This window comes from Stenotrophomonas sp., assembly GCF_050737075.1.
Lineage (GTDB): Bacteria > Pseudomonadota > Gammaproteobacteria > Xanthomonadales > Xanthomonadaceae > Stenotrophomonas.
In genome coordinates this window covers 1-83,064 of sequence record NZ_JBOHXV010000006.1, presented here as the reverse complement: position 1 = coordinate 83,064, position 83,064 = coordinate 1, and the positions used below count along the sequence as shown (strand labels likewise).

General features: G+C 67.1%; 75 protein-coding genes and 1 tRNA gene. 54 read left to right on the top strand and 22 right to left on the bottom strand.

Annotated elements, in window-relative coordinates; translation table 11 throughout:
- Positions 1 to 241: 241 nt before the first annotated feature.
- The 3 genes from ACREPD_RS02620 to ykgO form a co-directional block, all read right to left on the bottom strand.
- Positions 242 to 1,279: an agmatine deiminase family protein gene (locus ACREPD_RS02620; RefSeq protein ID WP_431597843.1), complete on the bottom strand. Its 1,038-nt coding sequence runs from the start codon at positions 1,277 to 1,279 to the stop codon at positions 242 to 244.
- 43 nt (positions 1,280 to 1,322) lie between these two features.
- Positions 1,323 to 1,649: a hypothetical protein gene (locus ACREPD_RS02615; protein WP_431597842.1), complete on the bottom strand. Its 327-nt coding sequence runs from the start codon at positions 1,647 to 1,649 to the stop codon at positions 1,323 to 1,325.
- Positions 1,650 to 1,829: 180 nt separating this feature from the next.
- On the bottom strand, positions 1,830 to 1,955 hold the full coding sequence (ykgO, locus tag ACREPD_RS02610; protein WP_017355593.1) for a type B 50S ribosomal protein L36: 126 nt from the start codon (positions 1,953 to 1,955) through the stop codon (positions 1,830 to 1,832).
- A gap of 193 nt (positions 1,956 to 2,148) precedes the next feature.
- On the opposite strand from ykgO, the gene cmk reads away from it, so the two are divergent.
- From cmk to galU, 8 genes are all read left to right on the top strand, one after another.
- On the top strand, positions 2,149 to 2,829 hold the full coding sequence (gene cmk, locus ACREPD_RS02605; protein WP_431597841.1) for a (d)CMP kinase: 681 nt from the start codon (positions 2,149 to 2,151) through the stop codon (positions 2,827 to 2,829).
- 194 nt (positions 2,830 to 3,023) lie between these two features.
- Positions 3,024 to 4,709 (top strand): 30S ribosomal protein S1, encoded by a 1,686-nt coding sequence (rpsA, locus tag ACREPD_RS02600; protein WP_421569619.1) that lies wholly within the window; start codon positions 3,024 to 3,026, stop codon positions 4,707 to 4,709.
- Between the two features lie 89 nt (positions 4,710 to 4,798).
- Entirely contained in the window at positions 4,799 to 5,104 is a 306-nt protein-coding gene (locus tag ACREPD_RS02595) for an integration host factor subunit beta (protein ID WP_017355596.1), read from the top strand.
- Positions 5,105 to 5,178: 74 nt separating this feature from the next.
- Positions 5,179 to 5,463 carry a LapA family protein gene (locus tag ACREPD_RS02590; protein WP_431597840.1) on the top strand — a complete coding sequence of 95 codons (285 nt, stop codon included), beginning with the start codon at positions 5,179 to 5,181 and terminating at the stop codon, positions 5,461 to 5,463.
- 6 nt (positions 5,464 to 5,469) lie between these two features.
- Positions 5,470 to 6,648: a lipopolysaccharide assembly protein LapB gene (lapB, locus tag ACREPD_RS02585; protein ID WP_431597839.1), complete on the top strand. Its 1,179-nt coding sequence runs from the start codon at positions 5,470 to 5,472 to the stop codon at positions 6,646 to 6,648.
- Between the two features lie 3 nt (positions 6,649 to 6,651).
- Complete coding sequence (locus ACREPD_RS02580; protein WP_431597838.1) at positions 6,652 to 7,626, top strand: MraY family glycosyltransferase; 975 nt, start codon at positions 6,652 to 6,654, stop codon at positions 7,624 to 7,626.
- A gap of 16 nt (positions 7,627 to 7,642) precedes the next feature.
- Positions 7,643 to 9,550 carry a polysaccharide biosynthesis protein gene (locus ACREPD_RS02575; RefSeq protein WP_431597837.1) on the top strand — a complete coding sequence of 636 codons (1,908 nt, stop codon included), beginning with the start codon at positions 7,643 to 7,645 and terminating at the stop codon, positions 9,548 to 9,550.
- Entirely contained in the window at positions 9,547 to 10,431 is an 885-nt protein-coding gene (galU, locus tag ACREPD_RS02570) for a UTP--glucose-1-phosphate uridylyltransferase GalU (RefSeq protein ID WP_421569615.1), read from the top strand. The genes ACREPD_RS02575 and galU overlap by 4 nt, the downstream gene beginning before the upstream one ends.
- A 127-nt stretch (positions 10,432 to 10,558) precedes the next feature.
- Here the strand turns inward: galU and ACREPD_RS02565 are convergent, their stop codons facing one another.
- The 3 genes from ACREPD_RS02565 to ACREPD_RS02555 all read right to left on the bottom strand — a co-directional run bounded on the left by ACREPD_RS02565 (position 10,559) and on the right by ACREPD_RS02555 (position 14,892).
- Positions 10,559 to 11,767: an acetyl-CoA C-acyltransferase gene (locus ACREPD_RS02565; protein WP_431597836.1), complete on the bottom strand. Its 1,209-nt coding sequence runs from the start codon at positions 11,765 to 11,767 to the stop codon at positions 10,559 to 10,561.
- A 19-nt stretch (positions 11,768 to 11,786) separates the two neighbouring features.
- A complete protein-coding gene (locus ACREPD_RS02560) occupies positions 11,787 to 14,159 on the bottom strand; it encodes a 3-hydroxyacyl-CoA dehydrogenase/enoyl-CoA hydratase family protein (RefSeq protein ID WP_431597835.1) in 2,373 nt (790 codons plus the stop codon).
- A 67-nt stretch (positions 14,160 to 14,226) separates the two neighbouring features.
- Positions 14,227 to 14,892: a TetR/AcrR family transcriptional regulator gene (locus tag ACREPD_RS02555; RefSeq protein ID WP_431597834.1), complete on the bottom strand. Its 666-nt coding sequence runs from the start codon at positions 14,890 to 14,892 to the stop codon at positions 14,227 to 14,229.
- A 380-nt stretch (positions 14,893 to 15,272) separates the two neighbouring features.
- On the opposite strand from ACREPD_RS02555, the gene ndk reads away from it, so the two are divergent.
- From ndk to guaA, 12 genes are all read left to right on the top strand, one after another.
- Positions 15,273 to 15,698 carry a nucleoside-diphosphate kinase gene (ndk, locus tag ACREPD_RS02550; protein ID WP_431597833.1) on the top strand — a complete coding sequence of 142 codons (426 nt, stop codon included), beginning with the start codon at positions 15,273 to 15,275 and terminating at the stop codon, positions 15,696 to 15,698.
- A gap of 10 nt (positions 15,699 to 15,708) precedes the next feature.
- Positions 15,709 to 16,914: a 23S rRNA (adenine(2503)-C(2))-methyltransferase RlmN gene (gene rlmN / locus ACREPD_RS02545; RefSeq protein ID WP_421569611.1), complete on the top strand. Its 1,206-nt coding sequence runs from the start codon at positions 15,709 to 15,711 to the stop codon at positions 16,912 to 16,914.
- Positions 16,901 to 17,698 carry a type IV pilus biogenesis/stability protein PilW gene (gene pilW / locus ACREPD_RS02540; RefSeq protein ID WP_431597832.1) on the top strand — a complete coding sequence of 266 codons (798 nt, stop codon included), beginning with the start codon at positions 16,901 to 16,903 and terminating at the stop codon, positions 17,696 to 17,698. The genes rlmN and pilW overlap by 14 nt, the downstream gene beginning before the upstream one ends.
- A gap of 6 nt (positions 17,699 to 17,704) precedes the next feature.
- Positions 17,705 to 18,571, top strand: a complete 867-nt coding sequence (locus tag ACREPD_RS02535) for a helix-turn-helix domain-containing protein (protein WP_431597831.1) — start codon at positions 17,705 to 17,707, stop codon at positions 18,569 to 18,571.
- Between the two features lie 59 nt (positions 18,572 to 18,630).
- Entirely contained in the window at positions 18,631 to 19,269 is a 639-nt protein-coding gene (locus ACREPD_RS02530; protein WP_431597830.1) for a YfgM family protein, read from the top strand.
- Positions 19,269 to 20,477, top strand: coding sequence for an outer membrane protein assembly factor BamB (gene bamB / locus ACREPD_RS02525; RefSeq protein WP_431597829.1), 1,209 nt, complete (start codon positions 19,269 to 19,271; stop codon positions 20,475 to 20,477). The genes ACREPD_RS02530 and bamB overlap by 1 nt, the downstream gene beginning before the upstream one ends.
- Positions 20,478 to 20,489: 12 nt before the next feature.
- Positions 20,490 to 21,887 (top strand): ribosome biogenesis GTPase Der, encoded by a 1,398-nt coding sequence (gene der / locus ACREPD_RS02520; RefSeq protein ID WP_431597828.1) that lies wholly within the window; start codon positions 20,490 to 20,492, stop codon positions 21,885 to 21,887.
- 44 nt (positions 21,888 to 21,931) lie between these two features.
- A complete protein-coding gene (moeB, locus tag ACREPD_RS02515) occupies positions 21,932 to 23,104 on the top strand; it encodes a molybdopterin-synthase adenylyltransferase MoeB (protein ID WP_431597827.1) in 1,173 nt (390 codons plus the stop codon).
- 165 nt (positions 23,105 to 23,269) lie between these two features.
- The gene (locus ACREPD_RS02510) at positions 23,270 to 25,096 is read left to right on the top strand and encodes a monovalent cation:proton antiporter-2 (CPA2) family protein (protein WP_431597826.1); all 1,827 of its coding nucleotides are present in this window, start codon (positions 23,270 to 23,272) and stop codon (positions 25,094 to 25,096) included.
- Positions 25,097 to 25,207: 111 nt separating this feature from the next.
- Entirely contained in the window at positions 25,208 to 26,083 is an 876-nt protein-coding gene (gene folD, locus ACREPD_RS02505) for a bifunctional methylenetetrahydrofolate dehydrogenase/methenyltetrahydrofolate cyclohydrolase FolD (RefSeq protein ID WP_431597825.1), read from the top strand.
- A gap of 193 nt (positions 26,084 to 26,276) precedes the next feature.
- Positions 26,277 to 27,734 (top strand): IMP dehydrogenase, encoded by a 1,458-nt coding sequence (guaB, locus tag ACREPD_RS02500; protein WP_421569633.1) that lies wholly within the window; start codon positions 26,277 to 26,279, stop codon positions 27,732 to 27,734.
- Between the two features lie 105 nt (positions 27,735 to 27,839).
- Positions 27,840 to 29,405, top strand: coding sequence for a glutamine-hydrolyzing GMP synthase (gene guaA / locus ACREPD_RS02495; protein ID WP_431597824.1), 1,566 nt, complete (start codon positions 27,840 to 27,842; stop codon positions 29,403 to 29,405).
- 86 nt (positions 29,406 to 29,491) lie between these two features.
- On the opposite strand, the gene ACREPD_RS02490 is transcribed toward guaA, so the two are convergent.
- Positions 29,492 to 30,325, bottom strand: a complete 834-nt coding sequence (locus ACREPD_RS02490; protein WP_431597823.1) for an oxidoreductase — start codon at positions 30,323 to 30,325, stop codon at positions 29,492 to 29,494.
- A gap of 104 nt (positions 30,326 to 30,429) precedes the next feature.
- On the opposite strand from ACREPD_RS02490, the gene ACREPD_RS02485 reads away from it, so the two are divergent.
- The 3 genes from ACREPD_RS02485 (at position 30,430) to ACREPD_RS02475 (ending at position 32,645) form a co-directional block, all read left to right on the top strand.
- A complete protein-coding gene (locus ACREPD_RS02485) occupies positions 30,430 to 31,383 on the top strand; it encodes an AraC family transcriptional regulator (protein ID WP_431597822.1) in 954 nt (317 codons plus the stop codon).
- An 88-nt stretch (positions 31,384 to 31,471) separates the two neighbouring features.
- Positions 31,472 to 32,059: a TetR/AcrR family transcriptional regulator gene (locus tag ACREPD_RS02480; protein WP_431597821.1), complete on the top strand. Its 588-nt coding sequence runs from the start codon at positions 31,472 to 31,474 to the stop codon at positions 32,057 to 32,059.
- A gap of 85 nt (positions 32,060 to 32,144) precedes the next feature.
- Complete coding sequence (locus ACREPD_RS02475; protein ID WP_431597820.1) at positions 32,145 to 32,645, top strand: hypothetical protein; 501 nt, start codon at positions 32,145 to 32,147, stop codon at positions 32,643 to 32,645.
- A 5-nt stretch (positions 32,646 to 32,650) separates the two neighbouring features.
- On the opposite strand, the gene ACREPD_RS02470 is transcribed toward ACREPD_RS02475, so the two are convergent.
- The gene (locus ACREPD_RS02470) at positions 32,651 to 33,478 is read right to left on the bottom strand and encodes a helix-turn-helix domain-containing protein (protein WP_431597819.1); all 828 of its coding nucleotides are present in this window, start codon (positions 33,476 to 33,478) and stop codon (positions 32,651 to 32,653) included.
- A gap of 334 nt (positions 33,479 to 33,812) precedes the next feature.
- Between ACREPD_RS02470 and ACREPD_RS02465 the strand changes: the two genes are divergently transcribed.
- From ACREPD_RS02465 to ACREPD_RS02425, 9 genes are all read left to right on the top strand, one after another.
- Positions 33,813 to 36,368 (top strand): TonB-dependent receptor plug domain-containing protein, encoded by a 2,556-nt coding sequence (locus ACREPD_RS02465; protein WP_431597818.1) that lies wholly within the window; start codon positions 33,813 to 33,815, stop codon positions 36,366 to 36,368.
- An 11-nt stretch (positions 36,369 to 36,379) separates the two neighbouring features.
- Positions 36,380 to 36,952 carry an FMN reductase gene (gene msuE / locus ACREPD_RS02460; RefSeq protein WP_431597817.1) on the top strand — a complete coding sequence of 191 codons (573 nt, stop codon included), beginning with the start codon at positions 36,380 to 36,382 and terminating at the stop codon, positions 36,950 to 36,952.
- Between the two features lie 160 nt (positions 36,953 to 37,112).
- Positions 37,113 to 37,475, top strand: coding sequence for a DUF3088 family protein (locus ACREPD_RS02455; protein ID WP_421569578.1), 363 nt, complete (start codon positions 37,113 to 37,115; stop codon positions 37,473 to 37,475).
- Between the two features lie 12 nt (positions 37,476 to 37,487).
- A complete protein-coding gene (locus ACREPD_RS02450) occupies positions 37,488 to 38,483 on the top strand; it encodes an MsnO8 family LLM class oxidoreductase (protein ID WP_431597816.1) in 996 nt (331 codons plus the stop codon).
- Between the two features lie 18 nt (positions 38,484 to 38,501).
- Entirely contained in the window at positions 38,502 to 39,845 is a 1,344-nt protein-coding gene (locus ACREPD_RS02445) for an LLM class flavin-dependent oxidoreductase (protein ID WP_431597815.1), read from the top strand.
- Between the two features lie 10 nt (positions 39,846 to 39,855).
- Positions 39,856 to 41,067 (top strand): M20 aminoacylase family protein, encoded by a 1,212-nt coding sequence (locus ACREPD_RS02440; protein WP_431597814.1) that lies wholly within the window; start codon positions 39,856 to 39,858, stop codon positions 41,065 to 41,067.
- Entirely contained in the window at positions 41,064 to 41,609 is a 546-nt protein-coding gene (locus ACREPD_RS02435) for a GNAT family N-acetyltransferase (protein WP_431597813.1), read from the top strand. The genes ACREPD_RS02440 and ACREPD_RS02435 overlap by 4 nt, the downstream gene beginning before the upstream one ends.
- Positions 41,606 to 43,345 carry an amino acid ABC transporter permease/ATP-binding protein gene (locus ACREPD_RS02430; protein ID WP_431597812.1) on the top strand — a complete coding sequence of 580 codons (1,740 nt, stop codon included), beginning with the start codon at positions 41,606 to 41,608 and terminating at the stop codon, positions 43,343 to 43,345. The genes ACREPD_RS02435 and ACREPD_RS02430 overlap by 4 nt, the downstream gene beginning before the upstream one ends.
- A gap of 22 nt (positions 43,346 to 43,367) precedes the next feature.
- Positions 43,368 to 44,336 carry an ABC transporter substrate-binding protein gene (locus ACREPD_RS02425; protein ID WP_431597811.1) on the top strand — a complete coding sequence of 323 codons (969 nt, stop codon included), beginning with the start codon at positions 43,368 to 43,370 and terminating at the stop codon, positions 44,334 to 44,336.
- A 33-nt stretch (positions 44,337 to 44,369) separates the two neighbouring features.
- Here the strand turns inward: ACREPD_RS02425 and ACREPD_RS02420 are convergent, their stop codons facing one another.
- Entirely contained in the window at positions 44,370 to 47,486 is a 3,117-nt protein-coding gene (locus ACREPD_RS02420; protein ID WP_431597810.1) for a discoidin domain-containing protein, read from the bottom strand.
- A gap of 519 nt (positions 47,487 to 48,005) precedes the next feature.
- Between ACREPD_RS02420 and ACREPD_RS02415 the strand changes: the two genes are divergently transcribed.
- From ACREPD_RS02415 to ACREPD_RS02395, 5 genes are all read left to right on the top strand, one after another.
- Entirely contained in the window at positions 48,006 to 48,497 is a 492-nt protein-coding gene (locus ACREPD_RS02415) for a helix-turn-helix transcriptional regulator (protein WP_431597809.1), read from the top strand.
- Between the two features lie 153 nt (positions 48,498 to 48,650).
- Complete coding sequence (locus tag ACREPD_RS02410; protein ID WP_431597808.1) at positions 48,651 to 49,175, top strand: hypothetical protein; 525 nt, start codon at positions 48,651 to 48,653, stop codon at positions 49,173 to 49,175.
- Positions 49,176 to 49,307: 132 nt separating this feature from the next.
- On the top strand, positions 49,308 to 50,480 hold the full coding sequence (locus tag ACREPD_RS02405; RefSeq protein WP_431597807.1) for a helix-turn-helix domain-containing protein: 1,173 nt from the start codon (positions 49,308 to 49,310) through the stop codon (positions 50,478 to 50,480).
- Entirely contained in the window at positions 50,477 to 52,678 is a 2,202-nt protein-coding gene (locus ACREPD_RS02400; RefSeq protein WP_431597806.1) for a hypothetical protein, read from the top strand. The genes ACREPD_RS02405 and ACREPD_RS02400 overlap by 4 nt, the downstream gene beginning before the upstream one ends.
- 112 nt (positions 52,679 to 52,790) lie before the next feature.
- On the top strand, positions 52,791 to 53,816 hold the full coding sequence (locus tag ACREPD_RS02395) for a phosphotransferase (RefSeq protein ID WP_431597805.1): 1,026 nt from the start codon (positions 52,791 to 52,793) through the stop codon (positions 53,814 to 53,816).
- A 7-nt stretch (positions 53,817 to 53,823) separates the two neighbouring features.
- On the opposite strand, the gene ACREPD_RS02390 is transcribed toward ACREPD_RS02395, so the two are convergent.
- From ACREPD_RS02390 to amaB, 10 genes are all read right to left on the bottom strand, one after another.
- A complete protein-coding gene (locus ACREPD_RS02390) occupies positions 53,824 to 55,131 on the bottom strand; it encodes a type II toxin-antitoxin system HipA family toxin (protein WP_431597804.1) in 1,308 nt (435 codons plus the stop codon).
- On the bottom strand, positions 55,128 to 55,475 hold the full coding sequence (locus ACREPD_RS02385; RefSeq protein ID WP_431597803.1) for a helix-turn-helix domain-containing protein: 348 nt from the start codon (positions 55,473 to 55,475) through the stop codon (positions 55,128 to 55,130). Before ACREPD_RS02385 ends, ACREPD_RS02390 begins: the two co-directional genes overlap by 4 nt.
- Positions 55,476 to 55,620: 145 nt before the next feature.
- Positions 55,621 to 56,508, bottom strand: coding sequence for a DMT family transporter (locus tag ACREPD_RS02380; RefSeq protein WP_431597845.1), 888 nt, complete (start codon positions 56,506 to 56,508; stop codon positions 55,621 to 55,623).
- Between the two features lie 32 nt (positions 56,509 to 56,540).
- Positions 56,541 to 57,590 (bottom strand): UDP-N-acetylmuramate dehydrogenase, encoded by a 1,050-nt coding sequence (gene murB / locus ACREPD_RS02375; protein ID WP_431597802.1) that lies wholly within the window; start codon positions 57,588 to 57,590, stop codon positions 56,541 to 56,543.
- Positions 57,587 to 58,642, bottom strand: a complete 1,056-nt coding sequence (locus tag ACREPD_RS02370; protein ID WP_431597801.1) for a quinone-dependent dihydroorotate dehydrogenase — start codon at positions 58,640 to 58,642, stop codon at positions 57,587 to 57,589. The genes murB and ACREPD_RS02370 overlap by 4 nt, the downstream gene beginning before the upstream one ends.
- A gap of 9 nt (positions 58,643 to 58,651) precedes the next feature.
- Complete coding sequence (locus ACREPD_RS02365) at positions 58,652 to 59,422, bottom strand: class I SAM-dependent methyltransferase (protein WP_431597800.1); 771 nt, start codon at positions 59,420 to 59,422, stop codon at positions 58,652 to 58,654.
- Between the two features lie 7 nt (positions 59,423 to 59,429).
- On the bottom strand, positions 59,430 to 59,714 hold the full coding sequence (locus ACREPD_RS02360) for a DUF4190 domain-containing protein (RefSeq protein ID WP_431597799.1): 285 nt from the start codon (positions 59,712 to 59,714) through the stop codon (positions 59,430 to 59,432).
- 89 nt (positions 59,715 to 59,803) lie between these two features.
- Positions 59,804 to 60,121 (bottom strand): DUF4190 domain-containing protein, encoded by a 318-nt coding sequence (locus tag ACREPD_RS02355; protein ID WP_431597798.1) that lies wholly within the window; start codon positions 60,119 to 60,121, stop codon positions 59,804 to 59,806.
- On the bottom strand, positions 60,118 to 60,942 hold the full coding sequence (locus ACREPD_RS02350; RefSeq protein ID WP_431597844.1) for an SDR family NAD(P)-dependent oxidoreductase: 825 nt from the start codon (positions 60,940 to 60,942) through the stop codon (positions 60,118 to 60,120). The genes ACREPD_RS02355 and ACREPD_RS02350 overlap by 4 nt, the downstream gene beginning before the upstream one ends.
- A complete protein-coding gene (gene amaB / locus ACREPD_RS02345) occupies positions 60,942 to 62,474 on the bottom strand; it encodes an L-piperidine-6-carboxylate dehydrogenase (RefSeq protein WP_431597797.1) in 1,533 nt (510 codons plus the stop codon). The genes ACREPD_RS02350 and amaB overlap by 1 nt, the downstream gene beginning before the upstream one ends.
- Before the next feature lie 120 nt (positions 62,475 to 62,594).
- Between amaB and kdsA the strand changes: the two genes are divergently transcribed.
- The 11 genes from kdsA (at position 62,595) to ACREPD_RS02290 (ending at position 72,208) form a co-directional block, all read left to right on the top strand.
- Positions 62,595 to 63,440 carry a 3-deoxy-8-phosphooctulonate synthase gene (gene kdsA / locus ACREPD_RS02340; RefSeq protein ID WP_431597796.1) on the top strand — a complete coding sequence of 282 codons (846 nt, stop codon included), beginning with the start codon at positions 62,595 to 62,597 and terminating at the stop codon, positions 63,438 to 63,440.
- Positions 63,441 to 63,564: 124 nt separating this feature from the next.
- A tRNA-Arg gene (locus ACREPD_RS02335) sits at positions 63,565 to 63,641 on the top strand.
- A gap of 153 nt (positions 63,642 to 63,794) precedes the next feature.
- Positions 63,795 to 64,241: a hypothetical protein gene (locus ACREPD_RS02330; RefSeq protein ID WP_431597795.1), complete on the top strand. Its 447-nt coding sequence runs from the start codon at positions 63,795 to 63,797 to the stop codon at positions 64,239 to 64,241.
- A 99-nt stretch (positions 64,242 to 64,340) separates the two neighbouring features.
- The gene (locus ACREPD_RS02325; protein WP_431597794.1) at positions 64,341 to 64,613 is read left to right on the top strand and encodes a DUF2845 domain-containing protein; all 273 of its coding nucleotides are present in this window, start codon (positions 64,341 to 64,343) and stop codon (positions 64,611 to 64,613) included.
- Positions 64,614 to 64,762: 149 nt separating this feature from the next.
- Positions 64,763 to 65,305: a fimbrial protein gene (locus ACREPD_RS02320; RefSeq protein ID WP_431597793.1), complete on the top strand. Its 543-nt coding sequence runs from the start codon at positions 64,763 to 64,765 to the stop codon at positions 65,303 to 65,305.
- A gap of 64 nt (positions 65,306 to 65,369) precedes the next feature.
- Positions 65,370 to 66,122 carry a fimbrial biogenesis chaperone gene (locus tag ACREPD_RS02315; protein ID WP_431597792.1) on the top strand — a complete coding sequence of 251 codons (753 nt, stop codon included), beginning with the start codon at positions 65,370 to 65,372 and terminating at the stop codon, positions 66,120 to 66,122.
- A gap of 46 nt (positions 66,123 to 66,168) precedes the next feature.
- The gene (locus tag ACREPD_RS02310) at positions 66,169 to 68,721 is read left to right on the top strand and encodes a fimbria/pilus outer membrane usher protein (protein ID WP_431597791.1); all 2,553 of its coding nucleotides are present in this window, start codon (positions 66,169 to 66,171) and stop codon (positions 68,719 to 68,721) included.
- The gene (locus ACREPD_RS02305) at positions 68,718 to 70,061 is read left to right on the top strand and encodes a fimbrial protein (RefSeq protein ID WP_431597790.1); all 1,344 of its coding nucleotides are present in this window, start codon (positions 68,718 to 68,720) and stop codon (positions 70,059 to 70,061) included. The genes ACREPD_RS02310 and ACREPD_RS02305 overlap by 4 nt, the downstream gene beginning before the upstream one ends.
- A gap of 5 nt (positions 70,062 to 70,066) precedes the next feature.
- Positions 70,067 to 70,786, top strand: coding sequence for a fimbrial biogenesis chaperone (locus ACREPD_RS02300; RefSeq protein WP_431597789.1), 720 nt, complete (start codon positions 70,067 to 70,069; stop codon positions 70,784 to 70,786).
- A 528-nt stretch (positions 70,787 to 71,314) separates the two neighbouring features.
- The gene (locus ACREPD_RS02295; RefSeq protein ID WP_421569522.1) at positions 71,315 to 71,764 is read left to right on the top strand and encodes a PA2169 family four-helix-bundle protein; all 450 of its coding nucleotides are present in this window, start codon (positions 71,315 to 71,317) and stop codon (positions 71,762 to 71,764) included.
- Positions 71,765 to 71,920: 156 nt separating this feature from the next.
- Complete coding sequence (locus ACREPD_RS02290; RefSeq protein ID WP_431597788.1) at positions 71,921 to 72,208, top strand: hypothetical protein; 288 nt, start codon at positions 71,921 to 71,923, stop codon at positions 72,206 to 72,208.
- 15 nt (positions 72,209 to 72,223) lie between these two features.
- Here ACREPD_RS02290 and ACREPD_RS02285 read toward each other — a convergent pair whose 3' ends face one another.
- Complete coding sequence (locus ACREPD_RS02285) at positions 72,224 to 72,700, bottom strand: GNAT family N-acetyltransferase (RefSeq protein WP_431597787.1); 477 nt, start codon at positions 72,698 to 72,700, stop codon at positions 72,224 to 72,226.
- A gap of 50 nt (positions 72,701 to 72,750) precedes the next feature.
- Complete coding sequence (locus ACREPD_RS02280; protein WP_431597786.1) at positions 72,751 to 73,575, bottom strand: DUF6491 family protein; 825 nt, start codon at positions 73,573 to 73,575, stop codon at positions 72,751 to 72,753.
- Positions 73,576 to 73,636: 61 nt separating this feature from the next.
- On the opposite strand from ACREPD_RS02280, the gene ACREPD_RS02275 reads away from it, so the two are divergent.
- The 5 genes from ACREPD_RS02275 to thrC all read left to right on the top strand — a co-directional run bounded on the left by ACREPD_RS02275 (position 73,637) and on the right by thrC (position 80,511).
- Positions 73,637 to 74,365: an AraC family transcriptional regulator gene (locus ACREPD_RS02275; RefSeq protein WP_431597785.1), complete on the top strand. Its 729-nt coding sequence runs from the start codon at positions 73,637 to 73,639 to the stop codon at positions 74,363 to 74,365.
- A 70-nt stretch (positions 74,366 to 74,435) separates the two neighbouring features.
- Positions 74,436 to 75,383 (top strand): DMT family transporter, encoded by a 948-nt coding sequence (locus ACREPD_RS02270; RefSeq protein ID WP_431597784.1) that lies wholly within the window; start codon positions 74,436 to 74,438, stop codon positions 75,381 to 75,383.
- Between the two features lie 351 nt (positions 75,384 to 75,734).
- A complete protein-coding gene (gene thrA, locus ACREPD_RS02265; RefSeq protein ID WP_431597783.1) occupies positions 75,735 to 78,257 on the top strand; it encodes a bifunctional aspartate kinase/homoserine dehydrogenase I in 2,523 nt (840 codons plus the stop codon).
- Positions 78,254 to 79,189 carry a homoserine kinase gene (locus ACREPD_RS02260; protein ID WP_431597782.1) on the top strand — a complete coding sequence of 312 codons (936 nt, stop codon included), beginning with the start codon at positions 78,254 to 78,256 and terminating at the stop codon, positions 79,187 to 79,189. Before thrA ends, ACREPD_RS02260 begins: the two co-directional genes overlap by 4 nt.
- A gap of 32 nt (positions 79,190 to 79,221) precedes the next feature.
- Positions 79,222 to 80,511 carry a threonine synthase gene (thrC, locus tag ACREPD_RS02255; RefSeq protein ID WP_431597781.1) on the top strand — a complete coding sequence of 430 codons (1,290 nt, stop codon included), beginning with the start codon at positions 79,222 to 79,224 and terminating at the stop codon, positions 80,509 to 80,511.
- Positions 80,512 to 80,547: 36 nt separating this feature from the next.
- On the opposite strand, the gene ACREPD_RS02250 is transcribed toward thrC, so the two are convergent.
- On the bottom strand, positions 80,548 to 81,291 hold the full coding sequence (locus tag ACREPD_RS02250) for a Crp/Fnr family transcriptional regulator (protein ID WP_431597780.1): 744 nt from the start codon (positions 81,289 to 81,291) through the stop codon (positions 80,548 to 80,550).
- A gap of 140 nt (positions 81,292 to 81,431) precedes the next feature.
- Here ACREPD_RS02250 and hisS point away from each other — a divergent pair, with 140 nt between their 5' ends.
- Positions 81,432 to 82,829, top strand: a complete 1,398-nt coding sequence (gene hisS, locus ACREPD_RS02245; protein WP_431597779.1) for a histidine--tRNA ligase — start codon at positions 81,432 to 81,434, stop codon at positions 82,827 to 82,829.
- Positions 82,830 to 83,064 lie beyond the last annotated feature (235 nt).

The window sequence follows — 83,064 nt, the reverse complement described above, 5'->3', positions numbered from 1 at the left end:
TCCGGCGTTTGATCTACCGTGGCCACCGACATACCGGCGAGGGTTGGCGGGGGCGGGTTTGCGGGACTGTAGAAAACATGGATGTTTTCTACAAGCCTCCAAGGACGGATTCACGGCGTGTCCCGCAAACCCGCACCCGTCGGCCCAGCTCAGACCGTGCGACGGCCACCGGCTGTTCGCCCAAAACCAAAAGCGCCGGGCAGAGCCCGGCGCCAAGGAACCTATCTACTACCGACGTGCTTTATGCAGCCAACAAGCCCGCCGGCAACTGCATGGTGATGCAGTGCAGGCTGCCGTTCTGCCAGATCAGCGAGCGGCAGGGGACCTGCACGATCTCGTGGTTCGGGTAGGCCTGGGCCAGTACGTCGCGGGCCGCGTCGTCGGCCACGTCGCCGTAAGCCGGCATCAGCACCGCGCCGTTGAGGATCAGGTAATTGGCGTAGGACGCGGCCAGGCGGCGGCCTTCGTCGAGCACCGGGCGGGCCCACGGCAGCGGGAACAGGCGGTATGGCTGGCCGTCGGCGGTGCGCAGCGCCGCCAGCTCGTTGCCCATCGCCTGCAGCTCGGCGTAGTGCGAATCGGTGGCGTCATCGCAGGCCTGGTAGACGATGCTGTCCACCGAGGCGAAACGTGCCAGCGTGTCGATGTGCGCGTCCGTGTCGTCGCCTTCCAGGTAGCCGTGGTCCAGCCACAGCACGCGGTCCTGCGCCAGCCAGTTGGCCATGTCCGCGCTGAGCGAGGCGCGGTCGCGGTCCGGGTGACGTTCGTGCAGGCACTTCCAAGTGGTCAGCAGGGTGCCGGCGCCGTCGGTTTCGATCGCGCCGCCTTCCAGTGCGAACGGAATGCTCTGCAGCTCGGCATTGGCGAACAGCCCGGCCGCATGCAGCACGCCGACCAGCTGGTCGTCCAGGCTTGCCTCGAACTTGCCGCCCCAGCCGGTGAAGCGGAAATCGAGCAGGCGGAAGCCGCCGTCCGCGCGCTTGAGCGTGATCGGGCCGGAGTCGCGCAGCCAGGTGTCGTCGTACTGCGCCGTGACAAAACGCACGCGGTCGGTATCGATCCGATTGGAGCGCAGGCGCGCGTCGGCGTAGGCCTCCAGATCGTCATCGGCCACGATGATCACCACCGGCTGGAAGCGGGTGATGGCCGCGACCAGCGCGATGTAGGTGTCCTCGACGTCACCCAGGCGGTCGGCCCAGTCGGTGTCGGCGTTGGGCCAGGCAATCAGGATGGCGGACTGGGATTCCCATTCGGCCGGAAAACGGAGCGTGTCGTTCATGGTCTCGGTGCGATGGCCCGCCGTGCGGCGGGCGTAGTAGGGGTCAGCGGATCGGCGGGCGCGGGCCGACTTCGTTCGGGTCGGCCTTGTTGGCCACCACGTCGATCACCTTCTGCTTCTCGAAGTAGACGGTGAACATCGGGTAGACCCAACGGTTGATCGTCGGCCACTGGCGCTTCTGGCCGCCACGCGGTTCCAGCTTTTCGGTCGGCTCGCCGAAGCGGCCCAGCACCTGGCTGGCGGTCTCGCCGCGGACCGGCACCACCGGGGCCACCTGTTCCTTGGTGCGATCAATCAACAGCGTGTCGGCATGGGCGCCGGCGCAGGCCAGCAGGGCAAGCAACGGCAGGGTGGTCAGGTGACGCTTCATCTCGATCTACTCCCCAGTCATCAAGAAAGGAGTCACGACCGACGGTCGTGACCAACGACGGCGCCACGACACGATGGTCGCGACGTACCCGGCGATTACAACAAAATTGGCAATAAAAAACCGCCCGGAGGCGGCTTTTTATTCAGGCAGGTCGCGACCAGAGGTCGTGATGCCCTGGGCTCAGCGCTGGCGAGCCTTGAAACGCGGGTTCGACTTGCAGATCACGAAGATCTTGCCGCGACGACGGACGACCTTGCAGTCGCGGTGACGGGACTTGGCCGACTTCAGGGAAGACAGGACTTTCATTGCATACCTCGGCGTAAACGTGGATTCAGTTGGAGCGCGGCCGCGATATGCAGATGACAATCGGCAGGTGACGCCCGTTCAAGCCCGCCATTCTACCGGGGTTTTTTCCATCCTTTCAAGTGGTTGCACCAAAAAGGTCTTCGGAGGGGTCGGGCAGGGGCTAGAATAGGGGGTCAAATCCACAGGGAACCCCATGAACCAGCCATCTCCCGTGCTCACCATCGACGGCCCGTCCGGGGCCGGCAAGGGGACCGTCAGCCGCATTGTCGCACGCCGGCTGGGCTGGCATTACCTGGATTCGGGCGCCCTGTACCGCGCCGTGGGCGTGGCCGCCAGCTGGGCCGATATCGACACCTCCGACGCCTCGGCGCTGGTCCGCTGCACCTTCGACACCCATGTCCGGTTCGTTGAAGCGACCGACGGCAGCCTGCGTGTCATCGTCAATGAGACCGACGCCACCGATGAGCTGCGGCTGGAGACGACCGGCGCCCTGGCCTCGGCCATTGCCGCCATTCCGGAGGTCCGCGCCGCGCTGAAAGAGCGTCAACGCGCATTCAGGGTTCTGCCCGGCCTGGTGGCCGACGGCCGCGACATGGGGACCGTCATCTTCCCCGACGCCCCATTCAAGGTCTTCCTGACGGCCAGTGCCGAGGAGCGCGCCGAGCGCCGGCATAACCAGTTGAAAGACAAGGGGGTTTCTGTTAACTTTGATGACCTCCTGCGCGAGATCATGGCCCGCGACGCCCGTGATGCACAGCGCACAGTGGCGCCCCTGAGGCCGGCAGACGATGCCGTCGTCATCGACACCAGTGGTATCGGCATCGACCAAGTCGTTGCCAAGGTACTGGATCTGCTTCCGGTTTCGGGTGCCTGATCCGTTGCAAGGAGGCCGTCAATCCATCGGCGGCAGTCGCACCAGCGTAATGCAGTAAAAGCTCCGTCCCGCAATGATGCGTGGCGGTTTTCCTACTTCACACACGACCTGCATTTCCGGGGTCGACCAACAGGCGGGCAGTAAACGGAACCCTCGCGGGAACCAATGCCCATGTGTCCAACAGAGTAAATCTAATGACCGAATCATTTGCCGAACTGTTTGAAGCCAGCCAGGCCAATCTGGCCAAGCTGAAGCCGGGCGCCATCGTCAGCGGTGTTGTCGTTGAAGTCCGCGGCGACGTCGTGGTGATCAACGCCGGCCTGAAGTCCGAAGGCATCGTGCCGATCGAACAGTTCCGTAACGACGCCGGCGAAATCGACGTTGCCGAAGGCGACGTCGTCAAGGTCGCCCTCGACTCGCTCGAGAACGGCTTCGGTGAAACCGTCCTGTCGCGCGAGAAAGCCAAGCGCGCCATGGTGTGGGACGAGCTGGAAGAAGCCCTGGAAAAGAACGAAACCATCACCGGCCGCATCAGCGGCAAGGTCAAGGGTGGTTTCACCGTGGACATCAAGGATGTCCGCGCGTTCCTGCCCGGTTCGCTGGTGGATGTGCGCCCGGTGCGCGACCCGGCTTACCTGGAAGGCAAGGAGCTGGAATTCAAGCTCATCAAGCTGGACCGCAAGCGTAACAACGTCGTGGTCTCGCGCCGCGCTGTCGTCGAAAGCGAGCACTCGGAAGAGCGCGAGCAGCTGATGGACAAGCTGCAGGAAGGCGCGATCCTGAAGGGTGTCGTCAAGAACCTGACCGATTACGGCGCATTCGTGGACCTGGGCGGTATCGACGGCCTGCTGCACATCACCGACATGGCCTGGAAGCGCGTGCGCCATCCGTCCGAAGTCGTGAACGTCGGCGACGAGTTGGACGTCCGCGTGCTGAAGTTCGACCGCGAGCGCAACCGCGTTTCGCTGGGCCTGAAGCAGCTGGGCGAGGATCCGTGGGACAACATCGCCCGTCGTTACCCGGCCAACAGCCGCGTGTTCGGCAAGGTCTCCAACGTCACCGATTACGGCGCATTCGTCGAGATCGAGCCGGGCGTCGAAGGTCTGGTGCACGTTTCCGAGATGGATTGGACCAACAAGAACGTCAACCCGTCCAAGGTTGTGCAGGTCGGTGACGAAGTTGAAGTCATGGTCCTGGATGTCGACGAGGAGCGTCGCCGCATCTCGCTGGGCATGAAGCAGGTTGCCGCCAATCCGTGGGAAACCTTCGCTGCCATCCACAAGAAGGGCGACAAGGTGTCGGGCCAGATCAAGTCGATCACCGACTTCGGCATCTTCATCGGCCTGGACGGCGGTATCGACGGCCTGGTGCACCTGTCCGACATCAGCTGGAACACCACCGGCGAAGACGTGGTCCGCAACTACAAGAAGGGCGACAACCTGGACGCCGTCGTCCTGGCCGTCGATCCGGAGCGCGAGCGCATCAGCCTGGGCGTCAAGCAGCTGGAGCAGGATCCGTTCGGTCAGTACATGGCTGCCAACCCGAAGGGTTCGAAGGTCGAAGGCGTGGTCAAGGAAGTGGACGCCAAGGGCGCTACCATCGAACTGGCTGACGGCATCGAAGGTTACGTTGCTGCTCGTGACGTTGCCAACGAGCGCGTCGACGACGCGACCCAGTTCCTGAAGGTCGGCGACAAGGTTGAAGCGAAGTTCGTGGGCATGGATCGCAAGGGTCGTACCCTGCAGCTGTCGATCAAGGCCAAGGACGACGCGGAAATGCGCGAAGTGCTGGAGGAATACCAGTCCTCTTCGGCTTCGAGCGGCACCACCCAGCTCGGCGCGCTGCTGCGCGCACAGCTGAACGGCAACAAGTCCGAGTAATCGGCCTTACCCGTAGCCGTAGTTTCCTGGACGGCCCGGACAATTGTCCGGGCCGTTTCAGGGTTTGAGACCCTCGACGCGAGTCCGCAATGACCAAATCCGAGTTGATCGAAATCCTGGCGCGCCGGCAGGCGCATCTGAAGTCGGACGATGTCGATCTGGCGGTAAAGTCGTTGCTGGAAATGATGGGCGGGGCGCTGGCCGGCGGGGATCGCATCGAGATCCGCGGGTTCGGCAGTTTTTCGTTGCACTACCGGCCGCCCAGGCTGGGGCGCAACCCCAAGACCGGGGAATCGGTCGCATTGCCGGGCAAGCATGTCCCGCATTTCAAACCGGGCAAGGAGCTGCGCGAGCGCGTCAGCGCCGTCGTGCCGCTGGAAAGCGATCCAGCCTGACTCTCTTTGACGGACTGGTAGAGCGGACGGTTACTCCGCTACTCTCTAACCCATCCGGGACCAGGAGCTACCACATGAAACTCGCACGTCTGTTGATCCTGCTTGCCGTCCTGGTGGCCGGGCTCATCGTTGGTGCCCTCAATTCGCAGGACATGACCCTCAACCTGGGGTTTACTGCCATCCATTCCAGTACCGGCCTGGCGATTACCGTCGCCCTGTTGACCGGTGCGATCATCGGTGCGGGCCTGGTCATGGTCGGGCTGGTGATTCCGTTGTATTCCAAACTGCGCAGAGCGCAGAAGGCGGCTCCGGCCGTCGCCCCCGTGGCATCCTCTTCTTCTACTTTCGACGGACGCTGAGCGCCGATGGAATTTGTCTCCGAGTGGTTCTGGTTTTTCCTGTTCCTGCCGCTGGCTGCGGTCTCCGGCTGGGTGATCGGCCGGCGTGGCGGTCAGCGCCATGGCGACAACCAGGTCAGCCGTCTCTCCAGCACCTACTTTCGTGGCCTGAACTACCTGCTCAATGAGCAGCCGGACAAGGCGATCGAGCTGTTCCTGCATATCGCCGAGCTGGACAAGGAAACCTTCGAGACCCAGGTCGCGCTGGGCCACCTGTTCCGCCGCCGTGGCGAGGTCGACCGCGCCATCCGGCTGCACCAGGGCCTGGTCAACCGCACCGACCTGAGCGACGCACAGCGCGTGCAGGCGCTGCTGGCACTGGGCGAGGACTACATGAAGTCCGGCCTGCTGGACCGTGCCGAGACCGTGTTCACCGAGCTCGCCCAGATCGACCAGCGCGCCCCGCAGGCGCTCAAGCACCTGATCGGCATCTACCAGGCCGAGCGCGAGTGGGAGAAGGCGATCGACAACGCCACCCGTTTCGAAGAGGTCACCGGCGAGCCGATGGGCAAGCTGGTGGGTCAGTTCGAATGCGAACTGGCCGAGCGTTACCGTGGCGCCGGCAAGATCGATGAGGCAAGGGCGGCCATCGCCCGTGCCTACCAGGCCGATGCCATGTCGGTGCGTGCCGGCATCATCGAGGGCCGCCTTGAAACCGACGCCGGCAATGCCGAGGCGGCGGTGCGCGCCTTCGAGCGCGCGGCCCGCAACGACCCCGAGTACCTGCCCGAAGTGCTGCAGCCGCTGATGCAGAACTACCGCAAGGTCGGGGACCTGGGCGGCGCGCGCGCATTCCTGTCGGAAATGACCGAGCACTATCGGGGTATCGCCCCGGTGCTGGCCTTGACCCAGTTGATGGAAGAGCAGGAGGGCGTCGCGCCTGCCCGCGCCTATCTGGGGCGGCAGCTCAAGGATCGTCCGTCGGTGCGCGGCGAATCGGCCCTGATCGACCTGACCCTGGCGGAGGGGGCAGACTCCACCGCCACCCTGCATGACCTCAAGCACATCACCGACCAACTGCTGGTTCGCAATCCCGCCTACCGCTGCACGCGGTGTGGCTTCGGCGCCCGTACCCATCATTGGCAGTGCCCAAGCTGCAAGGAATGGGGCACGGTCAAGCCGCTGCTGAACTACGCGGTGCTCTAAGCCATGCCGTCGGTCTGGATGATCGGGCTGCCGGCGGTGCTGGCAGTCGCGGCGGCGCTCACCTGGTGCGCGCGCCACTACGCGCTGCGGCGCAACCTGCTCGATCAACCGGGCGAGCGACGCAGCCACGGCGTCGCCACGCCACGCGGCGGCGGTATCGCCATTGTGCTGACCCTGCTGCTGGCGATCGCCGTGGCGGCCGTGGCCGCGCCCGCCGCCAGGGTCCCGCTGCTGGTGTTCGGGCTGGGGCTGGTGCTGGTCGCCGGGATCGGCTGGTGGGATGACCACCGGCCGCTGCCGGCGGTGCGCCGGCTGCTGGTGCACCTGGTGGCCGCAGCGCTGCTGGCCGGCCTGGTCTGGCAGGCGACCGGCAATCCCTGGCAGACCCTGCTGGCCCTGCTGTTTACGACTTCGTTGATCAACATCTGGAATTTCATGGATGGCATCAACGGGATTGCCACCAGCCAGGCCATCCTCGCCGGTGTCGCGTTCGCCTTGGTGCTGCCCGGTCCCCTGGCCCTTGCCGGTATCGTCCTGGCGCTGGCCTGCCTGGGCTTCCTGCCGTTCAATTTTCCGCGCGCGCGGATCTTCATGGGCGACGTCGGCAGTGGCGCGCTGGGCTATGCCGTGGCGGGGCTGGTCTGCCTGGCCAGCGTGGCCACCACGGTGTCCTGGCTGCTGCTGCTGGTGCCGCTGACGGCCTTCCTCGTGGACGCGGGCTTCACACTGCTTTCGCGCATCCTGTCCGGACAACGATGGATGGAGGCCCACACCCAACATCTGTATCAGCGTGCCGTCAAAGGTGGTGCAGGGCACACTTCGATTACCGGAATGTATTTTGTTTTTGGTTTGTTCAGTATTACAGTGTTTAATGCTTGCAAGAATTTGCAGCCGAGGTGGGAGGCTGCCGTGGCCCTAGCGTGGATACTCCTCGCGACCGGTCTTTGGCTACTCCTGCGCAAGGGAATGCGCAACTAAAAGGATCGCTTGTTTTATGACGCCTTGGCAGGACCGCTTCACGAGTCTGCTTCCCCGTGCCGCCATTGTGGTCCACGACCTGTTCATGGTCTGGGCCTGCTGGCAGTTGCTGCATGCCGGCCGCTATTCGATGCTGGCCGATGCCCCCTCGCTGCCACTCTGGAACATCGACACCTCGCTGGTGCTGGTGATCCAGGCGGTCGTGTTCTGGCGGGTGGGTCTGTACCGCGGCCTCTGGCGGTTCGCCAGCGTCGCCGACCTGCTGCATATCTTCAAATCCAGCTTCATCGGGCTGCTCGCCATCGTGGTGGTGCTGGCCTACAAGCGCTTCAACGGCGTGCCGATGTCGGTGCTGGTCATTTACCCGTTCGCGCTGTCGGCGCTGCTGGGCGCACCGCGCCTGCTGTACCGGGCATGGAAGGACTACCAGGCGCTGCAGTCCGACGCGACCGCGCGCCGGGTGCTGATCCTGGGTGCCGGTCAGGCCGCCGAAGCGCTGGTCCGCGACCTGCGCCGCTCCGGCGATTTCGAGCCGGTGGGCCTGCTGGACGATGCGCCGCACCTGCAGGGCGCCAAGCTGCAGGGTCTGCCGATCCTGGGCACGCTGGACGATGCCGCCTCCGTGGTCCGCGAAACCGCCGCCAAGCTGCTGGTCATCGCCATCCCCTCGCTGGACGCGGCGGGCATGCAGCGCGTGGTGGCCATCTGCGAAAGCACGGGGGTGCCGTTCCGGATGGTGCCCAAGCTCAATGATGTGCTGCTGGGGCATTCGTTGCCCGGCGAGCTGAAGGAAGTGGCGATCGAGGACCTGCTCGGGCGCAAGCCGATCCTGCCGGACTGGTCGCTGATCCGCGGCTGGTTGGGCGGCCGCACCGTGCTGGTCACCGGCGCCGGTGGCTCCATCGGGTCGGAACTGTGCCGCCAGTGCGCACGCCACGGGGCAGGGCGGATCGTCCTGCTGGAAATGAGCGAGCTGTTGCTGCTCACCATCGAGGCCGAGCTCAAGCGCAGCTTCCCCGACCTGATCGTGGAGGCGGTGCTGGGCGACTGCGGCGACCCGGCGGTGATCCGCCATGCGCTGTCGCTGTCCCAGGTGGACGCCGTGTTCCATGCGGCCGCCTACAAGCAGGTGCCGGTGCTGGAACGGCAACTGCGCGAAGCGGTGCGCAACAACATCCTGTCCACCGAGACGGTGGCGAGGGCCTGCGTCGAAGCCCGGATCGAGCATTTCGTGTTCATTTCGACCGACAAGGCGGTGGACCCGGTCAATGCGCTCGGCGCCAGCAAGCGCTACGCTGAGATGATCTGCCAGAGCCTGGACCAGAAGACCAGCCACACCCGCTTCGTCACGGTGCGCTTCGGCAACGTGCTGGCCTCGGCGGGCAGCGTGGTGCCGGTGTTCCGCGAGCAGATCCTCAAGGGCGGCCCGGTCACGGTTACCGACCCGGAAGTGACCCGCTACTTCATGACCATTCCCGAGGCGTGCCAGCTGATCCTGCAGGCGGCCGCGTCGGCGTCGCATGGCGCGATCTACACCCTGGACATGGGCGAGCCGGTGCCGATCCGGGTGCTGGCCGAACAGATGATCCGTCTGGCCGGCAAGCAGCCGTACAAGGACATCGCGATCATCTACACCGGGCTGCGTCCGGGCGAGAAGCTGCACGAGACGCTGTTCTATTCCGACGAAGACTACCGCCCCACCTCGCATCCGAAAATCCTGGAGGCGGGCGTGCGCACCTTCGCCCGCGAGCAGGTGCTGGGCAATGTGCCGCGCCTGCGCGAGGCGATTGCCAACTACGACACCGACGCGATCAACAGCATCCTGTTCGCGACCATGCCGGAATTTGCGCCGCTGCAACAGGACGATCACGTCGAGTCGGCTAAAGTGCTTCCCTTTCCGGCACGAGAGGCCAACAGGCTGTGACGAGCAAGCGCATTCGCAAGGCGGTATTTCCGGTGGCGGGGCTGGGAACCCGGTTCCTTCCCGCAACCAAGACGGTGCCCAAGGAGATGCTGCCGATCATCGATCGGCCGCTCATCCAGTACGCCGTCGATGAGGCGATCGAGGCGGGGTGCGACACCCTGATCTTCGTCACCAATCGCTACAAGCACGCCGTTGCCGACTATTTCGACAAGGCCTACGAGCTGGAGCAGAAGCTCGAGCGCGCCGGCAAGACCGAGCTGCTGGAACTGGTGCGCAACGTACTGCCGGAAGGCGTCCGTGCGGTCTTCGTGACCCAGACCGAAGCGCTGGGCCTGGGCCATGCGGTGTTGTGCGCCAAGTCGGTGGTCGGTGACGAACCGTTCGCGGTGCTGCTGCCGGACGACCTGATCTGGAACCGTGGCGACGGTGCCCTGAAGCAGATGGCGGACCTCAACGCGTCCACCGGTGCCAGCGTGATCGCCGTTGAAGACGTGCCGCACGAGAACACCGCCAGCTACGGCATCGTGGCGACCGAGGCGTTCGACGGCCGCAAGGGGCGTATCGCGCAGATCGTGGAGAAGCCCAAGCCCGAAGACGCGCCGAGCGATCTGGCGGTGGTGGGGCGCTACGTGCTCAGCCCGAAGATCTTCGAGCTGCTCGAAGCCACGGGCAAAGGTGCCGGTGGCGAGATCCAGCTGACCGACGCCATTGCCGCGCTGTTGAAGACCGACGAGGTCGATGCCTATCGCTTCGAAGGCACCCGCTTCGACTGCGGCACCCATCTGGGGCTGGTCGAGGCGACCATCCGCTTCGCGCTCGAGAATCACAAGCTGGCCAAGCCGGCGCGCGAGAAGCTGACGCAGATGCTGGCTGAAGACTGATCGCGACGCGATCAATCAAACAAAACGGGCGGCCCAAGGGCCGCCCGTTTTGTTTTGGGGAATCGGTCGAGGCCGATTCCCCCATCGCCGGTAGGTACCGACCGTTGGTCGGTACCCACGTGACCCCTTACAGCGATTCGAAAATACCCGCCGCGCCCATGCCGGTGCCGATGCACATGGTGACCATGCCGTACTTCTGCTGGCGACGGCGCAGGCCGTGCAGCAGGGTAGCGGTACGGATGGCACCGGTGGCGCCGAGCGGGTGGCCCAGGGCGATGGCGCCGCCCAGCGGGTTGACCTTGGACGGGTCCAGGCCGCAATCGCGGATGACCGCCAGCGACTGCGCGGCGAAGGCTTCGTTGAGCTCGATCCAGTCCAGCTGGTCCTGGGTCAGGCCGGCCTGCTTGAGCGCCTTCGGAATCGCGGCAATCGGGCCGATGCCCATCACTTCCGGACGCACGCCGGCGACCGAGAAGCTGACGAAGCGGGCCAGCGGCTTCAGGCCGTAGTCCTTGACCGCCTGCTCCGAGGCCAGCAGCACCGCACCGGCGCCGTCGCTCATCTGCGAGGAGTTGCCGGCGGTGACGGTGCCACCAAACTGGCCGTTGCGGAACACCGGGCGCAGCTTGGCCAGGCCTTCGGCGGACGAATCCAGGCGCGGGCCTTCGTCGGTGTCGATGATCCGGTCACGGGTGATGATGCGACGGCCGTCGGCCAGGTCGGGCTGACGGGTACGCACGTCGTACGGGCTGATTTCGTCCTTGAAGTCACCGTTCTGGATCGCGGCGATGGCCTTCTGGTGCGAGGCGAGGGCGAAGGCGTCCTGCTCTTCGCGCGAGACCTTCCATTCTTCGGCGACCTTCTCGGCGGTGATGCCCATGCCGTAGGCGATGGCGACGTGGTCGTTGTCGAACACGCTCGGTGCCATCGCGATCTTGTTGCCCATCATCGGCACCATCGACATCGACTCGGTGCCGCCGGCCAGCATCAGGTCGGCGTTGCCCAGGCGGATCTGGTCGGCCGCCATGGCCACGGCCTGCAGGCCGGAGGAGCAGAAGCGGTTCACCGTCTGCGCGGCGATGGTGTCCGGCAGGCCGGCCAGCAGCACGCCGATGCGCGCCACGTTCATGCCCTGCTCGGCTTCCGGCATGGCGCAGCCGATGATGGCGTCGTCGATGCGGTTGACGTCGATGCCCGGCGCCTGTGCGACCACGCTGCGAAGCACGTGGGCGAGCATGTCATCGGGGCGGGTGTTGCGGAACACGCCCTTGGGCGCCTTGCCGACCGGGGTACGGGTGGCGGCGACGATGTAGGCGTCCTGGATTTGCTTGGTCATGGTGGTGATCTCTTATAGGTCAGTTGCGCAGCGGCTTGCCGGTCTTGAGCATGTGCGCGATGCGCGCCTGGGTCTTTTCCTGCTGGGCCAGTTCAACGAAGTGCTTGCGCTCCAGCGTGAGCAGCCACTCTTCGTCCACCAGCGTGCCGCGGTCCACTTCGCCGCCGCACAGCACGGTGGCGATGCGCACGGCGATCTCGTAGTCGTACGGGCTGATGAAACGGCCTTCCAGCATGTTGACCAGCATCATCTTGAAGGTGGCGATGCCGACGTCGCCGGCGACCTGGATGCGGCGGGCCGGCATCGGCGGACGGTAGCCGCCTTCGGCCAGTGCCTGCACTTCGGCCTTGGCGATGTACAGCGCCTCGAAGCTGTTGAACACGACCTTGTCGGTCGCGCGCATCAGGCCCAGCTCCTGCGCGTTGACCGCGGAGTTGGAGACCTTGGCCATCGCAACGGTCTCGAAGGTCTTCTTCAGTTCGGCGAACACGTCGCCTCCCGGACCGGCCGCCTGCGACGCGCGCACCGCCAGTTCCTTCAGGCCGCCACCGGCCGGCAGCAGGCCCACGCCGGCTTCCACCAGGCCGATGTAGCTTTCCAGTGCGGCAACGCTCTTGGCGCTGTGCATCTGGAACTCGCAGCCGCCGCCCAGGGCCAGACCGCGCACGGCGGTGACCACCGGAACCAGCGCGTACTTGATCGCCTGGCTGGTGCGCTGGAAGTTGTGCACCATCTCTTCGAACTGGTCGACCTTGCCGGCCTGCAGCAGGCCGAGCGCGCCGGCCAGGTCGGCACCGGCGGAGAAGGGTTCCTTCTGCTGCCAGATCACCAGGCCCTTGAAGCCCTGCTCGGCGCGCTTGATCGCTTCCTGCAGGCCGTTGAGCACGTGGTCGGACACGGTGTTCATCTTGGTCTTGAAGCTGACCACGGCGATGCCGTCGCCGTCGTGCCACATGCGCACGCCGTCGTTCTCGAACACGGTTTCGCCCGTGCTGAAGGTTTCACCCAGCAGCGGATCCGGGAAGCGCTGGCGCTGGTACACCGGCAGCGACGAGCGCGGCAGCTTGGCGTTGCGCGACGGGCTGTAGCTGCCCTCGGCGGCGTGCACGCCGTCGCGGCCATCGAACACCCAGTCCGGCAACGGCGCGTTGCTCATGCTCTTGCCGGCGACGATGTCATCGGCGATCCACTGCGCGACCTGCTTCCAGCCGGCGGCCTGCCAGGTTTCGAACGGGCCAAGCGACCAGCCGTAGCCCCAGCGGATGGCCAGGTCGACGTCGCGTGCGGTTTCGGCGATGTCGGCCAGGTGGTAGGCGCTGTAGTGGAACAGGTCGCGGAAGGTCGCCCACAGGAACTGCGCCTGCGGGTGCTGGCTGTCGCGCAGCTTGGCGAACTTCTCGGCCGGGTTTTTGATCTTGAGGATTTCAACCACTTCCGGCGCGGCGGTACGGTCGGCCGGACGATAGTCCTGCTTCTCCAGGTCCAGCACCACGATGTCCTTGCCGACCTTGCGGAAGATGCCCGCGCCGGTCTTCTGGCCCAGCGCACCCTTGGAGATCAGCGCGTCCAGCCACTTCGGGGAAGCGAAGTACTGATGCCACGGATCGTTGGGCAGGGTGTCGCCCATGGTCTTGATGACGTGCGCCATCGTGTCCAGGCCGACCACGTCGGAGGTGCGGTAGGTCGCCGACTTCGGGCGGCCGACCAGCGGGCCGGTCAGGCCATCGACTTCATCGAAGCCCAGGCCGAACTGCTGGGTGTGGAAGATCGTGGACAGGATCGAGAACACGCCGATGCGGTTGCCGATGAAGTTCGGGGTGTCCTTCGCGTACACCACGCCCTTGCCCAGGGTCGTGACCAGGAAGGCTTCCAGGCCCTCCAGCACGGCGGCATCGGTGGTGGTGGCCGGGATCAGCTCGGCGAGGTGCATGTAGCGCGGCGGGTTGAAGAAATGCACGCCGCAGAAGCGGTGGCGCAGCTGCTCGGGCAGCACGTCGGCGAGCTTGTTGATGCCCAGGCCCGAGGTGTTGGAGGCCAGCACGGCGTGGTCGGCCACGAACGGTGCGATCTTCTTGTACAGGTCCTGCTTCCAGTCCATCCGCTCGGCGATGGCTTCGATGATCAGGTCGCAATCCTTGAGGTGTTCCAGGCCCGTCTCGTAGTTCGCCGGGGTGATCGCTTCGGCGTAGGACTTGCTGGCGAGCGGGGCAGGGCTGAGCTTGCCCAGGTTGGCGATGGCCTTGAGCACGATGCCGTCGGCCGGACCTTCCTTGGCGGGCAGGTCGAACAGCACGGTGTCGACGCCGGCGTTGGTCAGGTGGGCCGCGATCTGGGCACCCATGACGCCTGCACCCAGTACGGCGGCGCGGCGGACTAGCAGGGAATTGGACATGTCGATAAGCCTTTGTTGGTCTGGCAGCCGGGCAGAGCCCGGCTCTACGGGTGGAGAAATGCCGGCGTTACGGGGTGGAAAGGGAAACCGTCGCCGTGGGCGTGGGGGCCGCGCTGGCGCGGAACCCGGCTTCGACGAAATGGATCAGTTCGTGGGCAGCATGGGCACGATGCGCCGCTTCGGTGACATCGGCGGGTCGCTTGATCAGGCCGAAGTCGGCCATCGCATAGGTCAGCGAGCCGGCCAGGAAGTCCAGGCGCCAATACAGCTCTTCCTTGCTCAACCCGGGCACGCAGGCGGCGATGGCCTTGCCGAACTCGCGCAGCACATGGCCGTAGTGGTCGGAGAGGAATTTGCGCAGGTTGTCGTTCTTTTCCGCGTAGGCCCGGGCGATCACCCGCACGAACGCGCCACCGCTCTGGCGGTCCTGGGCCATCGCCAGGGCCGGTTCGACGAACGCGGCCAGCACCGGGCGCAGCTGGCCGGGGTGCTCGCGGCGGGCGGCCTCCAGCTGGGCGAGGCGGGCGGCGGTCATCTCGTCCATGCGCCGGCGGAACACCTCGTTGACCAGGTTTTCCTTGGAGCCGAAGTGGTAGTTCACCGCCGCAATGTTCACATCGGCCTGGCTGGTCACCTGGCGCAACGAGGTGCCGGCGAACCCGTGCTGGGCAAACAGCTCCTCGGCGGCGCCGAGAATGCGGTCCTTGGTGGAGAAGTGAGCGGGCTTGGCCATGGGCAGGGCAGGGTTCAATCAAACGATTGTTTGATATTAGACCTGGCCGGGTGGGTTGGCATGTTGCGGTGCAGCAGGTCATTCATTTGCGGTAGAGCCACGCTATGCGTGGCTGCGGTGCTTGCAGTCCATCGGAACCTGAACGGAGAGCCTTCCTCCGTCATTGCTGGGCCTGCCACGCATGGCGTGGCACTACCGTAGATGGCGTTGCCACGCGTGACGTGGCACTACCCTGGATTACGGGCTTCGGCGGGCGTGGCACGACGCCACCAGAGGTTGTAGAATTACGCCACGTATATAGGCTAAGCCCGCGTTTTGACGCGGGTTTTTTTCATGTTACTCTCGGGTCGATCAGTGGCCCGCCCAACGGAGAATTTCCCATGGCGCTGGAGCGCACCCTTTCCATCATCAAGCCGGACGCCGTCGCCAAGAACGTCATCGGTGAAATCTACGCCCGCTTCGAGAAGGCTGGCCTGAAGGTCGTGGCTGCGAAGTACAAGCAGCTGTCGCGCCGCGAAGCCGAAGGCTTCTACGCCGTTCACAAGGAGCGTCCGTTCTTCAACGCGCTGGTCGACTTCATGATCTCCGGCCCGGTGATGATCCAGGCGCTGGAAGGCGACAACGCCGTGCTGGCCCACCGCGACCTGCTGGGCGCCACCAATCCGAAGGACGCTGCGCCGGGCACGATCCGCGCCGACTTCGCCGATTCCATCGATGCCAATGCCGCCCACGGCTCGGACTCGGTCGAGAATGCCGCGATTGAAATCGCGTACTTCTTCGCCGCGACCGACGTGGTCTCGCGCTGAGAGTAATGCCGTGAACGAGGTCGTACAGACAACCGCCATCCCCGTCGTGCTCGATCAGGGCGCACCGGTGGCCAAGCAGAACCTGCTCGACCTCGATCGCGAGGGTTTGGAGCGCTTCTTCGCCGAGAAACTCGGCGAAGCGCGCTACCGTGCCCACCAGGTGATGAAGTGGATCCACCACCACTACGTCACCGATTTCGACCAGATGACCGACCTGGGCAAGGCGCTGCGCGCCAAGCTGCAGCAGCATGCCGAGGTCCGCGTTCCCAACATCGTGTTCGACAAGCCTTCCGCCGACGGCACCCACAAGTGGCTGCTGGCCATGGGCACCGATGGCAAGAACGCGATCGAAGCGGTTTACATCCCGGACAAGAACCGCGGCACGCTGTGCGTGTCTTCGCAGGTCGGCTGCGCGCTGAACTGCACGTTCTGTTCGACCGCTACCCAGGGCTTCAACCGCAACCTTTCCACCGCCGAGATCATCGGCCAGGTGTGGGTTGCCGCGCGCCACCTGGGCAACATCCCGCACAAGCAGCGTCGCCTCACCAACGTGGTGATGATGGGCATGGGCGAGCCGTTGATGAATTTCGAAAACGTCGTGCGCGCCATGAGCGTGATGCGCGACGACCTGGGCTACGGCCTGGCGAACAAGCGCGTGACCCTGTCCACCTCCGGCCTGGTGCCGCAGATCGACCGGTTGTCCGCCGAGAGCGACGTGTCGCTGGCGGTGTCGCTGCACGCGCCGAACGACGCGCTGCGCGAGACCCTGGTGCCGCTCAACAAGAAGTACCCGATCGTGGAGCTGATGGCCTCGTGCGCACGCTACCTGCGCGCCAACAAGCGCCGCGAATCGGTCACCTTTGAATACACCCTGATGAAGGGCATCAACGACCAGCCCGAGCATGCCCGTCAGTTGGCGCGGCTGATGCGCCAGTTCGACAACGCCGTGCAGACCTCGCACGCGGGCAAGGTCAACCTGATTCCCTTCAATCCGTTCCCGGGCACCCGCTACGAACGCTCGGGGGACACCGAGATCCGGGCGTTCCAGAAGATCCTGCTGGATGCGCAGGTGCTGACCATGGTGCGCCGTACCCGTGGCGACGACATTGATGCCGCCTGTGGCCAGCTCAAGGGCCAGGTCATGGATCGCACGCGTCGCCAGGCCGAGTTCAACAAAACACTCCAGGATGGGAAAAGCCGGGATGCCGCTGCCTGACCTCCGATTGCCAGCCGTTGTTCTCGTCGCGCTGGCATTGGCCGGCTGTGGCAACAAAGGCGTCAAACCCATCAGTGCACCCTTGGGCGTCGCGCCCGAGTATGTGGCCCGCGACAACGCCGATACCCGGCGCCGGGTGAGCTACCAGGACCAGGTGACCCTGTCCGCCGAGGCCTATCGCGCGGGCGCGCTGGATGTCGCCGAAAAGCGGGCGCGCTCGGCGCTCAAGCTGGACGCCAGCCGTCCCGATGCCTACATGCTGCTGGCCACGTTGGCCAGCCAGCGGGGCGCCGATGCCGAGGCGGGCACCCTGTACCTGAAGGCGGCCGAGCTGGCCCCCGAAAGCGGCGAAGTCCTTAACAACTACGGTGCCTGGCTGTGCACGCATGGCCGCGCCGCCGAGGCATTGACCTGGTTCGACCGGGCGCTGGCCACGCCGGGTTACCGCACCCCGGCCGCAGCGCTGGCCAATGCAGGCGGCTGTGCGCTCGAGGCCAACCAGCCCGAGCGGGCGGCGCGGGACCTGCGCAAGGCCCTGGCCCTGGACCCGACCAACGCCTACGCGCTCGAGTCTCTGGCCCGCAACGAGTTCGCCCAGGGCCGGTTTTTCGAGGCCAGGGCCTTCGTGCAGCGGCGTCTTGCGGCTGCACCGGCAACACGTTCCGTGTTACAACTTGCCTCTCAAATCGAGGCGCAGTTAGGTGACACAGTGGCATCCGGTCGCTATCTGCAGCGAATTCGCGACGAATTTCCGCAGGATGCGGCTCCTAATTCCCGGGGTTGAAGCATTGTGATTGATGACCAGACTGTGAATGCTTTTGATACTGCCGCGGGGTGCGGGGCGCGCCTCCGTGAGGCGCGCGAAGCGGCAGGACTGACGCTTGAGGCGGTAGGGCAGCAGTTGCGCATGCCGGTGCAGGTGGTGAAGTCGCTGGAAGCCGAGCAATGGGAGCGCCTGGGGGCGCCCGTGTTCGTCCGCGGCCAGCTGCGCAGCTATGGGCGTCTGCTGAAGGTCGACCTGGGCGATGTGCTGGAGCAGTCCCGGATCGGGCCGGTGGTGCCGCCGCAGCTGGTCAGCCATACCCATACCCCGCGCGCGCGCCGCATTGCCGAAAGCCTGGGGCGCCGCGTGCTGTACGTCGGCATCACCGCCGTTCTTGCGGTGCCGGTCTGGTTCGCGACCCGCGGCCATTTCGACAGCGCGTCCAGCGGTCCCAGTACCGCCTCGCTGGATGTGATTCCGGCAGCGGTCCCGGTGGTCGGCTCTGCCGAATCGGCCGCGCCGAACACCCCGGTCGCCGCACCCGCGGCGGCGCCTGCCGCGCCTTCGGCGCCCTACCTGGCCTCGCTGACGCCGGTGCCGCGCACCGTCTCCGCCGCAGCGGTGCCGGCCGGTGCGCTGAACCTGCAGTTCAAGGGCGACAGCTGGGTGGACATCGCCGCCCCCGATGGCAGCACCGTCGAGAAGGCGCTGATCAAATCGGGCGAGACCCGCAGCTTCACCCCGGGCCAGGTGGGCCGGATGACGCTGGGCAATGCCTCTGCGGTCGAGGTTCAGCAGGCCGGCACTATCGTCGACCTTTCGCCTTACCAGCGAGCCAACGTGGCACGCTTTACGGTATCCTCTGACGGCTCCGTGGCTCCGGTTTCACACTGAGTCGCGTTTCCCAATTCAATTCAAACAGTCCCTCCTGACAAGCAGGGGCGAGAGTACGCATGGCGATCGACGACCTGCTCGACGAGCACGAACAAAGTGAACGCGTCCGCAGCTGGCTGCGGAACAATGGTGTGAGCATCATCGCCGGCGTGGCGATTGCCATCGGCGGCATTGCCGGCTGGCAGTGGTGGCAGAAGGAGCAGGGCAACGACCTGACCGGCGCCAACGTCCAATACCAGACCGTACTCAAGCACCTCCAGGACAAGAAACTGGACGAGGCGGCCAAGGGCGTGAAGGCCCTCGAAGGCGGCAAGGCGAGCATCTACGCCGATCTGGCCTCGCTGCAGCTGGCCAAGGCCCAGGTGGACGCCGGCAAGAACGAAGACGCGCTGGCGACCCTGCGCGCGATCCAGGCCGATCCCGAATTCAAGCCGTTGATCGACCAGCGCATCGCACGCCTGCTGATCGCCACCGGCAAGACCGATGAGGCGATCAAGCAGCTCGGCAGCGCCAGCGACAGTGCCAGCCTGGAAATCCATGGCGATGCGTTGATGGCGGCGGGCAAGCGTGATGAGGCCCGCGGGCAGTATGAGAAGGCGCTCAAGACGCTGGACGTGGCAGCGCCGCAGCGGCGCCTGCTGGAAACCAAAGTGATGGATGCCGGTGGCACCGTCACCGATCCTGCGGAGTCGGTGTAATGAAGCAGATGGTCATGATCAAGCGCGTAGCCACCCTCGTCCTGATGGGCGTGGCGTTGTCCGGCTGCACCACCGTGAAGGGCTGGTTCGCCGGCAAGGACGCGGAAGCCAAGAAGGCGCAGGAGCCGGCCGAGCTGGTGAAGTTCGAGCCGACCGCCAAGGTCGACCGGATCTGGAGCGCCAACGTCGGCAAGGGCGAAGGCCGCATCGGCGTGCGCCAGGGCCCGGTGGTTGCCGATGGCCGCGTCTACGCGGCGGCGATCTACGGCGGCGTGCATGCGCTGGACCTGCAGACCGGCAAGACGATCTGGACCTACCAGCCGGCCAAGGTCAAGAAGCAGGACAAGCTGCGCCTGTCCGGCGGCCCGGGTGTTGGCGAAGGCCTGGTGGTGATCGGCACGCTCGACGGCCAGGTCATCGCCCTGGACGCCAACGACGGTTCCGAGAAGTGGCGGGCCAAGGTGCCTGGCGAAGTGATCAGTGCACCGGCCGTGGGCCAGGGCATCGTGTTCGTCCGCAGCAACGACGGCCGCGTGACCGCTTTCGATGCGAGCAACGGCACCCAGAAGTGGTTCAACCCGCGTGAGCTGCCCGCGCTGACCGTGCGCGGCAACGCGCCGGTGGTGGTGGGCCCGGGCGTGCTGTTCATCGGCAACGATGACGGCAGCGTGGCCGCGCTGGCCATGCAGGACGGCCGCACCATCTGGGACCAGATGGTCGCCAGCGGCGAAGGCCGCACCGAGCTGGAGCGCATGTCCGATGTGGACGGTGCACCGGTGCTGGAAGGCAACACCCTGTTCGTGAGCAGCTTCAAAAGCCAGACCATGGCGATCGAGGGCCCGACCGGCCGTCCGCTGTGGGCGCGCGATCATGGCGGCGCCGGTGGCGTGGCCCTGACCTCGGGCAACGTGTTCGTGACCGATAACAAGGGCGGCGTGTTCGGCCTGGACAAGGCCAGCGGCACCGCGATGTGGTCGCAGACCGGCCTGGCCCGGCGCTCGCTGACCGGTCCGGCCATCCAGGGGGATTACGTTGTAGTCGGTGACTACAAGGGATATCTGCACTGGCTGCGGACTGATAATGGTGAACTGGCCGCGCGCGCCAAGAGTGGCGGCGATGCCCTGCTGGCGCAGCCGGTGGTCGCCGATGGGATTCTGCTGGTGCAGAACGTTGATGGAAAGCTGACCGCATTCCGGTTGGCACAATAAGGAGTTACCGCGATGCTGCCCTTGGTCGCCCTGGTTGGACGGCCGAATGTCGGCAAGTCCACCATTTTCAATGCGCTGACCCGTACCCGTGACGCCCTGGTCCATGACCAGCCCGGCGTCACCCGGGACCGCAACTATGGTGTTTGCCGTCTTGACGAGGACAACCATTTCCTCGTCGTCGACACGGGCGGTATCTCGGAGGATGAGGAAGGTCTGGCCGGCGCTACCGCCGACCAGGCCCGTGCTGCCGCTGGTGAAGCCGACCTGATCGTGTTCGTCGTCGATGCCCGTGATGGCACGTCCGCGCTGGATGACGAGATCCTGGCCTGGCTGCGCAAGCTGTCGCGGCCGACGCTGCTGCTGATCAACAAGATCGACGGCACGCACGAAGACACCGTGCTTGCGGAGTTCGCCCGCTACGGCTTCAGCGAAATGCTCACCATGTCCGCCGCGCATCGTCAGGGTCTGGATGACCTGCTCGAGGAAGTGGTGCAGCGCCTGCCCGAAGAGGGCAGCGCCGAGGAGATGGACAACGATCCGAACCGGATGCGCATTGCCTTCGTCGGCCGCCCCAATGTGGGCAAGTCGACGCTGGTCAACCGCATCCTCGGCGAGGAGCGGATGATCGCTTCCGAAGTGCCCGGCACCACCCGCGACTCCATCGCGGTGGACCTGGAGCGCGACGGGCGCGAATACCGCCTGATCGACACCGCCGGTCTGCGCCGCAAGGGCAGGGTTGAAGAGGTGGTCGAGAAGTTCAGCGTCATCAAGACCCTGCAGGCCATCGAGCAGTGCCAGGTGGCCGTGCTGATGCTGGACGCCGGCGAAGGCGTGACCGACCAGGACGCCAGCGTGTTGGGCGCGGTGCTCGATGCCGGTCGCGCACTGGTCGTGGCGATCAACAAGTGGGACGGGTTGACCGACTACCAGCGCGAGCAGGCCGAGGCGCTGGTGGCGCGCAAGCTGGGCTTCGTGCCGTGGGCGGAAGTGGTGCGCATTTCGGCCAAGCATGGCTCGGGTCTGCGCGAGCTGTTCCGTGCGGTTCACGCGGCACATGCCTCGGCGACGCACGAATTCAGCACCAGCGAGGTCAACAAGGCGCTGGAAGTGGCCTATGAGACCAACCCACCGCCGGCGATCCGCGGGCATGTCTCCAAGCTGCGTTACGTGCATCCGGGCGGCTCCAATCCGCCGACCTTCATCGTGCACGGCACGCGCCTGAAGGAACTTCCGGAGTCGTACAAGCGCTACCTGGAGAACTTCTTCCGCAAGCGCTTCAAGCTGGTGGGCACGCCCGTGCAGTTCATCTTCCGCGAGGGTGCCAACCCGTACGAAGGCAAGAAGAACGCGCTGACCGACCGCCAGATCGCCAAGAAGAAGCGCCTGATCAAGCACGTAAAGGGCCGCTGAAAAACGGCGCCGCGCCCGCGGCGCCGACCCCGTAGAGCCACCCCATGGGTGGCTGCCGGCTGCGCGATAATGCGGTCATGACCGCCATCCCCGAAATCACCCCGGAACAGGCCCGCCAGCGCCTCACCCACGGCGCGTTGCTCATTGATGTGCGCGAAGCGCACGAGCGCGCCGCCGGCATGGCCGAAGGTGCCCTCGGCATCGCGAAAGGCGACCTCCAGGCAAACCCGGCCGCGCACGTGCCGACGCCGGACCGCGAGCTCATCCTGATCTGCCAAAGCGGCATGCGCTCCATGCAGGCAGCGCTGGCGCTCCTCGACCTCGGCTACACCAATGTCGCCTCCGTCCACGGCGGCACCACCGCCTGGCGCAGCGCCGGGCTCCCGCTGGTCCAGCCGATCCAGAGCGACGACGAGCGCGATTTCAACGAACGTTATTCCCGCCATCTACTTCTGCCACAGGTAGGCGTGGCCGGGCAGCAGTCGTTGCTGCAGTCGCGCGTGCTGCTCATCGGCGCCGGCGGCCTGGGCTCACCGGCCGCGTTCTACCTGGCCGCGGCGGGGGTAGGGCACCTGCGCATCGTCGATGACGATGTGGTGGACCGCAGCAACCTGCACCGGCAGATCCTGCACAGCGACGCCAGCGTCGGCATGCCCAAGGTGCACTCCGCCCGCGAACGGCTGCTGGCGCTCAATCCGCGCCTCGACGTGGAGGCGGTGCAGGAACGGGTGAGCTCGTCCAACATCGACGCGCTGCTGGACGGCGTGGACGTGGTGCTGGACGGTTCGGACAACTTCCCCCTGCGCTACCTGCTCAACGATGCCTGCATCCAGCACGGCATCCCGCTGGTGTACGGCGCGGTGGAGCGCTTCACCGGCCAGGTGAGCGTGTTCGACGCCGGCCGCCAGCGCGGGCAGGCGCCCTGTTACCGCTGCCTGTTCCCCGAGCCGCCGCCGCCGGAGTTCGCCCCCAACTGCGCGGAAGCGGGCGTGCTGGGCGTACTTCCCGGCATGGTCGGCCTGCTGCAGGCCACCGAAGCGCTCAAGCTGCTGCTGGGCATCGGCGAGCCGTTGGTGGGGCGGTTGCTGACCTTCGACGCGCTGGGTATGCGCTTCCGCGAGGTCCGGCTGCGGCCCGATCCGGCCTGCCCGCTGTGCGTGCCGGATCGTGCCTTCCCCGGGTATATCGATTACGCGGCGTTCTGCAATCAGGGGTGATCGGGTAGCCGGGCAGAGCCCGGCTCTACGCGCTCTTGGAATGATGTGGCGGCTTAATCGCCGGTCGTTCCATTGGCGGCACGAACATCCGCACCCTCCGTGCTATTTCCCTGCATCAACTTGCCCTATCGTGAGGACTGATTCGAGTTGCAAGGAACAGACCGCATGGCGGTGGAAGCAGGTGCCAGTGAACTGGTGAAAGTGGTCGCCCTGCTGGGCGCGGCCGTGGTGATGGTGCCGCTGTTCCGCCGGCTCGGGCTGGGCTCGGTGCTGGGCTACTTCGCCGCCGGCCTGGCCATTGGCCCGTTCGGCTTCGGCTGGTTTTCAGACCCGCAGGCCATCCTGCACACGGCCGAGCTGGGCGTGGTCATGTTCCTGTTCGTCATCGGTCTGGAAATGCGGCCCTCGCACCTGTGGAGCCTGCGCAACGAGATATTCGGCCTGGGCACGCTGCAGATCGTGGTCTGCGGCACGGTGCTGACCGGCGTCTGCATGCTGTTTGGTTTCCCGCTGCCGGTGGCCTTCATCGGCGCGGCCGGTTTCGTGTTGACCTCCACCGCCGTGGTGATGCAGCTGCTGGCCGAGCGGGGCGACATCGCGTTGCCGTCGGGGCAGAAGATCGTCTCCATCCTGCTGTTCGAAGACCTGCTGATCGTGCCGTTGCTGGCCGTGGTGGCCTTCATGGCACCGGTGCAGGCGGATGCGGGCGCCAGTTCGCGCTGGGTCAGTGTCGGCATTGCCGCCGGTGCGATCGTCGGCCTGGTGCTGGTCGGGCGGTTCCTGCTCAACCCGCTGTTCCGCATCCTGGCGGCCGCGAAGGCGCGCGAAGTAATGACCGCCGCCGCACTGCTGGTGGTGCTCGGCGCGGCGTTGCTGATGCAGCTGGGCGGCCTGTCGATGGCGATGGGCGCATTCCTGGCTGGCGTGCTGCTCAGCGAGTCTACGTTCCGTCACCAGATCGAGGCGGACATCGAACCGTTCCGCGGCATCCTGCTGGGGCTGTTCTTCCTCAGCGTGGGCATGGCGCTCGACCTGACCGTGGTCGCCAACAACTGGCCGCTGATCGTCTCCGGCGTGTTTGCATTGATGCTGGCGAAGGCGGTGTGCATCTACACCGTCGCACGCATCCTGGGCAGTGACCATCGCCAGGCGCTGGATCGTGGCGTGGTGATGGCGCAGGGCGGCGAGTTCGCCTTCGTGCTGTTCTCGGCTGCGGCCACCGCCGGTGTGATCGGCGTGGAGGTCAATGCCAACCTGACCGCCATCGTGGTGCTGTCGATGGCGCTCACGCCGCTGTTCGTGCTGCTGCATGACAAGCTGATGCCGGCACGCGAAGTCTCGCTGGAAGGCGTGGACACCGCCGAGGGCATGTCCGGCAGCGTGCTGCTGATCGGCTTCGGCCGGTTCGGCCAGGTCGCCAGCCAGTCGCTGCTGGCCCGCGACGTGGACGTGACCATCATCGACAACGACGTGGACATGATCCACAACGCCGAACGCTTCGGGTTCAAAATCTACTATGGCGACGGCACCCGGCTGGATGTGCTGCATGCCTCCGGCGCGGCCACCGCGCGGGCGATCGCGGTCTGCGTGAACAACGCGCAGGATGCCGACCGCATCGTCGAACTGGTCGCACACGAATTCCCGCAGGCCAAGTTGCTGGTGCGCTCGTTCGATCGCGAGCATTCGCTGCGGCTGATCCACGCGGGCGTGGATTACCAGATTCGCGAGACGTTCGAGTCGGCGCTGCTGTTCGGCCAGGCCGCGTTGGTCGAGCTGGGCGCCGATGAAGACGACGCGCGCGATATCGCCGAACAGATCCGCGAGCGCGATGCCGAGCGCTTCGAGCTGGAAATGGCCGGTGGTGACCTGCGTGCTGGCGCGCACATGGTGTTCGGCACCGCGCTGCCCGGTGTGCCCACGCCGACCCCGTTCACCGCCCCCAAGCGCAAGGCGCGCACCCTCAACGCCGACGAAGTGCCAGAAGAGGAATAACGCGCGAAAGCGCGACCTTAGCGTAGCGCCGGGCTCTGCCCGGCGACGACGGTGGGCGTGGGGCCGTTAATCGGGGACAATACGCTCCCCGACGCCCCACGCCCCCATTCGATGAACGATTCGACCGCCCCCCACTCCGCCCGCATCCTGGACGGACGCCGCATCGCCGAAGACCTGCTGGACAGCCTCAAGGTCCGCGTCGATGCCCGCCTGGCCGCCGGTGGCAGCCGACCGGGGTTGGCCGTGGTGCTGGTGGGGGGCGACCCGGCCTCGACCGTCTACGTGCGCAACAAGCGCCGCGCGGCGGAGAAGGTGGGCATCGAAGCGTTCGACTACGACCTGCCGGCCGGGACCAACGAGGCCCAGCTGCTGGACCTGATCGACCAGCTCAACGCCGATCCGAAGATCCACGGCATTCTGGTGCAGCTGCCGCTGCCCGGCATCCCCGACGCCAGCCGGCTCATTCATCGCATCGACCCGCGCAAGGACGTGGACGGCTTCCACCCGGAGAATGTGGGGCATCTGGCCCTGCGTGAATTCGGCCTGCGCCCGTGCACCCCGCGCGGCATCACCACGCTGCTGGGGCATACCGACCAGCCGGTGCGCGGCCGCAACGCCACCATCGTGGGGGTCAGCAATCACGTGGGCCGGCCGATGGGCCTGGAACTGCTGATTGCCGGCTGCACCGTCACCAGCTGCCACAAGTTCACCCCCAAGGACGTGCTGGAGCAGTCGGTGCGCAACGCCGACATCCTGGTGGTCGCCGTGGGGCGCCCCGGCATCGTGCCGGGCGAGTGGGTCAAGCCCGGCGCCGTGGTCATCGACGTGGGCATCAACCGCCTGGACGACGGCCGCCTGGTCGGCGACGTCGGCTTCGAGGCCGCCGCCGAACGCGCCAGCTGGATCACGCCGGTACCGGGCGGGGTGGGGCCGATGACGGTCGCCACGCTGATGCAGAACACGATTGAGGCGGCCGAAGCGTTCTGACGCCCGCAACGGCGTGACGACCAACGGTCGTCACCTACCAGGCGGTAGCGCACGACCGTTGGTCGTGCGGCCCGGCTGCCGAACCGGCGCATGAACGCGCCGCGCCGGCGTGACACAGCGTCGCATCTGCCCCCTGCCCATCGGGCCAGAATCAGGGTAAAATGTCGCGCTTCCCCACATCTCGGGTATGCCGATGCTGCGCATCCAGGCTGAAGCACTGACTTACGACGACGTCTCGCTCGTCCCCGCCCATTCCATCATCCTGCCCAAGGATGTCACCCTGGAAACGCGCCTGACGCGCGACCTGCGGCTGAAGCTTCCGATCCTGTCGGCTGCCATGGATACCGTCACCGAAGCACGTCTGGCCATCGCCATGGCCCAGCTCGGCGGCATGGGCATCATCCACAAGAACCTGAGCGTGGACCAGCAGGCCGCCGAAGTGGCCAAGGTCAAGAAGTTCGAGGCCGGTGTCATCCGCGACCCGATCACGGTCGGCCCGGAAACCACCATCCGCGACGTGCTGGCACTGACCCAGGCGCGCAACATCTCCGGCGTGCCGGTGGTGGACGGCGGTGGCCAGCTGGTCGGCATCGTCACCCACCGTGACATGCGCTTCGAGACCGAGCTGGACGATCCGGTCCGCCATATCATGACCAAGAAGGATCGCCTGATCACGGTCAAGGAAGGCGCCGCATCGGACGAAGTGCTGCAGCTGCTGCACCGCAACCGCATCGAGAAGATCCTGGTGGTCAATGATGATTTCGCCCTGCGTGGCCTGATCACCGTGAAGGACATCCAGAAGAACACCGATTACCCGAACGCCGCCAAGGACATCTCGACCCGCCTGCTGGTCGGTGCCGCGGTGGGCGTTGGTGGCGACACCGATCGCCGCGTGGAAGCGCTGGTCGCTGCCGGCGTGGACGTGCTGGTGGTCGACACCGCTCACGGCCACTCGCAGGGCGTGCTGGACCGCGTCAGCTGGGTCAAGAAGCACTTCCCGCAGGTGCAGGTCGTGGGTGGCAACATCTGCACCGGCGAAGCCGCACTGGCGCTGCTGGACAGCGGCGCGGACGCGGTCAAGGTCGGCATCGGCCCGGGTTCGATCTGCACCACCCGTGTGGTCGCCGGTGTCGGCGTGCCGCAGATCACCGCCATCGACCTCGTCGCCGAGGCACTGCAGGATCGCATCCCGCTGATCGCCGACGGTGGCATCCGCTACTCCGGTGATATCGGCAAGGCGCTGGCTGCCGGTGCGTCCACCATCATGATCGGCGGCCTGCTGGCCGGTACCGAGGAATCGCCCGGTGAAACCGAGCTGTTCCAGGGCCGCTCCTACAAGAGCTACCGTGGCATGGGGTCGCTGGCCGCGATGGAGAAGGGGTCCAAGGACCGCTACTTCCAGGACGCCTCCAGCGCCGACAAGCTGGTGCCCGAGGGCATCGAAGGCCGCGTGCCGTATCGCGGCCCGGTCGGCGGCATCATCCACCAGCTGATGGGCGGCCTGCGCGCCACCATGGGCTACGTGGGTTGCGGCACCATCGAAGACATGCGCAGCAAGCCGAAGTTCGTCAAGATCAGCGGCGCCGGCCAGCGTGAGAGCCACGTCCACGACGTGCAGATCACCAAAGAGCCGCCGAACTACCGCGCCTGATGCGGCATGAGCAAAGAGGAACGAGGAAGCTGATTCCCGTTCCTCTTTCTCTATCTGCTACTGCTTTTTGTCATTCCGTTTTCATTCCTGCTTTGCCTGGGCGCCATGACCAACATCCATAACGACAAGATCCTCATCCTCGATTTCGGCGCTCAGTACACCCAGCTGATCGCGCGCCGCATCCGCGAGCTCGGCGTGTACTGCGAAATCTGGGCGTGGGACCACAACCCGGCCGAGATCGCCGCGTTCGGCGCCAAGGGCATCATCCTGTCCGGCGGCCCCGAATCGACCACGCTGCCGGGCGCGCCCGCCGCGCCGCAGGAAGTGTTCGACAGCGGCCTGCCGGTGTTCGGCATCTGCTACGGCATGCAGACCCTGGCCGCGCAGCTCGGTGGTGCCACCGAAGCCGCCGACCAGCGCGAATTCGGCCATGCCGAAGTCAACGTGGTTCACCCCGATGCGCTGTTCAAGGGCCTGAGCGACCACGGCGGCGAGCCGCGTTTGAATGTGTGGATGAGCCACGGTGACCACGTGTCCGTGGCGCCGCCGGGCTTCACCATCACCGCCACCACCGATCGTATTCCGGTGGCCGCGATGGCCAACGAAGAAAAGCGCTGGTACGGCGTGCAGTTCCACCCGGAAGTGACCCACACCCTGCAGGGCCAGGCGCTGCTGCGCCGCTTCGTGGTGGACGTGTGCGGCTGCCAGACCCTGTGGACCGCCGCCAACATCATCGACGACCAGATCGCCCGCGTGCGCGAGCTGGTCGGCGATGACGAGGTGATCCTGGGCTTGTCCGGTGGCGTCGATTCGTCGGTGGTCGCCGCGCTGCTGCACAAGGCGATCGGCGACAAGCTGACCTGCGTGTTCGTCGACACCGGCCTGCTGCGCTGGCAGGAAGGCGACCAGGTGATGGCGATGTTCGCCGAGCACATGGGCGTCAAGGTGATCCGCGTGAACGCCGCGGACCGCTACTTCAGCAAGCTGGAAGGCGTGAGCGACCCGGAAGCCAAGCGCAAGATCATCGGCAACCTGTTCGTGGACATCTTCGACGAAGAGTCCAACAAGCTGAGCAACGCCAAGTGGCTGGCGCAGGGCACCATCTACCCCGACGTGATCGAGTCGGCCGGCAGCAAGACCGGCAAGGCGCACGTGATCAAGAGCCACCACAACGTCGGCGGCCTGCCCGAGCACATGAAGCTGGGCCTGGTCGAGCCGCTGCGCGAACTGTTCAAGGACGAAGTGCGCCGCCTCGGCGTCGAGCTCGGCCTGCCGCGCAGCATGGTCTACCGCCACCCGTTCCCGGGCCCGGGCCTGGGCGTGCGCATCCTCGGCGAAGTGAAGCGCGAGTACGCCGAACTGCTGGCCAAGGCCGATGCGATCTTCATCGACGAGCTGCGCAAGGCCGACCTGTACGACAAGACCAGCCAGGCCTTCGCGGTGTTCCTGCCGGTGAAGTCGGTGGGCGTGGTCGGCGACGCACGTGCGTATGAGTGGGTGATCGCGCTGCGCGCGGTGGAAACCATCGACTTCATGACCGCGCACTGGGCGCACCTGCCGTATGACTTCCTGGGCACGGTGAGCAACCGGATCATCAATGAACTGCGTGGCGTCTCGCGCGTGGTGTACGACATCTCGGGCAAGCCGCCGGCGACGATCGAGTGGGAATAAATCCCACCCGGTAGAGCGGGGCGCTGCCCCGCTTACGCAGGTCGACAAGGGCGCCGAAAGGCGCCCTTGTTCATTTCGTTGCCGATTCAGCCATCCGTCGACCGCGTGAGCGCTTCCCAGGCGGTTGCTTCGACCGCCATCGCATCCAGCTTGTGTCGCACCAGCTGCAGAGCATCGCTGCCCAGCAACAGGTGAGCGGGCGGCGCATCGCTGTCCAGAACGGCCAGCATCGCGCGTGCGGCCTTGGCCGGATCGCCAGGCTGGTGGCCGCTCTTGTCCTCCCGCGCCTTGCGGATGGGATCGAACAACAGATCGTAGTCGGCGATCGAACGCGGCGTGCGCGACATCGAACGGCCGGCCCAGTCGGTGCGGAACGAACCCGGCGCGACCGCCGTGACATGGATCCCGAACGGCTTCACTTCCATGCCCAACGCTTCGGAAATTCCCTCCAGCGCGAACTTACTGCCGCAGTAGTACGCAATGCCCGGCATCGTGATGAAGCCGCCCATCGAGGTGATGTTGAGGATGTGGCCGCGCCGGCGCGCACGCATATAGGGAAGGGTGGCCTTGATCATGGCGACCGCGCCGAATACGTTGACGTCGAACTGGCGGCGCATAGCGTCCAGCGGTGATTCTTCCAGGATGCCCTCGTGTCCGTAGCCGGCGTTGTTGACCAGCACATCCAGCGGCCCGATGTTCTGTTCGATGTCCGCCACCACACCGTCGATGGCGTCGACATCGGTGACATCCAGAATGCGCCCGGTCGCGCGGTGGGGATGAAGCTGTTCGAATTCGTGCAGGGCCTGTGGGCTGCGTACGGTGCCGACGACGCTGTGGCCGGCAAGCAAGGCCTCGCGGGCGAGCGCACGCCCGAAACCGCTGCTGACACCGGTGATGAGGAGGCGCCTGGGGGAGGTCATGGGTGAGGTCCAGTAGAGGGAGAATCCGCACAATAGGTATTGAGCCGATCGTTTGGCAGGGCTACTCTTGCTGAATTCTTGCCTATTCGTATGAGCATGCCGTCGTGGCCGTAGACCGTGGCAATGAGGACCCCGCGCAGCAGCCACGGATGGTGGAGCTGCTTCAGGCGCTGGCTCCCACGGAGGGGTACTCCGTGACCGCGCTGCCGCAGGTACGCATCCTGCGTTCGGATCGTCCCCTGGTCCGCACGCCGGTGTTGTACGACCCGGGTATCGTCATCGTCTGCCAAGGGGCCAAGCGCGGTTATCTCGGCGGGCAGATGTACCTGTATGACGAGCAGCATTACCTCGCCGTGTCGGTGCCGGTGCCGTTCACCATGGAAACCGACGCCACACCGCAGCGTCCCCTCCTGGCGATCTACCTGCACCTGGACTTTGCGCTCGCCACCGAGCTGGCGCTTGCCCTGGATGCGGCGGGGGGTGCCGAGCAGCCGGCCCCGGAGAGCATGGTCTCCAGCCGCATGGATCCCGCGCTGCGGACCACGGTGCTGCGTTTTCTTGAAGCGATGCAGCAGCCCGTCGAAGCGGCCATCCTGGGTCCGGGACTGGTACGTGAGCTGTACTTCCGCGTCTTGTCCGGCCCGCAGGGGGCAACCATCCGTGCCGCGTTGGCGATGCGGGGGCACTTCGGCAGGATCGGCAGGGCGCTGCGCCGCATCCACGCCGACTACGCGCAGCCGCTTGACCTGGCGGAGCTGGCCGGCGAGGCGGGCATGAGCGTGCCCACCTTCCACGTCCACTTCAAGGACGTTACCCGCACCACGCCCATCCAATACCTCAAATCCACCCGCCTGCACCAGGCGCGATTGTTGATGGTGCGCCAAGGCGTGAGCGCGGAGACGGCCGGGTACGCGGTCGGCTACGCCAGCCCGTCGCAGTTCAATCGCGAGTTCAAGCGGCTCTTCGGTTCGACCCCGGCCGGTGAAGCGCGGCGCATGCGCGGGAGCTTCAGCTTGCCGCCCGCGTTCCCGGGGTCAGAGTATGTGTCCTCGCATTGAGGCCGGGTCGTGCAGTTGACTGTGAGTCTACCAACTAGTAGATTGAAGATATCGGCACTGTGCCGCCAGGTCGCTCTTGTACATGGTCATGATTGAAGCCCTTTCGCCCAAGGCCGCCGAGATTGTCGCGGAAGCCCGGTCATTGCTTGAACGAGGCGGCTACAACGGCTTCAGCTATGCCGATATCTCGGCCAGGGTGAACATCAGCAAGGCCAGCATCCACCATCACTTTCCGAGCAAAGCCGAGCTGGTGCGCACGGTGGTGGCGCTGTACCGCGCTGAAGCCCGCGAGGGCCTGGCGATGCTGGACAGGCAGCTGGGTGACCCGCTGAAGGAACTCAATGCCTATGTCGACTACTGGTCCAACTGCATCACGGGTGGCACGGCGTCGTTCTGCATCTGCGCCATGCTGGCCGCAGAGTCGCCGATGATTCCGGCGGAGATTGCCGACGAAGTGCGTGGGCACTTCGAGGATCTCAGTGACTGGTTGACGGCCACGCTGGAGAAAGGCGTCGCGCAGGGGCAGTTCCAGCTGCAGGGCGCAGCGTCGGACGAGGCGAGGGCCTTCATGGCGTCGGTGCATGGGGCCATGCTGGCGGCGCGCGGCTTCGGTGATGCGCAGACGTTCGTGGCCCTTGCGCGGCTGTCGGTTGCCCGGGTGACTGCACCGCGTTGAATCGTTTTTCGTAAGCCCGCGTTGTGCGGGCTTTTTCATGACCATCAAGACTACCTACTAGTAGGTTCAATTAAGGATCGCTCCCATGACACATCCGCTCTCAACACTCGGTGTACTCCACACCGCCATCAGCCTCATCCCCGTGATCGCAGGTCTCTACGCATTCGTGCGCTACAGGAAGATCGATCCCGCCACCGGCGCCGGCAAGCTGTATCTGGTCGGCCTGATCCTCGCGGTGGCCACCTCGTTCACCGTCTCCAGCACGGGCGGCCTCAATCCTGGCCATGCCTTCGGCATCGTGGTGCTGCTGGTGGCGTTCGGTGGGGTGCTGGTAAACAGGCTCGGCTTTCTTGGGCGGCTCCGGCCATACCTCTCCGCGTTCGCGCTTTCCTTCAGTTTCCTGCTGGGTCTGGTGCCCGCAGTGAATGAGTCGCTGACCCGTCTGCCGGTCTCGCATCCGCTGGCGGCTGCCCCGATGGCGCCGGTGGTGCTGCAGACCCTGCTGGGCTGCTTCGTCGTGTTCCTCATCGGTATCGCCGCGCAGGGCTGGATGATCCATGCGCGCAACAAACGCGTGCAGCACTGACGTCGTCAGCAGCCGGTCAACGCATAGGCGTTGGTGCTACCGCGATGTTGTTCGCGATAGGTCGTCGGGCTGAGTTCGGTCTGCCCACGGAAATGCCGGCGGAACGATTCCTGCGAGCCGAAGCCGGCCTGTTCGGCCACCCAGTGCAGCGGGCGATTGGTGGTTTCCAGCAGTTCGCGCGCGAAGGCCACGCGCTCGCGGATCAGCCAGTCGATCGGTGACAGACCGGTGGCTTCCAGAAACTGACGCTGCAGCGTGCGCTGGCTGAGCGAGGCATGTTCGGACAGGCTGCGCAGCGAGTGTTCCTCGCGCAGGTTGCGGCGGATCCATTCCATCAGGCGTGCCAGCCGCGTCGGTTCGCCGTTGGGAATCGAGCGCACCACGCGCTGGCTGCGCTCGGCGTCACGCCACGGCGCGAGTACCAATCGCTCGGCGACAAGGTTGGCGACGTGCGCGCCGTAATCCTTGCGGACCAGGTGCAGCATCATGTCCATGCCGGTGGCCGAACCCGCCGAGGTGATGATGCTGCCGGCGTCTACGTAGAGCACGTCCTCGCGCACAGTGATGGCCGGGAAGGCGCGCGCGAGTGTGTCGGTCAGGCGCCAATGCGTGGTCGCGCTGCGACCGTCGAGCAGGCCTGCCCATGCGAGCACGAATGCACCGGAGCAGATCGAGGCGATGCGTGCGCCGCGCCTGTGGGCGCGCGTCAGCGCATCCAACAGTGCCTGCGGTGGACGCTCGGCAGGGTCGCGCCAGCCGGGGACGATGATGGTGTCTGCGTGGTCGAGTGCTTCCAGACCGTGTGGGAGCTGCACCTGGGTGCTGCCCAGCATGCGGAGTGCGCCGGGTTCGGCGGCGCATAGCTGGGTGGTGTACCAGGGGACGTCGAGTTCGGGACGGATGGGGGCGAACAGGCCTACCGCGCAGCCGAGTTCGAAGAGGCCCTGGCCGTGGGCGGCGACGATGGCGATGGTGGGGGGGCGGGTGGTGGTTCGGCATTACGTGATGCTATCGGGGTCTACGTGGGACACGCATGGCGTGTCGCTACCTCGTTATTCCCTGTGGTCATGTGGGTGGCGGGATGTGGGGTGTGCGTGGCGCGTTGATGGCTGTTGCGCGGTGGGCGCAGTTTGTTGAATGGGGGCCTGTCCTCGATCAGGTCCCGACATGCTGCTGCGTCCGCTCTCCGTGATGATCGCCCTCGTCCTTGCTGCCCCCGCCGTGGCCGCCCGTCCCGACGCGCCGCCCGATGCCGTGGCCAGCTCGTCGGTGGCGGCTGCCTCCACACTCGATGCCGTGGTGGTGACCGGCTCGCGCACCAGCGACCGCACGGTCAAGAACAGCTCGACGCCGATCGATGTGATCTCGGCCGAGGACCTGGTCAACACCGGGCAGGCGAACCTGCTGGAGGCGCTGCAGCGCAGCCTGCCGTCGCTGAGCCAGATCGGCGGCTACCAGAGCGACCAGGAAAGCCTGATTCGTGGCTACCAGCTGCGCAACCTGTCGCCGGGTTACACGCTGGTGCTGGTCAACGGCAAACGCCGCAATGCCAGCGCCTACGTCAGCGGGGCCAACGGCGGCGGCTTTCCGGGGCATGCCTGGACCGACCTGGCGCTGATTCCGGTCGCGGCGGTGGACCATATCGAAGTCCTTCGCGACGGCGCGTCCGCGCTGTACGGCTCCGATGCGATCACCGGCGTCATCAACGTCATCCTCAAGTCGCAGGCGCAGGGCGGTGATCTGTCGGTGGAAAGCGGGCAGAGCATCGACGGCGATGGCACCCGCACCAGCGTGCGCGCCAACGTCGGGTTGCCGTGGGGCGCCGACGGCTTCGTGAACCTCTCCGGCGAATACACCCGCCAGCACCACGCGATCCGCCCGCGCCGCTATGTCGATGAGTACCTCAGCTACCCGGCGGTCGATGCCAACGGCAACCTGGTGGCGCTGCGCCCGAACAACCGGCTGCCGCCGAACACCACCGAGAACCCGGCCGAGGCCACCCGCAACCCGGAAGCCAACACCATCCTGAGCTCGCCCTCGTACACGCTCAAGGCGCTGGCCGCCAACGTCGGCCACGGATTGGGCGATGACGCGCAGTTCTACGCCACCGCCACGGCCAGCAACCGCACCGCCCAGGCGATCCAGAATTTCCGCCTGCCGGCGACGATCTTCGGTACCTACAAGGCGCCCACGGTGTTGAACGTCTGGCCGGATGGCTTCCTGCCGATCCTGCAGACCAAGGAAAAGCAGACCACCGGCACCGCCGGGGTCAAGGGCAGCTGGGCAGGATGGGAGTACGACACCAGCCTCACCGCCAATCGCAGCACCGTGCGTACCTACACCCGCGACTCAGCCAACTTCTCGCTGATCTACCCCGGTGCGCCCACCGACTTCTACGTGGGCCGCCTCGACTACCAGCAGCGTATTGCCAACGTGGACCTGCGCCGTGGCTTCGACGTGGCCGCGTTCGCCTCGCCGCTGCAGGTAAGCGCCGGCGCCGAGTATCAGCACGAGAAGTACGAACGCGGGGCAGGGCAGTGGGAGTCGTACACCGGTTTCGGCGCGGCCGCGTTCGTCGGCTATTCCACCGCCGATGCGGTGCAGGCCACCCGCAACAGCAAGGCGGTGTATGCCGGTGCGGCCACCAACGTCACCTCGCGCTGGTACGTGGACGCGGCGGCGCGCTGGGAAGACCACTCGGACTTCGGCAGCGTGTCGACCGGGCGGCTCACCACGCGCTTTGACTTCACCGATGCGTTCGGCGTGCGCGCCACGGTGAGCAACGGCTTCCACGCCCCCAGCCTGGGCGCGCAGTACTACCAGGCCACTGGCAGCTGCCCGTGCGGTACCACGCTGGTGGCGCAGGTGTCCTCTCCGGCCGCCATCGCACTCGGCGCAACGCCGCTGCAGCCGGAAAAGGCCAACAACTACAGCCTCGGCGTGACCTGGGACCCGAGTCCGGCGGTGCACCTGGCCGTGGATGCGTACCAGATCGACATTCGTGGCCAACTCGGGCAGTCCAGCCAGATCGGTTACAACGCGCAGGACCCCAACCGCATCACCGACAACAGCGGCACGGTGCTTACGCCCGCACAGGTAAACACCATCGACACGCTGCTGGCCAGCGCCGGCATCAGCATCCTGCCGGGCGATGCGTTCTACGCCAGCTACTTCACCAACGTGGGCGACACCCGCACGCGTGGGGTGGAACTGACCCTGGAAGCGAACCAGGAAACCAACTGGGGCAAGCTGCGCTGGAGCTACGCGGCCAACGTGGGGCGCACCACGATCCAGAAGGTGCGCGACATCCCGGTGGTGCTGCAGGGCCTGCCCAACATCAACCTGCTGACGAAGTCGAGCGAGTACGCGCTGCGCTTCCGCACCCCGTCCTACACGCAGGTTGCGGGGCTGGGCTGGCAGCAGGGGCGCTGGCGCTCCAACCTCGATTTCACCTACTACGGGCCGATCAAGCGGCTCAACAACGGCGTCGAATACCGGCAGCCGCCGGTGCTGGTCACCAACCTGTCGGGCGGCGTGGAACTGGGCGCGGGCTGGAGCGCGACGCTGGGCATCAACAACCTGTTCGACGAGCGCACCCGCAAGGTGCCCGAGTACGCGCGCAGCGCCACCGACGTGGCCAGCATCGAAACCACCTGGGACACCGGCGACGTGCTGAGCACCATCGGCGCGTTCTGGTACGGCCGCGTCCACTACCGCTTCTGAGGGAGAGCTGCATGTCCACCGCATTGAACGTCGTTGCCCTGGTCGGTTCGCCGACCTCCTCGGCCACCTCGCGCACGCTGCTGTTGGTGCAGCATGTGCTCACACAACTTCGGCTTCGGTTGCACATGGACGTGCAGCTGATCGAACTGGCGCCCATCGCGCGCTCGCTCGGCCAGGCGCTCACCCGCGACGAGGTGGAGCCGCGCATCGAGCAGGCGTTGAGCCGGATCGAATCGGCCGACCTGCTGATCGCCGCCGCGCCGGTCTATCGCGGCTCGTACCCCGGCCTGTTCAAGCACCTGGTCGACTTCATCGGCTTGGACGCGCTGGTGGATACGCCGGTGCTGTTGGCCGCGACCGGTGGCAGCGAACGCCATGCGCTGGTCATCGACCACCAGTTGCGGCCGTTGTTCAGCTTCCTGCAGGCGCACACGCTGCCGATCGGGGTGTATGCCACGCCCGCCGATTTCGAGGAGACGGAAATCCGCAGCGTCGCGCTGCAGGCACGCATCGCGCTGGCGGCGGAACGCGCGGCCAGCCACCTGCAGGCGGCACCCCCGGTGGTCTTGCGGCGCATCGCGTAGGCAAGCCCATAACCTGCGGCAGTCTGGTTATGGCCAACGCGCATTTGCGTGGCCGGATCCGACCGCCGATTGTCGAATTGCGGCGCAGTCCCGCGCCGGTCCTTCTCTAGCATCGATAGTCCAACGGCACCGCGGTGCCGGCCAGATCGAGGAGCGTTTCGTGTCTGCACACCCCACCCACAAGCCGATCCTGTTCCTGCTGGATCGTGAATTCGAAGATGGCCAGCTGCCCGGTCAGCGCTTCTTCTGCCGGCACAGCCTGCTGCTCGAAGGGGCGCTGTCGAGCATCGACGGCCTGGATACGCAATTGGATGTGCGTCGCATCGGCTTTGCCCGGCCGCGGCGCGAGGTGATCGCCGAGATCGGTGAGCAGGACCAGTCACTGCCCAAACTGGTGCTGCCGCAGGGCGTGCAGTCCGCGCATGCCACGGGCACGTACGACGAGCGCCAGGTGGTGTCCGGGGCCGAGCCGATCCTGGCGGCGCTCAACGGGCTGCTCGGCATTCCCGTGGCCCATCCCTGAGAGGACGATGCGATGAGCTATCTGATCAGCGTGCTCGACAAGAGCCCGGTACGCGACGACGGCACCGCCGAGCAGGCGCTGCGCGACAGCCTGCGGCTGGCGCTGCATGCCGAGCACCTGGGCTACCACCGCTACTGGTTCGCCGAACACCACGCTGCGCCGCAGCTGGCCAGCCCGGCGCCGGAGGTGCTCGCGGCATGGGTGCTGGCGCAGACGCGGCGGATCCGGGTCGGTACCGGCGGGGTGATGCTGCGCCACTACGCACCGTACAAGGTGGCCGAAACCTTCAACCTGCTGGCCAGTCTTGCGCCGGGCCGGGTGGACCTGGGCGTTGGCAAGGCGCCGGGTGGATTGCCTGCGTCGACGGCCGCACTGGCCGCCGGCCGCGCGCCGTCGGGGGCGTTCGAGCAGCAGCTGCACGATCTGGAAGGTTTCCTGTCCGGCAGCCTGGCGGCGGACCATCCGCATGCCGGCGTGCAGGCGCGACCCGTGCCGCAGACCGCGCCGGCGCGCTTCCTGCTGGGCGCCAGTGCGCAGAGCGCGCGTCTGGCCGGTGAGTTGGGGTGGGGGTTCGTGTACGCGGCCCACTTCGATGGCGATCCGCGCAACATCGAAAGGGCGTTCAGTGCGTACCGCGACGTGTCCTCGCAGGCGCCGTTGCTGGCGACGGTGGCCTTCGCCGCGCGCAGTGCCGACGCCGCGGCCGCGCACCTGGGTGCGCTGCGCATCTACAAACTGCACCTTGGCCCAGGGCAGACCGTGAACCTGCCCAGCGCCGAGGCCGCCGCCGAGTACGCGCACCAGGTCGGCGTGGCGGGCTACCGCATCGAGGAAACCCACCCCAGCGTGCTTTCCGGGGATGGCCACCAGGTGCGCAGTGCGCTGGACGAACTGCACCAGCGCTTCGGCGTCGGCGAATTCATCCTCGACGCGCCGGTCGCCGATGTCGATGCACGCCTCACCTCCCTTGAACTGCTGTCGCCCGCGCCGCGCGCGGCGGTGGCCTGACCCCGCAGGAGCGCCGTCATGAGCAAGACCCCGCGTCCCATTCCCTTCGGCATCATGCTGCAGGGTCCCGGCAGCCACATGCATGCCTGGAAGCATCCCTCCAACGTGCCCGATGCCAGCGTCAACCTGGCGTTCTACATCGACGTGGTGCGCACCGCCGAAAACCACGGCATCGCGTTCGGCTTCGTCGCCGATGGGCTGTATATCAACGAGAAGTCCATTCCGCACTTCCTCAACCGCTTCGAGCCGCTCACGCTGTTATCAGCATTGGCCACGGCCACCTCGAAGATCGGGCTGGCCGGCACGCTCTCCACGTCCTACAGTGATCCGTTCACGGTGGCACGCCAGTTCGCGTCGCTGGACCTGATCAGTGGCGGGCGCGCCGGCTGGAACGTGGTGACTTCGCCGCTGGAGGGCTCCGGGCGCAACTATGGCCGCGCGCATCCCGAGCACGCGCTGCGCTATCAGATCGCCGATGAGTACCTGGAGGTGGTGCAGGGCCTGTGGGATTCGTGGGACGACGATGCCTTCGTGCGCGACCGCGAGAGCGGTACGTTCTTCGATCCGGACAAATTCCGCCGCCTCGACCACAAGGGCAAGTTCTTCCAGGTTGAAGGCCCGCTCAACATCCAGCGCTCGCCGCAGGGCCAGCCGGTGATCTTCCAGGCCGGTGCGTCAGATGATGGCATCGCGCTGGCGGGCAAGTACGCCGATGCCGTATTCACCCACGCGCCCTCGCTGGAGGAAACACGCACGTTCACCCACAAGGTGAAGAACGCCGCGATTGCGCACGGCCGCAGCGCCGCCGACGTGAAGATATTCCCCGGTATCGGTCCTATCGTCGGCCGCACTGCCGAGGAGGCGGAAGCGAAGTACCAGGCCATCGCCGCGCTCGCCACCCTCGATGACGCGCTGGCCTACCTGGGACGCTTCTTCGACCACCATGACTTCACCCAGTACGACCCGGATGCCCCGTTCCCGGCGCTGGGTGACATCGGCAGCAATTCGTTCCGCTCCACCACCGACAAGATCAAGCAGGATGCGCACGCGCAGGGGCTCACCCTGCGCCAGGTGGCGCTGCAGGCGGTCAGCCCGCGGCCGAACTTCATCGGCACGCCGGAGCAGGTGGCAGACGAACTGATCCGCTGGTTCGAGGCCGGTGCCAGCGACGGCTTCATCCTGGGCTTCTCCGCGCAGCGCGAGGGGCTGGATGATTTCGTGGGCCTGGTGCTGCCGATCCTGGAGGCACGCGGCTACCACCGGGGCACGCTGGAGGGCGCCACGCTGCGCGATCACCTGGGTCTGCCGCACAAGGCAAGCCGTTACACGGCAGACGCTGTGCCCGTTCGCAAGGTCGGCTGAGGAGAACGCAATGACGGTCCTGCACCATCCGCCGCTGAATCTGTCCCCGGCTACCGCGGGTGTACTGCCGCAGATCGCGGCGCGCATCGACGATGCCATCGCCATCCGCCGCGACCTGCACCAGCACCCCGAGCTGGCGTTCGAGGAACACCGCACCAGCGCGCGGGTAGCCGAGTTGCTGCAGCAGTGGGGCTATGCGGTCACGTCGGGTGTCGGCGGCACCGGTGTGGTCGGCACGCTGCAGCGCGGGCAGGGCGCACGCCGACTGGGCCTGCGCGCGGACATGGATGCGCTGCCCATCCACGAGGACTCCGGCCTGGCCTATGCCAGTCAGCGCGATGGGTTGATGCACGCCTGCGGTCACGACGGGCACACCGCCATCCTGCTCTCCGCTGCGCACTATCTTGCGCACCACGGTCGCTTCGACGGCACGCTGCAGCTGGTCTTCCAGCCTGCCGAGGAAACCGGTTCGGGTGCAACGAAGATGATCGCCGACGGCCTGTTCGAGCGCTTCCCGGTGGATGCGATCTACGGCCTGCACAACTGGCCAGGGGTGCCGGCCGGACACTTTGGTTTCGTCGATGGACCGGCGATGGCCTCGGTGGACTGGGCCCAGCTGCGGGTGATCGGCAACGGCGGCCATGGCGCCGAGCCGCAGCATGCGGTGGATCCGATCCTGGCGGCCGCGCATATCGTGACTGCCCTGCAGAGCGTGGTGTCGCGCAACGTGGATCCGCGCCAGATGGGCGTGGTCACGGTGGGCTCGATCCATGGCGGCCAGGCCGCCAACGTGATTCCCGACGTGGTCGAGTTGACCCTGACCGTGCGCGCCTACCTGCCCGAGGTGCGCGACACGTTGCGCCGGCGGGTGATCGAGATCGCCGAGCAGACCGCCGCCGCGTTGGGTGCACGCGCGGAGATTTCCTTCCCACGTGGTTTCCCCAGCGTCATCAACCATCCCGAGCAGACCGCGCTGGTGCGCGGGGTCGCGCAGGCTGCTTTCGGCGGCCAGCACGTGGTGGAGCATTTCGCGCCGCGCACCGCGAGCGAGGATTTCGCGTTCCTGCTGCAGGCACGCCCCGGCAGTTTCGTGTTCGTCGGCAATGGCGACAGCGCGTCGCTGCACAGCCCGCGCTACGTGTTCAACGATGCGACGATCGCGCCGGCCGCCAGCCTCTGGGCACGGCTGGCCGAACACTACCTGGTGGAGTCCACGACATGAGCGAGCGCTTCCTGTACACCTCGGTGAACGACCCGCTGGCGCAGCCCCTGTTCGACGGGCTGGAGCAGGAGTACGAACACCGCTACGCCGACGTGCAGGGCCGCATCGGCGGAACCGCCCGCGAGGAACTGCTGCGCTATCCGGCCGAGGCGTTCGTTGCGCCGGTGGGTGCGTTCGTGCTGCTGCTCCGCGATGGCCAGGCCATCTCCGGTGGCGCCTTCATGCCGCACCGCGATCCCGATACGGCCGAGTTCAAGCGGATCTGGACGCTGCCGGGCCTGCGACGCCAGGGCATCGCCCGCCGGGTGCTGCAGGAACTTGAAGAGCAGGCGCGGCGACAGGGCTACCACCGCGTGTTCCTGACCACCGGCTTCCGCCAGCCGGAAGCGGTCGGGTTGTACCTGACGCACGGGTACACCGCCTTGTTCGACCTGCAGGCAGACCCGGAGACGGTGGCGCACCTCCCGTTCGAGAAGCATCTGGGCGCCGCGCCGCCCATCGCCGTCGCCGAACCCGCGCAGCGCCGCGGAGTAGCTGCATGAGCACGCCCGCATCCACATTGGACGGCGTTGCGGCGGCTGCACCCCGCGCACTCCGCATCGTGCCGGCCCGGCATCCGCTGCAGCTGTTCGGGACCCTGCTGGCGCTGGCGCTGATCCTGCTGGCGGTGCAGTCGGTGCTGGGCAACCCGCGCTGGGGCTGGGGCACGTTCGCCGAATGGTTCTTCGCGCGGCCGGTGCTGGAGGGCCTGGCACGCACGCTGTGGCTGACCGCGCTGGGCACCGCGTTCGGGTTCGCACTGGGCACGCTGCTGGCATTGGCACGCGTGTCCGGTTCGCCGTTGCTGGCGGCGGTGTCGTGGGGCTACGTGTGGCTGTTCCGCTCGATCCCGCTGCTGGTGCTGTTGCTGCTGCTCAACAACCTGGGCTACCTCTACAGCACCATCGCGCTGGACGTGCCGTTCACCGGCATCACGCTGTTTTCGTATCCCACCACGCAGCTGATCGGCGTGTTTACCGCCGCGGTGCTGGGGCTGACGCTGAACCAGGCCGCGTTCTCGGCCGAAGTCATCCGGGGCGGCATCCTCTCGGTCGACCATGGGCAGTATGAAGCCGCGGCGGCGCTGGGCCTGCCGCGTGGCCGCCAGATCCGCCGCATCATCCTGCCGCAGGCGATGCGCTCGATCCTGCCGGCCGCGTTCAACGATGTGATCGGGCTGGCCAAGAGCACCTCGGTGGTCTACGTGCTGGCGCTTCCCGAACTGTTCTACACCGTGCAGGTGATCTACCGGCGCAACCTGGAGGTGGTGCCGCTGCTGATGGTGGCGACGGTGTGGTACCTGGTGATCCTGACTGCGCTGTCGCTGGCCCAGCATCGGATTGAACGACGCTTCGCGCGCGGCCAGCTGCAGCGCGAGCGCAGCGTGTCACGGGTGGTATCGCGGCCGCGCAGTACGCCCCGCGCACCGGCCCGCATTGCCACGCGGAACGAGCGCGGCGCGCCCGTGGCGGCGGGGCAGGGCGCGGCAGTGTCACTGCAGGGCGTGTCCAAGCACTTTGGTGACACCACCGTGCTCGACGACGTGCGACTGGAGCTCAAGGCCGGCAGCGTCACCGTGCTGGTCGGCCCTTCGGGCGCCGGCAAGTCCACGCTGTTGCGGCTGATCAACCACCTGGAACGCGCGGACGACGGCTTCATCACCGTGGGCGGGCAACTGGTCGGCTACCGCCGCGACGGCGACACGCTGTACGAACTGCCCGAAGCCGAGATCCGCCGCCGCCGCGCGGAGGTGGGCATGGTGTTCCAGGCGTTCAACCTGTTCCCGCACCTGACCGTGCTGGAGAACATCATCGAAGCACCGATGGCGGTGCGCGGCGTGCCGCGCGCGCAGGCCGAGCAGCAGGCGCATGACCTGCTGGATCGCGTCGGGTTGACCGAGAAGGCCAACGCCTATCCACGCCAGCTCTCCGGCGGACAGCAGCAGCGCGTCGCCATCGCGCGTGCACTGGCGCTGCAGCCCAAGGTGCTGCTGTTCGACGAACCGACCTCGGCGCTGGACCCGGAGCTGGTCGCCGAGGTCCTCGGGGTGATCGAGGAACTTTCGCAATCGGGCACCACGCTGGTCATCGTCACCCATGAGCTGGGCTTCGCGCGCCGGGTGGCCGACCACGTGGTGATGATGGACCAGGGACGGGTGATCGAGCAGGGACCGCCGGAGCAGGGGTTCGACCGGCCGCGCCAGCAGCGCACCGCCGAGTTCCTGGCCAAGACGCTGTAACCACTCACTTCCAGGTAACGCCATGAGCCGCTCCCGCACGCGCCGCCTTCCCCTCGGCACCGTTGTCATCGCCACTGCACTGATCGCCGGTGTAGGCGCCATCGTCTACTCGCGCGTGACCGCGGCCCCCGAACCTGCGGCGGCCGCCGCATCGCGTCCGGCCGACGTGGCCGCACTGGTCGGTACGCCCGACCCGAAGGCGCAGGCGCGCATTCCGGCTGGCTATGCGTTCGTCACCCCGGGCACGCTGACCGTAGCCACGCATCCGGGGCAACTGCCCTTGGCGGATTACGGTGCGGACAACAAACAGATCGTCGGCGTGGAGCCGGATATCGCCAAGCTCATCGCCGATGGCCTGGGCCTGAAGCTGGTGCTGGTGCCGGTGGCTTGGGCGGATTGGCCGCTGGGGCTGGAATCGGGCAAGTACGACGCGGTGCTTTCCAACGTCACGGTGACCGAAGAACGTAAGAAGAAGTTCGACTTCTCCAGCTACCGCTTCGACCTGCTGGGCATCTACACCCGAACCGACGGGCCGATCCAGAAGATCGAGACGCCGGCAGACGTAGCGGGTCTGAAGGTGGTGCTCGGCGCCAGCACCAACCAGGACCAGATCCTGCGCCAGTGGGATCGGCAGAACATCGCCGCCGGCCTCAAGCCGGTGGAATACCAGTACTTCGACGATGCGGTGGTCGGCCGCCTGGCGGTGATCACCGGGCGTGCCGACGTGTCCTTCGAGCCCAATGCCACCGGCGCGTATTCCGCGCGCGATGGCAAGGTGCGGCGGGTGGGACTGTTCCCCGGTGGCTGGCCGAATGCCGCGGCGATTTCGGTGACCACGCGCAAGGGCAGTGGGTTGGCCGAGCCGATCACCCAGGCGCTCAACACGCAGATTGCCTCCGGCACCTACGCCCAGGCGCTGAAGCGCTGGAACGTGGGTGAGGAGGCGGTGGCGCGATCCGAGACGAATCCGCCAGGTCTATCGGCCTTGTGAGGCAGTCGGGCAGAGCCCGGCTCTACGGCGTTTTCACCATACCGCTTCAAGCGTGCGGAACGGCTTGCCCAGCAGCAGGCCCTGCGCATCGAAATCCTGCACAACCCGTCCATCCACACGCACCTGGCTGGGCCGCGTACGCGAAGGCCACCACACCCGAACCGCCGCATCCTTGCGCAGCCCCGTGCCCAGCGTCACCTTCAGCGTGTTGCCACGCTGCACCGCGTCCATCTTCAACGTCCCAAATGCCGTCGGCAGGCGCTCCACGGCCAGGCCGTCGCCGCTGAGCCAGGACGGCGGCGTGCCGGGCAGCAGCGAGAGTGCGTCATCGTCCTCGCGCATCAGCATGCCGAACAGGGTGCGGCCATATTCCGCACCGATCCAGGTGTGCGGCATGTCGCCCAGATAGCGCGGGAAGCGCAGCCGCGAATGCACCACTTCGGCCAGCACCTGCCACTCGAGCGGGCGACGGTCCTTCAGCAGACCCTGCAGCAGTTCGTCGGCCGCCTCGGGTTGGTCCAGATGCACGTAGCTGAGGACGTTGCGGATTTCATAGGGCGTGTAGGCGTACAGATCGCCCGGTTGGTTGCGCTTGCGCACGTTGTCCAGATAGCGCGCGAAGGTGGTGCGCAGCGCCTCCGCCGGCAGCACATCCTGCGCGCCGGTCGGATCCAGCGCGATGGATACGCCGGTGGGGTCGCCATCGCCGAGGTCGGCCGACGACGGAATGAAGTCGATGCCCTTCCAGGCCATGGTGGCGCGGATGGATGCGGCGAGCGCGTCGTGCAGGGCGCGGTACTGTTCGCGTGCCCACGCGGCGGTCTCGTGATCGCCGAGCGACTCGGCCAGCCAGGCGCCGTCGTGCCAGCCCTTCAGGCCCCAGTAGTCGTCCCAGTAGCTGTGGGTGGGCGCGGGATAGCCTTCGTGGCTGATCGACGGTGCAAGAATGCCGGCGAACCGTTCCGGCGCCGGCTGGTCGGCCATGTAGCCAGGCACCAGCGTGCGCTCGCGCAGCTGCTGCAGGAACTGCATGGCGGCCTTCACCTTGGGCAGGTAGGCGCGCACCGATTCCGGACCGCCGTCCAGGCGTGCGACATCGGCGACCAGGGCGATGTACTGGCCCTGGCTGTCGTACTCGATGTCCGAACCGAACCCGGTGTTGACGCTGCCGTCGTTGTTGAGGATGGGCGAGACCAGCCCGTTGTCGTGCACGCCGTGTTCGCTGTACCACGCGAGGTAGTCGCGCGCGATCCGCGATTCGCCCATGCGCAACAGCACCGCCGAGGTGGCCATGCCATCGCGGATGAAGGAGCGGTTGTAGTTGCGCGGGCCTGGCTGCATTGCCGGACCGGTCTGGTTGATCAGCATGTACGCCGCCTGGGCACGCAACATGTCCACCAGCGAGGGATCGGGCAGGCGCAGCCCGACCTGGCCCAGCCGCTGCTGCCAGTCGTTGGAAACGCGCGTGGCCAATGCGTCAAAGGTCGCATCTGGATCCCGTGCGGGGTTGCCCAGCGCGAGCGCCGGTGCCTCCGGCAATACCCCATGCGCGTCCGCCGCGGCGGTGCCGAGCGGGAAGGCGATCACCACCGAACGGCTGGCGCCCGGCGCAAGCTGCACACGGTAGGCCAGCGCGGCGGCGGCCATGCCGTCCGTGTCTTCGGCCTGCTGTGCGGTAGGCAGCACGCCCGTGGCGATCGCAGCCGTGATCTCGCTGCTGCCGTCGGCGCCGAAAGGTGCGGCGCCTGAGGCATCGATGGGGGTCAGCGACTGCAGCAGGGCGCGTCCATTGACGCGCACCGAACGACCCGCCACCTCCACCGCGCGGATCGGCGACAGACCGCCGTTCTGCCACGGTGGATTCATCTGCATTGGTCGCACCGCGAGGGTGAGCGTGCCGTCCACCGGCGTGGTGCCGGCGTTGCGCAGACGGTGGCGAACCAGGGTCACCGGCTGGCCATCGAGTGCCACCGCGAAGGCGGTGCTCTCCAGTTCCAGTCCCGGCTGCGGCGACCACGTGGCCGAGGGCATCGGCTTCCAGCCATCACGCAGTGCGTGGCGAACCGGCCTGTCGGCAGCGGCGGCCGTGGTGCCGTCGGCATTGCGCCAGATCGGCTGGACCAGCGGTGCGCCCTTGAAGGCTTCGATGTTGCCGTACTCGTCGAAGATGGATTTCTGCAGGCCGCCATGCACGCCCACGGCAGTCCAGTAGGTCTGCTGCATGTGCAGCGACGCCGGGAACAGCGCGCGCTGCGCGCCGGTGGCGGCGATCTGGTAGCGCTTCATCGGCGTCATGACCGCGGCAGGGCCGAGCAGGCGCAGTCGGGCGACCTTCGGGCTGCCACCCTCGACGGTCAGCCGCAGCGCATGCGCGGTGACCGGCGCGGTGCCGGCCAACCAGCTTTGGCTGCGGCTGCCGGCCTGCGGGTCGTGTGCAAGATCGCTCCACTGGCCCTGCGCATCCTGCACCTGCAGCCGGGCGGCGCCATGGCCGCCCGCCCAGTCCACGGCAAGCCCGGTGGTGGGCAGGGGACGCAGCAGGGCGATATCGAGGGCGTGGGTGGTGCCGCTGCCGGCGGGAATGGCGACCGCGCTGCCGCCTTGCCAGAGCGCTGCGGCCTGTGTCGCATCCAGCCCGGAAATGCGCGTACCTGCGCGGGTGTCCAACGGCTCCAGCTCGAAGATGGACACGCCCCAGTCCGAAGTGCGGTCGGGACTTGCCAGGCGCAGGTAGCGGGCCTGGCGGGGCGCGAAGTACACGGTCTCGATGCCGCCGAGGGAGTCGCCCATGGTGTACGCGGTCTGCCAGTGGGTGCCGTCCAGCGAGGTCTGCAGGCTGTATCCCTCCGGGTTGGAAACGTCCCAGGTCAGGCGCGCGCCGGTCAGCGTGGTGGTGTTCCCCAGGTCGATCTGGAACCAGTGGCCCGGACTGAAGGCGCCGCCGGTAACGGTCTTGGCGTCGCCATCGATGAGGTGGCTGACCGCCATGGCCGGCACCTGCTGCGACGAGCTGCTGGCCTGCCACTGGCTGCGGGGCGGCAGCTGCTGGGCGAAGCAACCTGCGGCCAGGGTCAGCGCGGGCAGGAGCAGTACAAGGGCCGTGCGACGGGGGCGGCGCGAAACCGGACGGCGATCAACCTTGGAGACCATCGATGTTTTCTCACTACTTTCCACCTCTCCATTGAGGCGGCGCACACGCTAGCAGGGGATGTAACCGGTTACATGACGCGTCGCAATATCCGCGTCGGGCGGAAGTCCGCAATGGCTCACACATCCTTCACGCAGCGGTGGCCGGCGGAAGGATGTGAAGCGCAGGATCGACGGACTGCACAGGAGCGGACACATGGATGAATTGTCATTTGACAATGTGGCGTGGCATCCCCACACTGGAGTCTGCTGATGGGGCGGTCCAGACATCCGAAGCCCGATGTTGAAGCAGCCCTGCAGCATGCGGAGTCGCAAGGTTGGCGGGTGGTGGTCGGCGGCAGTCATGCCTGGGGCCGCATCTACTGTCCCTACAACACGCGGGACTGTCGTTGCGGCGAATTCTGCATTTCCAGTGTGTGGAGTACGCCAAAGAATCCGGCCAACCACGCAAAAGCGCTGCGCCGTGTTGTCGACAACTGCGCCGAACACCGCAAATGACCGGAATCCAGAAAAGGTTGAGCCATGGAGTACATCTTCACTCTGAAGTACCAACTGGCAGACACGCAGGGCGACCCGCAGGCGCTGGTTGAACGGCTGGGCGAAGAAGGCTGCGATGACGCGCTGGTGGGCGTCGGCCTTCCCGGTCGGCTTGCACTGGAATTCACCCGTGTGGCTGACAGCGCAGACAGCGCCGTGCGCAGCGCGTTGGCCGATGTCGCCCGCGCAGTACCGTCAGCGACTCTGATCGAAGTGACCCCCGACCTCGTGGGCCTGACCGATGTCGCCGAGCTGGTCGGGGTATCCCGGCAGAACATGCGGCAGCTGATGCTGGCCCACGCAGGCAGCTTTCCTGCGCCGGTACACGAAGGCAGTACGTCGATCTGGCATCTGGCCGACGTGCTGGCGTGGTTGCAGGCCAGGGGCGGCTACGTATTGGCAGGCGGCCTGATGGACGTTGCGCGCGCGGCGCTGCAGGTGAATGTGGCCAGGGAAGGTCAGCGCCTGCTGGATTGAATCCGCGCCCGGTTGACGCATCGTCAACCTGCGCACCGTGCGACTTGACGGGCTGCCGGTTCAAGGGAGCCCGCGCTTTCCCCACACTGGTTTCCGAGGTCGCGGCGCTCCTGCCGCTGACCAATGCAAATCAACATCGGGGAAAACCAGTACATGATCAGCATTCCTGTTTCAGACACATCGCACGCCCGCCTGTCCCGCGCTTCGCGCTGGGTGTGCTGCATCGGCTACGCCGTGCTGGCCGTGATCTTCGCGTCGTCCGCGCTCAGCGGACACCGCCAGGCCGAAGCCATTCTCAAGGACGCGGTGACCGTGCAGGCGCCGGTGCAGGTCGACCATATCGAAGAAAAGCGCCGCAAGGGACGCGTCTCCTACCAGTACCATTTCAGCTACGGCTTCGAGGTCAATGGCGTGGCACACAAGGGCGAGTTCTCCACGTCCGAAGACAACGCCACCCCTTACCTGGGTGAGGAGCCGCACGTAGCCGTGGCCTATTCCCGCACTGACCCGTCGCAGTTCGAGCGCCTGGAACGGCTGGAAGGCCAGAAGGGCTTGGGCGCCGTGCTGGGCCGGATGGTGGTGGCGTTGGGCATGCTGGCGATTCTGGCCTTTGTGCTGCACCTGCTGCTGACCCGCAAGCTGTTCGTGCGGCAGACACCCGTCGTACCCGCAGCCTGAGCAGGAGGGCCCGGCATGGACTCCGCTGACGAGGTTGACAGCCGATCCGGCCACGGTAGGGTGTGCGACTCTCTTCCGTTCTGGTCGTTCCCCATGCCTGCCCCGGAGTTCGCTGACCTGCTGTCTCGACACATGCGGCGGATCCGAGCCAGTGCGGGTGGGGTGGCCGCTGAAATCGGGATCAGTCGCGAGGCCGTCAACAACTGGCGGGCGGGAACCTCGCGACCCAGTCGGCGGCACCGCGACCGGGTACTGGCCTGCGCCAACTACCTGCGGTTGACCGAAGCCGAATGCAACGCGCTGCTGCAGTCGGTGGGCTTCGAACCGGAATTTCCGGTGGAGCCCGCCAGCATTCTGCCTGTTGTCGATACCGTCGCCGGCCCCGTGCCGGCGACCGTGATGCGCGTCTTCGACCGCCTGCAGGGGTTGCGGCCGTACCCGGTCAGCCTGCTGCTGACCCAGGCCCATTGGGGGCAGCCACCCGAGCGCGAGGCGATCCTGGCCGAGGCCGCGGCGCGCTACGGTCAGGATAGGGTGCTGCATCTGCAGCCGCCGTTCCGTGCAGGCGAGGGCGACCAGGACTATTTCGCGCTGCTGGCCGCGCAATGCGGGCTGGATGGCGTGACCTCGGATGCGGGCTTCGAGATGGCGCTCGCAAGGCGGCTGCAGGAGTCCGGTGCGCTGTTCTGCCTGGTGAGCCGGTTTGAACAAGGCGCACCCGGGCCGCGCGATGTACTGGCCGGCATCCTGCGCAGCCTCAGCGAGATGTACAGCGGCAAGCTGCATCTGCTGATCTGTGGCGGCGCGGCGCTGGCGGACCTGAAGTATCAGGGCGGCGACCTGTCGCTGCTCAACATCGCGGCGACGGAAACCTGGCCCGAGCTTGGCCTGGACGACCTGCGCCGCAGTGCGGCCGGCATTGCCGACGCCACGCTGTCGCACGCGCTGCAGCTTTCCGGCGGCCATCCCCTGCTGGCACAGGCCGCGTTGCTGCTGTTGGCCGACACTACGTTGGACGATGAGGCGATGATCGACGCGTTGTCGACCCATCCGCGGCTGTGGGAATCGCTGTTGCCGATGCTGCGTGACGTGACCGCGCGCCACGCAGTGCGGGGTTGGCTGGGGCGTTCACCGGTCGCACCCGCGCGCCCCTACCTGATGGACCCGTTGTTGCGTCAGTTGTACTGGAGCAACCTGCTGACGCCGCGCGCGGGGGCGCAGGGGGCCGGGCTGGAATGGCGCTGCGAGGCGATCCGGCGTGCCGTGCGGCAGGTCATCGACGGCCTGGAGGCGCTCCCCGCATGAGCCGGCAGGCCCGCTCCCCCGCGCGATTGGGTTGGCAACTGCTGCTCGTCGCCGGCATCGCGTGGTTCGTGGGCAGCTTCTTCTTCGTGCCGTGGCTGAATCCCGTACAGCTGTGGCGGATGAAGCGCGATGGCGAAAGCATGATGCTCATGCAGCGCGCCAACATCGACATGATGTTCCTGCGCGAGGAAGCATTGTCGTACTGGCTGCAGCACGAATCCTGGCCACAACAGGTGCGCGTGCCCGGCGTGCATGACCCGGCTGAAACGCTGGTGGAGGCCGAACTGCCGGCACCGCACGTGCTGCGCCTGCGCTTCACCGACCGCTTCCCGGCCAACAGTGGGCTGCGCGGGACCGTGATCGAGCAGACCCTGGAGCCGCGCACCCAGTACTGGCGGTGCCGTCCCGGAAACCCTTCGCCGCCGTCGCGCTGGTTGCCGGCCAACTGCCATGCGCAGACGCCGTGGACGATAGTGCAGTGGTTGTCGATGCTGTTGGGGGTATCGGCCCTGCTACTCGCCGGACTTGGACTGCTCTGGTACCGGTTGCGGCCGGCGGTGGCGGAGATCGTGCGCGATCCGCGGCAACTGCTCGACCAGCCGCTGCAGACCCTGCCGGCGATCGACCGCCAGCTGGGCTGGTTGCGGCTGCGCGAACGGGTGGTGGCGGGCGCTGGCGTGGCCACGGTGCGCTGGCGCGACGCCCTGCGTTACCTGCAGGCCACGCCGACCACGCGCGCGTTGCAGTTGGCCGCGCGCATCGGCGCGGTGGATGCGCCCGCGGCGGAGTGGGCGCTGACCGGGCTGGTGCGCGAGTGGTCGCTGCCGGGCAACCTGCCGCTGGCACTGGAACGACTCTGGCTGTATCAGCCGGACCCGGCGTTGACCGGCGATGCCATCGTGCAACAACTGCGTGGCATGCCGAACGGACAGGATGTGGTGCTGGTGGTCAGCCCGTCGCTGGCCGTCGAGCCGACGCTGATGGCCTACGCCGACGACCCGGCCAACCTGTGCGTGTGCCTGGACCAGGTGGCACAGACCCGCTGGCTGTTGCAGCCCGGTGCGCTTGATGGGCTGGTCGGATTGCTGGCGCGGCAATTGAAGGTGACCCGCATTTCGCCCTACCAGACCCATGGCGGCATCACACGGCCGGCGGCCTTCTTCGGGCGCGAAGCGCTGCTGGCGCGCGTGCTCAATCGCGAGCCGGGCAACTACCTGCTGGTGGGTGGGCGGCAGCTGGGCAAGACCAGCCTGATGAAGGCGATCGAACGCCGATTCGCCGGTCATCCGCGTGTGCATTGCGCGTACCTTTCGCTGCGCGATCATCGCCTCACGGTACGCCTGGCGCTGGAGCTGGGCCTGGCCGAGGACACCGGCATTGATGGCCTGGTGGCGGCGCTGTCGACGCGCGCGGACGGGCGCCGCGTGCTGCTGCTGATCGACGAGACCGACCTGTTCCTGCGCGCGGAGGCCGCCCAGGGCTACCCGCAGCTGGCCGCATTGCGCGCGCTGAGCGAAGAGGGCCGCTGCCACTTCATGCTGGCCGGGTTCTGGGACCTGTATGAGGCGGTCACGCTCGATTTCGCCTCGCCGCTGCGCAACTTCGGCGAGGTCATCCATGTGGGGGGGCTGGAAGAAGACGCCTGCCTGGCCCTGGCGACCGAGCCGATGGCCAGGCTCGGCGTGCATTTCGCCAGCCCCGACCTGCCGCAGCGGCTGGTGGCGGCCTGTGGGCGGCGTGCCAACCTGGTGGCGATCGTGTGCCAGCAGTTGCTGACGCAGTTGGGCCGTGGCCAGCGGGTGATCGACGCGACCCAGGTGCACGCCGCGCTGGTCTCGGAGCCGGTGTTCGATGCGCTTGCCGGCTGGGCCCGGCTCAGTCCGGATCCGCTGGCCTGCCGGATCGACCGCATCGTGGTGTACCAGGTGGCGTGCGCGCAGCTGCGCGGCAGCGGCGAGCGCGGCATTGCGCTGGTGGAGTTGCTGGCCGGCTTCGATGCGGCGGGCGTCGCGTTGGACCCCGAGCAGCTGCGGCGCGCCCTGGCCCGGTTGCAGTTGGCGTACGTCGTGCGCCGCGATGCCGACGGGTTGCCCTACGTGTTCGCGGTGCCTGTCTTCACCACGCAGTTCCAGTTGGAGGAAGTGCAGGCGCTGCTGCAGCGTGAGTTGCAGGCATTGGCCGCGGCCCCCACCAACTGACGTAAGCAGAATGATTGAAGGTGTCAGGTACGCATCTTCGTGACGCGCTTCCCTGTGTGCATGCATGCGATTCTGAGATAGTGATGCGGTGTTCGTCTGCCATGGCGGAGTAATGCTGCATCCCCAGGAATTGTCTTCCGCACAGATTGGCGCAGTACTGGCCCAGGCCTACGGCGTGCATGCCAGCCATGTGGTGCAACGACCGGCCGGCGCCGATGCGGGGGCCACGGTGTACCAGGTCACCGCGGAGGGCGGCGCGCGCTGGTGGCTGAAGTGCCGGCGTTACGCCGTAGGCGATGCGGTCTGGCAGGTACTGCAGCACCTGCGAGGGTCGTTGGGTGTGGCCGAGGTGGCGGCACCGCAGTCCACCCTCGACGGTGCCCCGGCCATGCTCGCGGACGGCCTGCAGTGGACGCTGTTCGCCTACATCGAGGGTCAATCCGGGTTCGAGGCTGCGCTGTCGCAGGCGCAGTGGTGTCGGCTTGGGAAGGTACTGCGCCGCGTGCACGAAACGGTGTTGCCGCAGAGCTTGGCCAAGGGCCTGGCGCAGCCGGTCTTCGACGATGACACCGCAGTGGAGCGGGTAGGGGCCTGGTTGCAGCGCGGCGACAGCCACTGGCCCGTGCCGGATGCGCTGGCCGAAGACCATCTGCGTGCATGGCGGCAGCACCGGCCGCGCATCGCCGAGGTGTTGCAGCGCTGCGTGGCGCTGCGTGAGCGGCTCTCCGGGCAGCGTTGGTCGCGCGTGCTGTGCCACGGCGACCTGCATGCAGGCAACCTGCTGCTGCGCGACGACGGCGGCGTGTGCCTGATCGACTGGGACAGCATGCTGCTGGCACCGCGCGAGCGCGACCTGATGTTCATTGGTGCCGCCGTGGGTGGGCGCTGGGGACGCGATGAGCCGCCCGGCTTCCATGATGGCTACGGGCCGGTGGCGACCGACACCGCCCGCCTGGCGTACTACCGTCACTGGCGCATCCTGCATGACCTGCAGGAGTTCCACGATCTGCTGCTCGAACCGGGTGCGGCGGCGCGACCGCCCGGCCAGCGGCGGCAGGCGCTGCGCTACATGGATGAGCAGTTCGCGCCCGGCAACGTGGTCGACGCGGCCGCCCGCAGTTGGGCCGCCCTGGGCTGACCGTTGCTCAACGCAGATCGGTGCGCAGGGTAGCGCCGATCTGGTCGCGCCAGGCGGCATCGACGCCGGCGCTGTCGGCGACCTCCGGCCACAGCAGCACGCTCGCGCGCACCTGCTCGATAATGTCGCGCGCGCGGCTGGCGTTGATCGATGCGGTGGCGGCGCAGGCGGCCAGGTCCGCCCGTTCGATGCCTTGGCGCTTGCCGTTGATGGACATCTGGTGGCGCGCGGTCCAATCGCCTTCGGGGTTGTAGGCCCAGGTGATGTCGAATGCAGGCGACAGCGACCAGCGGCCCTGGCGGTCCATCAGGTAGGCGATGTTCTTGACGTGGTCATCCTGGTTGCGGCCGATCACGTTGAACACCATCCGTCGGTACTGCTCTTCCAGTTGCGCCATGGGCAGGCGCAACTGGCGCATCACCAGCAGGGCCTGTTCGTAGGACCATGCGTCGGGAGTGTTGAAATCGAAATGCGCCATCGCCGCCAGCGACTGCATGTGCAGTTTGCCGCCCTGCGCGTCGCGGTCGAAGCGCCGGGTCATGAAATGGCGCCGGCCGCCTTCCTCGAGCAGCCGGCAATCGCTGATGGTGATGCCGGCCGCGCGCGCCATCTGGAAGTAGGCGTACTCGACCGCGCCATAGCCCTTGGGGTCGGCCAGTTCCTTGTCGCGGTTGTTGCGCACGCCATCGAACTTGAGCAGCCAGTAGCCGAAGCCCGGGTCTGCGCTGGCCTGGCCCGATCGAACCTCCCCGGTGTCCTCATTCCAGGCGATCACCGCCTTGGCACGCGCGCCGCCTGCCGAGGTGCCCACCCGCAGGATGTCGCGCAGGGCATCGGCGCGCGCCTCGTCGCCGAATGAACCGCGCAGGTCGTCGCGGTGGCTGAGCACCTCGCTGGCCAATGCCACCAGGGCATCGATCTGGATCCTGTGCGCGGTACGCACGCGCGGGCCATGCACGGGTGCGAATTCCAGCGCGCCCATGCCGCGGCTGCCGGTGTAACACAGCCGCTCGACCGCGTTGAAACTGTCCGGGCTTCGCCCCTGGGTGGCCAGCCAGGCGTTGATCAGCGTGTTGCCGTATTTGTCCGGCAGTGCGTCGGCCAGCAGCCCGGGCAGGCCATGGAAGCTGGCCGGGTTGAGTGCCGGGAAGCTGAAGACCTGGCCCGCTGCCAGTGGCATCGCCAGCGGCGCCAGTTCGATGCCGGAGCGGGCGAAATCGGCGTCATAGGCGAAGTTGGCCACGCGATCGCCGTCGGCCAGATTGACCGCGCCGATGCGGCTGCCCCACAGCCGTACTTCCGCTGTGGTGTTCACTTCTCATCGCCCCAGGTCCATGGGCGCATGCTGGGTTCGGCAACGCCGGGGCGCGCGCGCTGGCGCGGCTGGCCGCGGCGCTCAAGCAGGTCGATCGGGCTCGGTGTGTCGGCGGGGAGCAGCACGTCCAGCGCATCCAGGCGCTCGAGTGCGCGCAGGCAGCGGATCAGGTTGGTGAGCTGCCCCGGGGTGCCGTCTTCCAGGCGCTGCACGGTGCGTTTGGACACCCCGGCCGCTTCGGCAAGTTGTTCCTGGGTGGTGCCGCGTGACAGTCGCAGGCGGGCCAGCCGCTGGCCGAGCTCACCCAGTACGGCCTCATCGGAACTCAGGTTTGAAATGTTCATAAAGCGACCCTCCTGGCGCCTTATGTCTCATGGCGGGTACTAGGTGTCAACACTGGCGCGTTATGGGATTAATAATTGACTCATTTAAGGCGACAGTATTGGCCATTAATCGGCAAATGAGTAGATAAGTGGACAATCGTGGCGCTTACTCGCCTGGCTTCGCGCCGGCGGTAGCGGCTTCAGAAGCGGCACGGCGCACAAGGACCGCCTCCCGATGCGCAATATAGGCGTTGGCCGCCAGGATGATGCTGGCGCCGATCACGGTCCAGCGGTCCAGCCGTTCGTCGAACAGCAGCCAGCCCAGCAGACTGACCAGCGGCAGCTGCATGAAGCTGATCGGGGTCAGCGCGGAGACTTCGCCCAGGCGCAGCGCACGCGTCCACAGCAGCTGGCCCAGCGTGCCCAGCACGCCGGTGGCCGCCAGCCATACCCAGGCCATGCCGCTGGGCTGGATCCAGCCGACCAGCGCGGGGAACAATGACAGGGGTACCCAGAACACGTAGGTGTAGAACACCACGGTGTCGGCACCGTCCACGCGGGTGAGCTGCTTGATCTGGATGGCCACCAGCGAACTGAGCACCGCCGCCAGCACGGCGACCAGCACGCCGGGCGTAAACGAGTCCGCACCGGGCCGCACGATGATCAGCACGCCGACGAAGCCGCACACCACGGCGGCCCAACGGCGTGCGCGCACCGTTTCGCCGAGGAAAAGCACGGCGGCGATGGTGACGAACAGCGGCGTGGAATACGACAGTGAGATCGCCTGCGACATCGGCAGGTGGCCGATTGCCCAGAACGCACACAGCATCGAGGCCAGGCCGATCAGGCTGCGCACGAAGTAACGCGGCAACTGCCGGGTGCGGAAGGGCGTACTGCCCGGGCGGAACAGCACCGGCAGCAGCGCCAGCAGGCCGAACGCGTTGCGGAAGAAGGCCACTTCCTGGGTCGGCACGTAGCGCGTGGCATAGCGGATGGCCACCGCCATCAACCCGAATGCCAGCGTGCTGCCCAGCATCAGCAGCGCCGCGCGCATCGGCGTCGGCGCGGGCAACGCGAGCGGTGGGTTCACCACTGCGCGCCGATCAGGCGCGGCTCCGGTTCGATCGGTACGCCGAATTTCTCCAGCACGGACGCCGAGATCCGGCGTGCCAGCGCCAGCAGTTCGGCGCCGCTGGCATTGCCATGGTTGACCAGCACCAGCGCGTGGCTGGGGGCCACGCCGGCGTCGCCGTCGCGGTAGCCCTTCCAGCCGCAGGCTTCAATCATCCACGCGGCCGACAGCTTGCGGTGGCTGTCCTTGTCGGCTGGATACACCGGCAGTTCGGGGAAGTGCTGCAGCAACACCTCCACCTGTTCCAGCGGCAGCACCGGGTTCTTGAAGAAACTGCCGGCGTTGCCGAGCACGTCCGGATCCGGCAGTTTGCGCCGGCGGATGGCGATCACCGCATTGGCCACGTCGGCGGCCACCGGCAGCTCCACGCCCATCGCCTGCATTTCCTCGGCGATGCCCGCATACCCCAGGCGCAGGTCATGCAGCAGCGGCAGGCGCAGTTCGATGGCCGTGATCAGGTAGCGGTCCGCGGCGTGCTTGAAGATGCTGTCGCGGTAGCCGAACGCACAGCCCTCGGCGTCGAAACGCACCCACTCACCGGTGTCGCGGTCCCACGCATCCACCGCCTGGATGAATTCGTCGACCTGGACCCCGTAGGCGCCGATGTTCTGGATGGGCGCGGCACCTGCGGTGCCGGGAATCAACGCCAGGTTCTCCAGCCCGGACAGGCCGTTCTGCAGCGACGACATCACCAGCCCATGCCAGCTCACGCCGGCACCGGCGCGGACCACGGTGTGGTCGGCGCGGTGCTCGAGTTCCTCGATCTCGCGGTTGGCGAACACCAGCACGGTGCCGGGCACGTCGTCGGCAATCAGCACGTTGCTGCCGCTGCCCAGCACCAGCAGCGGGCCGCGTGCCACGTGGGGCAGGGCCAGCACGTCGGGCAGCAGGGTGGGGTCGTGCAGTTCGAGCAGTTGTGCGGCAGTGGCGTCCACGTGGAAGGTGTTGAGTTCCTTCAGCGAGGCGTTTTCAGTCAGGATCCAGGCGGGCATTGCGTTACTCATAGGGGGGCCACCGCACCGCGGCTGGGCGACTCGCGACGTCGACGGATCGCTTCGACGCAGTCATGCACCAGGGCCGGCCCACGGAAGATCAGGCCGCTGTAGCACTGCACCAGTGCAGCGCCGGCCGCCATCTTGGCGACGGCGTCGGCGCCGGACTGGATGCCGCCCACGCCGATCAACGGCATGGATTCGGGCAGGCGCGCGCGCAGGCGGCGCAGTACCAGGGTGGACTGGCCCAGCAGCGGCGCGCCGGACAAGCCGCCGGCTTCGCTGGCCAGCCGGTCGCTGGCGACCGCACTGCGGTCGATGGTGGTGTTGGTGGCGATCACGCCGTCCACCTTCAGCTCGCCGAGCACGCGCGCGGCCGCGTCGATGTCGCGGTCGCTCAGGTCCGGCGCCACCTTCACCAGCATCGGCACGCGTTTGCCATGCTGGGCCGCAAGCGCCTCCTGGCTTTCGCGCAGCTGCGAGACCAGCTGGCGCAGCGCGGTTTCTTCCTGCAGCTCGCGCAGGCCGGCGGTGTTGGGCGAGGAAATGTTGACGGTGATGTAATCGGCCAGCGGATACACCTTCTGCAGGCAATGCTGGTAGTCGTCGAACGCCTGCTCGTTGGGGGTGTCCTTGTTCTTGCCGATGTTGATGCCAAGCAGCCCGCCGTTGCGCCGGGCGCGTTCGACGTTGCGCACCAGTGCATCCACGCCCAGGTTGTTGAAACCCATGCGGTTGATGATGGCCTGGTGTGCGGGCAGCCGGAACAGGCGCGGCTTCGGATTGCCTTCCTGGGGGCGCGGGGTGACGGTGCCGATCTCGACGAAACCGAAGCCCAGCGCGAACAGCGCATCGATGTGCTCGCCGTTCTTGTCCAGCCCGGCGGCCAGGCCGACGGGATTGGGGAAGCTCAGGCCGAAGGCATTGGTGGGCAGCGGAGCAGGGCGGCGCGCCACCAGCGGAGTGGTGCCGGTGCGATAGGCGAGATCCAGGGCACTCAGGCCCAGGCCGTGGGCGCGCTCGGCATCCAGGGAAAACAGGAAGGGTCGTGCAAGCGAGTACATGGCGTCCGGTCAGTCCAGCGTGCCGACGAAGGCACGGGTTTGATATTCAAAAGCGATCTTGCCGTCCACCGCATGCGCGTCGAACAGCTGCTGCAGCGCCTCCAGCATCGGCGCGTGGCGGGGGTGGTCCGGTGGCGGCGCGTAGGAGGACGACAGCAGGCGGCCGCGCAGGCCGTCGGCGTCCATCCACTGGGTATTGGGGAACTGCGCGATGCCGCGCAGGCCGGCGCCGAACCAGGCGCGCATGGCATCGTCGTCCTGGTAGCGCTCGGCCACCTCGGTGTAGTCGGTGCCGAACTCCAGCAGCAGCTGCTCATAGCCGATCAGGAACGGTGAGGCATCGAGCAGGCGCGAGTTCCAGAACACCAGGGCCAGTCCGCCCGGATGCAGGATGCGCGCCCATTCACGGCGCACGGCGGCGGTGTCGAACCAGTGGAATGCCTGTGCGGCGGCGACCAGGCCCACGCTGTCATCGGCCAGCGTGGTGGACTCGGCGGTACCGTCCACCAGCTTCAGGCGCAGGTATTGCCGGGCCAGCAACGCCTCGGCGGCTTCGCGCATGGGTGCGTTGGGCTCCACCGCGATCACCGGGTGGCCGGTGGCCAGGAACAGCCGCGTGGAAATGCCGGTGCCGGCACCGACGTCGGCCACCAGGGTTTCGGTGGGCACGCCGATCTCGTGATGCAGCCAGTCCAGCAGCGCCGGTGGATAGTCGGGGCGGTAGCGTACGTAGTCCGCCACGCGGTTGCTGAAACGTTCGGTTGCGTCCGATCCGCTCATGGGCACCTCACGATTGCAGGGAAACGAACCAGGCCAGGCCGCCGAAGAACAGCACGATGGCCAGCACCGCCAGCAGGCTGCCGATCACCACCACCCAGCCCATGATGAGGCCGGCCAATGCCAGGCCGTCGCCTTCCAGTTCCAGCGGGCGGCGACGGATCTCGGTGCGGGCCATGTGCCCGGTGAAGATGGCTACCACGCTGCCCAGGAACGGCAGGGCGGTCCAGCCAAGGATGCCGGCGATCAGGCTGATCAACGCCATGGCGCTGGTTTGACGGGGGGGCGGGTTCATCGGGTCCTCCGTTGCGGGCTGCTCATGATAGAGCGTATACGCCGGTTTGGCCCACCGGCCCTCGAGCGCGGGAGTGGCCGCACCGTCGCCTAGTTCGATTTCAGCAGGATCGCGTTGCCCAGCACGCGCAGCAGCTCTTTCAGCCAGGGAATGAACCAGTACACCATGGCAAGGGTGCCCAGCACCCAGGCCGCCAGCCCGATCCAGCCCACCGCTATCGCAGGCAGTGCCATGTCATCGTAGCGGAGGCGGTAGCTGCGCCGCCGGAGGTGGGAACGGGCAAGGTGTCCCGTGACGATGGCAACCAGTGAGCCCACGAACGGGAGCAGGAAGAAGCCGAGCAAGGCAGCGTTCAAGCTCACCAGGGCAAGGGTGTTTCGGGTGGGAAGGGGCGGGGGTGCACTCATCCCATCAGGACCTGGCCGCCATCGACGTTCAGGGTGTGCCCGGTAATCCAGCGCGCCAGCGGCGAGCACAGGAACAGGGCAGCGTCGGCGATTTCCTGCGGGTGCCCGAAGCGGCCGAACGGGATTTTGGCCAGCGTCCCGTGATACAGCGCCGGGTCCTGCTCGCGCCGGCGTGCCCACAGCCCGTCCTCGAACTCGATCGAGCCGGGGGCGATGGCGTTCACCCGTATCCGGTGCGGGGCCAGCGCCAGTGCCTGCGAGGTGGTGTAGTGCATCAGCGCCGCCTTGGCCGCGCCGTAGGGGGCGGCGCCGGGGCGCGGTTGCTGGGCGGCGATCGAGGCCAGGTTGAGGATGCAGGCATCCTCCGACTGCTTCAGCCAGGGCAGGGCGAGCCGGGAAGCGCGCACCGCAGACATGAGGTCGATGCCGAGACTGGCTTCCCAACCGGCCTCATCGTCGGTCATGCCGTAGCCGGTGGCGTTGTTGATCAGCACATCGATGCCACCCAGCGCGTCCGCCGCTTGGATCAACCAGTGTTCGATATCGTCCAGGCGCGACAGGTCGGCGATGCAGGTATGCAGCGACAGCCCTTGCGCAGCGGCGTCCTCGCTCAACGCGGCCAGGCCGGTTTCGCCGCGCGCGCAGACCGAGACACGGGCACCCGCAGCGGCAAAGGCGAGCGCCATGGCCCGGCCAATGCCCTTGCTGCCACCGGCTACCAGCACCTGGCGGCCGCTGAAATCGAGGGTGGGGCGGCGCAATGCCGCCTCACCGGATGCGTGCCGACCGTGGGCCGGCACGCCTTCGCCCGGTTCGACCATCACAGGTCGAACTTGATGCCCTGGGCCAGCGGCAGCGAATCGGAGTAGTTGATGGTGTTGGTCTGGCGGCGCATGTAGACCTTCCATGCGTCCGAACCGGACTCGCGACCACCGCCGGTGTCCTTCTCGCCACCGAACGCACCGCCGATCTCCGCACCGGAAGTGCCGATGTTGACGTTGGCGATGCCGCAGTCCGAACCGGCCGCCGACAGGAAGCGCTCGGCAGTTTTCAGGTTGGTGGTGAAGATCGACGAGGACAGGCCCTGCGGCACGCCGTTCTGCATGTCGATGGCTTCGTCCAGCGTGCTGTACTTCATCACGTACAGGATCGGCGCGAAGGTTTCGTGCTGCACCACTTCGTCGCTGTTCTTCAGGCCGGTCACGATCGCCGGCAGCACGAAGTTGCCGGCGCGGTCGATGCGGGTACCGCCGGTTTCAATGGTGCCGCCGCTGGCCTTGGCCTTCGCGATGGAGGCCAGGAACTGCTGCACGGCGCCGTCGCTGTTGAGCGGGCCCATCAGGTTGGCCGGGTCGGTCGGATCGCCGATCTTGCCTTCCACCTGCTTGTACGCCTTGATCAGCGTGGCCAGCACGTCGTCGTAGACCGAGGCGTGCACGATCAGCCGGCGCGTGGTGGTGCAGCGCTGGCCGGCGGTGCCGACCGCACCGAACACGATGCCCGGAACGGCCAGTTTCAGGTCGGCGGTCTCGTCCAGGATGATCGCGTTGTTGCCGCCCAGCTCCAGCAGGCAGCGGCCCAGGCGATGGGCGACCTTCTCGGCGACCTGGCGGCCGACCTGGGTCGAACCGGTGAAGCTGATCAGCGGCACGCGCTTGTCGGCCACCATCTTCTGCGACAGCTCGGTGCCGGCGTCGTTGATCAGGAAGAAGATGTCCGGGAAGCCGGCATCGCGCAGGGCGTCGTTGCAGATCTTCATCGACGCGATGGCGGTCAGCGGGGTCTTGTTGGACGGCTTCCACAGGCACACATCGCCGCAGATCGCGGCCAGGAACGAATTCCACGCCCACACGGCGACCGGGAAGTTGAACGCGCTGATGATGCCGACCAGGCCCAGCGGCTGATACTGCTCGTACATGCGGTGGCCGGGGCGCTCGGAGTGCATCGTGTAGCCGTAGAGCATGCGGCTCTGGCCCACGGCGAAGTCGGCGATGTCGATCATCTCCTGCACTTCGCCGTCGCCCTCGGGCTTGCTCTTGCCCATTTCCAGTGCGACCAGCGAACCCAGCGCATCCTTGTTGGCGCGCAGCGCTTCGCCACACAGGCGCACGGCTTCGCCACGGCGCGGCGCCGGGGTGGTGCGCCAGACCTTGAAGGCCTCCTGGGCGCGGGCCACGATGGTTTCGTAGTCGGCGTCGGTGGTGGCATACACCTGGGCGATCGGCTCACCGGTGGTCGGGTTGACCGGGGTGATCACGCCGGCGTCGGTGGCAGTGGACCACTCGCCGTTTCCGAGGTAGGTGCCAGCGTTGGTCGCGTCGAGGCCGAGCGCCTTGAGCAGGTCAGAGGACATGCAAACTCCTGTTGCGAATCAAAAAAAGGGCGCAGCCGCTGGCAGGGTGGGGGTGCGGCATGCAGAACGCTTATTCTAACCCGGTAGAATGGACACCATTGTTCGCCCCCAGGAATCTGAATGAACGTTACCGTTGCAGAAGGTGTGGTCGTCGGGAACCGTCTCCCGTTCGTGCTGTTTGGCGGCCTGAACGTGCTCGAAGACCTGGACTCGACCCTGCATGCGGCCGAGCACTTCACCACGGTGACCGCCAAACTGGGCATCCCGTACGTGTTCAAGGCCTCGTTCGACAAGGCCAACCGCTCCTCGATCAAGTCGTTCCGTGGCGTTGGCCTGGACGAAGGGCTGCGCATCTTCGAGGAGGTCAAGCGCCGCTTCGGTGTGCCGGTGATCACCGACGTGCATGAGGTGGCCCAGGCCGCCCCGGTGGCCCAAGTGGTCGACGTGCTGCAGATTCCGGCCTTCCTGGCCCGCCAGACCGACCTGGTGGTGGCGATCGCGCAGACCGGCCGCGCGGTCAATATCAAGAAGCCGCAGTTCCTCAGCCCCACGCAGATCACGCACATCGTGTCCAAGATCCGCGAAGCGGGCAACGAGAACATCATCCTCTGCGAGCGTGGCGCGCAGTTCGGCTACGACAACCTGGTCGTGGACATGCTGGGCTTCCGCGAAATGATCGAATCCACCGGCGGCCTGCCGGCGATCTTCGACGTCACCCACAGCCTGCAGCGCCGCGACGCCGGCAGCGAGGCCTCCGGTGGCCGTCGCCGCCAGGTGGCCGAACTGGCCCGGTCGGGCATGGCCCTGGGCCTGGCCGGCCTGTTCCTGGAAGCGCACCGCGACCCGGACCACGCCCGCTGCGATGGTCCCAGCGCCCTGCCGCTGAGCGCGCTGGAGCCGTTCCTGACCCAGATCAAGGCGCTGGACGAGCTGGTCAAGGGCTTCCCGGAGCTGGACATCCGCTGAGCCGGCGCGCCCCGCGACGGCGGAATCGGCCTTGGTCCGTCCGCCGAATATAGGTATCCTTCACGGCTGCACCCATGCAATGTGGATGCGGCCATGGACCCGGCGCAACACCGGCTTCCTACATGGCCCCGTAGCTCAGCTGGATAGAGCGTCCCCCTCCTAAGGGGAAGGTCGCCCGTTCGAATCGGGCCGGGGTCACCATCGATCAGGGACTTGAGGTGCAACGTCGCCCTCGCCGAGCGATTTTTTGTAGAATCCGCGCGCTGCAGGACGCAGCGAATTGCTTGGGGCGGAAATGAAAGTGTGGTCGGTGGTTGTGGGGCAGGCGTTGTCGTCCTGGTGGGTGGGTTCTTCATGGCGCGTGATCTGTTGAGCGGCCCGGGGACGATGTCTGCGTCGGGCGATGGGCGCCCTGCAAGAGAGTTGACGTTTACGATGCCCGGTGGCGGGACAGAGACCCTGCGTTTTCAGCCAGATACGCCGGAGGCCGCCACTGCCGCCGCTGCCCGCGTGGCCGCCTTTGAAAGACGGTGGAACGACCTGGCCGACACCATTCGCACTACGCCTCGTGACAGATTGGCGGCCCCCGTGGCGGACCAGCAGGCGCTGGCGCGCGAAGGAAAACGCATCGAGCTGACCGAATGCCTTGAGCCGGGTCGCGTATTCTGGTCGGCCGCGCTGGATGCCGAGGTTGCGTTTGTCGGGTCGCTCATCGCTGGCCGCCGCGACTCGCAGTCCCTTGCGGCAGAAGTGAGCCGGAACTTCGAGAACTGGAAGAAGGTAGAGGTCGCCTGCCGGTAACCCGCCTCCTGCAACGAGGTCGAACATTCTCCAGCGCATCCACGCACCCTGTGGCAAAGTCGCAGGGCAGCACACCCACCCATGATGAAGGAGAGGGCGATGAACAGGATGTTGTCGACGTTGGTGCTTTGCCTGGCCGCGGGTACGGCGATGGCCGGCGGCAGCGTGCGATTTGGCAATCAACTGGTGAACTCGGGCGACTCGGCGGGCAAGGTGACGCAGGTGGCCGGCAAGCCAGATCGGGTCGTCCAGCTGGAAAGTGAGTACAGCGGGAATATCGGCGAGCGCTGGGAGTATTACCAGCCGCGCAAGACCATCCAGGTGACATTCCGTGATGGGAAGGTCACCGACGTGCGCGAGCTCTTCAACTGAGCCGGCCGCAGGGCGCGTCTTGCCAGGGGGGCGACAAAATGACGCAGGCCGTGAGTGCAAATTGTTGTAGTTTTTAAGGATTGCCTGAGATACGGGGGCGGGGTTCGTCGGCAGAATGCCGCCGTTCCCCCAACCAACGAGAGCAGATCGTGAAAATGCAGTTGACCCTCATCGGTGTCGCCCTGGCATCGGTACTCAGCGCTCCGGCCTTTGCGGCAAACACCATTACCTTCAGCGGCGAGGTCACCGACCAGACCTGTTCGGCCGTGGTCAACGGCGGCACCGACCCTGTCGTGGTGCTCGACAGTGTCCCGCTGGCCGACCTGGACGGCGCCGTCGGCAAGTCCGCTGGCGAAAGCGCTTTCACGCTGACCCTGACCGGCTGCGCGGCCCCGGCCACTGCCGCTGAGCACTTCACGACCCTGTTCCAGGCCACCAACGCCACCGCAGGCGGCAACATGACCAACACCGCCGCCGCGGGTGCCAGCGGCGTTGCGCTGCAGCTGCTCGACGGCGTGGGCGGTGCCCGGGTGCGGCTCGGGGGCGGTCCAGTGTCCGCAGGCGACATCGTGCTCGCCACCGGGCAGACCAGCGCCAGCCACGACTATGCCGTGCAGTACATCTCTGAAGCCGCCACCGTGACCCCGGGTCCGGTGCTGGGCTCGGTGACCTACACCATCCGCTACGAATAGCGGCGGCCGGGGCAGCGCAACGCGCTGCCCCCTTCGTGCCGCTGAATCGCAAGAGGTAAACCACATGAGCATCCTCACACGATGCTGGCGGGTCGCTGCAACGGCCTCGCTGGTCGTGCTTCCGTCGCTGTGCGCCCCCTCGGCACAGGCCAGCGTCGTTGTCACCGGAACGCGAGTGATCTATCCCGCCGACGCACGTGAAGTGACCGTGCGCCTCACCAACCAGGACAACTTCCCCAACGCGGTGCAGGCCTGGATCGATGTCGATGATCCTGCGTCCACCCCGGCCGATGCCGATGCGCCGTTCGTGGTCAATCCCGCGATCTCCCGGTTGGCACCGGGCAGCGGGCAGCGCCTGCGGATCATGTTCACGGGCGCGGCACTGCCGCAGGATCGCGAATCGCTGTTCCATCTCAACGTGCTGCAGATCCCGCCGATGAACGCGAGTACGGCCGATCGGAACCAGATGCTGCTGCTCATGCGCAATCGCCTGAAGCTGTTCTACCGGCCGCAGGGAATGGCAGGCAGCCCCGAGCAGCTGGCCGAACGCCTGCAGTTCGTGCTGGTCCCGTCCGGGCAGCAGTGGCACGTGCGCGTGGACAACCCCACCGGCTTTCATGCGTCCTTCGGTGGCGCCACGCTCCGCATTGGCGAACAGCAGTGGACGTTGAAGGCCGCCATGGTGGCGCCGAAGAGCAGTGCGCAATGGGTGCCCCAATCGCCGTCGGCGCTTCCGGGAGGCGAACCTGTCCTCCAGGCGCAACTGATCAACGATTACGGCGCGCGTCTGGACCTTCGCCATGTACTGCCGCGCTGACCGCCATGTCGCCGTTCCCGGTCTGTGGATGGTCGGCAGTGTCCTGATGGCAACCGCGGGAATGGTGCATGCGGAGGAAAGCAGCTACCACTTCGATGACCGACTCCTGATCGGCTCCGGGCTGGCCGGCGGCAGTCTGGAGCGTTTCAACCGCGCCGACCAGGTGGACCCTGGCACCTACCTTGTTGACGTGTACGTCAACGATGTCTACATCACCCGCAGCGAGGTGGTCTTCCGCGCGGCGGCCGATGGCGTGGCGCCGTGCATGCGCGAGACCTTTCTACAGCAGATGCTTCAGGTGCGGGCGCATGATCGCGCGCGCACCGGCGATGTTGAAGACGTCTGCCAGGACCTCGCTGCACGGTTGCCCGGCATGCAGTTCGCCTTCGACGCCGCGCGCCTGCGCCTGGATCTGTGGCTGCCACAGGCGCTGCTGCGCCGTACGCCGCACGATGCCGTCGATGCCGATCGCTGGGATCCCGGCGAAACCATGGCCTTCGCGAACTACGACCTCAACGCGAGCCATTCCAGCGTCAGTGCCGGTGCAGGCTCGGACTACGCATCGCTCGGCATCAATGCCGGGCTGAACCTGGGGCTATGGCGCGTGCGCCATCAGTCCAATGCCACGTATTCCCGTTCGCAGGGGCACGCGAACAACGCGTGGAACAGCATCCGCACCTATGCGGAGCGACCGCTGCCGCACTGGCGGAGCACGCTTGCCGTGGGCAACCAGTCGACCGAAGGCAACCTGTTCGGCAGCATTGGCTACCGGGGCGCACGGCTGGCCAGCGACGACCGGATGATTCCGGATTCGCAGCGAAACTACGCACCGCGCGTGCAGGGCATGGCGCCCGGCAAGTCCCGCGTGGTGATCAGCCAGAACGGCCGCAAGCTGCAGGAGACGATGGTCGCCCCCGGGCCCTTCGTCATCGACGACATCTACGGCGCCTCGTACGGTGGCGACCTTGAGGTGCAGGTCATCGGCGTTGACGGCAGCGTGTCGAGTTTCGCCGTGCCGTTCTCGGCGGTGCCCGAGTCGGTGCGGCCGGGATATTCCCGCTACAGCGCCACGGTGGGGGAAGCGCTTCTCCAAGGCGATGGCGACGAACGGCGCGCTTTCACCGAGCTCACGTATCAGCGCGGGGTGAGCAACCTGCTCACCCTCAATCTCGGCGCCCGCCTGGCCGAGGGCTACCAGGGGCTGCTGCTGGGTGGGGTGCTGGCCACGCACTACGGCGCGTTCGGCAGCAACGCCATCTTCTCGCGTGTCGAACAGGACGCGGCCAGTGCGCTGCAGGGCTATCGCCTGGAGCTCAACTACAGCAAGACCTTCCAGGCCACCGATACCACGCTGACGCTGGCGGGCTATCGCTATTCCTCGCGGGGCTACAGCGATCTCGGCGATGCGGTTGGCCCCCCCGGCATCGCCGTGCCGGGCGGCGCCGGCAACGATGGTTCGCGCCACCAGCGCAACCAGTTCCACGTGCTGGCCAACCAGCGGCTGGGCAACTACGGCAGCCTGTACGTGGCGGGCTCGGCGGCCGACTATTTCGACGGTGGCCAACGCGATGCGCAGTTCCAACTGGGGTATGCAAACACCTGGCGCAGGCTCAGTTACAGTCTTTCGCTGTCCCGGCAACGCGATTGTGCCGGAATGCAGAACGACGCGGGCTTCGCGCCGACGCTGCCCGCAGATCGCGCTCGCATCGAGCGATGCCCGGGTCGCAACACGCTCGGCCTGAGCGTGTCGCTGCCGCTGGGAACATCGCCGCGTGCACCGGTGGCCAGCGCCGTGGCATCCAGCAGACCGGGTGGTGCGGGCGCAGATCGCTATCAGGCGGTGCTCAGCGGCACCGTGGGTGAGGCGCGAAGCACCAGCTACTCGATCGCCGGCGGCCGTGGCGGAGCGGGCGAGGGTGGGCAATGGAGTGGCAGTGTGCAGACCCAGACCCCTGTCGCCAGCCTGAGTGCCGGCATTGCCGGAAGCGCGGACTACCGCCAGGCCAATGTGGGCATGCGCGGCGCCGTGGTCCTGCATCGCGAAGGCGTGACCCTGGGGCCCTACGTGGGCGATACGTTCGCGCTGCTCAAGGCCGAAGGCGCCTCGGGTTCCCGCGTGCGCGGCGGGCAGGGCGCGCGGGTGGACCGCAACGGCTTCGCGCTGGTGCCCTCGCTCTCGCCGTACCGCAACAATGCCATCGGCCTGGATCCGCAGGGCATTGCCGCAGATGCCGAGCTGGTGGACACCGAGCGAAAGGTCGCCCCGTACGCTGGCGCGGCACTGCGCGTGGAGTTCAAGACGCTGGGCGGACGCCCGATGGTGATCCGCGCAACGCGGGCCGATGGGTCGCCGCTTCCCCTGGGGGCCAGCGTGCTGGATGAGCAGGGCGTGGCGATCGGCATGGTCGGCCAGGCCGGGCAGGTCTACGCGCGCGCCGCGGCGCCACGCGGGCTGCTGCAGGTGAAATGGGGGGAGGGTGTGGACGACGGCTGCCGCCTGCCTTACTCGATGGAGGGTGTGGATGCCACCGGGCGCGGGCTGGTCGTCCTGCAAGGTAGCTGCGTAGGCAGTGCCGACGAACGTGGAGAAGCGCGATGAAGCGTTGTCTTTCCCTCCTGCATCTGATGCTGTTGTTGCTCGCAGCACCGGCGTGGGCGACCTGCTACAAGGTAATTGCGGTCGGTACGGCGACCACCACCGCGCTGGACCAGATTCGTCCCGGCGAAGGGACGGCGGCGTTCTGGGACGGCGCGTGTGATACCTGCAGTGGTTCGCTCGGGCTGCCCAGCGTGGTCAATGTGAGCGATCCCGGCTTCCAGCCCTATCCGGCGCTGCTGGCCAGCGCCGTGGTGCCGGCCACCCGGTACGCCTCGCCAGCCGGTTATGACGCCGAGCGGGTACTGTTCCGCTGCGCGGCGGCCGATGCGGTGTACGAAATGTACTCGACCAATGGAGACAATCTGTTCAGTGGCTGGTACAACGGCGGCGACAGCGTCGGCAATTCGGTTGGCCTGCAGGCCGCGTACCGGACCGCATGGCCGAACGTCCTGCTGCGCCTCACCCATGTGGAATCCGGTCGCTACTTCACCGATGTATGGGGCGAGCGATTGCTGACCGGTCTGGACACCGATTCGCGCGGCTTCAAGCTGGTCAAGGCGAAGAACCTGAGCGCGGTGCGTGCCGAACTGTTCAGTGCGCCATCGGAATCGACCTATTACTACGCGCCCGTGGCATCGCAGTTGTACGGCTACACCCAGCCGGCCGCCTACATCGCGATCAAGGGGCCAGGCCTGAGCTATCCCACGGTCGGCCAGACCCACTATGGGAACTACAGCGGGTGGTATGCCTTCTGGCCCGCCGCCATCAGCCTGTATGGCAACGTGACGCTGAAGCGGCAGCCTACGTGCGCCATCCTCACTGTCACCCCGCAGGTGGTGTTCCCCTCGATGTCCATTGCCGAGCTCAACGCCGGCGCCTCGCGCGAGGCGTCTTTCCAGGTCGGATTCAAATGCCAGACCGGCACGACCAGCAGCACCGCCGTCAACGGCACCTCGCTGGGAGTGAAGGTCTCCGCCGGCGCGCGGGCGGCCGCGTCGTCATTGGGTCTGGTCAACGCCAACGGCGGCGTGTCGCATCTGCTGTCGGACCGCTATGGCGAGGCTGGCATGGCAAAGGGGGTCGGTATCCGGATCCTTCGCGGCGGCAACGCCATCAACCTGCTGGGCGACGAGAATTCCTCGGCCGGCGTGAATGCGCAGGCGCACGGCTGGTACCCGGCGGTGGGCGCGTCATCCAATGCAGTGTCGACCAATGCCGGGGTTACCCAGTACAGCGAAACTTTCGGTGCGCGCATCGAGAAGATCGAGGCAGGCACGCGACCCGAGGTGTCGGCCGGGCGCGTGGAGGCCACCGCGCAGATCATCATCCGCGTGCAATGAACCCCATGCGCATTCTTTTAATTTTCGTGCTGCTGCTGGCCTGCGCAACTGCGCGGGCCGGAGTCACCGCCGAACGTACCCGGGTGATCTTCAATGCGGGCGATACCGAGACCGCGCTGCGCGTGGTGAACCAGAATTCCTACCCGGTCGTGGTGCAGGCCTGGATCGACGATGGCGACCCGGAGTCGACGCCGGATACCGCCGAGGCGCCGATCATTCCGCTGCCGCCGGTGTTCCGCCTTGAGCCTGGCGAGCAGCGCAGCCTACGACTGGTGTCGGTGGGCGCGACGCCGCCGAGCGACCGCGAGTCGCTGTACTGGCTGAACCTGTATGAGATTCCGCCTGACGCGGCGCGCGTGGCGGATGACGCGTCGTCGCGCCTGACGGTGACTCTGCGCACGCAGATGAAGGTCATCCATCGTCCCAAGGGCCTGTCGATGACACCGCAACGCGCCGTCGCGCGCATGGAATTCCGCGTCGAAGAAGGGCGGATGGCAGTGCTCAACCCCACGCCGTATGTGATGACATTGTCCGGCATCAGCCTCTGCAGCGACCCGCAGGAAGGTTGGGGGGAAGGAGCGCTGGTACGGCCCTTCGCGCAGGTTTGGGTCGCGCTGCCCGCATCGAACTGCGCACGCAGCACCAACGCGGTGCGCTTCAGCTGGATCGATGACGATGGAAACATCCAGCAGGGGAGTGCTCGGTTGCAGGGCGCGCAGTCGTAATGTGGTCGAGTGGCACACGCCTCCGTCGCTGCGTGTTTACCTCTCGCATGCGACGGTGAGGACTCACACGCACTGGAGCCTACGTATGTCAGCCATCCATTCACGCGTCGCATCCGCAGCGCCGGCGGGAGGGCAGGTGCCCGCGCCGGGCCCGGTGCCGGAAGCGCCGCCGACACCGGTCGAAGCACCGCCCGCGCAGGACCCTCCCGTGCAGGATCCACCCGGTGAAGTACCCCCCGAGCGCGATCCGCCGCCAGCGGAACCGCCGCTGGAAGCACCGGTGCCGCCGGGTGAACCCGTGCAACTGTGAACCCAGCGACGCTCTCATCACGCGAACTGTTCACGTAGCGCGATCCCGGCGCGAAGCACGCAGTGACAGGAGCAACACGCGCCGCAAACGCGGTTTTTTCACTGCTCACACATCGCTTAACCCTTCGTTTTGAAGGTCACGCGGACTTCATTGCAGATGCGGAAAGGTGGGGTCACCCAAGCACGGGTCATCCAATGAATTTCCAGGAGTAGATACCAGTGAGCACCGAATCGAATACCGCCCACACCCTCAATGACCTGATCGAGATCGCCCGCGACGGCAAGGACTTCTACACCGAAGCGGCCGGCAAGGTGAAGGACGCAGAGCTCTCCGCGCTGTTCACCCGCATCGCCGGCGTCAAGGCCGACATCGTCAACTCGCTGAGCAGCACCGTGCTGGCTGCCGGCGGCAAGCCGGCCGACCATGGCACGGTGGTGGGTTCCATGCAGCAGTTCTACGGCAAAGTCCGTGCCACCTTGGGCGATACGCAGTACGGCTACGTGGCTGAACTTGAAGAGTCCGAGGATCGCCTGTTGAAGGCGTTCAAGGACACCCTCAACGACAGCGACACCCCGCCGGCCGCTCGCCAGGAAGTGACCCGCCTTCTTCCGCTCGTGCAGGAAACGCATGAAGTGATGCGCACCCGCAAGCATGCGTTGAAGCACTGATCAGTGCGGCGGCGCATGCGCTGCCAACGTGAGGTTGCGAGCGCCCCGGTTCAGCCGGGGCGTTCGCGTATCAGGGCATGGCGCGATTCCGGACCCCCGCGTACGGCGCTCCGGGATATGGTGCATACTCGGTGACAGGTAGGATTGGAATTCGTCATGGAACACATGCGTTGGCTTACGCTTCGTCTTGGCAATAACCAGTCTATTGGGCCAAAGGACCTGTTGGTCCTTTGGTCGGACGCGTGCGAGACCAACCAGGCGTCGGTCACCCGCGACACGCAGGCGGGGCGCTCTATCGCGTACGCGCTGCATGCGCCCACTTCGCTGGCCTATCCCAAGCGCGCTGAACTGCGCATGCGCGACAAGCTCGAAAAGGCGGGTTACACCTTTACCATGGGCTCGCTGGCCGACCGCCCCGCGCCACAGCCGGTGCGCTTCCGCTGAGTGCGGGCGCCGGATTCATTCCGTTGCGGACACGCTCCGCTGCATGATCCGCACCGGCGCGCCACTGGCGTGCACCTGCATTTCCAGTGGTTTCCAGCCCAGCCGCCGATACAGCCCTCCGTCGTCGCGCTCGGTCTGCAGATAGACGTCGCGCACGCCAAATCCGCGCCCGCGCGTCATCACCTCCTCGATCAGCCGTGCCGCCAGCCCATGGCCGCGCTGTGATTCGCATACATAGACCCCGCCCAGCCAGTGCAGGCGCTCGGGGCGCTCGGTGCGCTCATGGAATTTCAGCTGCGCCGCGGCGACCAGCTGCTGGTCCTGCATCGCCAGCAGCAGCAAGGGCAGCTCGTCCTGCTGAAGGAATACTTCCAGCCGTACCTGCTCATCGTCCAGGGTCATTCCGGGCACATGACGGCCCCACGTGTCGAAGTACCAGCGCGCCACCTGTGGCAACAGGTGCGGCGCTTCACTGAGTGAAATGAACTGCATGTCGGCTCCTGATGTCCGAACAGCACAGTGACCCGCGATGCATGCGCGGATCAGGGGGCGGGGTAGACCGCCAGGATGTTGCAGCGGTCGCCCACGCCGATGTCGCCCTTGGGCAGGTGGGCGTCGCGGTCGATCAGGGTATCGATCGTGGGTTCGACGTGCGGCAGCACCTCAACCACATCCCCCTTGTTGCCGCAGATGACGCCGGTGCTGTATCCCGAGCGGAAGCGGATCGCCGGCGAATGCATCAGCGAACGGCAGACCGCACCGACCTCGACCACGTAGCGGCGATGCGCATCGGACGTTCGAGCGCGGGTCTCCACGGTGAACCCCTGTGCGGTTTCGCTCCAGCTGCGGACGTCGCGCGTGGCGAAGCAGTAGGACGGCGAACCCCGGAAGGTACGCTTGCGCTCCTTGACGTTCACCGTTTCCAGCGTGGCGATGCCGTCGCGGTCGCTGCGCCGGGCTTCCTGCGCGAACTCACGGCGGGTGATCGGCTCTACCGAGGCGATCGCACAGCTGCGCTCCCCGGCCATGACGTGTTCCTCGCCGGTGCCGCAGACCCAGCTCTCCGGTGCGGCCACGCGGGGGTCGGTGGCGGCCATCAGGCCCGGGCACGCATCGCGGAACGTAATGCGCCAGGTGGACTGGTCGGCCGCCAGCAGCGAGATGTTGTCCGGCGCGACCTGGTTCATTTCACGCAGTCCGCGGGCGTCCATGCAGTGTGGGCCGGGAGCGACGCGTGCAGGCTGATCGGCCGGCGCAGGCGACGCCGGGCCCTGCGCACTGGCCAAGGGCGTGCAGGCGAGGGCCAGTGCCAGCAGCACGGTCGGCCGCAGAAGCGGGCGGCGGATCAAATAGTTGATATACGTCACAGTGCGCACTCCATGCTTACAGGACACGCCCGACTATAGCACCGGCTACCATGGGCACGACATGAGCTCACCTGCCTTCAACCTGCGTCGCTACGGTCCGTCGTCGGAGGTGGACCGCCATGACTTTGCGCAATGGGTCATCCCCGTGCGCGGCGAGCTGGCGTTTGAACTGGAAGGACGCGGCGCGCGCCTGGACGGCCTGCAGGGCGCCTTCGTGGCCCCCGATGCCGGGCATGCGCAGTGCGCGGGCGATGACGACCGCTTCCTGATCGTCGGCTGCCCCGCAGCGCTGATTGATGACGACACGCTGGCGCGCCTGCAGCGGCAACCCCTGCTCGCGCTGCCGGCCGGGGTGCGCGCCATGGCCCTGTCCGTGGCGCGGATGGGCCCGGACCGCATCGCCGCCGAGGTGGTACAGCGTGAACTGCCTGCGGTGCTGCAGGCGTTTTCGCTGGCCGGTAGTGCCACGCGCCTGCAGGCGGTATGCGCGCGCATTGCGCAGTCACCCGGCCAGGCGTGGCCGGTCGAGCGCATTGCGGCCGAGGTAGGGGTGAGCAGCAGCCGGCTGCACGTCCTGTTTCGCGAGGCGTTCGCGCTCAGCCCGCAAGGCTGGTTGAGCGCCAGCCGGTTGCGCTGGGCGCGCGGCCGGTTGGCGGAGACCGAGCTCCCCATTGCCGACATCGCCCAGCACGCGGGGTATTCCGAACAGAGCGCTTTGACACGGGCGTTGCGCCGCGAATGGGCCATGACCCCGGCCGAATACAGGCGTCGGCACCGCCCCGCGCAGTAGCCTGGGTCAAGATCGGCTGTGGCTGCGCGCCTACACTGGCGCCGTCTTTTCGCGGAATGCGTGTACGTAGATGAAGCGTTCGATGGGTGTCGGTATCGCCAACGGGATTGCCGCCGGTGCGTTGTGGGGCGTCGTGTTCCTGGCACCGGCGATGCTGGGTCAGTTCAGTGCCGTGCAGCTGTCGGCAGGCCGCTATCTGGTCTACGGGTTGATTGCGGTGGTGCTGCTGGCGCCGCGCTGGCGTGAACTGCGCCAGCGCATTGGCGGAGCGGAATGGCGGGGGCTGCTGTGGCTCAGCCTGGCCGGCAACCTGGTGTATTTCGTGCTGCTCGCCTGCGCGGTGCAATGGGCCGGAGGCGCAGCGGCAGCACTCATTGTGGGGCTCATTCCGGTGGTGGTGACGGTGGCTGGCGCGCGCGAGCAGGGGGCCGTGCCGTTGCGCAGGCTGACACCGGCGCTGGTGCTGTGCCTGTTCGGCGTGGGCCTGGTGGGCTACGAGGCGCTGCAGGCCGGCCATGCGCAGGGGGAGGCGAATCGCCGTGTGCTGGGCCTGGCCTGCGCGTTCGGTGCCTTGTTTTCCTGGGCGCTGTACTCGATTGGCAACAGCCGCTGGTTGGCGCGGCGACCAGACCTGAGCGGGCACGACTGGTCGCTGCTGACCGGGGTGACCACCGGGGCGCTGGCGCTGCTGCTGGTGCCCAGCGCGTTCGTGCTGTCCAACGCGGAGCATCCACGCATGGATTGGCTGTGGTTCTGGGCCATCAGTGCCGGCGTGGCGGTGGTGGCCTCGGTGCTGGGCAACGCGTGCTGGAACCGCGCGAGCCGCAACCTGCCGCTGACCCTGACCGGCCAGATGATCGTGTTCGAGACCCTGTTCGCGCTGCTGTATGGCTTCGCCTGGCAGCGACGCTGGCCGACGCTGATGGAACTCCTGGCGGTCGTCTGCCTGGTGTCCGGGGTGCTGCTGTGCGCGCATGCGCATCGTCCGCCGCGGGCGGTGGCCGAGCATGCGGGCTGATGGCGTTGTGGCGTCTGGATGGTCACATTCGCAACTTTTTTGCCGACGATCCGCGCCGATCGCGGCCTGCACGATCTTGCACTGCAGCACTTGACAAGCAGGGGGGCGGCGTAGTTTTCTTGACCCATGGTCCTTGCCGCCGCCACCGCCACGTTGCACACCACCGCCTCCCGCGGCGGCATGCACGTGTCCGTTCCTGGCACCGGTACCACCACCATTACCACCGTCACCACTCGCCCGGTGCGGCCCGTCGTCTTCGCGTAATTTCCGAAAACAACGGCCCCGCACCAGATCAGGTGGCGGGGAACAACCTTCCAGCTGACCGACGCGGGGCCTCGAATCGAGGTCAGCATGTCTTCTGTCGCCGCTTCATCCGATGCCGCCGCATCCCCCGGTTCCTCCTCGCCGCTGCGCGCCGCCACGGCCACGGTCGTGCACAAGTTCGGCGGTACCTCCGTTGCCGATGCCGATCGCTACCGGCACGTAGGGCAGCTGCTGCTGGCCCGCGACGAAGCCGTCCAGGTCACCGTGGTGTCGGCGATGAAGGGCGTGACCGACGCCTTGATCGCGCTGGCCGAGTGCGCCTCGCTGGACGCGCCGCAGTGGCGCGACGACTGGCACGCACTGCGGGCGCGGCATCGCGGCGCCGCAGTGGCGCTGCTCGGCGAGCATGCCGGTGCCACCGTCGAGTGGCTGGATGCGCGTTTCGATCAGCTGGCGGATGTGCTCGCAGCCCTGGCGGTGATCGGCGAACTGCCGCGCGAGGTGCTTGATCGCGTGCAGGGGCTGGGCGAGGTCTACTCGGCGCAGCTGCTGGGGCAGTATCTGCAGACGTTGGGCGGTGAGTGCGCGGTGCTCGACGCGCGCGACGTCCTCGTGGTGGACCGGGGCGAGCTGGGCGTGGACGTCGACTGGGTGCAGAGCGCGCAGCGGCTGGCGGAGTGGCGGGAGCGCCACCCGCAGCCACGCGTGGTGGCCACCGGCTTCGTTGCCCGCGACCGCCGCAACCGGGTGACCACGTTGGGCCGCAATGGCAGCGACTATTCCGGTGCGATCTTCGCCGCGCTGTTCAACGCCGATGAACTGCATATCTGGACCGATGTGGACGGGGTGCTCTCGGCCGACCCACGGGTGGTGCCCGAAGCCGTGCAGCTGGAGGCGCTCAGCTACGACGAGGCCTGCGAACTGGCGTATTTCGGGGCCAAGGTGGTGCACCCGCAGACCATGTCGCCGGCCATCGAGCGCGGCCTGCCGATCATCATCCGCAATACCTTCCGGCCCGATCATCCGGGCACGCGGATCACCGCCGAACGGACCGCATCCGGCCCGATCAAGGGCCTCACCCTGAGCCCGGGGCTCGCTCTGCTGAACCTGGAAGGCACCGGTCTGATCGGCGTGCCGGGCACCGCCGAACGCGTGTTCGCGGCGCTGCGCAACGCGCATGTGTCGGTGGTGATGATCTCGCAGGGTTCCTCCGAACACTCGATCTGCTGCGTGGTGCCGCAGCTCGTGGCGCAGCAGGCGCGCGATGCGCTGCTGCAGGCCTTCGCGCATGAGCTGGGCCTGGGCCAGGTGCAGCGCGTGCAGCTCACCGACAACGTGAGCGTGCTGGCCGCCGTGGGCGATGGCATGGCCGGGCAGCCCGGCGTGGCCGCGCGCCTGTTCGAATCGCTGGGGCGGGCGCAGGTGAACATCCTGGCGATCGCGCAGGGCTCGTCGGAACGCAACATCTCGGTGGCGGTGGACAGCGGCCACGCCACGAAGGCACTGCGCGCCGCGCACGCCGGGTTCTGGCTGTCGCCGCAGACGTTCTCGGTGGGGGTGATCGGGCCCGGCAATGTCGGTGCGGCGCTGCTGGACCAACTGCTGACCGCCCAGCCCACGCTGTTGACGCGTGCCAACGTCGATCTGCGTCTACGTGCGGTGGCCTCGCGCAGCCGCATGCGGCTGGATGCGCGCGGCGTACAGGGCGACTGGCGTGCCGCACTCGCCGGCCAGGCGCAGGCGACCGACCTGGATGCCTTTACCGACCACCTGCTGTCCGCGCATCTGCCGCACGCCCTGATCATCGATTGCAGCGGCAGTGCCGAGGTGGCAGACCGCTATGCCGGCTGGTTGGCGGCGGGTATCCACGTGGTGACCCCGAACAAGCAGGCCGGTGCCGGTCCGCTGGAGCGCTACCACGCCATCCGCGACGCGGCCGCCGGCAGTGGCGCACGCTTCCGCTACGAGGCCACGGTGGGCGCGGGTCTGCCGGTGATCACCACCCTGCGCGACCTGGTGGACACCGGTGACGAGGTGCTGGCCATCGATGGCATCTTCTCGGGCACGCTGGCCTGGCTGTTCAACAAATACGATGGCGAGGTGCCGTTCTCGGCGCTGGTCGCGCAGGCGCGCGGCATGGGCTACACCGAGCCGGACCCGCGCGACGATCTGTCCGGCGTGGACGTAGCCCGCAAGCTGGTGATCCTGGCGCGCGAGGCCGGGCGCGAGCTGAGCCTGGCGCAGGTGTCGGTGGAAAGCCTGGTGCCGGAGGCGCTGCGCCAAGCCAGCGTCGAGGACTTCATGAGCGGGCTCGATGCGGTGGATACGGCGTTCGCCGAGCGGCTGGCGCAGGCGCGTTCCCGCGGTGCGGTGCTGCGTTACGTGGCACGGCTGTCGGCCGATGCGGCGCAGGTCGGGCTGGTCGAGCTGCCGGCCAACCATGCCTTCGCCAACCTGCGTCTGACCGACAACGTGGTGCAGTTCACCACGCGCCGTTATTGCGACAACCCGCTGGTGGTGCAGGGCCCCGGTGCGGGCCCGGAGGTCACGGCCGCAGGCGTGTTCGCCGACGTGTTGCGGGTGGCGGCCGGCGAAGGAGCACGCCTGTGAGTGTGGTTGCTCACGTGGACGAAGCCCGCGCGTTCTCGCCCGCGTCGGTGGGCAATGCCGCCGTGGGGTTCGACATCCTGGGGCACGCCATCGCCGGGGTCGGCGATACGGTCACAGTGCGTCGTATCGACGCGCCGCTGATACGCATCGCCGCGATCCGCGGCACCACTGTCGACCTGCCGCTGCACGCGGCCGACAACACCGCCGGCGCGGCCCTGATCGCGATGCGCGAGGCGCTGGCCCTGCCGTTCGGCTTCGAGCTGGAGATCGACAAGGGCATTGCACTGGGCTCAGGCATGGGCGGTTCGGCGGCGTCGTGCGTGGCGGCGCTGGTCGCGGCCAATGCACTGTTGGAGGCGCCGCTGCCACGCGAGGCGCTGTACCCGTTCGCGCTGACCGGCGAGGCCGTGGCCAGCGGTGGCCGCCATGGCGACAACCTGGGCCCAATGCTGCTGGGCGGGCTGGTGCTGAGCACCGCCGAGCGTCTGGTGCGCATTCCGGTGCCGGCCGCGTGGCACAGTCTGCTGGTGCATCCGGACGCGGTACTGGAGACACGCCGCGCCCGCGCCGCGCTGGAGGGCAGCTATGCGCTGTCGACCTTCGTCGAGCAGAGCGCGAACCTGGCGTTGGTGCTGAGCGGCTGCTTCAGCGGCGATGCGGCGCTGGTGCGCGCCGGCCTGCGCGACGTGCTGGTGGAGCCACGCCGCGCCGGGCTGATTGTGGGCTTCGAGGCGGCGCGCAACGCGGCACTCGCTGCCGGCGCGATGGGCGCCAGCATTTCGGGTGCCGGTCCGAGCGTGTTCGCGTGGTTTGAGACGCAGGCCGAGGCGCAGGCCGCGCAGGCCGGCGTGCAGCGTGCGTTTGCCGAGGCCGGCTTCGACAGCCAGGCGTGGGTGTCGCCGTTGGATGCGCCGGGCGCGCGCCTGCTGTGAACGTGGCTTCCTTTTCCCCTCCAGGACTTTCCATGAATTTCGTTTCGACCCGATTTGCGGCACCGGCGGTATCACTCAGTGCCGCGGTCGCCGCGGGCCTGGCGCCCGATGGCGGCCTGTATGTGCCTGCGAAGCGGCCGCTGCCGCAGCGATGGGCAGGGCGGGGCAGCCTGGTCGGCGACGCCGAGGCGGTACTGGCGCCGTTCTTTGCCGGTGACGCGTTGGCCCCGTACCTGGGCGAGCTGTGTGCGGAGGCGTTCAACTTCCCCGCGCCGCTGCGGGCGCTGTCCACGCCCGGCGACCATGTGCTGGAGCTGTTCCATGGGCCCACGGCCGCGTTCAAGGACTTCGGTGCACGCTTCCTGGCGGCCAGCCTGGCCCGGCTGCAACGCGACCGCGCCCGGCCGCTGACGATCGTGGTGGCGACCTCCGGCGACACCGGCGCCGCGGTGGCGGCCGCGTTCCATCGCCAGCCGGGGATCCGCGTGGTCGTGCTGTATCCGGACGGGCGGGTATCGCCGCGCCAGGCGCACCAGTTGGGGTGTTTCGGCGACAACATCCACGCGCTGCGCGTGTCCGGTTCCTTCGATGACTGCCAGGCGATGGTCAAGCAGGCACTAAGCGACCGCGAACTGCAGGCGCAGGTGCCCTTGAGTTCGGCCAACAGCATCAGCCTGGGGCGTTGGCTGCCGCAGATGAGTTACTACGCGCACGCGGCGTTGGCCCACCACGCGGCCAGCGGCGAACTGCTCAACCTGGTGGTGCCGACCGGAAACCTGGGCAATGCGATGGCGGCGGTGCTGGCGCGCGCGATGGGCCTGCCGCTCGGGCGGATCGCACTGGCCACCAATGCCAATGACGTACTGCCGCGCTTCTTCCATGGCCAGGCGTACCAGCCGACGCAGAGTGTGGCGACCCTGGCCAATGCGATGGACGTGGGCGCACCGAGCAACTTCGAACGGCTGCGCTGGCTGTACGCCAATGACGAGGCCGCGCTGCGCCTGGGCTTCCGCGCCGAGGCCGTCGATGACGCGGCGATCCGCGAGCTCATCGCGCGGCGCTACGCGGCGGCGGGCGAGGTGTTCTGCCCACACACCGCGACGGCGGTGGCGCTGCTCGAACGCCTGCGTGCCGAGGGCGCAACGGGGCACTGGGCGGTGGCGGCAACGGCACACCCGGCCAAATTCGAATCGGTGGTGGAGCCGCTGATCGGCCGCCCCATCGAGGTACCCCCGGCACTGGCGGCGCTGCTGGAACGCCAGGCGCACGCCGAACCGTGCCCGCCAGACTACGCGGCGCTGCGCGAATTCCTGCTGTCATGACAATGCGTAGCGCCGGGCTCTGCCCGGCGACCGCGCTCAGGCGCCGCAGAGCGCCTGCAACCGCGCCTCGTCCAGAATCTCGACCGTATTGAGATGGGGCAGGGCAATCAACCCCTGTTGGCGCAGCTTGGTGAACGTGCGGCTGACGGTTTCCATGGTCAGGCCCAGATGGTCGGCGATATCGCTGCGGCCCATCGGCAGGGTCACGCGCAGGCCGTTGCCGCCCAGGCGGGCCTCGCGCACGGCCAGGCGCAGCAGGAAATCGGCCAGCTTCTCGGCCGGCTGCAGGCGGCCCAGGGCCAGCGCGGCATCGGCGGCGTCATCCAGCGCCTGGCAGGCGCGCTGCAGCAGCTTGCGCTCCAGGTGCGGGTAGCGGGCGCGCAGGTCCTTCATCTGGCCCAAGGCCACGCGGCAGACACGGCTGTCGGCAATGGCCTCGATGTCGTAGCGGTGATGGTCGCTGCCGCTCAACCCCACGTAGTCGCCCGGGAGCACGAAGCCGCTGATCTGGCGGCGGCCATCGGCGAGGGTGCGGACCAGGCGCAGGGCGCCACGGGTCAAGGTATAGACATGTTGGCGCGGCTCCCCGGCACGGGCGAGCGTGGCGCCCAGCGCCAGCGGCTGGGAGACGGTGACACGCTCCAGTGCCTGCACTTCATCGGGCGACAGCGCCGAGCACACGGCCAGGTGCCGCACGGAGCAGTGCAGGCAGTCGCGCAGCGGCGAACAACCGGGTGCGGGGTCGTCTACGGCAGCGAGTACGGGGTGGGGCCGGGTCATGTCGAGTCAGGAAGCGGGGCCTGTCTATGATACGCCATGCGGTCGCCGGCCCGGTTTCCGGCCGTCATTACGGCTGTATCGCCCGGCTCCGGCTAGAATATGCAGCTCGCTCATCCCCCCGTTCCGCAGGAGTCCCGCAAGTGATCAAGCCCCGTACGCCGCCCGGCATCATGGAATTGCTGCCGCGCGAGCAGATCGCGTTTCAGCGCATGCTGGACGTCATCCGCCGCAATTACGAGCGGTTCGGGTTCCTGCCGGTGGAAACCCCGGTGTTCGAGCTGTCGGATGTGCTGCTGACCAAGTCCGGTGGCGAGACCGAGCGCCAGGTGTATTTCGTGCAGTCGACCGGCGCGCTGGCCAATGCAGCCGAAGCAGGCGACAAGAGCCTGCCGGAGCTTGCGCTGCGTTTCGACCTGACGGTGCCGCTGGCACGCTATGTGGCCGAGCACGAGCACGATCTGACGTTCCCGTTCCGCCGTTACCAGATGCAGCGCGTGTACCGTGGTGAACGCGCGCAGCGCGGTCGTTTCCGCGAGTTCTACCAGTGCGACATCGATGTGATCGGCAAGGATGCGCTGAGCACGCGTTACGACGCGGAAGTGCTGGCGGTGATCCACGCGGTGTTCGCGGAGCTGCGTATCGGCGATTTCTCGGTGCAGCTGAACAACCGCAAGCTGATGCGCGGGTTCTTCGAGAGCCTGGGCGTGGCCGACGGCGAGCGCCAGATGGCGGTGCTGCGCGAGGTGGACAAGCTCGACAAGCGCGGCCCGGACTATGTGCGCGAGACGCTGACCGGCGAAGGCTTCGCGATTCCGGCGGAGCAGGTGGAGCGGATCCTGGCCTTCGTGGCGGTGCGCTCGAGCAGCCATGCCGACGCGCTGGCGCAGCTGGACGCGCTGGTGGCCGACGGTACGGCCAGCGAGACGCTGAAGCTGGGCGTTGCCGAACTGCGCGAGGTGCTGCAGCTGGTGAAGGCGCTGGGCGTGCCGGAAGCCGCGTACTGCCTGAACTTCTCGATCGCGCGCGGGCTGGATTACTACACCGGCACGGTGTACGAGACGACGCTGACCGACCACCCGCAGATCGGCTCGATCTGTTCGGGCGGCCGCTACGAAGACCTGGCCAGCCACTACAGCAAGTCGAAGCTGCCGGGCGTTGGCATTTCGATCGGCCTGACCCGCCTGTTCTGGCAGCTGCGCGAGGCAGGCCTGATCGCCGGCATCGAAGACAGCAGCGTGCATGCGCTGGTGGCATTGATGGACGACAACGGCCTGGCCGATTCGCTGGATATCGCCCGTCGCCTGCGCGTGGGTGGCATCAACGCGGAGGTGCAGATGGAGCCGAAGAAGATCGGCAAGCAGTTCCAGTACGCGGCCAAGGCGGGCATCCGCTTCGTGGTGCTGGCCGGTGACGACGAGCTGGCACGCGGCGTGGTGGCGGTGAAGGATCTGCTGCGCGAGCAGCAGTTCGAAGTCGCCCGCGACGAGCTGGCCAGCGCGCTGCAGGTGGAGCTGGAGCAGACGCGCGCTATGGCGTGAGTCTGGCTGCTCTGTTTTGGATGTAAACAACGGCACCTTCGGGTGCCGTTGTTGTTTGTGTGCATTTGATTGCATGGTTTCTCTGTGCACCGGGCGTTGCCCGGCGTTTCATGCATTCGGGCGAACAGCCGTGGCCTCCGAACGTGCTTGGCTTGGGCCGGCGGCGGTGGGTTTGCGGGGGACGCCGTGAACCCGTCCATGGGGGCTTAGTCGCCGCATCCATGCGGCTCATACC

Excerpts from the sequence above, each read along its gene's own strand:
- ACREPD_RS02620 (WP_431597843.1), bottom strand. The coding sequence starts at position 1,279 with ATGAACGACACGCTCCGTTTTCCGGCCGAATGGGAATCCCAGTCCGCC.
- ACREPD_RS02615 (WP_431597842.1), bottom strand. The coding sequence starts at position 1,649 with ATGAAGCGTCACCTGACCACCCTGCCGTTGCTTGCCCTGCTGGCCTGC.
- ykgO (WP_017355593.1), bottom strand. The coding sequence starts at position 1,955 with ATGAAAGTCCTGTCTTCCCTGAAGTCGGCCAAGTCCCGTCACCGCGAC.
- cmk (WP_431597841.1), top strand. The coding sequence starts at position 2,149 with ATGAACCAGCCATCTCCCGTGCTCACCATCGACGGCCCGTCCGGGGCC.
- rpsA (WP_421569619.1), top strand. The coding sequence starts at position 3,024 with ATGACCGAATCATTTGCCGAACTGTTTGAAGCCAGCCAGGCCAATCTG.
- ACREPD_RS02595 (WP_017355596.1), top strand. The coding sequence starts at position 4,799 with ATGACCAAATCCGAGTTGATCGAAATCCTGGCGCGCCGGCAGGCGCAT.
- ACREPD_RS02590 (WP_431597840.1), top strand. The coding sequence starts at position 5,179 with ATGAAACTCGCACGTCTGTTGATCCTGCTTGCCGTCCTGGTGGCCGGG.
- lapB (WP_431597839.1), top strand. The coding sequence starts at position 5,470 with ATGGAATTTGTCTCCGAGTGGTTCTGGTTTTTCCTGTTCCTGCCGCTG.
- ACREPD_RS02580 (WP_431597838.1), top strand. The coding sequence starts at position 6,652 with ATGCCGTCGGTCTGGATGATCGGGCTGCCGGCGGTGCTGGCAGTCGCG.
- ACREPD_RS02575 (WP_431597837.1), top strand. The coding sequence starts at position 7,643 with ATGACGCCTTGGCAGGACCGCTTCACGAGTCTGCTTCCCCGTGCCGCC.
- ACREPD_RS02565 (WP_431597836.1), bottom strand. The coding sequence starts at position 11,767 with ATGACCAAGCAAATCCAGGACGCCTACATCGTCGCCGCCACCCGTACC.
- ACREPD_RS02560 (WP_431597835.1), bottom strand. The coding sequence starts at position 14,159 with ATGTCCAATTCCCTGCTAGTCCGCCGCGCCGCCGTACTGGGTGCAGGC.
- ACREPD_RS02555 (WP_431597834.1), bottom strand. The coding sequence starts at position 14,892 with ATGGCCAAGCCCGCTCACTTCTCCACCAAGGACCGCATTCTCGGCGCC.
- ndk (WP_431597833.1), top strand. The coding sequence starts at position 15,273 with ATGGCGCTGGAGCGCACCCTTTCCATCATCAAGCCGGACGCCGTCGCC.
- pilW (WP_431597832.1), top strand. The coding sequence starts at position 16,901 with ATGCCGCTGCCTGACCTCCGATTGCCAGCCGTTGTTCTCGTCGCGCTG.
- ACREPD_RS02530 (WP_431597830.1), top strand. The coding sequence starts at position 18,631 with ATGGCGATCGACGACCTGCTCGACGAGCACGAACAAAGTGAACGCGTC.
- bamB (WP_431597829.1), top strand. The coding sequence starts at position 19,269 with ATGAAGCAGATGGTCATGATCAAGCGCGTAGCCACCCTCGTCCTGATG.
- der (WP_431597828.1), top strand. The coding sequence starts at position 20,490 with ATGCTGCCCTTGGTCGCCCTGGTTGGACGGCCGAATGTCGGCAAGTCC.
- moeB (WP_431597827.1), top strand. The coding sequence starts at position 21,932 with ATGGGTGGCTGCCGGCTGCGCGATAATGCGGTCATGACCGCCATCCCC.
- ACREPD_RS02510 (WP_431597826.1), top strand. The coding sequence starts at position 23,270 with ATGGCGGTGGAAGCAGGTGCCAGTGAACTGGTGAAAGTGGTCGCCCTG.
- folD (WP_431597825.1), top strand. The coding sequence starts at position 25,208 with ATGAACGATTCGACCGCCCCCCACTCCGCCCGCATCCTGGACGGACGC.
- guaB (WP_421569633.1), top strand. The coding sequence starts at position 26,277 with ATGCTGCGCATCCAGGCTGAAGCACTGACTTACGACGACGTCTCGCTC.
- guaA (WP_431597824.1), top strand. The coding sequence starts at position 27,840 with ATGACCAACATCCATAACGACAAGATCCTCATCCTCGATTTCGGCGCT.
- ACREPD_RS02490 (WP_431597823.1), bottom strand. The coding sequence starts at position 30,325 with ATGACCTCCCCCAGGCGCCTCCTCATCACCGGTGTCAGCAGCGGTTTC.
- ACREPD_RS02480 (WP_431597821.1), top strand. The coding sequence starts at position 31,472 with ATGATTGAAGCCCTTTCGCCCAAGGCCGCCGAGATTGTCGCGGAAGCC.
- ACREPD_RS02475 (WP_431597820.1), top strand. The coding sequence starts at position 32,145 with ATGACACATCCGCTCTCAACACTCGGTGTACTCCACACCGCCATCAGC.
- ACREPD_RS02470 (WP_431597819.1), bottom strand. The coding sequence starts at position 33,478 with ATGCTGGGCAGCACCCAGGTGCAGCTCCCACACGGTCTGGAAGCACTC.
- ACREPD_RS02465 (WP_431597818.1), top strand. The coding sequence starts at position 33,813 with ATGCTGCTGCGTCCGCTCTCCGTGATGATCGCCCTCGTCCTTGCTGCC.
- msuE (WP_431597817.1), top strand. The coding sequence starts at position 36,380 with ATGTCCACCGCATTGAACGTCGTTGCCCTGGTCGGTTCGCCGACCTCC.
- ACREPD_RS02450 (WP_431597816.1), top strand. The coding sequence starts at position 37,488 with ATGAGCTATCTGATCAGCGTGCTCGACAAGAGCCCGGTACGCGACGAC.
- ACREPD_RS02445 (WP_431597815.1), top strand. The coding sequence starts at position 38,502 with ATGAGCAAGACCCCGCGTCCCATTCCCTTCGGCATCATGCTGCAGGGT.
- ACREPD_RS02440 (WP_431597814.1), top strand. The coding sequence starts at position 39,856 with ATGACGGTCCTGCACCATCCGCCGCTGAATCTGTCCCCGGCTACCGCG.
- ACREPD_RS02435 (WP_431597813.1), top strand. The coding sequence starts at position 41,064 with ATGAGCGAGCGCTTCCTGTACACCTCGGTGAACGACCCGCTGGCGCAG.
- ACREPD_RS02430 (WP_431597812.1), top strand. The coding sequence starts at position 41,606 with ATGAGCACGCCCGCATCCACATTGGACGGCGTTGCGGCGGCTGCACCC.
- ACREPD_RS02425 (WP_431597811.1), top strand. The coding sequence starts at position 43,368 with ATGAGCCGCTCCCGCACGCGCCGCCTTCCCCTCGGCACCGTTGTCATC.
- ACREPD_RS02420 (WP_431597810.1), bottom strand. The coding sequence starts at position 47,486 with ATGGTCTCCAAGGTTGATCGCCGTCCGGTTTCGCGCCGCCCCCGTCGC.
- ACREPD_RS02415 (WP_431597809.1), top strand. The coding sequence starts at position 48,006 with ATGGAGTACATCTTCACTCTGAAGTACCAACTGGCAGACACGCAGGGC.
- ACREPD_RS02410 (WP_431597808.1), top strand. The coding sequence starts at position 48,651 with ATGATCAGCATTCCTGTTTCAGACACATCGCACGCCCGCCTGTCCCGC.
- ACREPD_RS02405 (WP_431597807.1), top strand. The coding sequence starts at position 49,308 with ATGCGGCGGATCCGAGCCAGTGCGGGTGGGGTGGCCGCTGAAATCGGG.
- ACREPD_RS02400 (WP_431597806.1), top strand. The coding sequence starts at position 50,477 with ATGAGCCGGCAGGCCCGCTCCCCCGCGCGATTGGGTTGGCAACTGCTG.
- ACREPD_RS02395 (WP_431597805.1), top strand. The coding sequence starts at position 52,791 with ATGCTGCATCCCCAGGAATTGTCTTCCGCACAGATTGGCGCAGTACTG.
- ACREPD_RS02385 (WP_431597803.1), bottom strand. The coding sequence starts at position 55,475 with ATGAACATTTCAAACCTGAGTTCCGATGAGGCCGTACTGGGTGAGCTC.
- ACREPD_RS02380 (WP_431597845.1), bottom strand. The coding sequence starts at position 56,508 with ATGCGCGCGGCGCTGCTGATGCTGGGCAGCACGCTGGCATTCGGGTTG.
- murB (WP_431597802.1), bottom strand. The coding sequence starts at position 57,590 with ATGAGTAACGCAATGCCCGCCTGGATCCTGACTGAAAACGCCTCGCTG.
- ACREPD_RS02370 (WP_431597801.1), bottom strand. The coding sequence starts at position 58,642 with ATGTACTCGCTTGCACGACCCTTCCTGTTTTCCCTGGATGCCGAGCGC.
- ACREPD_RS02365 (WP_431597800.1), bottom strand. The coding sequence starts at position 59,422 with ATGAGCGGATCGGACGCAACCGAACGTTTCAGCAACCGCGTGGCGGAC.
- ACREPD_RS02360 (WP_431597799.1), bottom strand. The coding sequence starts at position 59,714 with ATGAACCCGCCCCCCCGTCAAACCAGCGCCATGGCGTTGATCAGCCTG.
- ACREPD_RS02355 (WP_431597798.1), bottom strand. The coding sequence starts at position 60,121 with ATGAGTGCACCCCCGCCCCTTCCCACCCGAAACACCCTTGCCCTGGTG.
- ACREPD_RS02350 (WP_431597844.1), bottom strand. The coding sequence starts at position 60,942 with ATGGTCGAACCGGGCGAAGGCGTGCCGGCCCACGGTCGGCACGCATCC.
- amaB (WP_431597797.1), bottom strand. The coding sequence starts at position 62,474 with ATGTCCTCTGACCTGCTCAAGGCGCTCGGCCTCGACGCGACCAACGCT.
- kdsA (WP_431597796.1), top strand. The coding sequence starts at position 62,595 with ATGAACGTTACCGTTGCAGAAGGTGTGGTCGTCGGGAACCGTCTCCCG.
- ACREPD_RS02330 (WP_431597795.1), top strand. The coding sequence starts at position 63,795 with ATGGCGCGTGATCTGTTGAGCGGCCCGGGGACGATGTCTGCGTCGGGC.
- ACREPD_RS02325 (WP_431597794.1), top strand. The coding sequence starts at position 64,341 with ATGAACAGGATGTTGTCGACGTTGGTGCTTTGCCTGGCCGCGGGTACG.
- ACREPD_RS02315 (WP_431597792.1), top strand. The coding sequence starts at position 65,370 with ATGAGCATCCTCACACGATGCTGGCGGGTCGCTGCAACGGCCTCGCTG.
- ACREPD_RS02310 (WP_431597791.1), top strand. The coding sequence starts at position 66,169 with ATGGCAACCGCGGGAATGGTGCATGCGGAGGAAAGCAGCTACCACTTC.
- ACREPD_RS02305 (WP_431597790.1), top strand. The coding sequence starts at position 68,718 with ATGAAGCGTTGTCTTTCCCTCCTGCATCTGATGCTGTTGTTGCTCGCA.
- ACREPD_RS02300 (WP_431597789.1), top strand. The coding sequence starts at position 70,067 with ATGCGCATTCTTTTAATTTTCGTGCTGCTGCTGGCCTGCGCAACTGCG.
- ACREPD_RS02290 (WP_431597788.1), top strand. The coding sequence starts at position 71,921 with ATGGAACACATGCGTTGGCTTACGCTTCGTCTTGGCAATAACCAGTCT.
- ACREPD_RS02285 (WP_431597787.1), bottom strand. The coding sequence starts at position 72,700 with ATGCAGTTCATTTCACTCAGTGAAGCGCCGCACCTGTTGCCACAGGTG.
- ACREPD_RS02275 (WP_431597785.1), top strand. The coding sequence starts at position 73,637 with ATGAGCTCACCTGCCTTCAACCTGCGTCGCTACGGTCCGTCGTCGGAG.
- ACREPD_RS02270 (WP_431597784.1), top strand. The coding sequence starts at position 74,436 with ATGAAGCGTTCGATGGGTGTCGGTATCGCCAACGGGATTGCCGCCGGT.
- thrA (WP_431597783.1), top strand. The coding sequence starts at position 75,735 with ATGTCTTCTGTCGCCGCTTCATCCGATGCCGCCGCATCCCCCGGTTCC.
- thrC (WP_431597781.1), top strand. The coding sequence starts at position 79,222 with ATGAATTTCGTTTCGACCCGATTTGCGGCACCGGCGGTATCACTCAGT.
- ACREPD_RS02250 (WP_431597780.1), bottom strand. The coding sequence starts at position 81,291 with ATGACCCGGCCCCACCCCGTACTCGCTGCCGTAGACGACCCCGCACCC.